Origin of the sequence: Flavobacterium reichenbachii, from assembly GCF_002217435.1 — a bacterium.
GTDB lineage: Bacteria > Bacteroidota > Bacteroidia > Flavobacteriales > Flavobacteriaceae > Flavobacterium > Flavobacterium reichenbachii.
The window spans coordinates 230,687-346,029 of sequence record NZ_MUHF01000003.1; the positions used below are offsets into that span (position 1 = coordinate 230,687).

Annotated in this window: 113 protein-coding genes (1 of these 113 cut by a window edge); 41 read left to right on the forward strand and 72 right to left on the reverse strand. The window is 33.4% G+C overall.

Features of this window, described 5'->3' with window-relative positions; genetic code table 11:
• Window positions 1-26: 26 nt before the first annotated feature.
• Complete coding sequence (locus B0A68_RS04215; protein WP_035684485.1) at window positions 27-1,250, reverse strand: aminotransferase class I/II-fold pyridoxal phosphate-dependent enzyme; 1,224 nt, start codon at window positions 1,248-1,250, stop codon at window positions 27-29.
• Window positions 1,251-1,632: 382 nt separating this feature from the next.
• On the opposite strand from B0A68_RS04215, the gene B0A68_RS04220 reads away from it, so the two are divergent.
• From B0A68_RS04220 to B0A68_RS04240, 5 genes are all read left to right on the forward strand, one after another.
• Window positions 1,633-2,091, forward strand: a complete 459-nt coding sequence (locus B0A68_RS04220) for an Lrp/AsnC family transcriptional regulator (protein ID WP_035684484.1) — start codon at window positions 1,633-1,635, stop codon at window positions 2,089-2,091.
• Between the two features lie 351 nt (window positions 2,092-2,442).
• Window positions 2,443-2,688 (forward strand): hypothetical protein, encoded by a 246-nt coding sequence (locus B0A68_RS04225; protein WP_035684482.1) that lies wholly within the window; start codon window positions 2,443-2,445, stop codon window positions 2,686-2,688.
• The gene (locus tag B0A68_RS04230; protein WP_035684480.1) at window positions 2,678-2,968 is read left to right on the forward strand and encodes a type II toxin-antitoxin system RelE/ParE family toxin; all 291 of its coding nucleotides are present in this window, start codon (window positions 2,678-2,680) and stop codon (window positions 2,966-2,968) included. The genes B0A68_RS04225 and B0A68_RS04230 overlap by 11 nt, the downstream gene beginning before the upstream one ends.
• A gap of 360 nt (window positions 2,969-3,328) precedes the next feature.
• A complete protein-coding gene (gene lpdA, locus B0A68_RS04235; RefSeq protein ID WP_035684478.1) occupies window positions 3,329-4,732 on the forward strand; it encodes a dihydrolipoyl dehydrogenase in 1,404 nt (467 codons plus the stop codon).
• 172 nt (window positions 4,733-4,904) lie between these two features.
• Window positions 4,905-5,447: a lipocalin family protein gene (locus B0A68_RS04240; RefSeq protein WP_035684477.1), complete on the forward strand. Its 543-nt coding sequence runs from the start codon at window positions 4,905-4,907 to the stop codon at window positions 5,445-5,447.
• Window positions 5,448-5,501: 54 nt separating this feature from the next.
• On the opposite strand, the gene B0A68_RS04245 is transcribed toward B0A68_RS04240, so the two are convergent.
• On the reverse strand, window positions 5,502-5,876 hold the full coding sequence (locus tag B0A68_RS04245; RefSeq protein WP_035684475.1) for a DoxX family membrane protein: 375 nt from the start codon (window positions 5,874-5,876) through the stop codon (window positions 5,502-5,504).
• Window positions 5,877-6,091: 215 nt separating this feature from the next.
• On the reverse strand, window positions 6,092-7,321 hold the full coding sequence (locus B0A68_RS04250; RefSeq protein WP_035684474.1) for a vWA domain-containing protein: 1,230 nt from the start codon (window positions 7,319-7,321) through the stop codon (window positions 6,092-6,094).
• A 181-nt stretch (window positions 7,322-7,502) separates the two neighbouring features.
• Between B0A68_RS04250 and B0A68_RS04255 the strand changes: the two genes are divergently transcribed.
• From B0A68_RS04255 to B0A68_RS04270, 4 genes are all read left to right on the forward strand, one after another.
• Window positions 7,503-8,801 (forward strand): anthranilate synthase component I family protein, encoded by a 1,299-nt coding sequence (locus tag B0A68_RS04255; RefSeq protein ID WP_035684472.1) that lies wholly within the window; start codon window positions 7,503-7,505, stop codon window positions 8,799-8,801.
• 226 nt (window positions 8,802-9,027) lie between these two features.
• Window positions 9,028-10,338 (forward strand): tRNA lysidine(34) synthetase TilS, encoded by a 1,311-nt coding sequence (tilS, locus tag B0A68_RS04260; RefSeq protein WP_035684471.1) that lies wholly within the window; start codon window positions 9,028-9,030, stop codon window positions 10,336-10,338.
• Window positions 10,339-10,364: 26 nt separating this feature from the next.
• The gene (locus tag B0A68_RS04265; protein ID WP_035684469.1) at window positions 10,365-12,440 is read left to right on the forward strand and encodes a protein-disulfide reductase DsbD family protein; all 2,076 of its coding nucleotides are present in this window, start codon (window positions 10,365-10,367) and stop codon (window positions 12,438-12,440) included.
• Window positions 12,440-12,664 carry a hypothetical protein gene (locus B0A68_RS04270; RefSeq protein ID WP_035684468.1) on the forward strand — a complete coding sequence of 75 codons (225 nt, stop codon included), beginning with the start codon at window positions 12,440-12,442 and terminating at the stop codon, window positions 12,662-12,664. The genes B0A68_RS04265 and B0A68_RS04270 overlap by 1 nt, the downstream gene beginning before the upstream one ends.
• A gap of 104 nt (window positions 12,665-12,768) precedes the next feature.
• Here the strand turns inward: B0A68_RS04270 and B0A68_RS04275 are convergent, their stop codons facing one another.
• The 3 genes from B0A68_RS04275 to B0A68_RS04285 form a co-directional block, all read right to left on the reverse strand.
• Window positions 12,769-14,085: an ammonium transporter gene (locus tag B0A68_RS04275; RefSeq protein ID WP_035684466.1), complete on the reverse strand. Its 1,317-nt coding sequence runs from the start codon at window positions 14,083-14,085 to the stop codon at window positions 12,769-12,771.
• 338 nt (window positions 14,086-14,423) lie between these two features.
• Window positions 14,424-15,731, reverse strand: a complete 1,308-nt coding sequence (locus B0A68_RS04280; protein ID WP_035684465.1) for an amidohydrolase family protein — start codon at window positions 15,729-15,731, stop codon at window positions 14,424-14,426.
• A 39-nt stretch (window positions 15,732-15,770) separates the two neighbouring features.
• Entirely contained in the window at window positions 15,771-18,767 is a 2,997-nt protein-coding gene (locus B0A68_RS04285; RefSeq protein ID WP_035684464.1) for an amidohydrolase family protein, read from the reverse strand.
• A 132-nt stretch (window positions 18,768-18,899) separates the two neighbouring features.
• Between B0A68_RS04285 and B0A68_RS04290 the strand changes: the two genes are divergently transcribed.
• A complete protein-coding gene (locus B0A68_RS04290; protein ID WP_035684463.1) occupies window positions 18,900-19,877 on the forward strand; it encodes a Gfo/Idh/MocA family protein in 978 nt (325 codons plus the stop codon).
• A gap of 15 nt (window positions 19,878-19,892) precedes the next feature.
• On the opposite strand, the gene B0A68_RS04295 is transcribed toward B0A68_RS04290, so the two are convergent.
• The gene (locus B0A68_RS04295; RefSeq protein ID WP_035684462.1) at window positions 19,893-20,312 is read right to left on the reverse strand and encodes a hypothetical protein; all 420 of its coding nucleotides are present in this window, start codon (window positions 20,310-20,312) and stop codon (window positions 19,893-19,895) included.
• Between the two features lie 120 nt (window positions 20,313-20,432).
• Here B0A68_RS04295 and B0A68_RS04300 point away from each other — a divergent pair, with 120 nt between their 5' ends.
• Window positions 20,433-21,968 carry a YifB family Mg chelatase-like AAA ATPase gene (locus B0A68_RS04300; RefSeq protein ID WP_035684460.1) on the forward strand — a complete coding sequence of 512 codons (1,536 nt, stop codon included), beginning with the start codon at window positions 20,433-20,435 and terminating at the stop codon, window positions 21,966-21,968.
• A 14-nt stretch (window positions 21,969-21,982) separates the two neighbouring features.
• On the opposite strand, the gene B0A68_RS04305 is transcribed toward B0A68_RS04300, so the two are convergent.
• From B0A68_RS04305 to B0A68_RS04360, 12 genes are all read right to left on the reverse strand, one after another.
• Window positions 21,983-22,675: a GNAT family N-acetyltransferase gene (locus B0A68_RS04305; RefSeq protein WP_035684459.1), complete on the reverse strand. Its 693-nt coding sequence runs from the start codon at window positions 22,673-22,675 to the stop codon at window positions 21,983-21,985.
• Window position 22,676: 1 nt separating this feature from the next.
• Window positions 22,677-23,546 carry an alpha/beta hydrolase gene (locus B0A68_RS04310; protein ID WP_035684457.1) on the reverse strand — a complete coding sequence of 290 codons (870 nt, stop codon included), beginning with the start codon at window positions 23,544-23,546 and terminating at the stop codon, window positions 22,677-22,679.
• 48 nt (window positions 23,547-23,594) lie between these two features.
• On the reverse strand, window positions 23,595-24,323 hold the full coding sequence (locus B0A68_RS04315) for a hypothetical protein (RefSeq protein WP_035684456.1): 729 nt from the start codon (window positions 24,321-24,323) through the stop codon (window positions 23,595-23,597).
• A 115-nt stretch (window positions 24,324-24,438) separates the two neighbouring features.
• Window positions 24,439-24,939 carry an SRPBCC family protein gene (locus B0A68_RS04320; protein WP_035684454.1) on the reverse strand — a complete coding sequence of 167 codons (501 nt, stop codon included), beginning with the start codon at window positions 24,937-24,939 and terminating at the stop codon, window positions 24,439-24,441.
• Entirely contained in the window at window positions 24,929-25,255 is a 327-nt protein-coding gene (locus B0A68_RS04325; RefSeq protein ID WP_035684453.1) for an ArsR/SmtB family transcription factor, read from the reverse strand. The genes B0A68_RS04320 and B0A68_RS04325 overlap by 11 nt, the downstream gene beginning before the upstream one ends.
• Window positions 25,256-25,389: 134 nt before the next feature.
• Window positions 25,390-26,571: a hypothetical protein gene (locus tag B0A68_RS04330; protein ID WP_035684451.1), complete on the reverse strand. Its 1,182-nt coding sequence runs from the start codon at window positions 26,569-26,571 to the stop codon at window positions 25,390-25,392.
• 128 nt (window positions 26,572-26,699) lie between these two features.
• The gene (locus tag B0A68_RS04335) at window positions 26,700-27,065 is read right to left on the reverse strand and encodes a hypothetical protein (RefSeq protein ID WP_035684450.1); all 366 of its coding nucleotides are present in this window, start codon (window positions 27,063-27,065) and stop codon (window positions 26,700-26,702) included.
• Window positions 27,066-27,158: 93 nt separating this feature from the next.
• Complete coding sequence (locus tag B0A68_RS04340) at window positions 27,159-27,878, reverse strand: M949_RS01915 family surface polysaccharide biosynthesis protein (protein WP_035684449.1); 720 nt, start codon at window positions 27,876-27,878, stop codon at window positions 27,159-27,161.
• Window positions 27,879-27,886: 8 nt separating this feature from the next.
• Window positions 27,887-28,291, reverse strand: a complete 405-nt coding sequence (locus B0A68_RS04345; protein ID WP_035684448.1) for a hypothetical protein — start codon at window positions 28,289-28,291, stop codon at window positions 27,887-27,889.
• Window positions 28,292-28,326: 35 nt separating this feature from the next.
• Complete coding sequence (locus B0A68_RS04350; protein WP_035684446.1) at window positions 28,327-28,692, reverse strand: hypothetical protein; 366 nt, start codon at window positions 28,690-28,692, stop codon at window positions 28,327-28,329.
• A 119-nt stretch (window positions 28,693-28,811) separates the two neighbouring features.
• Window positions 28,812-29,762: a tetratricopeptide repeat protein gene (locus tag B0A68_RS04355; RefSeq protein ID WP_035684445.1), complete on the reverse strand. Its 951-nt coding sequence runs from the start codon at window positions 29,760-29,762 to the stop codon at window positions 28,812-28,814.
• Window positions 29,763-29,855: 93 nt separating this feature from the next.
• The gene (locus tag B0A68_RS04360; protein WP_035684444.1) at window positions 29,856-30,305 is read right to left on the reverse strand and encodes a hypothetical protein; all 450 of its coding nucleotides are present in this window, start codon (window positions 30,303-30,305) and stop codon (window positions 29,856-29,858) included.
• Window positions 30,306-30,520: 215 nt separating this feature from the next.
• On the opposite strand from B0A68_RS04360, the gene B0A68_RS04365 reads away from it, so the two are divergent.
• Complete coding sequence (locus B0A68_RS04365; RefSeq protein ID WP_035684443.1) at window positions 30,521-30,970, forward strand: hypothetical protein; 450 nt, start codon at window positions 30,521-30,523, stop codon at window positions 30,968-30,970.
• 179 nt (window positions 30,971-31,149) lie between these two features.
• Here B0A68_RS04365 and B0A68_RS04370 read toward each other — a convergent pair whose 3' ends face one another.
• The 5 genes from B0A68_RS04370 to gltB all read right to left on the reverse strand — a co-directional run bounded on the left by B0A68_RS04370 (window position 31,150) and on the right by gltB (window position 41,380).
• Window positions 31,150-32,310, reverse strand: a complete 1,161-nt coding sequence (locus B0A68_RS04370) for a DUF1624 domain-containing protein (RefSeq protein ID WP_035684442.1) — start codon at window positions 32,308-32,310, stop codon at window positions 31,150-31,152.
• A 262-nt stretch (window positions 32,311-32,572) separates the two neighbouring features.
• A complete protein-coding gene (locus B0A68_RS04375; RefSeq protein ID WP_035684441.1) occupies window positions 32,573-32,992 on the reverse strand; it encodes a hypothetical protein in 420 nt (139 codons plus the stop codon).
• A 182-nt stretch (window positions 32,993-33,174) separates the two neighbouring features.
• Window positions 33,175-34,467, reverse strand: a complete 1,293-nt coding sequence (gene lysA, locus B0A68_RS04380) for a diaminopimelate decarboxylase (RefSeq protein ID WP_262486748.1) — start codon at window positions 34,465-34,467, stop codon at window positions 33,175-33,177.
• Between the two features lie 849 nt (window positions 34,468-35,316).
• On the reverse strand, window positions 35,317-36,771 hold the full coding sequence (locus tag B0A68_RS04385; protein ID WP_035684439.1) for a glutamate synthase subunit beta: 1,455 nt from the start codon (window positions 36,769-36,771) through the stop codon (window positions 35,317-35,319).
• Between the two features lie 94 nt (window positions 36,772-36,865).
• Window positions 36,866-41,380 carry a glutamate synthase large subunit gene (gene gltB, locus B0A68_RS04390; RefSeq protein WP_035684437.1) on the reverse strand — a complete coding sequence of 1,505 codons (4,515 nt, stop codon included), beginning with the start codon at window positions 41,378-41,380 and terminating at the stop codon, window positions 36,866-36,868.
• A 415-nt stretch (window positions 41,381-41,795) separates the two neighbouring features.
• On the opposite strand from gltB, the gene sucC reads away from it, so the two are divergent.
• The gene (sucC, locus tag B0A68_RS04395) at window positions 41,796-42,989 is read left to right on the forward strand and encodes an ADP-forming succinate--CoA ligase subunit beta (protein ID WP_035684436.1); all 1,194 of its coding nucleotides are present in this window, start codon (window positions 41,796-41,798) and stop codon (window positions 42,987-42,989) included.
• Between the two features lie 207 nt (window positions 42,990-43,196).
• Here the strand turns inward: sucC and B0A68_RS04400 are convergent, their stop codons facing one another.
• Complete coding sequence (locus B0A68_RS04400; protein ID WP_035684435.1) at window positions 43,197-44,000, reverse strand: DUF5694 domain-containing protein; 804 nt, start codon at window positions 43,998-44,000, stop codon at window positions 43,197-43,199.
• 220 nt (window positions 44,001-44,220) lie between these two features.
• Between B0A68_RS04400 and B0A68_RS04405 the strand changes: the two genes are divergently transcribed.
• A complete protein-coding gene (locus B0A68_RS04405; RefSeq protein WP_035684433.1) occupies window positions 44,221-45,261 on the forward strand; it encodes a sensor histidine kinase in 1,041 nt (346 codons plus the stop codon).
• Between the two features lie 4 nt (window positions 45,262-45,265).
• On the forward strand, window positions 45,266-45,970 hold the full coding sequence (locus B0A68_RS04410) for a LytR/AlgR family response regulator transcription factor (RefSeq protein WP_035684432.1): 705 nt from the start codon (window positions 45,266-45,268) through the stop codon (window positions 45,968-45,970).
• Between the two features lie 133 nt (window positions 45,971-46,103).
• Here B0A68_RS04410 and B0A68_RS04415 read toward each other — a convergent pair whose 3' ends face one another.
• Both B0A68_RS04415 and B0A68_RS04420 read right to left on the reverse strand, forming a co-directional pair.
• Complete coding sequence (locus tag B0A68_RS04415; RefSeq protein ID WP_035684431.1) at window positions 46,104-46,568, reverse strand: DUF1456 family protein; 465 nt, start codon at window positions 46,566-46,568, stop codon at window positions 46,104-46,106.
• Between the two features lie 41 nt (window positions 46,569-46,609).
• On the reverse strand, window positions 46,610-47,620 hold the full coding sequence (locus tag B0A68_RS04420; protein ID WP_035684430.1) for a dipeptide epimerase: 1,011 nt from the start codon (window positions 47,618-47,620) through the stop codon (window positions 46,610-46,612).
• 152 nt (window positions 47,621-47,772) lie between these two features.
• Here B0A68_RS04420 and B0A68_RS04425 point away from each other — a divergent pair, with 152 nt between their 5' ends.
• Window positions 47,773-48,174 (forward strand): hypothetical protein, encoded by a 402-nt coding sequence (locus B0A68_RS04425; protein ID WP_035684428.1) that lies wholly within the window; start codon window positions 47,773-47,775, stop codon window positions 48,172-48,174.
• Here B0A68_RS04425 and uvrB read toward each other — a convergent pair.
• The 11 genes from uvrB to trmD form a co-directional block, all read right to left on the reverse strand.
• Window positions 48,171-50,162, reverse strand: a complete 1,992-nt coding sequence (gene uvrB, locus B0A68_RS04430; RefSeq protein ID WP_035684426.1) for an excinuclease ABC subunit UvrB — start codon at window positions 50,160-50,162, stop codon at window positions 48,171-48,173. The genes B0A68_RS04425 and uvrB overlap by 4 nt on opposite strands.
• 176 nt (window positions 50,163-50,338) lie before the next feature.
• On the reverse strand, window positions 50,339-51,274 hold the full coding sequence (locus tag B0A68_RS04435) for an alpha/beta fold hydrolase (protein WP_035684425.1): 936 nt from the start codon (window positions 51,272-51,274) through the stop codon (window positions 50,339-50,341).
• A 94-nt stretch (window positions 51,275-51,368) separates the two neighbouring features.
• Window positions 51,369-52,319, reverse strand: coding sequence for a 23S rRNA (adenine(1618)-N(6))-methyltransferase RlmF (gene rlmF, locus B0A68_RS04440; protein WP_035684422.1), 951 nt, complete (start codon window positions 52,317-52,319; stop codon window positions 51,369-51,371).
• Window positions 52,320-52,500: 181 nt separating this feature from the next.
• The gene (locus B0A68_RS04445; protein WP_035684421.1) at window positions 52,501-53,163 is read right to left on the reverse strand and encodes a thiamine diphosphokinase; all 663 of its coding nucleotides are present in this window, start codon (window positions 53,161-53,163) and stop codon (window positions 52,501-52,503) included.
• A 47-nt stretch (window positions 53,164-53,210) separates the two neighbouring features.
• A complete protein-coding gene (locus tag B0A68_RS04450; RefSeq protein ID WP_035684419.1) occupies window positions 53,211-53,651 on the reverse strand; it encodes a DinB family protein in 441 nt (146 codons plus the stop codon).
• A gap of 4 nt (window positions 53,652-53,655) precedes the next feature.
• Window positions 53,656-54,138, reverse strand: a complete 483-nt coding sequence (locus B0A68_RS04455; protein ID WP_035684418.1) for a GyrI-like domain-containing protein — start codon at window positions 54,136-54,138, stop codon at window positions 53,656-53,658.
• Between the two features lie 10 nt (window positions 54,139-54,148).
• Window positions 54,149-54,967 carry a DUF4249 domain-containing protein gene (locus B0A68_RS04460; RefSeq protein WP_035684417.1) on the reverse strand — a complete coding sequence of 273 codons (819 nt, stop codon included), beginning with the start codon at window positions 54,965-54,967 and terminating at the stop codon, window positions 54,149-54,151.
• A gap of 37 nt (window positions 54,968-55,004) precedes the next feature.
• Window positions 55,005-57,383, reverse strand: a complete 2,379-nt coding sequence (locus B0A68_RS04465) for a TonB-dependent receptor (RefSeq protein WP_035684415.1) — start codon at window positions 57,381-57,383, stop codon at window positions 55,005-55,007.
• A 135-nt stretch (window positions 57,384-57,518) separates the two neighbouring features.
• A complete protein-coding gene (locus B0A68_RS04470; protein WP_035684414.1) occupies window positions 57,519-59,741 on the reverse strand; it encodes an NADP-dependent isocitrate dehydrogenase in 2,223 nt (740 codons plus the stop codon).
• Window positions 59,742-60,117: 376 nt separating this feature from the next.
• Window positions 60,118-60,468 carry a 50S ribosomal protein L19 gene (gene rplS, locus B0A68_RS04475; RefSeq protein WP_035684413.1) on the reverse strand — a complete coding sequence of 117 codons (351 nt, stop codon included), beginning with the start codon at window positions 60,466-60,468 and terminating at the stop codon, window positions 60,118-60,120.
• A 216-nt stretch (window positions 60,469-60,684) separates the two neighbouring features.
• Window positions 60,685-61,365, reverse strand: a complete 681-nt coding sequence (gene trmD / locus B0A68_RS04480; RefSeq protein WP_035684412.1) for a tRNA (guanosine(37)-N1)-methyltransferase TrmD — start codon at window positions 61,363-61,365, stop codon at window positions 60,685-60,687.
• A 243-nt stretch (window positions 61,366-61,608) separates the two neighbouring features.
• Here trmD and B0A68_RS04485 point away from each other — a divergent pair, with 243 nt between their 5' ends.
• The 11 genes from B0A68_RS04485 (at window position 61,609) to B0A68_RS04535 (ending at window position 68,892) form a co-directional block, all read left to right on the forward strand.
• Window positions 61,609-61,971, forward strand: coding sequence for a hypothetical protein (locus tag B0A68_RS04485; protein ID WP_035684411.1), 363 nt, complete (start codon window positions 61,609-61,611; stop codon window positions 61,969-61,971).
• A gap of 106 nt (window positions 61,972-62,077) precedes the next feature.
• Window positions 62,078-62,539: a nuclear transport factor 2 family protein gene (locus B0A68_RS04490; RefSeq protein ID WP_035684409.1), complete on the forward strand. Its 462-nt coding sequence runs from the start codon at window positions 62,078-62,080 to the stop codon at window positions 62,537-62,539.
• Between the two features lie 35 nt (window positions 62,540-62,574).
• On the forward strand, window positions 62,575-63,453 hold the full coding sequence (locus tag B0A68_RS04495; protein ID WP_035684408.1) for a sugar phosphate isomerase/epimerase family protein: 879 nt from the start codon (window positions 62,575-62,577) through the stop codon (window positions 63,451-63,453).
• A 5-nt stretch (window positions 63,454-63,458) separates the two neighbouring features.
• The gene (locus B0A68_RS04500) at window positions 63,459-64,325 is read left to right on the forward strand and encodes an archaemetzincin (protein WP_035684407.1); all 867 of its coding nucleotides are present in this window, start codon (window positions 63,459-63,461) and stop codon (window positions 64,323-64,325) included.
• Window positions 64,326-64,354: 29 nt separating this feature from the next.
• Window positions 64,355-65,053: an aspartate/glutamate racemase family protein gene (locus B0A68_RS04505; RefSeq protein ID WP_035684406.1), complete on the forward strand. Its 699-nt coding sequence runs from the start codon at window positions 64,355-64,357 to the stop codon at window positions 65,051-65,053.
• A gap of 7 nt (window positions 65,054-65,060) precedes the next feature.
• Window positions 65,061-65,600, forward strand: a complete 540-nt coding sequence (locus B0A68_RS04510) for an NADPH-dependent FMN reductase (protein ID WP_035684405.1) — start codon at window positions 65,061-65,063, stop codon at window positions 65,598-65,600.
• Between the two features lie 17 nt (window positions 65,601-65,617).
• Entirely contained in the window at window positions 65,618-65,971 is a 354-nt protein-coding gene (locus B0A68_RS04515) for a cupin domain-containing protein (RefSeq protein WP_035684404.1), read from the forward strand.
• Window positions 65,972-66,075: 104 nt separating this feature from the next.
• The gene (locus B0A68_RS04520; protein WP_240475247.1) at window positions 66,076-67,209 is read left to right on the forward strand and encodes an MFS transporter; all 1,134 of its coding nucleotides are present in this window, start codon (window positions 66,076-66,078) and stop codon (window positions 67,207-67,209) included.
• Between the two features lie 8 nt (window positions 67,210-67,217).
• Complete coding sequence (locus B0A68_RS04525; RefSeq protein WP_035684402.1) at window positions 67,218-67,511, forward strand: hypothetical protein; 294 nt, start codon at window positions 67,218-67,220, stop codon at window positions 67,509-67,511.
• Between the two features lie 46 nt (window positions 67,512-67,557).
• Window positions 67,558-68,490 carry a peptidylprolyl isomerase gene (locus B0A68_RS04530; protein ID WP_035684401.1) on the forward strand — a complete coding sequence of 311 codons (933 nt, stop codon included), beginning with the start codon at window positions 67,558-67,560 and terminating at the stop codon, window positions 68,488-68,490.
• 93 nt (window positions 68,491-68,583) lie between these two features.
• Window positions 68,584-68,892, forward strand: coding sequence for a cytochrome c (locus B0A68_RS04535; RefSeq protein ID WP_035684400.1), 309 nt, complete (start codon window positions 68,584-68,586; stop codon window positions 68,890-68,892).
• Between the two features lie 86 nt (window positions 68,893-68,978).
• Here the strand turns inward: B0A68_RS04535 and B0A68_RS04540 are convergent, their stop codons facing one another.
• From B0A68_RS04540 to B0A68_RS04550, 3 genes are all read right to left on the reverse strand, one after another.
• Window positions 68,979-69,371 (reverse strand): GreA/GreB family elongation factor, encoded by a 393-nt coding sequence (locus B0A68_RS04540; protein ID WP_240475246.1) that lies wholly within the window; start codon window positions 69,369-69,371, stop codon window positions 68,979-68,981.
• Between the two features lie 365 nt (window positions 69,372-69,736).
• On the reverse strand, window positions 69,737-70,291 hold the full coding sequence (locus B0A68_RS04545) for a thioredoxin family protein (RefSeq protein ID WP_035688109.1): 555 nt from the start codon (window positions 70,289-70,291) through the stop codon (window positions 69,737-69,739).
• A gap of 140 nt (window positions 70,292-70,431) precedes the next feature.
• On the reverse strand, window positions 70,432-71,325 hold the full coding sequence (locus B0A68_RS04550; protein WP_035684399.1) for an alpha/beta fold hydrolase: 894 nt from the start codon (window positions 71,323-71,325) through the stop codon (window positions 70,432-70,434).
• Window positions 71,326-71,457: 132 nt separating this feature from the next.
• On the opposite strand from B0A68_RS04550, the gene B0A68_RS04555 reads away from it, so the two are divergent.
• Window positions 71,458-71,793, forward strand: coding sequence for a tRNA-binding protein (locus B0A68_RS04555; protein WP_035684398.1), 336 nt, complete (start codon window positions 71,458-71,460; stop codon window positions 71,791-71,793).
• On the opposite strand, the gene B0A68_RS04560 is transcribed toward B0A68_RS04555, so the two are convergent.
• From B0A68_RS04560 to B0A68_RS04580, 5 genes are all read right to left on the reverse strand, one after another.
• A complete protein-coding gene (locus B0A68_RS04560) occupies window positions 71,762-72,451 on the reverse strand; it encodes a YIP1 family protein (RefSeq protein ID WP_035684397.1) in 690 nt (229 codons plus the stop codon). The genes B0A68_RS04555 and B0A68_RS04560 overlap by 32 nt on opposite strands.
• A complete protein-coding gene (locus B0A68_RS04565) occupies window positions 72,444-73,001 on the reverse strand; it encodes an RBBP9/YdeN family alpha/beta hydrolase (RefSeq protein WP_035684395.1) in 558 nt (185 codons plus the stop codon). Before B0A68_RS04565 ends, B0A68_RS04560 begins: the two co-directional genes overlap by 8 nt.
• Window positions 73,002-73,024: 23 nt before the next feature.
• Complete coding sequence (locus B0A68_RS04570) at window positions 73,025-73,849, reverse strand: alpha/beta hydrolase (protein WP_035688105.1); 825 nt, start codon at window positions 73,847-73,849, stop codon at window positions 73,025-73,027.
• Window positions 73,850-73,944: 95 nt separating this feature from the next.
• Complete coding sequence (locus tag B0A68_RS04575) at window positions 73,945-74,313, reverse strand: PUR family DNA/RNA-binding protein (protein ID WP_035684394.1); 369 nt, start codon at window positions 74,311-74,313, stop codon at window positions 73,945-73,947.
• Window positions 74,314-74,381: 68 nt separating this feature from the next.
• Window positions 74,382-76,160 carry an ABC transporter ATP-binding protein gene (locus B0A68_RS04580; RefSeq protein WP_035684392.1) on the reverse strand — a complete coding sequence of 593 codons (1,779 nt, stop codon included), beginning with the start codon at window positions 76,158-76,160 and terminating at the stop codon, window positions 74,382-74,384.
• Window positions 76,161-76,366: 206 nt separating this feature from the next.
• On the opposite strand from B0A68_RS04580, the gene B0A68_RS04585 reads away from it, so the two are divergent.
• From B0A68_RS04585 to yajC, 3 genes are all read left to right on the forward strand, one after another.
• On the forward strand, window positions 76,367-77,473 hold the full coding sequence (locus B0A68_RS04585; protein ID WP_035684391.1) for a Glu/Leu/Phe/Val family dehydrogenase: 1,107 nt from the start codon (window positions 76,367-76,369) through the stop codon (window positions 77,471-77,473).
• 232 nt (window positions 77,474-77,705) lie between these two features.
• Window positions 77,706-78,617 (forward strand): transcription antitermination factor NusB, encoded by a 912-nt coding sequence (gene nusB, locus B0A68_RS04590; RefSeq protein ID WP_035684390.1) that lies wholly within the window; start codon window positions 77,706-77,708, stop codon window positions 78,615-78,617.
• A 63-nt stretch (window positions 78,618-78,680) separates the two neighbouring features.
• Window positions 78,681-78,956 carry a preprotein translocase subunit YajC gene (gene yajC / locus B0A68_RS04595; protein WP_035684389.1) on the forward strand — a complete coding sequence of 92 codons (276 nt, stop codon included), beginning with the start codon at window positions 78,681-78,683 and terminating at the stop codon, window positions 78,954-78,956.
• Between the two features lie 188 nt (window positions 78,957-79,144).
• Here the strand turns inward: yajC and B0A68_RS04600 are convergent, their stop codons facing one another.
• From B0A68_RS04600 to B0A68_RS04615, 4 genes are all read right to left on the reverse strand, one after another.
• Complete coding sequence (locus tag B0A68_RS04600) at window positions 79,145-79,729, reverse strand: YdeI/OmpD-associated family protein (RefSeq protein ID WP_035684388.1); 585 nt, start codon at window positions 79,727-79,729, stop codon at window positions 79,145-79,147.
• Window positions 79,730-81,007, reverse strand: a complete 1,278-nt coding sequence (gene pepT, locus B0A68_RS04605) for a peptidase T (RefSeq protein WP_035684387.1) — start codon at window positions 81,005-81,007, stop codon at window positions 79,730-79,732.
• Window positions 81,008-81,129: 122 nt separating this feature from the next.
• Window positions 81,130-82,266 (reverse strand): formylglycine-generating enzyme family protein, encoded by a 1,137-nt coding sequence (locus B0A68_RS04610; RefSeq protein WP_035688103.1) that lies wholly within the window; start codon window positions 82,264-82,266, stop codon window positions 81,130-81,132.
• A gap of 140 nt (window positions 82,267-82,406) precedes the next feature.
• Window positions 82,407-83,339 (reverse strand): DUF6515 family protein, encoded by a 933-nt coding sequence (locus tag B0A68_RS04615; RefSeq protein ID WP_035684386.1) that lies wholly within the window; start codon window positions 83,337-83,339, stop codon window positions 82,407-82,409.
• Between the two features lie 189 nt (window positions 83,340-83,528).
• On the opposite strand from B0A68_RS04615, the gene B0A68_RS04620 reads away from it, so the two are divergent.
• Window positions 83,529-84,563, forward strand: coding sequence for a quinone-dependent dihydroorotate dehydrogenase (locus tag B0A68_RS04620; RefSeq protein WP_035684385.1), 1,035 nt, complete (start codon window positions 83,529-83,531; stop codon window positions 84,561-84,563).
• On the opposite strand, the gene B0A68_RS04625 is transcribed toward B0A68_RS04620, so the two are convergent.
• Both B0A68_RS04625 and B0A68_RS04630 read right to left on the reverse strand, forming a co-directional pair.
• The gene (locus B0A68_RS04625) at window positions 84,549-85,265 is read right to left on the reverse strand and encodes a DUF3307 domain-containing protein (RefSeq protein WP_035684384.1); all 717 of its coding nucleotides are present in this window, start codon (window positions 85,263-85,265) and stop codon (window positions 84,549-84,551) included. The two genes, B0A68_RS04620 and B0A68_RS04625, sit on opposite strands and share 15 nt — an antisense overlap.
• Window positions 85,262-85,876, reverse strand: a complete 615-nt coding sequence (locus B0A68_RS04630; RefSeq protein WP_035684383.1) for a SatD family protein — start codon at window positions 85,874-85,876, stop codon at window positions 85,262-85,264. Before B0A68_RS04630 ends, B0A68_RS04625 begins: the two co-directional genes overlap by 4 nt.
• Before the next feature lie 209 nt (window positions 85,877-86,085).
• Between B0A68_RS04630 and B0A68_RS04635 the strand changes: the two genes are divergently transcribed.
• From B0A68_RS04635 to guaB, 4 genes are all read left to right on the forward strand, one after another.
• Complete coding sequence (locus B0A68_RS04635) at window positions 86,086-86,952, forward strand: hydroxymethylglutaryl-CoA lyase (RefSeq protein ID WP_035684382.1); 867 nt, start codon at window positions 86,086-86,088, stop codon at window positions 86,950-86,952.
• 81 nt (window positions 86,953-87,033) lie between these two features.
• Window positions 87,034-87,582 carry a hypothetical protein gene (locus B0A68_RS04640; RefSeq protein WP_035684381.1) on the forward strand — a complete coding sequence of 183 codons (549 nt, stop codon included), beginning with the start codon at window positions 87,034-87,036 and terminating at the stop codon, window positions 87,580-87,582.
• Window positions 87,579-88,976, forward strand: a complete 1,398-nt coding sequence (locus B0A68_RS04645) for a DUF5723 family protein (RefSeq protein ID WP_035684380.1) — start codon at window positions 87,579-87,581, stop codon at window positions 88,974-88,976. Before B0A68_RS04640 ends, B0A68_RS04645 begins: the two co-directional genes overlap by 4 nt.
• Window positions 88,977-89,130: 154 nt before the next feature.
• Window positions 89,131-90,603 (forward strand): IMP dehydrogenase, encoded by a 1,473-nt coding sequence (gene guaB, locus B0A68_RS04650; RefSeq protein ID WP_035684379.1) that lies wholly within the window; start codon window positions 89,131-89,133, stop codon window positions 90,601-90,603.
• A 69-nt stretch (window positions 90,604-90,672) separates the two neighbouring features.
• Here the strand turns inward: guaB and B0A68_RS04655 are convergent, their stop codons facing one another.
• From B0A68_RS04655 to B0A68_RS04750, 20 genes are all read right to left on the reverse strand, one after another.
• Window positions 90,673-91,872 carry a hypothetical protein gene (locus B0A68_RS04655; RefSeq protein WP_035684378.1) on the reverse strand — a complete coding sequence of 400 codons (1,200 nt, stop codon included), beginning with the start codon at window positions 91,870-91,872 and terminating at the stop codon, window positions 90,673-90,675.
• Window positions 91,873-91,919: 47 nt separating this feature from the next.
• On the reverse strand, window positions 91,920-92,750 hold the full coding sequence (locus B0A68_RS04660) for a hypothetical protein (RefSeq protein ID WP_035684374.1): 831 nt from the start codon (window positions 92,748-92,750) through the stop codon (window positions 91,920-91,922).
• A gap of 158 nt (window positions 92,751-92,908) precedes the next feature.
• Window positions 92,909-93,802, reverse strand: a complete 894-nt coding sequence (locus B0A68_RS04665) for a L,D-transpeptidase (protein WP_035684369.1) — start codon at window positions 93,800-93,802, stop codon at window positions 92,909-92,911.
• A gap of 84 nt (window positions 93,803-93,886) precedes the next feature.
• Window positions 93,887-94,441, reverse strand: a complete 555-nt coding sequence (locus tag B0A68_RS04670; protein WP_035684367.1) for a hypothetical protein — start codon at window positions 94,439-94,441, stop codon at window positions 93,887-93,889.
• A gap of 3 nt (window positions 94,442-94,444) precedes the next feature.
• Window positions 94,445-95,389 carry an alpha/beta hydrolase gene (locus tag B0A68_RS04675; protein WP_035684365.1) on the reverse strand — a complete coding sequence of 315 codons (945 nt, stop codon included), beginning with the start codon at window positions 95,387-95,389 and terminating at the stop codon, window positions 94,445-94,447.
• Window positions 95,390-96,883, reverse strand: coding sequence for a S41 family peptidase (locus tag B0A68_RS04680; protein WP_035684364.1), 1,494 nt, complete (start codon window positions 96,881-96,883; stop codon window positions 95,390-95,392).
• A 42-nt stretch (window positions 96,884-96,925) separates the two neighbouring features.
• Window positions 96,926-97,510 (reverse strand): NUDIX domain-containing protein, encoded by a 585-nt coding sequence (locus B0A68_RS04685; RefSeq protein ID WP_035684362.1) that lies wholly within the window; start codon window positions 97,508-97,510, stop codon window positions 96,926-96,928.
• Between the two features lie 50 nt (window positions 97,511-97,560).
• Complete coding sequence (locus tag B0A68_RS04690; RefSeq protein ID WP_035684361.1) at window positions 97,561-98,832, reverse strand: adenylosuccinate synthase; 1,272 nt, start codon at window positions 98,830-98,832, stop codon at window positions 97,561-97,563.
• A gap of 95 nt (window positions 98,833-98,927) precedes the next feature.
• Window positions 98,928-99,386, reverse strand: a complete 459-nt coding sequence (locus tag B0A68_RS04695; protein ID WP_035684359.1) for a Fur family transcriptional regulator — start codon at window positions 99,384-99,386, stop codon at window positions 98,928-98,930.
• 184 nt (window positions 99,387-99,570) lie between these two features.
• Window positions 99,571-100,026: a hypothetical protein gene (locus B0A68_RS24620; RefSeq protein ID WP_240475245.1), complete on the reverse strand. Its 456-nt coding sequence runs from the start codon at window positions 100,024-100,026 to the stop codon at window positions 99,571-99,573.
• Between the two features lie 170 nt (window positions 100,027-100,196).
• Window positions 100,197-102,419, reverse strand: a complete 2,223-nt coding sequence (locus B0A68_RS04705) for a RelA/SpoT family protein (RefSeq protein ID WP_035684358.1) — start codon at window positions 102,417-102,419, stop codon at window positions 100,197-100,199.
• Between the two features lie 244 nt (window positions 102,420-102,663).
• Window positions 102,664-103,452: a TrmH family RNA methyltransferase gene (locus B0A68_RS04710; protein ID WP_035684356.1), complete on the reverse strand. Its 789-nt coding sequence runs from the start codon at window positions 103,450-103,452 to the stop codon at window positions 102,664-102,666.
• Between the two features lie 191 nt (window positions 103,453-103,643).
• Window positions 103,644-104,573, reverse strand: a complete 930-nt coding sequence (locus B0A68_RS04715) for a DUF2167 domain-containing protein (RefSeq protein WP_051892574.1) — start codon at window positions 104,571-104,573, stop codon at window positions 103,644-103,646.
• 42 nt (window positions 104,574-104,615) lie between these two features.
• Entirely contained in the window at window positions 104,616-105,701 is a 1,086-nt protein-coding gene (locus tag B0A68_RS04720; RefSeq protein WP_035684354.1) for a phosphoglyceromutase, read from the reverse strand.
• Between the two features lie 131 nt (window positions 105,702-105,832).
• Window positions 105,833-107,164 carry a DUF58 domain-containing protein gene (locus B0A68_RS04725; protein WP_035684353.1) on the reverse strand — a complete coding sequence of 444 codons (1,332 nt, stop codon included), beginning with the start codon at window positions 107,162-107,164 and terminating at the stop codon, window positions 105,833-105,835.
• Between the two features lie 90 nt (window positions 107,165-107,254).
• Window positions 107,255-108,268, reverse strand: coding sequence for an AAA family ATPase (locus B0A68_RS04730; protein WP_035684351.1), 1,014 nt, complete (start codon window positions 108,266-108,268; stop codon window positions 107,255-107,257).
• A gap of 36 nt (window positions 108,269-108,304) precedes the next feature.
• Window positions 108,305-109,510 (reverse strand): DUF4350 domain-containing protein, encoded by a 1,206-nt coding sequence (locus B0A68_RS04735; protein ID WP_035684350.1) that lies wholly within the window; start codon window positions 109,508-109,510, stop codon window positions 108,305-108,307.
• Complete coding sequence (locus B0A68_RS04740) at window positions 109,503-110,273, reverse strand: DUF4129 domain-containing protein (protein ID WP_035684348.1); 771 nt, start codon at window positions 110,271-110,273, stop codon at window positions 109,503-109,505. Before B0A68_RS04740 ends, B0A68_RS04735 begins: the two co-directional genes overlap by 8 nt.
• The gene (locus tag B0A68_RS04745) at window positions 110,266-111,225 is read right to left on the reverse strand and encodes a hypothetical protein (RefSeq protein WP_035684346.1); all 960 of its coding nucleotides are present in this window, start codon (window positions 111,223-111,225) and stop codon (window positions 110,266-110,268) included. Before B0A68_RS04745 ends, B0A68_RS04740 begins: the two co-directional genes overlap by 8 nt.
• A complete protein-coding gene (locus tag B0A68_RS04750) occupies window positions 111,225-112,190 on the reverse strand; it encodes a stage II sporulation protein M (RefSeq protein ID WP_035684344.1) in 966 nt (321 codons plus the stop codon). Before B0A68_RS04750 ends, B0A68_RS04745 begins: the two co-directional genes overlap by 1 nt.
• 20 nt (window positions 112,191-112,210) lie before the next feature.
• Here B0A68_RS04750 and B0A68_RS04755 point away from each other — a divergent pair, with 20 nt between their 5' ends.
• From B0A68_RS04755 to B0A68_RS04775, 5 genes are all read left to right on the forward strand, one after another.
• The gene (locus tag B0A68_RS04755) at window positions 112,211-112,954 is read left to right on the forward strand and encodes an RDD family protein (RefSeq protein WP_035684342.1); all 744 of its coding nucleotides are present in this window, start codon (window positions 112,211-112,213) and stop codon (window positions 112,952-112,954) included.
• Between the two features lie 34 nt (window positions 112,955-112,988).
• Window positions 112,989-113,399 (forward strand): PH domain-containing protein, encoded by a 411-nt coding sequence (locus tag B0A68_RS04760; RefSeq protein ID WP_051892572.1) that lies wholly within the window; start codon window positions 112,989-112,991, stop codon window positions 113,397-113,399.
• A gap of 90 nt (window positions 113,400-113,489) precedes the next feature.
• On the forward strand, window positions 113,490-114,092 hold the full coding sequence (locus tag B0A68_RS04765; protein ID WP_035684340.1) for a trimeric intracellular cation channel family protein: 603 nt from the start codon (window positions 113,490-113,492) through the stop codon (window positions 114,090-114,092).
• 45 nt (window positions 114,093-114,137) lie between these two features.
• The gene (locus B0A68_RS04770) at window positions 114,138-115,088 is read left to right on the forward strand and encodes a GNAT family N-acetyltransferase (RefSeq protein ID WP_035684338.1); all 951 of its coding nucleotides are present in this window, start codon (window positions 114,138-114,140) and stop codon (window positions 115,086-115,088) included.
• Window positions 115,085-115,343 carry the 5' portion of a DegT/DnrJ/EryC1/StrS family aminotransferase gene (locus B0A68_RS04775; RefSeq protein ID WP_035684335.1) on the forward strand. 851 nt of this gene lie beyond the right edge of the window, so 259 of the gene's 1,110 nt are visible here — the first part of the coding sequence; the start codon lies at window positions 115,085-115,087; the stop codon falls past the right edge of the window. The genes B0A68_RS04770 and B0A68_RS04775 overlap by 4 nt, the downstream gene beginning before the upstream one ends.

Consider the following 115,343-nt stretch of genomic DNA (forward strand, 5'->3'; position numbering starts at 1 on the left):
CGAAAAAAAAATATTCTAAAAACCAGTTAAACCCCGTGAACCATAACCTTTAAAACCCCAAGCTCCACCATACAAGCCTTCATCATCTCATAAGTACGCTGAATATCATTATCCAAACCAATCGAAAACCGAATCAAACCATCTGTTAATCCCATTTCTTTTTGTTCTTCCAGCGGAATTTCACTAGAAGTTGAGGTTCCCGGCGCACTAAATAACGTTTTATAAAAACCTAAACTTACCGCAAGATATCCAAGATTTCTCGCCTGCATCAATTCCATTAATTCATTCGCTTTTGCCAAAGTTCCAACATCAATCGTAAGCATGCCGCCAAAACCATATTCCGGATTAATCATTTTTTTGTACAATTCATGACTTGGATGACTTTTTAATCCAGGATAAACCGTTTTTAAGCCATCTGCTTCAAATTGATCCGCCAGAAAATGAGCGTTATGACTGTGTTGCTTAATTCTGATATGAAGCGTACGCAGATTTTTCATCACAGATGCAGAACGTAAACTATCCATTGTTGGTCCCAAAAGCATGCTTGCTCCGGAATTTACATTTTTCAAAGCATTGATAAATTCTTTTGATGCGCAAGTTACACCTCCAACCGTATCACTGCTTCCGTTAATATATTTCGTCAAACTATGAATGACAATATCTGCGCCCAATTTTGCAGGAGAAACCGATAAGGCTGAAAACGTATTATCGACTACCAGTTTCAAATTATACTTTTTAGCAATTTTAGCCAAACCAGCAATATCAGCCACTTCCAAAAGCGGATTACTAACCGTTTCGCAATACAAAACTTTCGTTTTAGGTGTAATAGCAGCTTCAACAATCTCTAATTTTGTAATGTCAACAAACGTAGTTTCAATTCCGAATCTTGGGGTGAAATTTTTCAAAAAAGCATAAGTGCCGCCATAAATAGTCCGGCTCGAAACAATGTGGTCGCCTGCACCGCAAAGCTGCAACAGAGTAGGCGTAATCGCACCCATTCCGGAAGCCGACACATTTGCCGTTTCCGTTCCTTCCATCGCCGCCAAAGCCTGATCCAAATACAAATTACTAGGCGAAGAATGGCGCGAATACAAATAACAGCCTTCCATATTCCCTTCAAAAGTATCGAACATCGTTTTAGCCGATAAAAATGTGTAAGTCGAAGAATCAGAAATCGACGGATTTACACCGCCAAATTCACCAAAGTATTGCAAATCCTGAATTTTATCTGCTGGATTAAAGTCTTTCATTTTAGTTCGTTTTTTATTTGTTTCAAGTTCAGGTTTCAAGTTGTTTGAACTTAATCCTGTTTTCGGTGTGAATTTTTAGGAGCTATTTCCTGCTCCCGAAGCTTCGGGACGTTTCAATCTTTTGTGCCTCCCGAAGCCTCGGGACCGGCACAAAAGGATTTCCACTTCTATCAGGGCTAGGCAACCCATTTTCAAAATAAATTCTATCCAAAATAACATCTTATTAGAAAATTAATCAATAATGTGTTTTATATTTAGATTTTAAAACTAAAGAAGTAATCTAGTAAAGATTATTAATCTAAATTTGTTTTAGAAAACACAAACTAATAGATTTTCTTTCATCTAAAAAATAAACAACAACCATCAACAATAAATAAAAAAAATGACCCTAGACGCCACCGATAAAAAACTCCTCGTTTTATTACAAACCGACAGTAAAAAAACAACCAAAGAATTATCCTTAAAACTCAATCTTTCGGTTACAGCAGTTTATGAACGTATCAAAAAGTTAGAGCGAGAAGGCATCATAAAAAACTACGTCGCATTGGTAGATAAAACCAAAATAGATAAAGGATTTGTAGTTTTCTGTCACTTAAAATTGATTCAGCACACCAAAGAATTCCTAACCAAATTTGAAAGCGAAGTTATCAAACTGAACGAAGTTTTAGAATGCCATCATGTAAGCGGCGATTACGATTATATCCTGAAAGTTTTAGTAAAAGATATGGAAGCGTATCGGGAATTTTTGGTAACGAAACTTACAAGTTTGCAGCATATTGGCAGTACACAAAGTATGTTTATGATTAGCGAAGTGAAGAATTCAACGGTAATTTCTTTTTAAGGGACTAAGGTTCTGAGTGGCTAAGGTTCTAAGGTTTTTCTGTAGAGACGCACTTCAGTGCGTCTAACGTCTGTTTGTCATCCTGAGGAATGCAGGATCACAACAGAAGCTCCCAATGCAAAATCCCCAATCTTTGTCGAGTTACGTGTGTGATCCTTCGTTCCTCAGGATGACAAGTTGGTGTGTAAATTTTCTTGCTGAGCATCGTTACTATGCTAAAAAATAAAAACTTTGCGTCCTGAAGCTTCGGATTGTGTAACTCTTAGTGAACTTTACATTGAAATATTCAATTCAAAATATTAACACAATTCAAAACTAAAAAAGTTTAAATTTGACTTAAAATGAAACGCTATGAAAACGAAAGAATTAAGACGTAAACTGATAAAAGATTTTGGAAAATTCATTGAAGACGATTCTAAACTTGAAATTTTGGAAAGTGTTTTTAATGCTATAAATGATGACGAAAAAAAATCAAATGTTCCAGATTCTCATTATGATGTAGTTGAAGAAGAAAGAGAAAAATATATTTCGGGAGCAAATCAAACAAGTTCTTGGGAAGAAGTAGAACAGCGGTTGAATGCAAAGTATGGTTTTTAAGATTAAAATTTTACCATTAGCAGAAAAAGAAATTGATGAATCGATCCAATTCTATGAAAATAGAAGTAAAGATTTAGGAAAACAATTTCTAACTTATTTAAAGTCATATTTAAAAGTTTTAAAAACAAATCCAGAACTATTCGAAATAAAAAAACAACTGCGTTATCGCGAATTAACTCTGATAAAATTTCCTTTTGTGATTATTTATGAAATTATTGATAATGAGGTAATCGTATATTCAGTATTTCATACTTCAAGAAATCCTAAAAGAAAACCTTAATTAGAACTAAGGTTTTTCTGTAGAGACGCACTGCAGTGCGTCTAACGTCTGTTTGTCATCCTGAGGAATGCAGAATCACAACAGAACCTCCGAATGCAAAATCCCCAATCTTTGTCGAGTTGCGTGTGTGATCCTTCGTTCCTCAGGATGACAAGTTGGTGTATAAACTTTGCGTCTTCGCGACTTTACGAACAAATTTCAGCTTTATAAATAAAAAACTTAGCGAACCTTGCGTAAAACCTTTGCGAATTTTGCGGTAAAATAGTATACCAAAATTTCACACAAAAAACATTGAAATTTAAACTTTAAACAAAACTTTATTCCTTAATTTTGTATCGCTAAAAATAAAATAGACAAACTATGAGTTCATTTGACGTAGTCATTATAGGTTCAGGACCGGGCGGATATGTATCAGCAATTCGTTGCGCACAATTAGGTTTCAAAACAGCAATTGTAGAAAAGTATAACGCTCTTGGCGGAACTTGCCTTAACGTAGGTTGTATTCCCTCAAAAGCTTTGTTAGCTTCTTCTCATCATTACTCAGAAATTGCTCATTTTGCAGATCACGGAATTGAAGTTTCGGGTGATGTAAAAATCAATTTAGAGAAAATGATTGCGCGCAAACAAGCAGTTGTAGATCAAACCGTGGGTGGAATCAACTACTTAATGGATAAAAATAAAATTACTGTTTTTAATGGTTTAGGTTCTTTCGTAGACGCAACACACATTGCAGTTGCAAAAGCTGACGGAACATCAGAAACTATCGAAGCAAAATATACTGTAATCGCTACAGGTTCAAAACCATCTTCTTTGCCATTCATCAAAATTGATAAAGAAAGAATTATTACTTCTACAGAAGCTTTGGCTTTAAAAGAAGTTCCAAAACACTTAGTAATTATTGGAGGAGGAGTTATCGGAATCGAACTTGGACAAGTTTACTTGCGTTTAGGAGCTCAGGTTTCGGTAGTAGAATTCATGGACAGAATCATTCCGGGAATGGATAGTTCATTGTCTAAAGAATTGACTAAAGTGTTGAAAAAACAAGGAATGAAATTCTACGTTTCTCACAAAGTAAAATCGGTTGAGAGAAACGGCGATGCTGTTGTAGTTCAGGCTGAAAATGCAAAAGGAGAAACTATTACTCTTGAAGGAGATTATTCATTAGTTTCTGTTGGTCGTCGTCCTTACACAGACGGATTAAATGCTGACAAAGCCGGAGTAAAAATTTCAGACAGAGGACAAGTAGAAGTAAACGATCATTTACAAACAAATGTTCCAAATATTTATGCAATTGGAGACGTTATTCGCGGTGCAATGTTAGCGCATAAAGCTGAAGAAGAAGGAACTATGGTTGCGGAAATCTTGGCAGGTCAAAAACCACATATCGATTATAATTTAATTCCTGGTGTTGTTTATACTTGGCCGGAAGTTGCTGCAGTTGGACAAACTGAAGAGCAGTTGAAAGCGGCAGGAATAGCTTACAAAGCTGGAAGTTTTCCTTTTAAAGCTTTAGGACGTGCGAGAGCAAGTGCTGATCTGGATGGATTTGTAAAAATTCTTGCTGATGAAAAAACAGATGAGGTTTTAGGAGTTCACATGATTGGAGCACGTACAGCAGATTTAATTGCTGAAGCGGTTACTGCAATGGAATTTAAAGCTTCTGCAGAAGATATCTCAAGAATGAGCCATGCGCATCCAACTTTCGCGGAAGCGGTAAAAGAAGCAGCATTAGCAGCTACTGAAAACAGAGCAATTCACGTATAATTTACGTTAAAATATATATTTTATAAACCGCCAGTCCCGAGGTTTCGGAATTTCTGGCGGTTTTTTTTGTTTTTTAATGTATTGATTTGTAACTTTATAATATAATAATCAAAAAGAATTCTGTAAAAATATTTATCGATTCTGATGTTATCTTTATTTAAAAAGAAACATCATGAAAAATAAATATATAACTCCGGTTTTAATAGGAGCAGGAATAGTTTTTCTCCTTTATTCGTGTGGATCTACAATTCCGAAAGATGCAGCGGCTGTCACTAATTTTGACAAAGCTAAATATCTTGGAAAATGGTATGAAATTGCCAGATTAGATTTTAAGTATGAGAAAGGACTGAATAACGTTACAGCAGAATATTCGTTGAATGATAATGGCACTATAAAAGTAGATAACAGGGGCTATAATGTCATAAAAGACAAGTGGGAACAGAGCATCGGGAAAGCTAAATTTGTCAAAAAAGACAACATTGGTATGCTTAAGGTCTCATTTTTTGGTCCTTTTTATGCTGGTTATAATGTAGTTGCAATAGATGAGGACTACAAATACGCATTAGTTATAGGCGAAAGCTTAAAATACATGTGGATACTTTCCAGAGAGACAACAATTCCTGCCACCATTCATGCGGCATATGTAAAAAAAGCTCAGGAAATTGGTTATGATACCACAAAGTTAGTTTGGGTAAATCATGATAAAGCTAAATAAAAAGAACCCCGGCAGATAAAATCTGTCGGGGTTACTATTTTTAGTCAATAATACTCAAGGTGTAAAAACAGTTTTGTAGTTATCCCAATATCTGTAAATTAAAAATAAATTGGCTAAGAAAAGCAGTCCCGCAATAGGCAGGCCTTCTGGAGCCATAAAATAATTAATAAACAAAATATTGATTGTAATGGGTAAGATTAAAATATTAGCCAATGATACAAAACGTCCCGTTATAAATGCAATACCGCAAAGCAATTCAATTGTTTTTGCTAATGGTAATAAATAAGTTGAAGCAACTAAGCCCATGTTAAAAGCTTTAAAATTTCCCGTAACCTCAGGTTCCGGAGCCAGTTTAAAGAAAAAGCTTATTGAGGCAAATAACAACAGAAGACCAATCAAAACTCGGACAATAATGGTAGCAATTTTCATAATAGTTAGGATTTATAGGAGTTAAAAAATAAATAATTATCTGCTTGAAATCTTATAATCTAAATTGGTATATCAAAATGAAAATCTATTTAAAAAATCATTAAATTGAGAATTTAACAATCAATAACATTGTATTTTGTGATTACTTTAAATGTTATATCAAATATAATGATTTTTTTCTTACTAAATTGCTGGTTTTTAACAGTTTTGTGTTTTTATTTCAAACTTTCGTTAATTAGCCTTTCCATTAATTTATTCAAATATTCTACCTGATAGTCTCCAACAGACGCTACAAGATGGTCGTTGCCAATACCGCTGTCATTCGTTATAAATACGTAAGTACCGTTTGTAGCAATTGCCATATAACGCATCAAAAACTCTGTTTCTTTGTCAATACCACTTGCAGTAATCGGAATTATTTTGATTCCTTTTTTGCTTGCTGAAGCAATTAAAGTATGAATTTGAGATATTATTTGGTCATCATAGTGAGGCGGTGCGTCCAAAACTAAAAATAAAATTCTGGAAACAGCATTTTCCGACCATTGTAAGTTATTAATTGATTGGTCTAAAGCAGTTTCTACAGCCTCAGGAAAGTCACCTCCGGCAGCAGCCGATTGTTCTTTTATAAAATTAACGGTCTTATCAATATTCGATGAAAAATCAGATACTTTAGTAACATATTCTTCGTCTTTGTCTCTGTAAAAAACAGCTCCCATATTAATTTGGGTATCTTGATTTTTGTTTTTTACTTTTGAGATTACATCTGTCAATTCTTCTTTTAAAAATTCTAATTCATCTCCCATAGAACCAGTTGCATCAACCATAAAAGCAATGTCAATTTTCTTTTCAGTTTGTTTTTGAGGATTGTATTTTAAAACCAGATTGTTGATTTTTTTGTCGTTGTAACTTTTAATGTTCTGAAATATCTCATTTCCAATCTTAATTTTTAAATTATTTAAATTTGATTGGTCGTTATATTTTAAAGAAGGCCACAATTCGGCATTTCCTTTATTGTTTGTTTTAGATGTCCAAACGATCTCATTTTGAGAGTTAAGCAGTGCTACAGATGCATCGACTACGTTTCCTGAATTAGATCTTAAATTGATCGATATACGGTTTGATAAATTATATTTCCAATAATTTTTCATTTCAGAAAATTCAGAATTGTCGTTTAGAGATTCCCAGAAAGACCAATTGCTTAAATCATCCCATTCTCCAGCAGTAATTTGTCCAGCCTGAGTTTGTAATTGTTGATCTTTTTCATCAGATTCAGAATAGCTTCCGTCAGTTTCAGAAGCACTTCCATCTGTTGTTACTACAGCTCTGTCTTCTGAGCTTACTGATTCCATTTTTGTCTCAGCTGATGCTGAATCAATTTTTTTGCAGGAAAAAAGTACTATCATAAGTACTAAGCTGGCAAATCCTAATTTTGCAATTGTTTTCATAAAGGTTTTAAAATTTGATTAATATTTAAATATTCGTTAGTTAAAAATAGATCTGATGTATTAAAATTTTTCAGAATCGGTACAAATCGATATACTAAAAAGTGTGCCAATAATTTTTTGTGGATTACTTTATCGAAGGATTTTTTTTGTCGTAATTTTGAAGTCTAAAATTTATTCATTTTTGAGAGTTTCAATTCATAAACATATTGCAGATCCAAAGCAGTTTAAACAGCAGCTTTTACTTTGGTCACAACAATTTCGTGAGGTTGTTTTTTTAGACAGTAATTCTTATCCTCAGGAATATTCGAGCTTTGACTGTCTGCTTGCAGTAGATGCTTTTACTTCTATAAAAACCGATTTTCATAATGCCTTCGAAGATTTAAAACAATATCAGGCTACTACAAAAGACTGGCTTTTTGGTTATTTATCTTATGATTTAAAAAATAATATCGAAAACTTAATATCGGCTAATTTTGATGGATTAGATTTTCCGGATTTGTTTTTCTTTCAACCAAAAAAAATATTTTTACTTAAAGAAAATCAGCTCGAAATTCAGTACTTATTTTTATGTGACGATGAAGTCGAAGATGATTTTAATGAGATGGTCGAAAGTCAATCCCAAAGCTTCGGGACGAAAGTCGAAAATTCAGCATCATTAAAGATTGACCAACGGATTTCAAAAGAGCTTTATGTTGAAAAAGTTACCAAAATGCTCCAGCATATTCACGCAGGTGATATGTATGAAGCTAATTTTTGTATGGAATTTTTTGCTGAAAATGCGTTGATAAATCCTTTGGAGAAATTCCAAAAACTAAATGAAATTTCAGCAGCGCCATTTTCTGTTTTTTTTAAAAATAATAAACAGTTTTTGCTTTCGGCTTCTCCAGAACGATATATTAAGAAAGTTGGAGACACTCTAATTTCGCAGCCTATAAAAGGAACCTCAAAACGATTTTCTGATCCGGATGAAGATCAAAAGTCTAAACAATTTTTAGAATCAGATGCAAAAGAGCGTGCCGAAAATATTATGATTACCGATTTGGTTCGAAACGATTTGTCGCACACCGCACAAAAAGGATCTGTTGAAGTTGTAGAACTTTGCAAGATTTATTCGTTTTTGCAGGTGCATCAAATGATTTCGACCATAACATCAAAATTAGATTTGCAATATACTCCGGTTGATGTTTTAAAAACAACTTTTCCGATGGGTAGCATGACCGGTGCGCCAAAGATTTCGGTAATGAAAATTATTGAAGATCTGGAAGAAACAAAACGCGGTTTGTACAGCGGTGCAGTAGGTTATTTTACTCCAGAGGGAGATTTTGATTTTAATGTTGTAATCAGAAGTATATTATACAATCAGGAAAAAAAATATGTTTCTTTTTCTGTCGGAAGTGCTATTACAGCGCAGTCTATTCCTGAAAAAGAATACGAAGAATGCCTGCTGAAAGCTAAGGCAATGCATGAAGTTTTAAAGTAAAAAAGAGTTTGCCACGAATTTCACGAATTTTCACGAATTGTTTTTTTATTCTGCTATTTAAAGTGAAAAAATATAGCAACAGATTAAAAAAATCTGCATAGATTTTTTACTCATTTTAATCCGTGGCAAAAAAAAAATTCGTGAAAATTCGTGAAATTCGTGGCAAAACATCACGCTTAACATTTCATTTAAAAATAGATAGAATTTAATTTTTTACATTTATCAAATGTTTTCAAAATTTCAAGATCATATCGTTTCAAGGTTTCCTTTTTTAGCAGAAAAAAAACTGTTTTTGGCTGTCAGCGGCGGTTTAGATAGTATGGTTTTACTGCATTTAATGAAGCATCTTCCTTACGAAATTGCAGTTTTGCATTGTAATTTTCAGCTTCGTGGTTTAGAAAGTTTTGGAGATCAGGATTTTATTCAGAATTATTGTGATCAAAATGACATTCCTGTTTTTATTACTCAATTTGATACCGAAGCTTTTGCAAAAGATTATAAACTTTCTACACAAGTTGCAGCGAGAGAACTTCGTTACAGCTGGTTTTATGAGCTTCTGGAAGAGAAAAACTTCGATTATATTTTAACGGCGCATCATGCAGATGATAATCTGGAAACTTTTATTATCAATTTAACCAGAGGAACTGGACTTGACGGATTAATTGGGATTCCAGAGCAGAATGATAAAATAATTCGTCCGTTGCTGCCTTTTTCCAGAGAAGAAATTTTGAAATATGCAGCCGAAAATACTATCGAATGGCGGGAAGACAGCAGTAATGCTTCTAATAAATACCTGAGAAATAAAATACGTCATGATTTGGTTCCGATTTTAAAGGAAATCAATCCTAATTTTCTGAATGCTTTTCAGAAAACACAATCTTATTTGCAGGAATCACAGGAAATGGCAGAAGATGCTTCGATTATGATTTATCAGCAAGTGGCAAAAGAAGCCGAAGATGATATTCATTTTGATTTGAATCAGCTTAAAAAACTGCCTAATTATAAATCGTATTTGTATCAATGGCTCAACGAATTTGGATTTTCGGCTTGGAAAGATATTTATGATTTGGTAGAAGGGCAGTCTGGAAAACAAGTTTTTTCAGGCCAATTTAGATTATTAAAGGATAGAAGTACTTTGATTTTGAGCCCGATTTTGGAAGAGATTAAAGAGGAAGTATATCACATTCACGAAAGTGATACGGAAGTTAATTTTCCCTTAAAATTAGCACTTTGTAACGTAGGTCACATAACTATAGATTCAAATAAGACTATATTTGTGGACGCCGAAAAAATCCATTTTCCACTAGTTTTACGTAAATGGAATGAAGGTGATGTTTTGCAGCCTTTTGGTATGAATGGAAAGTCTAAGAAAGTGAGCAAGCTTTTTAAAGATGAAAAATTATCCTTGATCGAAAAAGAAAAAATATGGCTTTTATGTTCTGATAATCAGATTGTATGGGTTGTAGGAATTAGGCAGGACGAACGTTTTAAAATAAATAATACCACAAATAAAATACTTAAAATAGAATTACAATAATGAACTTTAATCAATCCCCACAAACAATGATAGCAAAAAGTGTTTGGAATAAAACCATTCTGTTTTTGTTATTTTTCATTTTTGCTTTTGCAAAAGGTAACGCTCAAATTCTGGAACCTGTAAAATGGACTGCGAAAATTGAAAAAAAATCTGGAAACAATGCAGTGCTGATTTTTGACGGAACGATAGAAAAAGACTGGCATATGTACTCGCAGTTTACGCCAGAAGGCGGACCGCTTGCTTTGGAGATTGCATTTAAAAATCAAAAAGGAAATTATAATTTAGTTGGAAAAGCAAAAGAAGGAAAAACCAAAACAGCTTTTAATGATGTTTTTGGGGTCAACGAAATTTTCTTTGAAGGAAAAGCGCATATCGAGCAGGAAATTACGATACTTAATCCTAATTTAAAATCGGTTGATGTAGATTTCGATTTTCAGGTTTGTAAAGAAGTTTGTATCAATTCAAATAAGAAATTTTCTATTCCCGTTCCAACTTCTTTAAAACTAGAAACTCCAACGACTGTTTCTGAGGTAAAAGCAGATGATACAAAGCGAGTGGGTTTAGCGATTGATACCGTGAAACCAACTGTGGAAACTGCTAAAACTGAAAAAGTAAAAACTGAAGCTGCTAAGACATTAGAACAAGAAAAAAGTCCGGCTGCAGACGAACAAGGAAGTTTATGGACATTGTTTTTTCTTGCGTTTTTAGGTGGATTTACAGCATTGTTTACACCTTGCGTATTTCCGATGATACCAATGACTGTTAGTTTTTTTACAAAACAAAGTAAAACCAGAGCTTCCGGAATTAGAAATGCAATTATTTACGGTATTGCAATTATTTTAATTTATGTTATACTTGGTTTTTCTGTGTCTTGGATTTTTGGTGCAGATGCTTTGAATTCATTAGCAACTAACGTTTATTTTAATCTGATATTTTTTGTCTTATTGATTGTTTTTGCATCATCATTTTTAGGAGCATTCGAAATTATGCTTCCTAATTCATGGGCAAATAAGGTTGATAAACAGGCTGATAAAGGTGGGATAATTGGAATTCTATTTATGGCTTTGGCGCTTGCAATTGTGTCATTTTCATGTACAGGTCCAATTGTAGGTCCTCTTTTATTTCAGGCGGCAACAAATGGAGTTCTTGGACCAATTGTTGGAATGTTGGGCTTTTCTTTAGCTTTGTCTTTACCTTTTATGCTTTTTGCAATGTTTCCGGGCTGGTTAAATTCACTTCCAAAATCTGGCGGCTGGTTAAATACTGTAAAAGTATTTTTAGGGTTTTTAGAGCTGGCTTTTGCTTTCAAATTTTTATCAAATGCAGATTTGGTTTTGCAGCTGCATTTTCTGGAGAGAGAAGTATTTCTAGCGATCTGGATAGCAATATTTGCAGCATTGACTTTATACTTATTCGGAAAAATTACGCTGCCTCACGATAGTCCTTCAGATCGTATTTCTGTAGGCCGATTGTATGTAGGATTATTTTCTTTGGTTTTTACAATTTACCTGATTCCGGGACTTTGGGGAGCGCCATTAAAGTTGATCAGTGCATTTCCGCCGCCTCCAACATATAGCGAAAGTCCGTTTGGAGTAGGAGGAGGATCAGGAAATTCAAATGCTGGTGCAGGAACAATAGAAGGTTTGCCGAAAGGGGCAGAGATAGGACCGCATGGTATTGTGGTTTTTAATGATTATGAAAACGGATTAGCGTATGCAAAATCAATCAACAAACCTATAATGCTCGATTTTACAGGTTATGCTTGTGTAAATTGCCGCAAAATGGAAAATAATGTTTGGTCTGAACCAACAATTTTACCAATCTTAAAGAATGATGTTGTTTTGATTTCGCTTTATGTTGATGATAAACGAGAATTGCCAGCAGAGGAGCAGTTTGTGACAAAGTCTGGAGACAAAATTGTTACGGTAGGTGATAAATGGACTGATTTTATGATCTCTAAATATAAAACCAATACGCAGCCTTTGTATGTGATTACAGATTTGGAAGGAAATAATTTGAATAAGACTAAACCAACCATCAGCTATGTTAATACAGAAGAATATCTGGTTTGGCTGAAAGAAGGAATTTCTAATTTTAAATAATGAAATTTCTTGATTTTTTAGATTTGATAATAAGCGGTGCCTTTGCTTTGTTTGCTTTTTTGTTTTATTTATTAAATAAAGATCAGGTAAAAAGACGCCGAGAAGAAGAAATGAATGAGGCGTTTACACGCGCTGGATCATTTAAATCATGGATCATAATTATATTTTCAGTTATATTCTGTGTGGTGTATTTCTTCTCTTTTATAAATTCAATTGTTACCTAATTATATATATTATAAAGCTTGAAATTAATTCAAACAAAAAGCGCTCTAAGTCAAATTTAGAGCGCTTTTTTTATCAAGAATATGGGGCGGGTTTATTTCATATATTATAAGAATTCACCATGTTGAGAAATATCTAAACCTAGCTCTTCTTTTTCTTCTGTAACTCTTAGTGGTGTTATTTTATTTACAATAAAGAATAATGCATATGAACCTACAAAAGCAAAGATTGAAACTACAACTAAAGCGATCAATTGATTGATGAATAATGTTGGTGTTCCAAAAATTAAACCTTGATTGTCTCCAACTGCAGGATTTATTGCTTTAGAAGCAAAAACTCCAGTTAACAACATACCTACCATACCACCAACACCGTGACAAGCAAATACATCCAGAGCATCGTCAATTTTTCCTTTAGGGAATTTACTCACCACAATATTACTCACAATTGCAGCAAATGCGCCAATAAAAATTGCATGAGAGATGCTTACAAAACCAGCTGCAGGAGTAATGGCAACAAGACCTACAACAGCTCCGATACAAGCACCAAGAGCAGATAATTTATGTCCTAATATTTTATCAAGGAAAACCCAGGCCATAGCAGCAGCGGCAGCGGCAACAGTTGTAGTTCCTAAAGCCTGAACTGCTAAACCATTTGCACCTAAAGCAGATCCTGCATTAAAACCAAACCATCCGAACCATAATAAACCTGTACCTAGTAATACGTAAGTAATTCTCGCAGGGTTTACTTTTTGAATTTTTCTTTTTCCTAAAAAGATTGCTCCAGCCAAAGCAGCCCATCCTGCACTCATGTGTACAACTGTTCCTCCGGCAAAATCAAGAACTCCCATTTTAAAGAAAACTCCATCAGGATGCCACGTCATGTGTGCCAGTGGAGCGTATATGATAATGATAAATAAAACCATGAATAATAAATATGCCCAGAAACGTACACGTTCTGCAAAAGCACCTGTAATTAGGGCAGGTGTAATGATGGCAAATTTAGCTTGAAATAATGCGAATAACATAAAAGGGATAGTTGGGGCAAGGCTCCAAGCTGTACTGGTGCCAACACCTTCAAAAAGTAAATTATGGCTAGGGTTACCAATGATTCCTCCAATAGTAGGACCAAAAGCCAATCCGAAAGCAACAACAACCCATAAAATCGTAACAATTACCATTGCCATAAAACTTTGAAGCATGGTGCTGATAACGTTTTTCTTACCTACCATTCCTCCATAGAAAAATCCTAAACCAGGTGTCATAAGCAATACAAAAGCTGTTGCAACGACCATCCAAGCTGTATCTCCTGTATCAAACTTTACAGCTTCTGCCGGAATTGGGTTGTCGGCTATGATAAAGTTAGAAATAAAGGTTAGTACTAAAATAGTGATAAGAATCACACTTAAAATAATTTTTCGCATAGTTATTTAGTTTTAAAATTTTTGATAAATGTATAAAATGATTCGACACCCCCATAAAAAATAGAGTCTATTGGTTGATTTTTGCTAATTTTTCATTTTATACCCCTCAATTTATTATCTAAGTCTTAAAAAATTAATAAAATTTACAATTTGCTAATCTTGAGTACCAAAAAATGTCCTATTTTGATGCTGTGTTAACATAAAAACCATAAAAAAATGCTTATTTTAAGAGTATTTGCATATAAATAATTAATTATTGGTTTCAAATCATATAATTTTAAAATGAAAAAGGCGTCAACTGATATTTCAATTGACGCCTTTTTTACAAGATAGGTTTTTTATTTCTGATTGAACTTTGCCTTGAATTTATCATTCAGTTTAGTCTGAAAAGTCTCCAAATTAATTGTTCGTCCCTGAATAAAAGCCCATGTTAATTTGTTTGTTCTCATGTCTAAAGCATCACCTTCTGAAATAAATAATGTTGCATCTTTGCCTGTTTCCAAAGTACCGCATATTGTATCGATACCTAATAGTTTGGCAGTATTTGATGTAATTAATTGTAAAGCTTTCTCTTTGTCTAAACCAAAAGCAGCACAAGTTCCAGCTAAGAAAGGCAGGTTTCTCACACTCATACGTTCGTGATCACCGCTGTTTTCAAGACCTACAATTATACCTTTGTCAGTAAGTATTTTAGCCATTTTATAAGGCAGGTTTACATCTTGATCATTGCTTGTAGGCATATCATGAACACGTCTTAATAACACGCCAACGTTGTATTTTTGCAGTAAATCAGTAGATTTATAAGCTTCAAATCCTCCAACTATTACAATCTTTTTAATTTGATTGTTCACAGCAAGCTGAATTCCGTCAATGATTTGTTTTTCTTCATCGGCATGAATATATAGAATTTCAGTTCCGTCAAAAAGAGCTTTAGAAGCTTCTAGAACAATATTTCTTTCTTTTACAGCTCCTTGATTATAAGCTTTGGCATTGGCAAGAAATGCATTTATTTCTTCAACTTGTTTAGGATAATCTTTATTAGGTTCAATTACCCCTGGCTCAAACCAAGATCCTGATCTTTTAAAATTTGAAGGAAAATTTAAATGGATTCCGTCATTTTCTTTTAGAATTGCATCTTTCCAGCTCCAGGCATCCAGCTGTACTACAGAAGATGTTCCTGAGATTGTGCCTCCTCGCGGTGTAATCTGTGCCATCAAAACTCCGTTTGGACGTACAGTTTCAACTACTTTAGATTCAGAATTGTAAGCAATTATACTTCTAACATTTGGATTAAAACTACCAATTTCTTCCTGATCGTCTGATGATTTTACAGCATCAATTTCTACTAATCCTAAAGTAGAATTCGGAGCAATAAATCCCGGATAAATATGTTTGCCGGCTGCATTAATTGTCGTGTCAAATGCACCATCAGCAAGTCTAATTGTTGAAGCATCTGCTACTAAAGTTATTTTACCGTCTTTAAATCCCACAGCACTGTTCTGAATCACAGTGCCATTGCCTAAGTGTGCAGTGGCATTTAAAATCAAAACCGATTTTGTCTGTTTTGGAGCTGGTATCTGCTGTGCTTTTATCTGAAGAGATGCACAAAATAATAGCAGCAATATATATATGTTTTTATTTTTCATTTTATCTGTTTTTAACTTTACAAATTTCTAAAGGCGCTGTTATTCTTCTTCTAAAGTATCACAGTGATATTCTTTTTTCTCTTTTCTGGTTGGTTTCTGTGTGTTACCGCCTTTGTTTTTTTCCTGCAGCATTTGTCCAATAAGAAGATTTCTTTCTTTGGCAACAGCTAATTGTTTTTCGGCATCTTTTTCAATATCAAAATACACAACACCTTCAATGATTGTTTTTTCGGCTTTAGCATAAATAGACAAAGGATTGTCGCTCCATAAAACTACGTCGGCATCTTTTCCTATTTTTAGACTTCCTACTTTATCATCAATATGTAAAAGTTTAGCAGGATTTAAAGTGACAAATTTCCAGGCATCTTCTTCAGAAATATTACCATATTTTACTGCTTTTGCTGCTTCTTGATTTAGTCTTCGGGACATTTCGGCATCATCAGAATTGTAAGCTACGACCAAGCCTTGATTGTGCATAATTGGTCCGTTAAACGGAATCGCATCATTTACTTCAAATTTGTATGCCCACCAGTCTGAGAATGTAGAAGCCCCAACACCGTGTTCCTTCATTTTATCTGCTACTTTATAGCCTTCAAGGATGTGAGTGAAAGTATTTACTCTGAAATTGAATTTGTCAGCAACATTCATCAGCATTAGAATTTCAGACTCTATATAAGAGTGACAAGTAATAAATCTTTCTTTATTGATAATTTCTGCCAAAGTCTGTAATTCTAAATCAACTCTTGGTGCTTTTCCTTTTTTAGAACCTGATTTAAAAGTTTTCCAGCTTTCGTCATATTCTTTTGCACGTTGAAAATAATCTGTAAAAACCTGTTCAACTCCCATTCTGGTCTGCGGAAAACGAGTTGGGTTTTGAATTCCCCAATTAGCTTGTTTTACGTTTTCTCCCAAAGCAAATTTTATAAATTTTGGCTGGTCTTTATAAAGCAGTTCTTCTGGTGCAGAACCCCATTTCCATTTTACAATTGCAGAACGACCTCCAATTGGGTTTGCAGATCCATGTAATAATTGTGAAATTGTAACTCCACCGGCTAAATCTCTATAGATATTGATGTCTTCAGAATTTACAACATCCTGAATCGTAACTTCTGCTGTTGAGTTGTGTCCGCTTTCGTTTACACCTCTGGAAATAGCGATATGCGAATGCTCGTCAATAATACCGCTTGTAATATGTTTTCCTTTTGCATCAATAACGGTTGCACCAGCATCTGAAAGATTTTTGCCCACAGCAGCTATTTTTCCGTTTTTAATTAAAACATCAGTTTCTGTTAAGATTCCTTCTTTTTCATTGGTCCAAACTGTAGCATTTTTGAAAAGCAATGTTTGAGCAGTTAATTTTTTTGAATCACCAAAAGCAACATTTGGATATGTTGTTGCGATAACAGGATTTGGTTTTTCTGCTTTAACAGTATCTTTTACAGCTGTAAACGGACTTGTTTTTTTTGCATTCCAAACCAATTCGTTTCCGTTTGATAAAACAGCTTTTCCAGATAAGTTTTCCGTATTTTCAATGAATCCCGTTAAACGTGTAAAATTAGATTTTACAGAGTCAGCAGGTTTAATGACAAGAGAAATCCAGTTTTTAGAAACGCTGAAAGTGCTTGTTATTTTTGCAGCCGCAGCTGTTGTGATTTCAGATTTTGGAGCTGTTGCAGTTCCGTCAATTTTCCATTTATAACTATCATTTCCAATCGTTAAATCGTAGTTACCGCGAATATCTTTTCCGTCAATATCATTAACAACATATTTAGAACCTTCAACCCAGTTCTCAAATAATACTGTTTTTTCGTCAAATATTTCGCCAGAAGTAATAACAAAATTGGCATAACTTCCTGCTTTTAAACTTCCTATTTCGTTACTTTTTCCTAAAATAGCAGCAGGAATTGTAGTTAGAGCTTCTAAGGCTTTTGTTTTATCAAAACCGTATTTTATAGCTTTTAATAAATTAGGTTTAAAATCTTCTATTTTTTTTAGTTTATCTGTTGTCAAAGCAAAAGTTACTCCGTTATCAGAAAGAACTTTAAGATTTGCAGGAGCTTGGTTCCAGAAACGCATATCGGCCAATTCGATCTGATTGGACAAATAAGGGTTAGAAACATCATAAGCTTCCGGGAAACTTATCGGAATGATAAATTTTGCATTTGTATTTTTGATTTCTTCGATTCTCTCAAATTCATTTCCGCTTCCTTTTAAGACATAATTTAAGCCAAATTCTTTTGCGATTTTAGACGCTCTTAAACTGTTTAATTTATCCTCTGCAGCAAAAATCTGAACCAGTTTTTCGTTAGCAGCCAAAGCCTCCAAAGACAAATCTTTAGTTTCAGAATTTCCTTTTTTATACCAATCCAAATCTAAATACATCTGACGAAGTAAAGCCATCATACCCATTAATGAACTTGGATAGGCTTGATTGGTTAAAGCACTTTTTGTAAATGCAAAGTGATTGGTAATTTTTTCTGCAATAATCTGTTTGCTGTTTTCGGTATTGTTTAAGGCAACCAAAACTCCGGTTCCTTGTGCAATTCCGTCTGGAATATGCGTTCCTACAACACCAAAACCTGCTTTTAATAATTCTTCGGCTTTAGCCGTATCATATTTAAAGGTTTCGTAACCATTTAGTTCAGAACGAATACTTTCATTCCAGTAATATCCTGCTCTTTTAGTATCGTAAAGCAAATTACCTCTTCCAAGGTTTTGATTTCCTTTTGGTTTTTCTATACCAAAACTGGTATAAATATCAATAAACGAAGGATAAATTGTTTTTCCCTGAAGATCAATAACAATACTATTTTTAGGTATTGCTACAGTATTTCCAACCGCGGCAACTTTGCCGTCCTGAACTAATAAAGTTCCTTTTTCAATTTTTTGAGTTGGAGTAACATAAATTGTGGCATTTGTAAAAACAGTAAAATTTTTGTTTTTGTTCTGTACACTTTCGTTAACAGGGAAATAGCTTTGAGCCTGTGTTTTTGTTAAAAAAGCAGTCAAAAAGAATAGTAGTAGGGCTTTTTTCATAGGTTATTTCTTGATTTGCTGCTAAAAATATGAAATATATGTTATACTGCTTTTATTTTTTTTGAAAAGTTTTTTCTTACTTTAGTTAATTATTTGACAAACCTTTTGAAATTGAAGCAGATATAAAATTTTATGGAAAACAGCAGTACAATAAAATGGGGAATAATCGGTCTGGGAAATATTGCAAATCAGTTTGCTGCCGATTTATTATTGATAAAAGACGCCACACTTATTGCGGCGGCTTCTCGAGATAAAAATAAGGCAGATGCGTTTGCTAAAAGGTATAATATTCAGAAAGCATATGATTCTTACGATGCACTTTTTGCAGACGATGAAATTGATATTGTATACATTGCTACACCACACGATTCGCACGCGGCTTTATCTATAAAAGCGCTTGAAAATGGCAAACATGTTTTATGCGAAAAACCAATTGCATTGTCTCATGCAGATGCTTTAAAAATGGTTGAAGCCTCCAGAAAGCATAATAAATTTTTTATGGAAGCTTTTTGGACACGATTTATTCCCTCGGTTCAGGAAGTCTTGTATAAAATAAATAATGGCATTATAGGAGATTTAAAATACATAAAAGCAGATTTTGCATGTTTGATTCAAGAATTGGAAGGAAACAGAATGACCGATAAAAAACTTGGTGGAGGCGCTCTTTTTGATATTGGTGTTTATCCGCTTTTTCTTTCCTATATAGTATTAGGTAAACCAAAAGAAATTACGGCCAAATCTACTTATCATAAAACTGGTGTCGATTTGCAGACCACAATGATTTTGCAATACGAAAATGCACAGGCAGTTCTGCATGCAGGTTTTATTTCAGAATCTGATATGAAAGCTACAATCAGCGGCACTCAAGGCAGAATCGAACTCAACTCACCGTGGTACATGGCAGATGGTTATTCTATATTTAAAGACAATCATGAAGCAGCTTTTAATCTGCCCAATTTTGGTAAAGGGTATGCGCATGAAGCTTTAGAATGTCATTATTGTATTCGAAATAATCAAATTGAAAGTCATCAATGGTCGCACCAAAACAGTTTGGATTTAAGTGAAATAGTAGAAGAAATTAAAAATCAAATCGGATTAAGTTTTTCTTAATCCGATTTCTATTAATTATAGATTATATCCACAACCAACATATTCGATTTTTTTGCCGGCAAAATATTGTTTAAATATTTTCACTTCTTCATTTATATTTTTTAAGTCCTGCTCAATTTTGCTTTTTTCAAAATTCCATATTTTATTATGATTTAAGTCTTCCCATGTTATTGTATTTGTTGTGTGCGTAACATTAATACCTTTGAGCCATCCGCTGCATTGCGGAATACCGCACGAACATGAAAAAATAAAATACGATCCATTTTTTATTAAACTTTCCTGAAGAATATACGAATCAATAATGTCACCCTCATTATATGGTTTTTCTCCATTAATAAATATTTCAATGTCTCCCTGCATCCAGATATTATCCGGTTCACTTAAAACAGCGTATACTTTTAATTCTATGTTTATTGTGTCTAAAGTTTTTTCCATACGAATATAAATGTAGATAATTATAGTTATCAATTAATTTATTGTAATAAAATATTTACAAAAAATACGTTTTTTTCTACTTATTTAAATACTTTTACTATTTCCTTTTAAGATAGATTTATGTTAGTAAAAGTTTACGGAAGTGCTGTGTTTGGAGTAGAAGCAACAACAATTACGGTTGAAGTTCATATGGATAAAGGAATTGGTTATCATTTAGTTGGACTTCCGGATAATGCCATAAAAGGAAGCAGTTACAGAATTGCAGCGGCTTTAAAAAATAACGGTCTTGCAATGCCTGGCAAAAAAATAACCATTAATATGGCGCCCGCCGACTTACGAAAAGAAGGTTCTGCGTACGATTTGACTCTGGCAATGGGAATTTTAGTAGCTTCAAATCAGATAAATGCTCCCGAAATAGAAGATTATATTATTATGGGCGAACTTTCTTTAGACGGAAGTCTGCAGCCCATTCGCGGTGCTCTGCCTATTGCTATAAAAGCAAAAGAAGACGGTTATAAAGGTTTTTTTCTTCCGATTCAAAATGCAAAAGAAGCAGCGATTGTTGCTGGATTAGATGTTTACGGGGTAGAAAATCTTCAGGATGTTTTAGATTTTTTCTCTGGAAAAAGGAAACTCGAACCTACCGTTATCGATACACGCGCTGAGTTTTACAAAACCTTAGATTTTCCAGAATTTGATTTTTCAGATGTTCGCGGGCAGGAAAGCATCAAACGCTGTATGGAAATTGCAGCTGCGGGCGGACATAATATTATTTTAATTGGTCCGCCCGGAGCAGGAAAAACAATGCTGGCCAAACGAGTTCCGAGTATTTTACCGCCAATGACTTTGCGAGAAGCACTCGAAACTACCAAAATTCACAGCGTTGCAGGAAAACTTAAGGAAGTTGGTTTGATGAATCAAAGACCATTTAGAAGTCCGCATCATACTATTTCAAATGTAGCTTTGGTAGGAGGAGGGAGTTATCCACAGCCGGGAGAAATCTCAATGGCACATAATGGTGTTTTATTTTTAGACGAATTGCCAGAATTTAAACGAGATGTTCTTGAAGTAATGCGCCAGCCGTTAGAAGATCGAGAAGTAACTATTTCTCGTGCAAAATTTACAGTTACTTATCCATCTTCATTTATGCTGGTAGCGAGTATGAATCCGAGTCCAAGTGGTTTTTTTAACGATCCGGGTATGCCGAATACTTCCTCGCCGCATGAAATGCAGCGTTATATGAGTAAAATTTCCGGTCCGCTATTAGATCGAATAGATATTCATATTGAAGTTACACCAGTTCCGTTCGAAAAATTAGCCGACGACAGAAAAGCAGAAAGCAGTGTTGAGATTCGCAAAAGAGTTACAGCAGCGCGTGAAATTCAGACATTAAGATTTCAGGAAATCGAAAACATACATTACAATGCCCAAATGAGCAGTAAATTAATTCGGGAGTTTTGCGCATTAGACGAACAGTCTAAACAATTACTGAAAACTGCAATGGAAAGGCTGAATCTTTCTGCTCGGGCGTACGACAGGATTTTGAAAGTATCCAGAACAATTGCCGATTTAGACAATTCGGAAAAAGTTATTTCGCAGCATATCGCAGAAGCCATTCAATATAGAAGTCTGGATCGGGAAGGATGGCTGGGGTAATAATTTTAAATGAATTAAAATAAATCATTTTTAGAAATATTCCAGAAACTCATCTTTCTTCTTGTTTCAAAACCTAGTTTCTCATATAGTTTTACGGCGCCGAGATTAGTTTCTATAACATGTAAAAAAGGAATTTTATTTTCATTAAAAATAGTATTTACAGCGTACGAAGTCAATTGTTTGGCATAACCATTTCCTGTATGATCCGGATGAGTTACAATAGCACTGACTTCGGTAAAGTTGTTCATTTTCATTCGTTCGCCGGCAACAGATACTAATTTTTTATCCTTGAAAATTCCGTAGTAATTGCCTAACAAAAAAGTTTTGTTTTTAAAATATCCAGGTTGAACCAAATTTACCAAATCAAATAATTCTTGTTGATGTTCTTCGATTAATTTAATGATTTCATTATCGTACGATATTTGAACTTTTTCACGAATAATCATTTGAAGGCAAACCAATTCTTTTGCTATTTTCAAAGTGTCAGCAATTTTAGGTTTTTCTCCAACAACAAAGAAATTTTCGCTCAAAAAAGCATATTTTTCTACAGATTCTAAAGTGCTTTCAAGATCTAAAAAACCTCCAAACGGACAATAAGCCGGATCATAAAATTTGGTTCCGTTATAATCTAAAGCAAATTTCTCGTGGTTTTCAGATAATGAATTCCAAACAGGATTGTCTAATCTGTTTTCTTCTGTAATCTTCATTTTATAATTTTATTTGAGGATAAAAAAACTTAAAAGAGTTTGAAACTGCCGGATGCAAAATTGTGGCGTGATTTTCCTGAGGCAGGTAATCAAAATAGACTTTTAGATTTTTGCTTTTTGAAGCTTTAATTTTTTCGGCTAATAAATTTGCATCAACTTCCATTAGTCTCGGAATCTCTGTCGGAGTTAATCCTTCTTTTCCCACTGCAATATAAATTTCAGTCTGCTGTGCAAAATTGTCTTTAAAAATAATTGAATCTTCATTTAAAAGCGAACCATTATTCCACCACAAACTTGGACTGACAATTACATATTTAGAAAAAAGAGATGGTTTTTTAAACAATATTTCTGTAATCAATAAACCTCCCAGAGATTGGCCAATAATAGTTTTAGATTCATTTGTCTTGTATTTTTTGTCTATAAAAGGCTGTAATTCCTTTTCTATAAAAGCAATAAATTGATCCGAATGTCCTGTTGTTGGAAAACGAGTTTTGTCCTTCTCTACGGCAGTCGGAAAAGTAAAATCTCTTCTTCTGTCTACCGTTGCAATTCCGACAACGATAGATTTAGGAACCTGATTGATCCATTCAAAACTGTTGAATTGCACTAAACCCGAAATATGAATAAAATCTTCATCTGCAGAGCCGTCAAGTAAGTAAATAACAGGATATTTTACGGCATCTTCAGGTTTATAACCTTCTGGTAAATATATGTTTAGTGTTCTTTTTTCTTTTAATTCTTTCGACTGAATTTCATCAATAACACCTAAAACAAAAGGTTTGCTGGTTGCTGCAGTTTTTGATATATTATTTTGACTGAAAATTAAAGTTGATGAAAAAAGTAAAAAAATAAGGGTAATGTATTTATTCATTTTTATATTTTGTTGATTGCATTGTTCTTGTTTTTCAAGAAGATCAATTTATTTTTTCAGTCTTAAAAGCACTTTTTTGACTTCATAATCTTTATGTTTATCCGAAAATATTTGATCATCAGGATCTGTGAAAACAAAGTAAAAATCGTTTAGAAAAAATTCACTATTAATTATAGTGGCATTTGTATCATATTGTTTTGGAATTGTTTTTTGATTTTCATTTGTATAAAGTGTATTAGTACTTATGTAAGTGTTTTTAGAATCAATATTTAAAATATATTTTTGACTCGATGTATTAAAATTATGAGATTTTTGGTTGTAAACTAAATTTAGCGGACCACGAATTATGTCTATTTTTTCGAAGGAATTGGCCTTTACAATTATCGTATCTTTATGATTAATTACGACTTCAATATTTTTGCTGTAGCCATTATCAATTATAAGTTCGGTTTTGTTTGATGTAAAAGACAAACAACCTACAAAAAGGGTGAAAATGAAAATCACGATTGTAAATTTATAATTTAGAATGCTAGGTATTTGATACATAAAATATTGACCATCTTCTTTTTCGATGATTATTTTATTGTTAATGACTTCTTGTCTTTTTTTATAAGTAAATCCTAAAATAGAAAAGAGATAAAGCAGAAGCAACAAGAAATATTGATAAAACTTAATTTCAGGAAAAAAGTACAGAATTACATAATTTAAAAATAATGTGAATATTATTGCAATTACCGAAACAAAAAAGAGATGGAGATTTTTTAGTATTGAAAACATTTTTTTAAAATGACTTGGGATTTTGGAAACCGAAAATACAAATTAAAATTCACAAGATTGAAAAAAAAATCCCGTCTTAAATAAGACAGGATTTGTATATACAGAAATTAAATTGTTATGCTCGAGAAGCAAAAATTTCGTCCAAGCCTTCCATAGCAATTGTAAACCCTTCTTTGAAACCCATTTCAATAATTTTCTCTAAATCAGATAGTTTATCATGTTTAATGCTGATATTAACAATGGTAGAATTTCCCTGCTCAGAAAAATTCACATCCCATTGAGAACGTGGAAAATCGGTGTTTAAATTTCCTTCGCTATCGCTGAAAGCGTCCAGATATTTAAAATTTGTTTTCGGACTAATTGAAGTAAAATCTGCAATTGCCCAGTGTTCTTCGCCTTCGGGACCAACCATTGCATACAATCTGCGCCCGCCTTCTTTAAAATCCATGCTTTTCGTTCTGGATTTCCATGGAGCAGGTGCCCACCACTGATCCAGTATTTTGGCTTCTGTCCAGGCAGCCCAGACGTTAGACAATGGTGCATTGAATTCGCGTTTTACATTTACGGTGTTGTTTTCTTTATCTACGATAAAATCCATTTCAAGATTAGTTTTCATTTTCTTTAGTTTTTAAATTTATTAATACTTGATCCAGTTGGTTAAAACGTTTTTCCCAGATTTCCTTAAATTGCTCTAACCATTTATCTATTTCTTTCATTTTATCTATTTTTAGCTGATAAAAAATTTCTCTTCCTTCTTTTCTTTCTTCCAATAAATCACACTCGTTCAATATTTTTATATGTTTAGAAACAGCTTGTCTGGTAGTTTTAAATTGTTCAGCTATTGCATTTGGTGTCAATGCAGTAGAGGAAATCAATACCAAAATGGCTCTTCTTGTTGGGTCTGCAATTGCCTGAAATATATCTCTTTTCATTCTAATTTATTTTAATGCGCAATCAATTAGTTGCAAATATAAGCAACTTTTTGGTTGCGTAATTACTTTTTTCAAACTTTTTAATATAATTCAAAAAAAATCCCATTTGAAAGTACAAATGGGATTATAAATTTTTATCTAAATCTGTTTCTGACAATAATGTTTTTCAGCTTGACTTTGAGATCTTCTCCAGTATCAAAAACCATCTGCTCGTTGTTAGGAAACGGAACGGCGCGTTTATTAAAATAGCCCAGATAACTTTCGTCGCAGGCATTTCTGTCACCGCGGTAGGTAGAATAAACATTCTCAAAAATAAATTCGCTGGCCACAGGAAAAGACTGCAGTAACTCATTCGATTTTAAATTTACATAATCTACTTTTGCTGTCACCTGACACGCTTTATATTGTCTAAACTCGTAAATGTTGACTTTGATTGTTTTAAAATTATCGACTTTTATCGGGCGCCCCAAACTGTCTTTTACTGCATTTCCTCTGCCGTCAACCAGTGTTTTAACACCGTCTTTAATTTGTTTTTCTTTAATAAATTCTTTCTCTTTTATCTGTTCCGGCGAAATGTATATTTCTCTAAAATTTACGATCAGCCCATAATCGTACGCAATACTTTTTTGTTTAACACTGTGATAAACCGTCCATTTGTCGTCTAATCCGTAGGTGCTGATGTCCAATAAATCATTTTGCAGCTGTTTCGGAATCACCATATTGGTTTCGTTTGTGGCATAAACATTTACAAAATCAGTTCCTTTAAATTCTGCATCAGCCATAAGTTTTTTGGCATTTTTATAATTTGGGTTAATGCTCTCTACATAACTCAAATCATCATATGCTTTTCTGGCATCTAATTTATTTGGTGATTTTAGAAGAATTTGCGCGTTGTCGTACAAATATTTAGATAAATCGTTTTTGCTGTTTACAATCTGATCCGAATAATTATCAAACTGAAATTGAGCAGTTCTATTCTGCTTTAATAACTGAAGCGGTAATATTGGCCTGATTTTTTCCTGACGTTTGTTTAATTGGATGTAAGTAGTATAGATGCGCTCGAGATTGACAGGATTTTTTTCTTTTTCCATCATCTCAAGATTTCGTAAATCTCGGTCTTTTCCTTTTGCAAAGGCTTCTTCGAGTAAATACACATAATCTTGTTTTCCTTTAGAGTCTTTTTTGGTTTTCAAAGCCTCGACAGCACGGTTTATGGCACCATCATAATCACCGTCACTCAGAAGCGACTGGGTAGTTTTTACACCGCAGGAAACCGCTAGAAATAAGATCGAAACCAGTAAAGTAATTTTTTGCATAAGTATAGCGTTTGAAGGTGTAAATATATCTTTTTTAACTTTCAACAGCTATGCCTTTTTCCAAATTATTTTGAGTGTCAGAGCGAGATATTTTCCTAACGTTATTTGCTTTTTTATTAGAAAACCAACTATTCAGTCACTTTTTTGTACTCAAAAGTTCCTACCTGAGGAGAGGTAATGATACGTTTTTGGCTGTCAAAATAATCGATTTTAAATTTTACCGGAATTAGAACAGAAACAATAGTAAGTTCAGAATTGTCTTTAGATAATTCCCATTTTGCTTTATGAGATTCTTCGCCAATCAGGCTGTTAAAATCCCCATTTTCGTTAAAAATCTGAAAAACCTGATCTGTTTTAAAATGTTCCTGAATGTTTTTTTCTTTTCCGTTTTTTGTCCATTTTACCAATTGCCATTTTCCTATAAGTTCTTTAGAAGTTTGTGCATGTACTGTTAAGCCCAGTAAAAAGATAAATGCTAAAATTAATTTTCTCATTTTGAATAGATTAAGGATTTCTAAATATAAATTTAGAAATTTTCTGAATCAGAAAGAAAATTATTACGAATTATTTTTGAAGAACACAATTTATCAGTCTTCCCACTTTTCAATTAAATTTTTGTTCCATAATTTTTGAGCAAAATCTTTAAAGGCTTTTTCCGCTTTTTTGAAATTTTCATCAAACTTAAATTCGCCTCCTATATATTGTGCTTTTCCATTATCCAAAACTCCAACCTGAACTTTATTTTCGCCTCGCATTGCGTATTTTTGTTTTCCTTCATACATAATAATTTTCATGTTAGAGGGACTTACATCTCCATGACAGACAGTTTTGTACATGATCCACACTTCTGCAATTCCGTTATTATTTAAGTCAGTAACCTGAAAAGTGTTTTTAACAAACGAAGCTGTAATGTCTACTGGACAATCTGCAATGTAATCGTAGATTTTCCAGGTTTGCTGCGCTTTATTTCCTGACATTATATAATGATATACAAACAATTCGGCATCAGAACTATTCTCAGATTCGTGTTTAAATTTGCTGCTTACAAAATATCCGGTTTCGGTGGTAATTACAATATTATCGCCCAGTTTATCTTTCCAGCGAACGGCATTTTTTACAAAACCTTCGTATTTTATTGAACTCGGAAATTGTGTAGAATCTATTTTGTTTACTGTTAACGTAAAAGGTTCTTTGCTTGGAGAAACTTGCAATGTATCTTTTTCTGAAATTTGAGAAGCGTCTGTTTTTAATTCTTTTTTACAAGATATTGTAATTAAAGAGAGAAGGAGTAAAATTCTGATTTTCATAGTAATAATTAAATTTTATTTTTAATTAATCCTGTCACAAGAACAGACAGCAGGGCAATAAATAAAGAGAAAATTACAGTAAAGATAGTTTCTTCGTTTCCAAATATTTGATCTCTAGGATGCCAAATATCATATAATGTATTAAAAAAAAATAAAATATTAACCACAGCCAATAGTACTATGATAATTCGGATTGAATTTTTAACCGTCGTTTTTTTTCTATCTATTTGTTTAAATACGATTAATAAGGCTGCTGTAAAAATAATAAAAGCAAATGTAAAATAATCTGTTATTTTTAGCGGCGGATTATGACCTGCAGCACCAGCAAGAAATCTTCCTGTGAGTAATACGGGAAGAATTAGAATTAAAATTGTCCGATAAATCAGGAAACTATAGTTGTAAATTTTATTCATTATTTTTATTCCAATTTAATATTCAGCATTAAATACTAAAATTTGGTTCTAATCTTTACCTGATAGACAATTTCCCAAAATATAATAGATAAAACGGCATTGGTAAATATTGCGGTTTTAACCTGATACGGATCATATTTTAAAAATAGATGTAAATTGGTAAATTTTAAAGCTAAAAATAAAGCCAAAGCAGCAATTCCAGCAGAGCATAATATATTTAATAGAGGTTTCCACTTTAAAGCTAAAAAAGCATAAATAAGATTTAAAACACCAAAACCACAGCCCAAAGTTATATACGGATCTGTTTTTAATATTTCGCCCAGCGACAGTAGAAAGTGGGTTGAAGTAAGATATAAAAAGAACAGTATAGAGTAAAGGAGGATTCTTATTTGTGGTTTCATTTAGTTTATTTTTTAATTTATCGAAATTACGAATTAAAAATGAAGCTTGGATTAAATTATTCTTCGTGTTGATTGAATTACTAATTAATTTTGATGTTTTTTTATACAATTAAATTATCTCAATTTTTACAATTTTCTACCTGAATCGTATCCAAATCAGATCCATATTTTGCTCTATAACCTAATTTAAAAGCGCTTTCAATATCGATACACGCTTTTTTAGAATCTTTCATTTTAATGTAAACTAGAGCCCTGTTTCTAAAGGCATATGAATTTTCAGGACGAAGTTTTATCGATTTATTGACATCCTCTAATGCTTGTTTGGTAAAACCTAATTGTAAATTAGAGTAACTCCGATTATTATAAGGTAAAGGCTCGTTAGGTTCGTCTTTAATAATTTTGCTAAATATTTTTTTTGCTTTCTCATGCTGACCAGCCTGTTGATAAAGCCATGCTAGAGCATTCCAAATATTATTAAGATTAGGATTGATTTCTGTTGTTTTTTCATAATAAAAAATAGCTTTTTCTATATTTTTTTCCTCTTGATTAGTATAGCCTAAAATCATTGCTGCTCTATAATTTTTTTTATCTAGTTCATATGATTTTTCGAAATTTTGATTTGCATTAATTTTAAAAAGCCTTTTTAAATCAATAGTGCCCAACATATAATATATAGAACTTTTTATAGAATCATTGGAAGCATAAGGAAGATATTTTGATAATGAACTCGAAGAACTGGCCAGCTGATCCATATTTAGTTCTAAAATAGCTTGTAAAATTAGAAGTTCATTTTTTTTATCTTTTTCGTCAATAGAATTCAGTAATTGATATGCCTTTTCGTTTTCTTCTTTCTCAAGTAACGGCATTATTTGTTTTACAAGTTCTATATTTTTTTTTGAAATTTTTGTACTGTCAAGAACATCAGCAACATTTAATTGATATTCTGCCGTTTGTCTAAAATCTAAAGGATCAGTGCTTTTTACAATAGTTTCTGTCTTTTTTATTTTTTGTGCATTTATAAAATTGCAAGTAAAAATAATAAGTAATAGATGTAGAATGATTTGCTTCATTTACTAACGGTCTGTTTTTGGTTTATTTGGATCATATTTCAGCTTAATTAGTTTCTTATTTGATAAATTCAGAAGGAGAGATGTAGTCCATGATTATTGCAAAATCGCCTCTATTTTAGTTTCTGATTTTTCTTTTATTTTACTGTCTGGGCGAAAACTCCAGATGATCAGGAATTTTCCTTTTGCAAGATATTCTTCCGGGCGTTCATCAGTGGGCTGGCCTTCTTTTCCCCATAATAATCCTTGCAGAAATCTATCGCCTTTAAAGGTGTGTTCAAATTCAAAATACATGATAGATCCGCTGTCACCTTTATTTTTAAAACTTTGAATTTGTTTGCTTTTTACAGTTCCCACAATATTACTGTAGGTTTCAATATCAGTATAAAAATTGCAAGCCTGAGGATTAACGCAGATCTGACCGTCGTTAGCAGTGTATCCTTTTGGAATTTCTTTCGGTTTTAGTTTTAAATCGGCAAGAGTCTGGCTGAATAAATTGGTAGTAAGTAAGAGGAATAATACAGATAGTGGAATCGTAAATTTCATTGATTTTTAGGTTTGGATATGGCTAAAATAATATTTTTATTTGAGTTAATGGAATTTCATTTTGGTTTGAAATAGTAAAAAAATCTAACACAATGTTTCCTGAATTTTGCAGGATGAAATAAAAAGATGCTACTTTGGTTAAGTTTAAACGAGTCAATTTTATACCTTGCAGTCTTGGTACGCAAAAGTATTATCAGGAAATTAAATAGAAAACGATGAGATTAATTTTAGCTTTTGGAATAACATTTCTTCTTTTTACTAATATTAGAGCACAGGATACAATACGGCTGCAAAGAAAACCACATGTTATTTTGAAAAGCTGGTATCCTGAATTTAAAGAATTTCCTGAATTAAAAGTAGGAGAAACTAAAATTCTATTTACAATAATTCCAGACTTGAAAAACACTTTTATTCTTGACAACGATATTAATTTGATCCCTGTAAATGGTTTGCTCGAAATTGTAGAAACCGAAAAATCAAATCAATATTTGGTTAAGGTAAACAAAGCCGAATCAAAATACATTGAATTTGAGATTTGGTTTGATTTAGGAAATTTCACAATTCTTTTAAAGAAAAATTCTCAGTGGGAAGATGTAAGAAACGTTTATCCTTTTAAAGATAATAGAATAATGATGCAAAAGATAAGGCTTAAAATAGCAAAATAAGCCTGAGAGTTTAGCTGAAAATGATATCATTCACTATAGAACTTTGACAAAGTTTCGCAATCATGTTATTTCTCTCCCGAAGCCTCGGGACCAGCATAAGAGGATATCACTTCCAGCGGGGCTAGATTATAAATTTATTTTTTAGAAGTCTTTAATTTCAGTATCTGCATAGCTGTAAATTAAATATATCTCAACCACCAGTGCTGCTTTTCAGTTTTATATTTTCCAAACCATTTAGAAGGTTTGTAAAGTAAAGCCACGACAAAAATCCAGATCAGATAGATTGCCCAAAGTGATAAACCACTTTCTAAACCCTTTGGTCTTCCAAAAGTTCCCGAAGCAAATTCAAATTGCGTCCAGTTAAAACCTTGAGAAAAAAGCATAATTAAAGTGAGAATATGAATGACATAAAAATGAACGATGAAATAAAACAAAGGCACTTTTCCGTAACCTAAAGCCACTTTTTTAATTCCGTTTTGAAATTGTTCTGCAAAAGCAAGCAGTAAAAACAAAACTCCTAAAGTTATCAGACAAAACAGGAGTGAAGGCGGATATTTGGTGACATTCATAAAAGACAAAAATGTAAAGACAGCATCTTTCTGTGTTGCCCATAAAACCGGATCACCATAAATATTTATAAACCGAATGGCGATAAATAAGCCCAAAGTGCCGAGACCAATTTTTACAAATAGTTTTTTTCTTTTTTCCTCTTCAAGTGCAAAGAATTTACCCGTTGCAAAACCAACCAGCATAATGCCCAGCCAGGGAATTGGAGGATATCCCATAATAAAAGCTCTTCCGGAAAACGGAATTACAATTGGACTAAAAAATGGTGATAAAACGGCTTTCAAAATCGAGTTTTCTGCAAATGGAATAAGTGGTAAGAGATTATGACAAAAGATTATGATCAATCCGATAATTCCCAATATTTTGGAACGGATTTTTAACAGCAATCCTAAAATAATAAAACCGAAACCTATTGCGGCTATCACTTCGAATAATAGGGTATGAAAACCAATATCGAAAAACAATCCAAAATTGAAAATAGTAAATTCAACAACTATTAACCAAAAACCTCTTTTTAATAAATACTGTCTTGTTTGGGCAATATTATTATTGTTTTGAAGGGAAAGATAAACCGAGGTTCCTGCCAGAAAAACAAAAATTGGCGCACATAAGTGGGTGATCCAACGTGTAAAAAACAGCAAAGGTGTAGTAGTTGCCAGATCCGTCGGACTTTGTGTAATAGAATCTATATGCAGCAAATCCCGAACATGATCAAGAGCCATAATAATCATTACAATGCCGCGGACTATGTCTATAGATGGCTGTCGTTTCATGGTTTTGATTTTTAAATAGTTAAAGTAAATCTAATAAAATATTTTTAAGTTTTTATAAAGTTACTTTATCGATTTTAGTTTTTCCTTATTTTACTTGCTAGTAAACCCGACAGGTTTTTAAAACCTGTCGGGTTTGTTATTTCTCATTCTTCAAAATTACAAATGTTGTGGTTATTTTACGAGTCTTCGACTTCGCTCAGCCTGACAAACGTTTCAAAATCTACATTGAAAAAACAAGTGGTGAGGGAATTAGATTTTAATTTTAATTTGAAAATTGATTCTTATTTTTCTTTATAAGTTTAAAAGAATCATACCTAAAAACTTTCGCTTTTTTAAGTTGTTGTTCGGTAGTCTTTTGTTCGTAAGATGAAGGAATTCCTTTGTCATTATAAAATTGTCCAGTGAGTTCTAGATAATGATCAAAATTTCCTTTTCTGTAAAATGCATTAGGAATTTTATTATTGTCATTAGATGGTTCAATGAAGATACAATCTGTTTCTTTAATTTGATAATTGAAATTTGATTTGTAAAATTTTGTTTCAATGAAATTTGCACAATCACATGCCCAGTTTACATATGATACTTCGATTGTTTCATGAATGGCTGAAAGCTTTTGAGGTTGAGTATTACAACTTATTAATAATAACAACAAAAAAGGATATAAGGATTTTAAAAGTCTCATTGTTTTTAATTTAAAAAGACAAATATAGAGAGATAATTTTTATTTTTTCTGCATTAGATTCACTCAGCCCGACAGACGTTTACCAATCTGAAATCTAAACTCTAAAATCAGAAATCTACAATAAAAAAAATCCCGCCTCAATTAAGAAACGGGATTCAATAGATATTCTCTTTTTTTTTATTTTAAACTGTCGCAGCAATTTCTTCTGGCAGTGGAATTTGATTTTTAAGTAAGTCTTCGAATGTTTCGTGCTGACGAATTAAGATTCCTTTTCCGTCTTTCCAAAGCACTTCGGCTGGTTTGTATCTTGAATTGTAGTTTGAAGCCATTGAAAAACAATATGCTCCTGCGTTTCTGAAAGCTAAAATATCGCCTTCGGTAATTTCAGAAATTCTGCGGTTGTTGGCAAAAGTATCTGTTTCGCAAATGTATCCTACAACCGAGTAAAAACGCTCTTTTCCTTTTGGGTTCGAGATGTTTTCGATATAATGTTGTGAACCGTAAAACATCGGACGAATTAAGTGGTTGAAACCACTGTCAACTCCGGCAAAAACTGTTGAGGTTGTTTGTTTTACTACGTTTACTTTTGCTAAGAAGAAACCTGCTTCACTCACTAGGAATTTTCCTGGCTCGAAAATCAACGTTAAATCTCTGCCATATTCTGCACAGAAAGCATTGAATCTTTTTGATAGTTTTTTACCAAGTTCTTCGATGTCTGTTTCGATATCGTCTTTTTTGTATGGAACTTTGAATCCGCTTCCGAAATCTAAAAATTCTAAATCTTTAAAGTGTTTTGCCGTATCAAACAAAATTTCAGCAGCATACAAGAATACTTCGATATCTAAAATATCAGATCCTGTGTGCATGTGAATTCCAACAATACTCATTTTTGTATTCTCTACAATTCTCAAGATATGCGGAATCTGGTGTACCGAAATTCCGAATTTACTATCGATATGTCCCACAGAAATATTAGCATTTCCTCCCGCCATTACGTGTGGATTGATACGAATACATACCGGAATTTGAGGATATTTTGTTCCGAATTGCTCCAGAATAGATAAGTTATCAATATTGATTTGTACACCCATTGCGGCCACTTCTTCGATTTCTTCAAGTGAAACTCCGTTTGGTGTAAAGAAGATTTTTTCAGGTTCATAGCCAGCATGAAGTCCCAATAAAACTTCTTGAATTGATACAGTATCTAAACCAGACCCCATGTTCTTTAATAACTGAAGAATCGCAACGTTTGACAATGCCTTCATGGCGTAATTAACTCTCAAGTTTTCTACCTTAGAGAAAGCTTTAGTTAATCTGTTGTACTGAGATTGGATTTTTTCGGCATCGTAAACATACAATGGACTTCCAAATTGGTCTGCTAACTGCAGTAAATCTTTTGCTTGCATTTTTAAATCATTTTGGGCAAAGTTATTACACTTTTGAGTAACGGCAAATTTTTTGTAGAAAAATAACAAATTATAACAAAATGTTTAATTTTAAACAAAAATCGACTTAAATCAAATTTTTATAAAACTACCATGCGTGCCTAGTAAAAGTTGCTAAATTACTATCCCGAAGCATCGGGACTAAGTTTATGCCACAGATTAAACTGGTTAATGGGTTTTTGTCCCGATTTTTAAAAGAAGCCAAATGTTTGGATTTAGCCCCGATAGAGGCAGTATCCTCGCAGTAGAACGGAGAGATAAAGCCGAAAGCGGGAACTATGTTTATTAAAATGCCAATTGTGATGCTTCGAAATGGGGGAATTTTTTTTACCACAAATTTGCTGCGCCTGTTCGCTATCGCTTGAGTCACAAATTTTCGCAAATTTTAATTTTGGATTTTTTGTAAAATTTATAAAACATAATCGTGGTTTCAACTATTGGAAACGTTACTTCAAAATGGGGATTTTTTTTACCACAAATTTGCTGCGCCTGTTCACTATCGCTCGAGTCGCAAATTTTCGCAAATTTTAATTTTAGATTTTTCGCAAAATTTATAAAACATAGCCCGTGGTTTCAACCACGGGAAACGTTACGGATGAGCATAATTATGTATTGCGTTCCCGTGGTTGAAACCACGGGCTATGTTTGAAATAGAAATCGGACAAAAAAAGAAATTCGTGAAAATTCGTGTAATTCGTGGCAAAAAGATCTATTTAATTTGTGCAATTTGTGGCTAAAAAAAACAAAACCCCTGAATATTAATTCAAGGGTTTGTTAGTAGTTATGTTGTTTATCGGAATAAAGATTAAATAATATGCAAGGAAAAAAACTTAGTCCCGAGGCTTCGGGATAGCATCTTAGTACCTCAGAACCTTAAGATTATAAGCTCGGTAAATCTCCTTTTCCTTTAGTAGGCAGATTGGTAGAGCCCATTAGGAACAAATCTACTTCTCTTGCTGCTTCACGACCTTCTGAAATAGCCCACACGATTAATGATTGTCCTCTTCTCATATCACCAGCAGTGAAAATGTGAGGAACGTTTGTCTGATAATTATGTGCTTTATAATTGCTTCTAAAATCAGTTTCGATACCTAATTGCTCGCTTAATGTTTTCTCCGGACCTGTAAATCCAAGTGCTAATAAAGCTAAATCGCAAGGCCAGATTTTTTCAGAACCTTCTTTTTCGATTAATTCAGGTCTTTGTCCCGGAGTCATTTTCCATTGAACTTCAACAGTTTTTAATCCGGTTAATTCACCTTTATCGTTAGAAATAAATTCTTTAGTATTGATTAACCAGTTTCTGTTACAGCCTTCTTCGTGAGAAGAAGATGTTTTTAACTGCAAAGGCCAGAAAGGCCAAGGTGTTGACTCGCTTCTTCCAACTGGAGGTTTTGGTAAAATCTCAAAGTTAGTTACCGATTTTGCACCGTGTCTGTTTGATGTTCCAACGCAGTCAGAACCTGTATCGCCGCCACCAATAACGATAACATCTTTACCAGTCGCTTTAACCTGATCTGGAATTGATTCTCCAAATAAAACTTTAGTCTGCTGTGTAAGGAAATCCATTGCCTGAACAACGCCTTTACTATCAGCTCCTTTTGTTGGTAAACCTCTTCTTTCTGTTGCTCCTCCGCATAAAACGATAGAATCAAAAGAATCTAATTCGCTTACGCTAAAGTTAACTCCAACATTTACGTTAGTTTTAAACGTGATTCCTTCAGCTTCAAGAACAATCACACGTCTGTCGATAATTTCTTTTTCTAATTTGAAATTCGGGATTCCGTAACGTAATAGACCTCCAATTGCATTATCTCTTTCAAAAACAGTAACCGTGTGTCCGGCTCTGTTTAATTGTTGTGCTGCTGCAAGTCCCGCAGGTCCTGAACCAATAACGGCAACTGTTTTGCCAGTTCTTGTTTTTGGCGGCTGTGGTTTGATCCATCCTTCTGCAAAACCTCTTTCAATAATGTTTTTCTCAATGTTTTCGATTGCTACAGGATCTTTGATGATTCCTAATACGCATGATTTCTCACACGGAGCAGGGCATAAGCGACCTGTAAATTCAGGAAAGTTATTAGTAGATTGTAAAATCTCTAACGCGCCTTGCCATTCCTCCTGATGCACCATGTCGTTGAAGTCTGGAATTAAATTTCCTAACGGACAACTGCTGTGGCAAAAAGGAATACCACAATCCATACATCTTGAACCTTGTTCTTTTATTTTATCTTTTGCTAACGGAATAGTAAATTCGTTGTAGTTAGAAACACGTTCTGCTACTGCTAGATTACTTTCGTCGGCTCTGTTATATTCTTTAAATCCGCCTATTTTACCCATGACATTTAAATAAATTTAGTTGTGAGTTGTAAAATGTGAGAGGTGAGTAAAAAAACTTAGCACCTCTGCACCTTTGTATCTCAGAACCTTTTAATTAAGCTATTAATTCTTCTATTTTTTTCTCTTCTGCAATTCGTTGTAATGCTTTTTTATAATCAGTCGGCATTACTTTTACGAAGTGTTTCTGTTGATTTTCCCAGTCTGCTAAAATTCTTTTTGCTAATGGACTGCTTGTGTATAGTGAATGATTTTTGATCAATCGTCTTAGTTTTGTAACGTCTTCTTCTTCCAGCGGATCGAATGCAACCATTTCCATGTTACATACTGTCGAATCGAATTTCTGATTTGGATCGTAAACATAAGCTACACCGCCGCTCATACCAGCTGCGAAGTTTCTTCCTGTTTTTCCTAAAACTACCACTGTACCTCCGGTCATGTACTCGCATCCGTGATCTCCAATTCCTTCAACAACTGCTGTTGCTCCAGAATTTCTTACACAGAAACGCTCTCCGGCAATACCATTAATATAAGCCTCTCCGGTAATAGCTCCGTAAAGGGCAACGTTCCCGATAATGATGTTATCCTCTGGTTTAAAAGTTGCAGTAGGAGGTACTTTTACAATTAGTTTTCCTCCAGAAAGACCTTTTCCTAAGTAATCATTACAGTTTCCGTGAATTTTAAACGACAATCCGTTTGTTGCAAAAGCACCAAAACTTTGTCCGGCAGAACCTTCAAAATCGACTAAAATAGTGTCATCAGGTAATCCTTGTGCACCATATATTTTTGAGATTTCATTACTCAAAATGGCACCTACAGAACGGTCTGTATTTTTAATTTTAAAGGTAACTCTTGTTTTTTCTTTTCTGTAAATCGACGGAATTGCTTCTTTGATGATGTCAAAATCCAATACGTTTTCAAGTTGGTGATCTTGTGTAGTAGTATTGTGAATTGGCTCTGTTTTAGCTTTTTCCGGTTTGTATAGAATTGGTGATAAATCTAAACCATTTGCTTTATAATGTTTGATCGCTTTGTTCACATTTAATTTTTGTGACTGACCTACCATTTCTTTTAAAGTTCTGAAACCTAGCTGCGCCATGATTTCTCTTAACTCCTCAGCAATAAAATACATGAAGTTGATGACGTGCTCTGGAGTTCCTTTGAAATTTTTTCTCAATTCAGGATCCTGAGTTGCAATACCAACCGGACAAGTATTTAAGTGACAAGCTCTCATCATGATACAACCAGAAGCCACAAGCGGTGCAGTTGCAAAACCAAATTCCTCAGCTCCTAATAAAGCTGCGATTGCAACGTCACGACCTGTTTTTAACTGTCCGTCACATTCTAAAACTACACGGCTTCTTAAATCATTTAAAATCAAAGTCTGCTGCGCTTCGGCTAAACCAAGTTCCCACGGAATACCTGTGTGTTGTAAAGATGTTAATGGTGCAGCACCAGTTCCTCCGTCATAACCTGAAATCAGGATCACGTCAGCTTTTGCTTTGGCAACACCGGCAGCGATGGTTCCAACTCCAACTTCAGAAACTAATTTTACGTTAATACGAGCTTCACGGTTTGCATTTTTCAAATCATAAATCAACTGAGATAAATCTTCGATTGAGTAAATATCGTGGTGAGGCGGAGGCGAAATCAAACCTACATAAGGAGTAGAATTTCTGGTTTCTGCAATCCAAGGCACCACTTTTTCTCCAGGTAACTGACCACCTTCTCCGGGTTTTGCACCCTGAGCCATTTTAATCTGAATTTCTTTAGCGTTTGTCAAATAGTTGATCGAAACACCAAAACGTCCCGAAGCAACTTGTTTGATCGCACTGTTTCTGGAATCTCCGTTAATTTCTTTCTGGAAACGTTTTGGATCTTCTCCACCTTCTCCAGAATTACTTTTTCCGCCAATTCTGTTCATTGCAATTGCTAAATTCTCATGCGCTTCTCTGGAAATAGATCCGTAAGACATTGCACCAGTTTTGAATTTTTTTACAATTTCTGTCCAAGGTTCTACTTCGTCAATAGAAATTGGATCTAAGTTGTTGAATTCGAATAAACCTCTAATGGTCATTAAGTTTGAGCTTTGCTCGTTAACGGCATTAGAGTATTCTTTATAACTTTCAGGGCTGTTTAAACGAACCGCTTGTTGTAATTTAGAAATAGTCGTTGGGTTAAACATGTGTTTTTCACCACCGCGTCTCCATCTGTAAATACCTCCAATTTCAAGAGAAAGCAAGTTTGCAATTTTTGAATTTGGGAATGCTTTTTGGAAACGTTTTTTTACTTCTTTTTCCACTTCCATTAAACCAATTCCTTCGATTCTTGATGGAGTGTAAGGGAAATATTTAGAGGTAAATGTTTTGTTTAAACCTAAAATCTCGAAAATCTGAGCAGCTCTGTACGAATGTAATGTAGAGATACCAATTTTGTTCATGATTTTAACGATTCCTTTTGCAATCGCTTTATTGTAGTTTACAACTGCATAATCGGCTTTAACTCCAGTAATGAATCCTTGCTCAACCTGATCGTAAATGATTTCGTTTACCATATAAGGATTGATTGCACTTGCACCGTATCCGAACAATAACGCAAAATGATGCGGTTCACGCGGTTCTGCAGATTCGATTATGATTCCGAATTTAGAACGAACCTGTAAAATATTCAATGAGTGGTGAATGTAAGAACAAGCCAATAACATAGGGATTGGAGCTAATTGCTCACTAACTCCTCTGTCTGATAAAATGATGATGTTGCATCCTTCAGAAACAGCTTTAAAAGTTGCCTGAACACATTTTTCAAGTGCGCGTTCTAAACCGTTAACTCCTTTTTCTATTTTATATAAAGTAGAAATCGTAGCCGATTTGAAATCTGCATGATCAATGTTTCTTATTTTGTCCAAATCCTCGTTTGAAATAACCGGATTTTGGATTTTTAGTTTTTTACACTGCTTAGATTCGATTTCAAAAATATTGAAATCACCACCAATTGCTAAACTGATATCCGTAATAATTTCTTCACGAATACCATCCAACGGAGGGTTGGTAACCTGAGCAAATAATTGTTTAAAGTAGTTATACAACAATTGCGGCTGTTCTGATAATACGGCCAAAGGTGTATCGTTACCCATAGAACTAATGGCTTCAGCTCCCTGTCCACCCATCGGGTTGATGATTGTTTTTAAATCTTCAATTGTGTAACCAAATAATTTTTGTCTCGTTAAGAAATCTAATTTCTCAACTGGAGTTGGATTATTAGTATAAGGAATATTAGCCAAAGGCAATAAATTGGCATCTAACCATTCTTTATAAGGACGTTTTGTAACGATCGCTTTTTTTACTTCTTCATCTTCAATAATACGACCTTCGTTCATATCAACCAAGAACATTTTTCCTGGCTCTAAACGACCGTGCTGAATTACATCTTCCGGATCGATATCCAGTACACCAATTTCTGATGACATGATTACAAATCCGCTTTTTGTTAAAGTATAACGAGAAGGACGCAATCCGTTTCTGTCTAGTAAAGCACCAATTACGTTACCATCTGTAAACGGAATCGAAGCCGGACCATCCCAAGGTTCCATAATACAAGCATTAAACTCGTAAAATGCTTTTTTCTCAGGAGACATAGTCTGGTGTTTTTCCCAAGCTTCAGGAACGACCATCATCATCGCTTCCGGCAATGAACGACCAGTCATTAATAAAAGCTCAACCACCATATCCATAGAAGCAGAATCTGATTTTCCTTCTAAGATAATTGGGAATAATTTTTTTATATCGTCGCCAAAAACTTTGCTTTCCATGAGCTCTTCACGAGCACGCATACGGCTTACGTTGCCTCGAAGTGTGTTAATCTCACCATTATGACACATGTATCTAAACGGCTGCGCTAAGTCCCAAGAAGGGAAAGTATTGGTAGAGAAACGCTGGTGAACAAGCGCAAGACGCGTCACCAGGTCTGGATCTTTTAAATCTATATAATAACGGCTGATGTCTTCCGGCATCAAGAGACCTTTATATATTATAGTAGTTGTCGATAAACTAGTAAAATAAAACATGTGGCTTTCAGAAGTTTTAGATCCTCTTACGGCATGTTCAGCAATTTTTCTAGCTGCAAAAAGTTTTGCATTAAATTCTTGTTCAGTTAAATTTTGACCGTTTTTGCTAACAAAAACCTGTTTAACTGTTGGTTCTTTTTCTGCGGCAATCTGTCCTAAATTTTCTACGTCAACAGGTACATCTCTCCAACCTAAAACCTTTAAGTTCTGGTCTTTGATAGTCGCTTCAAATGCATTGATGCAAAAAGAAACCTGGTTTTTGCTTTTTGGTAAAAAAACCATTCCTACTGCATACTCACGCGTTTCAGGGATTTCAAAATCACATACTTTCTTAAAGAAATCATGAGGGATATCAAATAAAATTCCAGCTCCGTCTCCCGTTCTTCCATCAGAACTAACGGCACCACGATGTTCCAATTTTATTAAGATATCTAATGCTTTATGAATAATATCATTTGACTTAATACCATTCAAATTACAAATAAATCCTGCACCACAATTGTCGTGTTCAAATTCAGGCAGATAAAGCCCTTGTTCTTTAACTCTCATTCTTGATATTTTTTCTACAAAAATAAAGATTTCGTTAAACATAATGTATTGAAATTATCATTTGGCTTACATTTTTGTTGTAATAGTAGAAAAACGGTTCTTAATTGATAATAATATTCTAGAAAGCATTGCGAATTGACAAAATCACAATAGGCTTTAAAATATATTAAGAAAAATCGTCTCTGAGCTATTGATATTGTTGATGTTTTTGTTAAATCTCAAACTATATTACCTCTTTCTGTTAACTTTTTGCATGCAATTGTTTAACGATTTATTTTCTTTGAATCAGATTATCGTTAGAATATAGATCTGACATATTTTTTAATTAAAAAAGATTTTACTATTAAGTTGAATTTTGCTATTTTTGTCGCACTTTTATTCTGAACTAAATTCAGAACCAGACAAATTCTATATTATGAACATACACGAATATCAAGGAAAAGAAATTTTAGCAAGTTACGGAGTACGCATTCAACGCGGAATTGTAGCTAACAATGCGGTTGAAGCTGTTGCTGCTGCAAAACAATTAACTGCCGAAACTGGTACAGGATGGCATGTAATTAAAGCACAAATTCACGCAGGTGGTCGTGGAAAAGGCGGTGGAGTTAAACTAGCTAAAAATTTACAGCAAGTTGAAGAAATTGCAGGACAAATTATCGGAATGCAATTGATTACTCCTCAAACTTCTGCTGAAGGTAAAAAAGTAAACAAAGTTTTAGTTGCTGAAGATGTTTATTATCCTGGAGAAAGCGAAACGTCTGAATTTTATGTTTCTGTTTTATTGAATAGAGCTACAGGACGCAACATGATTATGTATTCTACTGAAGGTGGAATGGATATTGAAGAAGTTGCTGAGCATACACCACACTTAATCTTTACTGAAGAAGTTGATCCTTCTGTAGGTTTACAAGGTTTTCAAGCAAGAAGAATTGCTTTTAACTTAGGTCTTTCTGGAAATGCTTTCAAAGAAATGGTAAAATTCATCGATTCATTATACAATGCTTACATTGGTTCTGATGCTTCTATGTTTGAAATCAACCCGGTTTTGAAAACATCTGACAATAAAATTATGGCTGTTGATGCTAAAGTAAATATCGATGATAATGCTTTGTACAGACAACCAAAATATGCTGAAATGAGAGATATCCGTGAGGAGAATCCAATCGAAGTTGAAGCTAAAGAAGTAGGTTTGAACTATGTAGATCTTGACGGTACTGTAGGATGTATGGTAAACGGAGCAGGTCTTGCAATGGCAACTATGGATTTAATTAAATACGCTGGTTTTGAGCCTGCTAACTTCTTAGACGTTGGTGGAACTGCTGATGCTAAACGTGTTGAAACTGCTTTCAGAATTATCTTGAAAGATCCAAACGTAAAAGCTATTTTGATTAACATCTTCGGAGGAATCGTTCGTTGTGACCGTGTTGCTCAAGGTGTTGTTGATGCTTACAAAAACATGGGAGACGCTATCAATGTGCCAATCATAGTTCGTTTGCAAGGAACAAATGCTGAAATTGCAAAAGAATTAATTGATAATTCTGGTATGCCAATTTTATCAGCTGTTCAATTTCAAGAAGCAGCTGACCAAGTTAAAGCTGCACTTTCTTAATCAAATAAGAAATCAATTTATATAAAATAATCCCTTCGATACTTCGGAGGGATTTTTTTTTGGAATCGATTTAACCGCAAAGAACGCAAGGATTTTATTGTAGGATTTTGTATAAACGCAAAGTTCGCAAAGCGGTATCTTGACAGCTTTGCGAACTTTACGTAAATCTTAGCGTTCTTTGCGGTTAAATTCGTCCCAGTTAGAAAATTACTTAAGCATAGTACCCAATTCAACAATTTCAAATTCAGGATTATGCTCAACGAATTCTCTAATCATTGCCGTATGGCCGGCGCCTAATAAAACCATTATTTTGTCATCTTTACTTTCGGTTAGTTTTTGAATTAAAGCATACATATAAAGATTTCTTCTGTACCATTCTGAAACTAAAAAAGCACCCACAAAATTATCAGTTTTTCCACCTTTGACGGCAGTTTGAAGATACCACTGGAGATTGTCACTATTTGATTTTTTTGTATTAATATCTAAAAGAAGTTCTGTTAAAGAATACTTTGTGATTTTTGTATTGAAATCTGTTTCATAATGCTTCATAGTCTCTTCATTCCTTTTGATTAAATCAAGCTGACCAGCTTCTTTCATTCCTTTTACCAAACTATCATATGGAAAATCAGCGCCATTGTAATCAATTCCGTATAGCTTTTTATGGCCTAATTTTTTAGCAGATCTTAAAGCTATTTGTACTATTTCATCTGAATCATTTTTAAGTAAACTATCAGTGTTCCTAGCGTAAAATTTATCTAATTTGGCTTGTTTTTGATAATTCCATTCAATGAAGATTTTATCGGGGCCAAACTTTTTAATTTTATCGGTGATGTTTTCAAGCTCTTTCTGGCTTTTGTCTGACATGACATTAAAAGTGTTTACTTTAGCAACGTCAAGTCCCGGATTCTCAAAATGGAAACTTCCGAATAATAATATTTGTTTCTTTTTTGTTTGAGCAGAACCTGCATTAAATGCCATTGTAAAAACGAGTAATAAAGCGATTTTTTTCATGATGATTTGTTTTAAATTCAAAGCAAATGTATCGTAGCTTTTCCCATGATATTTTAGTTTTTGATGAACATCAGATTTCAAATCACAAACACTAAAAATAAGCTGTCAAAAAATTTCGTGTATCGTTTTTGATAGTTCGTCACAGAAAATAGCTATTTTATATAAACATAGTATTCATGTAATTGCATAGTTGTATTTTTGAAATAACAACAACATTATTATGAAGCTGAAAATTCCTTTTTATTACCATATTCTTCTTTTCTTAGGATTATTTATAACCTTTTATCTTTGGGATATTGGCGTGAGTAATCGAAAATTGGAGTCTGTTTTCAGTATTATGTATTTCTTTTTTAATTCAGGTTTTTTACTTTCTATTTTCATTGTTTATCTTCTGAATTTTTATACATTTTGCGACTGGTTTTTAAACAAAAAAAGGATGTTATGGTACTTTTTAAGTATTCCGGTTTCATTATTAATTTTTGCAGGAGTCCGTTATTTTTTGCAGGAAGTAGTTGTGTTTGAAATTACCGGAATTCACAATTACGGAGAGGAAACACGTAAATTAGGATATTATATTCGGGATAATTTTTTCTTCGGATTACCGTCTGTAATTTTAAGTGCTCTGAATTATTTGTTTTGGCAATTTCAGGATGCTAATAAGCAAAACCAGGAATTGTTATTAGAAAATAAAAAGGCTCAGCTTCAAATGCTTAAATCTCAGGTAAGTCCGCATTTTTTGTTTAATACGCTTAATTCGTTTTATAGTCAGTTGATTTTGAGAGACGATAAAATGGCTTCGGATATTTTAGTGTTATCAGATTTGTTACGCTATGTGATTACGGAAACAGAGAAAGATGAGGTGTTACTTTCTAATGAAATTCAGTTTGTGCAAAACTACATTCATTTGCAGCAAAAACGATTTGAAGATCAGCTTTGTCTGGACTTTGAAATTGAAGGAAATTATGCAAACGAAAAAATCCTGTCATCAGCTTTAATTCATTTTATAGAAAATGTTTTTAAACACGCCAAACTCAATAATCCGGATGAAAAAGCGATTATTTCGATCAAAATAAAAGGAAACTTTTTAGAACTATTAACCTTTAATTATAATGTAGGAGGAGAGAATTATTCCTCGACCGGAATTGGTTTCGAAAATCTGACCAAACGTTTAGAGTACACTTATAAAGATCAATTTGTGCTTGAAAAAATCGCAGAAAATAATACCTTTAAAACCTATTTAAAAATACCGCTAAAAAAATAATTCCATGAATTTTAAATGTATCATTGTTGATGATGAACCGCCAGCAACACGCATACTCGAAAATTATATCGAAAAAGTATCTTTTCTCGAAAAAGTAGGCGTTTTTAATGATTCATTAAAAGCATTAGAATTTCTGAATACACAAAGTGTCGATGTTATTTTTTTGGATATCCAGATGCCTCAACTCACAGGTTTGCAGATTTCGAGGATAATTTCAAAGGATATAAAAGTCGTTTTTACAACGGCATATCCCGATTTCGCATTAGAAGGATTTGAACTTAATGCGATTGATTATCTATTGAAACCAATTGCTTTTGAACGTTTTTATCAGGCCGTTTCTAAACTAAATGCGGAGGTAAAAGCAGAAGTTGTAACAAGTACTTCATCTGACTTTATTTTTGTGAAAACAGATGGTAAAAATAAATTCCAGAAATTGTTTTTAGAGGAAATTTTATATGTCGAAAGTCTTCAGAATTATGTTTGCATTCACACTCAAAAACAGCAGTTAATTACGCATTCTTCTTTAAAAAATGTACTTGAATCATTGCCTGAAAAAGATTTTATCCAAATACATAAATCCTTTGTAATTGCATTAAAACAAATAGAATCTACAGATAGTTTTTCGGTTTTTATTAATAGCAAAGAATTGCCAATAGGAGCAACGTATAAAGATGCTTTTTTTGAACGAATTGATCAGAATAAAATCTAGGTTTGGTGGTGATTTAACCGCAAGCGCGTAAAGATTTTTACTTAATCTGTGAAATTATAAACGCAAAGTTCGCAAAGCTTTATTTAAAAACTTTGCGAACTCTGCGTAAATCTTTGCGTTCTTTGCGGTTAAATTACTTTTTATTCTTACCGTTTTTATAAACTACTTTTTCTACAACAGGTGTTTTTCCATTTCCTTTTGGGAATGCTTTCTTTTTAGGTTTTCCAGTTGATGAACTCGACTTAGATGAACTTTGATCACCTCTATATTTTTCTGAATCTTTTGGTGCAGCTTTAAATTCAGGTCTTTCTTTAGAATTTTCTTTCTTCGGAATTTCTGCTTTATGTTTTGCTAAAACATCATTTGGGTTTTTAGGATTTTCTTTTGTTCCTCTTAAATGAATTACCAATCCGTTCAGGAAGTTACGCAAAACCTGATCGCCGCATTCCATGTAATTTTCATGATCTTCAGCTCTGAAAAAAGCACCTAATTCTGATTTTGAAATTCTAAAATCTACCAATTCTAAAATTTCAACTATTTGATCATCACGGAGCATCAAAGCCACGCGAAGTTTTTTTAGTATATCGTTGTTTGTCATTTTATTATTTTTTACAAAGGTACATTATTTTAAAAAGAATGTTAGTATAAAATTACTCCAGTTCCCGGTCTTTCAGGATAAATCGTTTTTCCATTTTTGATCAAAACTCCGTCAGCTATATCTTGTGCTAATAGTAAAGCGCCGTCCATATCTACGTAATCCAGTTCGGGCAGTAAATGTGCGATAGCCGAAATCCCAACGGATGATTCTGTCATACAGCCGACCATTGTTTTTAAGCCTAATTTTTTTGCTTCTGTAATCATTCTTCGGCCTGGAGTTATACCGCCGCATTTCATTAATTTTATATTTACACCATGAAAATGATTAAAACATTGAGCTACATCTTCTTCTTTTATACAGCTTTCGTCAGCAATTATAGGCAGAACAGAGTTTTTTAAAACTTCACGCTGTCCTTTCCAGTCGTTTGCTTTTAGCGGTTGTTCTATAAATTCTACAGCTAAGCTTTTTAGTTTTTCTGCATTTAGTAAAGTTTCTTCAACAGTCCAGGCACAATTAGCATCTACTCTAAAAATAGCATCAGTGTGTTTTCGTAATTCGGTTACAATAGCAAGATCTTCTGGAGTTCCAAGTTTGATTTTATAAATTGGCCAAGGAAGCTCTTCCATTTTTTTAACCATATTTTCAATAGTATCAATTCCAATCGTATAATTTGTTAGTGGATTATGAGTCATATCATAATTCCATAATTCATATAATTTCTTTCCTTTTTTTCTAGCATATAAATCGTTGTATGCATTGTCAAGTGCACATAATGCAAAAGGATTATTTTTTAAAAATGGATTGATTTTTATCCAAAATTCTTCGGGCGTTATATTTGCAGTTTCTTCTACAATAGTTCTAATTTGTTCAATGTCATTTTTCAGGATTTCAATAGTAATATTATAATACGGATTTGAAGTTGCTTCTCCGTATCCAACAATGCCGTCTTCTTCTAATTCTACAATCAGAGAGGGTTGAAAATCAATTGTTTTTCTTGAAATTCTAAATGTATGTTTTAGTTTTAAATCGAAAGCTTTTAAGGTAAGTTTCATGAAATTTGAATATTAATAACACAGTCGTTTTTTGAATTCGTTTTCTGTCCATTTACAGAAATTGCCTTAAAGAATATAAAAAATAAAAAACCTCGAATCATTAGTTTGTAATTATACTTAAAAACAATATTTTAGCTAAAAATACAAATTTGATGAATACACAAATAGAAAAGAAAAGTTTACTTTTAGAAATGATCGCTTTTTCTACGATTGATGGTAGTCTGCATAAACGCGAGCTTGAATTTCTATGGATCGTAGCTCAGGAATTAAATATCGATCGTACAGAATTTAATGATTTATTTCATCAGGAAATCAAGCCTTTAGTGATAAAATCAGAATTTCAGCGTATTAAGCAGTTTTACAGATTAGCTTTAATTATGCATTGTGATGGTATTTTGCATGAGAAAGAAGCTGCTGCAATACAGCAAATTTCAATTGAAATGGGTTTGAATCCAAGTGCTACAAAACGAATTTTGGACTTGATGAAAAAAGCACCAAATGCAATGATTGACCCTAAAGTTTTATTAAAGGTTTTTCAGGAGCAGCACAATTAAGCTAATTGTTCTTGTAGTTTTTTAATATCATCTCTCAATTTTGCCGCTTGTAAAAAGTCAAGTTCTTTTGCCGCTTTTTCCATTGATTTTCTCTTTTCGCGAATTAATTTTTCCAATTCGGTTTTAGATAAGTACTTTGTTTCTGGTTCAGCTGCAACAGATAAAGTATGTCCTAATTCGTATTCTACCAATGGATTTTTTGTAAAAGCACTTTCGATTTTTTTATTTAAAGCCTGAGGCGTAATATTGTGAGCGGTATTAAAATTGATTTGTTTTGTTCTTCTGTATTCGGTTTCGTCAATTGTTTTCTGCATACTGGCTGTAATTTTATCAGCATACAAAATTGCTTTACCGTTTAAGTTTCTCGCTGCACGCCCAATTGTCTGTGTCAGTGATCTGTGGTTACGAAGAAAACCTTCTTTATCAGCATCTAAAATAGCGACAAGCGAAACTTCTGGTAAATCTAAACCTTCACGAAGTAAGTTTACTCCAATTAAAACATCAAAAATACCTTTTCTTAAATCCTGCATAATTTCAATACGTTCTAATGTATCAACCTCAGAATGTATATAACGACAGCGAACCCCAACTTTGGTTAAGTATTTTGCGAGCTCTTCGGCCATTCTTTTGGTTAAAGTGGTTACCAAAACTCGTTCGTCCAGTTCACAACGCACCTGAATTTCTTCTATTAAATCATCAATCTGATTCAAACTTGGGCGTACTTCAATTGTAGGATCCAGTAAACCTGTTGGGCGGATGATCTGCTCTACATATATACCATCTGATTTTTGTAATTCATAATCGGCCGGAGTTGCAGATACATAGATAACCTGGTTTTGCAATGCTTCAAATTCTTCAAACTTCAAAGGACGGTTATCCATTGCGGCCGGAAGTCTAAAACCATATTCTACCAGATTTTCTTTACGGCTTCTGTCGCCTCCGTACATAGCATGGACTTGCGAAACCGTTACGTGGCTTTCGTCAATAACCATTAGAAAATCATTTGGAAAATAATCTAACAAACAGAATGGTCTTGTTCCTGCTTGTCTTCCGTCAAGATAACGGGAATAATTTTCAATTCCGGAACAATATCCTAATTCTCTTATCATTTCAAGATCAAAATTAGTTCGTTCTTCCAGACGTTTGGCTTCGAGATGCTTTCCTACTTCCTTAAAATAATCGACCTGCTTTACCAAATCCTGCTGGATTTCCCAGATTGCACCTTGCAGGACTTCTGGTGAAGTCACAAACATGTTGGCGGGATAGATTGTCAGTCTTTTAAATTTTTCAATCACTTGCGAAGTCTTTGCATCAAAAGATTCTATTTCTTCGATTTCATCACCAAAAAAGTGTATTCTAAAAGCATCATCAGCGTAACTTGGATAAACTTCAACGGTATCACCCTTGATTCTAAAAGTTCCAGGATTAAAATCTGCTTCGGTTCTGGCGTATAAACTCTGAACCAAACTGTGTAACAATTTAGTTCTCGAAATAACCTGATCTCTGGCAATTTCTATTACATTCTTCTTAAATTCAACAGGATTTCCTATACCATATAAACACGAAACAGAAGCTACAACCAAAATATCACGACGACCCGAAAGAAGGGAAGAAGTGGTACTCAAACGCATTTTTTCCAGCTCTTCATTGATAGACAAATCTTTTTCTATAAATACGCCAGTTACCGGCATAAAGGCTTCTGGTTGATAATAATCGTAATAAGAGACAAAATATTCAACCGCATTATCAGGGAAAAATTGTTTGAATTCTGAGTACAATTGTGCAGCTAAAGTTTTGTTGTGTGCCAAAACTAAAGTAGGCCTTTGTACTTCCTGAATTACATTGGCTACGGTAAACGTTTTACCAGAACCGGTAACTCCTAATAAGGTTTGATATTTTTCTCCATCAACGACACCTTGTGCCAATTTTTGAATAGCTTGAGGCTGGTCACCTTTTGGATTATATTCTGAAGAGACTTGAAATTTCATTTTAAGAGGCTGAAAATTTAGTTTTGTAAAGATACGAAGTTTAATTGTTTCTAAATTTTTTGACTCAAATTACACTAATCTTTACTGAAATTTTGTGCTGCGATCTGCAGCAGTTTGTAATTTGTAAAGATTTGTGTAATTCATTGTTTTAGAAATAGAAATTCATGTTAAAGAAATTATTCCAAAAAGTTTATTACAGCGTCATTTGTAATTTTAGATTGATCGATACTTAAAAAATGACCTGCATCTTTTACGATTTTAGTCTTACTATTTGATAAATATTTTTTAGCGCGTTCTACACTGTCTTCACCATTTATCACATCATGATCACCAATTAAAACCAAAACGGGATTTCGAATTAGTCCCAATTCCTCATCTGAGAAAGGCTGCATTTTAAGCAGGCTCGAATTTGATTTTGCGTATTTATTGGCCAGATAAAATTGTCGTTTATAAACCGGACTTATTTTTTCGGGATGAGTCGAGAAAGTGGTTAGTGTTTTGTTGAATTTCTTTTCATTTGGAAAAAGTTTCAGCATTAGTGCAGATGAGGTTTTTCCTAGTTTGTCAATAAATTTAAAAGTCTGTGCAGGACTCAGTAATACTATTTTGTCTATTGAATTTTTTTTCTCTGTTGCCAATAAAGTTGCAATCCATCCGCCGCGTGAAGCCGCTACAATATCAAAGTTTTTTAATTTGTAATGTTTGAAAATCTCATTGTACAAAATGATGATTTCTTCTCTGGAAAGTGGTTTTGCTTTTAAGACAGATTTGTTGGGTTCCATTAAAAAATCTATGGCATAAACGCGATGATTTTTTGCCAGTGCTTTAATATTTGGATACCACATAGTAGAACTGGCATCCATACCATGAAGCAGTACCAAATCTTTGGCATTTCTTGGGCCGGCTACAATAACGTGGGCAGTTCCGTAAGTAGTTTGAATATCTTCTTCTGTGTATGGAACATCCCAAAGCTTTAAGGCTTTGTTGTATGATTTGGTATAAGAATCTTTTTCTTTTTTATTTTTAAAGCTGTAGTCTTCAAATTTTGCTTTTGTTGAAGAACAGCTGACCAAAAGAAATAAGACTGCAATTTGTAAAGATTTTTTAAGCATAATAGTGTTTTTAGTTACACTAAAAGTATCTTAAAAGAAGCAAAAAGGCGTAATATAATTTTGGTTTAAACTATCATAATTTTAAGGTAAGATCTTATAACTTCCAGTTATTTCTGTCATTTTCTGATATAAAACTCCAGGCAATAATGCGGCTGGTTTTCTGACCTTGCGACATTTCTATTGTTTTTACTGTAATGGCATCGACTTTTTTAAGTATTTTATAGATACTGGCAAGATTTTCTTTTTTAGAAGCCAAAGTGGTAAACCATAAACATTGTGTTTTGTATTTAGCACTTTCGTAAATCATTTGAGTTATAAAACCAATTTCGCCGCCGTTACACCAAAGTTCTGCATTTTGACCGCCAAAATTTAAAACAGGATTTGAAGTTTTCTTTTCTTTTGGATTTAAGTTTCCGATTTTTCTAACTGTTCCTTTATTTGCTTCTTCGACAGATGCATGAAAAGGCGGATTACATATGGTAAAGGTAAAACGATCTTCTGGAGTAATAATATTTTTAAAAATAAAACGTGCTTCGGTTTGCTGCTGTAAACTTATTACATCAATTAATTTTGGATTTGCCTCGATAATTTTGCTGCAATTTTCGATCGCTTTTTTGTCAATATCTGTTCCAACAAAACTCCAGTCGTAGACTGCGTACCCTAATATCGGATAGATTAAATTTGCTCCTGTACCGATATCTAAACCCAGAACAGAATTTCCTGTTGGAATCACTCCGTTGTTACTTTCGGCCAATAAATCGGCTAAATAGTGTATGTAATCTACACGGCCGGGAATTGGCGGACAAAGATAATTTGCCGGGATATTCCAAAATTCAAGATTGTAATACGTCTGAAGTAAGGCTTTGTTAAGCACTTTTACGGATTTGGGATCACTAAAATCAATAGTTTCTATTTGATGTTTGTTTACAGAAACATAATTTTTTAATTCTGGACAATTTGCAGTAAGAAGTTCAAAATCATAACGGGAACGATGCAGATTTCGAGGATGTAAATTGTTTTTTTCAGAATTGTCTATTGCTTTCATTTTTTGAATTTACTGCAAAGATAGTCATTCCTTTTTTGAAAAAATGTACTTATAGTAACGGGTGGTCTAGCCCTGATGGGAGCGGCATCCTTTTTCTGGCTTCTTTAGCCGGGAAAAGATACAGCGGACAGCAGGAAACAGCTCCTTAATTAAAATCTGAATTTAAGGTACAGGCAATAGATTAGTCAAAACACTCCATTAAAAGCAAATCGCCATCGGTGTGTGTTATCGTGACAAGTCCGTCTTGTGCAACAGAATTACTGCTTCCGGTTCTGTAGCCCATGGTGAGTGTATCGTTGTCTAAAGGATATTCTAAATTGATCGAAAAAATGCCGTTTACGACTCCGATCGGGATGAGAGAAATTGGTGTTTTCTCTGTATACCATTTTTCGAATTTATTAGGGAGCAAAAATATCTTAGAATGATCATCTAGAATGACAATTTTAAGCAGATTACGATAACGAACAATATTGGTAAGATTGGTGATGGTATGATCTGCACGTCTTCCGGTTGCCCATACTACATTTACGGCAGGAATTTTTCTGGCTATTAGATAATCAAATGCTTTTTCTAAATCGGTTTTGTTTTGATCGGGAGCGTGTATTATTTCTATTGGAAATTGTGTGGTTTTATAAATTTCCGGATCAAAACCGTGATCAAAATCACCCAATAATACATCTACTTTTATTCCTAATTCTATAACTCTCTCCATAGCAGAATCGAGAACAATAACCAATGGCGACCACTCTAAGAGCTGTCCCAATAATTCTGGATTGCAAGCTGCTCCGTTGGCAATTATTAAGGCAGGTTCCTGATCGTCGCGTACAATATGGTGTGAAGACATTTTTTAATTTTAGATTGTTGATTTTAGATTGAAAACTCAGATAGGGTTTAAATCAATCTTCTGTGGTAATTGATCTGGCCTAAATGATAAGCCAAATGTGTTGCTAAATGGACTAGAAAATAACCTGTAGTCATTTCTTTTTCGAATACGATTTGAGGATAATTTTTTTCTAAATCTTCTTCTTTTAAAGAATCTAGTGCACTTTTTACAACCAAAATTGTATTTTCAATTTTCTCTATTAGTACGGCTTTAGGAATATCTTTTAAAGAAAATTCGAGTTCACGATTTCTGATATAATCTGTTTTTCCAATTTCTGCACCAATATACGTATTTAAATTTCCGATTAGGTGCAGGCAAAGATTTCCGGCAGCATTAGATATGTTTTTATCTACAGCCCAAATTTGCGCTTCTTCCGGATAAGATTCTATTTCTAATTTTAGCTTTTTAAGATCTCTTTCGAAGAGCGATTTCAGTGTTTCGATTAACATGATTCTAGTTTTTGAATTTTATAGGAATCCAAATTTCTTCTTCAGAATTAGGATCGTCTTTTTTGTATTTTTCATCCATTACCGCAAAATGTGGTCTGTTGTCTACTTTATATTCAGAGTTTGGCAGCCATTCTGCGAATATAGAATGATAGGTTCTCTGTCCGTCTGTCTGCAGGCCTTTATGAATAAAAACAGCATATAATCCGGTTGGAATTAGTAAAGTTTCCATTTCTGAGGGAATGTTATCGAAATCACTGACTTCGACTGCTGCCCACTTTTGAAAACGATCATTTGGATTAAAATTATCGAAATGATTTTCTGGAAAAACTTCAAGCGAATATAAATTAGAATTTACAGTATTTTCGATGCTTTTGCGTTTTGGCATAAAACTGCTCCATAACTGAAAAGTATTGTTTTCTGCAAATGACATCTGGATGTATTTACCAATCAGTTTTTTTTCGTTTAATGTTTCTATTCGGGCTTCCATACATGCAAAATTATTCAATTTTATATTGTTTTGAATCAATTTCGCTTAAAGAAAAATAGCCCAGCGGGTAATTTGTTTTATCGGTCGTATTGATAATGTTTCCTCTTACAGTCGCGGGAGGCGATTGAAACGGACCGCCAACGTTACTGCCGGCAATGCTCACGAGAATGTTCATATAGTTATAGTACTGTTTTGAGATGCCGTAGTGCGTTATTTCAATTTCATCACCAGGTTTTAATTCATCATCATCAGAGCTGCTGAAAATTTCGTTTCCCTGATAAAATTTATCTTCAGAAACATAATAGCTGGAAGTGATTTTACTAGAGTAAGTGTATTTAAACAAATAAAAATTATCTTCTGGCGGATCTGTAAAGAATGCTTTTACTTCGATATCTTTTCCTGTAAATCCTCCTTCATTATTTTGTTCAAGGCGAGTAATAGGTGCTACAGATTTTAATGTTTCGCTAGCGGTATAAGTATTGCCGCCAGAAACTACAGTCAAAGTGTAGGTTTCGTTTATTTCCGGTTTAAAATTATTGCAGACGTATCGTCCGGTTTTAGAGTTTTCTGTAAAATTGAATTGTTGATTTTTACTGTTTTTTATCGATACGACTGCACCAGAAACTACCGGAATTACGTTTTCAAAATATCCGGTTGTAGTCGATAATTGTATAGTCTGCTGCGTTCCTGTTGTTCCTTTTTTCCAGTTTATAGCCGCTTCAATGACTAATTTTGGCGCTGCAGTATCTAAATCGACATCTACAACTTCTTCACAGCTTAGAAAGAAAAGAGATAATAAAAACACCATTAAGAATCTTGCTTTTTTCATGATATATCTTTTGATTTCTTTTACAGAAAATGATTTTTTAAAATTTGAAATTATAACTTACCGCAGGAACCATTCCGAAAATAGAAGTTTTAACTGCTTCATTTTCTCCTGTATCAACATTTTGCCTAAAGTTTATGGAAGCCGCATTTTGTCGATTGTATAAGTTGTAGATACTAAAAACCCATTCGCCTTTCCAGTTTCTGTCTTTGTTTCTTCTAGGAGTCAGGGTTGCAGATATATCCAAATGATGATAAGCAGGAAGACGGCTTTCGTTTCTCAAACCATAGCTCGGAACTGTAATGCCCAGATATTCATATTGACCGTTAGGATAGGTGACAGGCTGACCAGACTGCAAAGCAAAGTTAGCGCCAAATGACCATTTTTCGTTTAAGTTATAAGCAGATGTAATGGCTAAATTATGTGTTTTGTCGTATGCAGAACTGTACCATTGCCCGTTATTGATTCCTGTTTCTTCTGGAGTTCTTCCCGGTGTCTGTTGTTGTGATTTTGATAAAGTATACGAAATCCATCCATTAAACTTGCCTTCATTTTTCTTCAGCATAATTTCGAGACCATATGCCCTCATTTGTCCGTTTAAAATTACTTGTTCAATTGCATTATTGGCAATTAAATCTGCACCATCAATATAATCTAACCTGTTTTGAATTTCTTTATAATAAGTTTCGACTTCGAGCGAGTAAGCTCCGTCTTTTATATTTCTAAAATAGCCTAAGGCAACCTGATCTGCAATCTGCGGTTTAATATATTTGTCACTAGGCATCCAGACATCCAGCGGAGTAGGCGATGAGGTATTTGAAATCAACTGAAGATATTGTGCCATTCTGTTGTAACTCGCTTTTATGGATTGATTATCATTTAATTGATATGAGACAGCAAATCTCGGCTCCAAATTATTATAATCCTGAATTACTTTGTTTTTGCCATAATATTGGGTCGAACTTGGAGTTCCTTTTTCATAAATCTGCATATCTGTATTAAAAACAACAGGATTATTATTGGCATAATAATTTACAGTCGAAGATCCTAAACGATAAAATAAACTATAACGAAGTCCGTAAGAAATTGTAATTTTTGTTGAAAGCTGATTTTCAGCATCTAAATAAACTGAAGGCTCAAAAGCATATTTTTTATCTAATTGATCCGGATTAATTCCCGAGCTATCGCCGGAGGGCTTGATTGTTCCGGGATTAAATTCGTAATAAATACCGCTTAATCCATAATTTAATTTGAACTTATCTGAAATATAATGTTTGAAATCATATTTTATATTGTAATTTTTAATGCCCGAATCCCATTTAAAGCCAACGAAATCGAGATCCAATCCGTAATAATAGTCACTGTAAATCAAGGATAAATTAGAGAATAATTTATCAGAATATAAATGATTCCAACGTAGATTTAAAGTTGCATTTCCGTATATATTCGAGAAACTTTTATTTAAACTAAAAACATCCCGCCCAAAATAACCGGATAAATATAAACTATTATTATCATTTACCTTAAAGCTTATTTTGGTATTTAAATCATAAAAATAAGCCGAATTATCTTTTTGCTCTTCAGATAATTTTAAAAATAAATGAGCATAAGAAGCCCTTCCTCCAATTAAAAATGATCCTCTGTCTTTTACGATCGGACCTTCTGCAAGAAGCCGGCTTGAAATTAATCCGATACCACCATTCATATGGAAATCTTTACTATTTCCGTCTTTTTGATAAATGTCTAAAACCGAAGAAGCTCTTCCTCCAAAACGCGCGGGAATACCGCCTTTGTATAATTTGAGATCTTTAATCGCATCGGGATTAAAAACTGAGAAAAACCCAAACACGTGCGAAGAATTGAATATAGTGGCTTCGTCTAATAAAATTAAGTTTTGGTCTGCACCGCCTCCGCGAACATTAAATCCAGAAGCACCTTCGCCGGCATTGGTAACTCCAGGGAGTAATAATATTGATTTTAAAACATCAACTTCTCCCAAAACAACAGGCATTTTTTTTATAGTAGAAATAGAAAGTTTATTAATGCTCATTTCTGGCGATTTAATATTTACTTTCCCCTTATTGTCTGTAATCACAACTTCCTGAAGTTCTTGTCCTTCCTGTAGAGAAAAATTGCTTTTAGTATTCTGATTTAAAATAATTATTTTTTGAATCGTTTGATAACCAACATAAGTAATTTCTACCTGATGCTCTCCTTTGGGAACTGTAATCGAAAAAAAACCATATTCATTTGTTGTAGTTCCAATTTTAAGAGCTGGAATATAAATATTCACACCAATTAGAGTTTCGTTGTTTTTATAATCGGTAATAGTACCGCTTAGCGTAAATTTTTCCTGAGAATAGGAACTTAAAGATGATAAAATAACGATAAGAAATACAGTAATGCTTTTTGAAATCATCGTCTTGGTTTTGAGTTTACATAGTTAAGAATTCTTGCTAAGTATTGCCGTAATGAGTTTGTTAAACATTAGTTAAGATAAAAAAAGACAGCCAATTGGCTGTCTTTTTAATGAATAGTATTATATAATCTTGTATTATTTTATTGATGCAAGAATTGAGTTGAATGTCGCACTAGGACGCATTGCTTTGCTTACTAATTCAGGAGTTGGCTGGTAGTAACCGCCAAGAGTCTGAGGTTTTCCTTGCGCGCCGATTAGCTCGGCATCAATTTTAGCTTCGTTTGCTTCAAATTCAGCAGCGATAGGGGTAAAGATTGCTTTTAATTCAGCATCTTTTGTCTGTGCAGCCAAAGCTTGAGCCCAGTAGAAAGCTAAATAAAAGTGAGACCCACGATTATCAATCTGACCTACTTTACGAGCTGGAGATTTATCATTTGCTAAGAATTTATCGTTTGCCTGATCTAAAGTTTCAGATAAAACAATTGCTTTAGAATTGTCTAATGTCTGCCCTAAATGCTCTAATGAAGCACCAAGTGCTAAAAATTCTCCTAATGAATCCCAACGTAAATATCCTTCTTCTGTAAATTGCTCAACGTGTTTAGGAGCAGAACCTCCAGCGCCAGTTTCAAACAATCCGCCTCCGTTCATTAATGGAACGATAGATAACATTTTAGCAGAAGTTCCTAATTCTAAAATTGGGAATAAATCGGTTAAGTAGTCACGTAAAACATTTCCAGTAACAGAAATAGTATCTAAACCTTTGATGATTCTGTCTAAAGTAAATTCTGTTGCAGCAACAGGATTTAGTATACGGATATCTAAATTTGCAGTATCGTAATCTTTAAGATATTTTTCAACCTTAGCAATCAATTCTCTGTCATGTGCTCTGTTTTCGTCTAACCAGAAAACAGCAGGAGTATCAGATAAACGCGCTCTGTTTACAGCTAGTTTTACCCAGTCCTGAATAGGCGCATCCTTAGCCTGACACATTCTGAAAATATCATTTGTTTCAACGTTTTGTTCCATTAAAACAGTTCCGTTTGCATCTACAACACGAACAACTCCATCAGATTTTATTTGGAAAGTTTTATCGTGAGATCCGTATTCTTCTGCTTTTTGTGCCATCAAACCTACGTTAGGAACACTTCCCATAGTTTTAGGGTCAAAAGCACCGTGTTTTTTACAGAAATCTATAGTTGCAGTGTAAATTCCGGCGTAAGAACGGTCTGGAATAACAGCAATTGTATCTTGTTGTTTTCCTTCTTTATTGTACATCTGTCCAGAAGTACGAATCATTGCCGGCATAGAAGCATCAACAATAACGTCAGAAGGAACGTGTAAGTTTGTAATTCCTTTATCTGAATTAACCATTGCCAAAGCTGGTCCATTTTCGATAGCTTTCGTAATATCAGCTTCAACTTCTGCCTGCTCAGGTCTTCCTGCAACTTTAGCATAAATATCACCTAAACCATTTCTAGTATCTATATTTAATTCAGCAAATAAAGTTTCATATTTTTTAAAAAGATCAGCAAAATAAACTTCAACGATAGCTCCAAAAATAATAGGATCTGAAACTTTCATCATTGTCGCTTTTAAATGCACAGAAAGTAATACTCCTTCTTTTTTTGCTTCAGCAATTGCTTCAGCAGCAAAAGATTTTAATTTTTTTACACTTAAAACAGAACTGTCAATAATTTCACCTGCTTTAAGCGGTGTGCTTGCTTTTAAAACTGTCGTTGTTCCGTCTTTTGCAACGAATTCAATTTTTACATCATTAGCATCTGCAACAGTAAGAGATTTTTCACTTCCGTAAAAATCACCATTTGGCATAGACGCTACTTTAGTTTTTGAATCAGCAGACCATGCACCCATTGAGTGTGGATTTGCTTTAGCGAAATTTTTCACTGCTCTTGGTGCTCTACGGTCAGAGTTTCCTTCGCGTAAAACAGGATTTACTGCAGAACCTAAAACTTTAGCGTATTTTGCTTTAATTTCTTTTTCAGCATCATTTTGAGGCTCTTCAGGAAAATCAGGTATTTTATAACCGTGAGACTGTAATTCAGCAATTGCAGCTTTTAACTGAGGAACTGAAGCAGAAATGTTTGGAAGTTTGATGATATTAGCTTCAGGTTGTGTCGCTAATTGACCAAGTTCTGCCAATGCATCTCCGGTTTTTTGAGAATCTGTTAGAACTTCAGGAAAATTAGATAAAATTCTACCTGCTAACGATATGTCTCTTGTCTCGATTGCAATACCTGCCGTAGCAGTAAATGCTTGAACAATAGGTAAAAAAGAATAGGTCGCTAATAATGGCGCCTCATCAGTTAAGGTGTAATAAATTTTTGAATTCTGTGTCATTTCTTTTTTTTTTTTTATAATCGTATCGCCAAGATACAGCGATGTAAAGGTGTATTTGGCTCAAAACGAGCGGAGCAAATATAATAAAAACAGTCCGAAAACGGTGTAGTTTTTCGGAGAAATACCGAAATTATCAGATTGTTATTTCGGACTCATTTAATTGCTAAATTGGTGATTTTGGTATTAAAAAATTACAGTTTTGATCAATCATAAGTAAAAGCAGAACATTTCGAAAAACAAAAAGACTAAAACCCGACAGGTTTTAAAACCTGTCGGGTTTGGCATAAACTAAATTCAAGATATTTTAAAAACAGGCACAAAAAAAACTCGTTTCAAATTATTTGAAACGAGTTTTTTATAACAAAGAGATAAATGATTATCTTCTTTTATCTTTAATCTTAGCTTTTTTACCAGTAAGTTCTCTGAAGTAGAAAATTCTAGCTCTACGAACTGCACCTTTTTTGTTGATTTCGATTTTTTGTAAAGCAGGTAAGTTTACTGGGAAGATACGCTCAACTCCAATAGCACCAGACATTTTACGAATCGTGAAAGTTTCTGTGTTTCCAGAACCTCTTCTTTGAATAACAACTCCTTTAAAAAACTGAGTTCTTGTTTTTTCACCCTCTTTAATTTCGTAGAAAACTGTGATAGTATCTCCAGCTCCAAAAACAGGGAAATCTTTTTTAGCAACGAATTCGGTTTGAACGAATTTTAATAAATCTGCCATGATAATTTTTAATTATAGTTTAGATAAGAGTAACATTCACGGATCTCGCCAGAGGTTAGTCTAATTCGGGTGCAAATGTAGAAAATAATTATGAATTACAAATTGTAAATTGTATTTTTTTTAAGTCGAAAGTCATAAAGTCGAAAGTCATAAAGTTTTAGCAATCTAAAGATAAACATTTTAAATTCTAGACTTTATGACTTTCGACTTTTGACTTTAATCCTCTTCTAACAAATCAGGTCTTCTATTCTTCGTATGTTCGTACGCCATATCTTCACGCCATTTGTCAATTTTGGCAAAATGGCCGCTGGTTAAAACATCAGGAACTTTCCATCCTTTGTAATCTGCAGGACGTGTATATATAGGTCCAGAAAGTAAATTGTCTTGAAAACTATCCGTCAATGCCGAAGTCTCATCGCTTAAAACTCCTGGAATTAATCTTATTAGGGCATCAGATAAAACTAATGCGCCCAATTCTCCTCCAGATAAAACATAATCTCCAATCGAAATTTCCTTTGTAATAAAATGATCACGAACACGCTGATCGACTCCTTTATAATGACCGCATAAAATAATGATGTTTTCATACATCGACATTGTATTAGCCATTTTTTGGTTCAAAGTTTCGCCGTCTGGAGACATATATATAATCTCGTCATATTCGCGTTCGCTTTTAAGATGTGTTATACAAGCGTCAATTGGCTGTACAGTCATTACCATTCCGGCTCCTCCGCCAAACGGATAATCATCTACACTTTTTTGCTTGTTTGTGGTGTAATCGCGTAAATTATGAAAATGAACTTCAACCAATCCTTTATCTATAGCTCTTTTCATAATCGAAGCCTCAAAAGGGCTTTTTAATAATTCAGGTAAAATCGTTATTATATCAATTCGCATTTTCTTCAAAATTTCTCCGGCAAAGATACAAAGTTAATGTTAGAGATTTTTAAGAGTTTAAAAATGAAATTAAGGAAAAATCAGGTCGTTTTTTGTAAGATCAGAAAGGTTTATTCATATAATAATCTCCTTTTGTTATATAATTAACATATTGATATACATTTGATTAGGATTTGTAAGAAAAAATGTTTTATTTTTAATGTAAATTAAAGACGGGGGCTAATTTTATACCAAAAACACCAAATGAAAAATTTATCTGCATTACTTTTATTATTAACAATTTGCATGTCATGTGCATCTTCACAGAATTCGATGGACGGCATGGTTGGAAAAACCAAGCAGAATTTTATTAAAACATGGGGACCTGCTGTACGTGTTTTAAATAACGATCAAGAGGGCGAAATTTTAATCTACGCAGATCAGGTTTACGTAAAATCTGAGAATAATAGTTTTGAAATGGCTCACTCAAATTATTGGAATTACACTTTTGTTTACGTCAATAAAGAAGGGAAGATAGCTTCTTATCGAAAAGAAAAACAAGTGTTTCCGCCACAGCAAATTAGTGCAGGAGACCTAATTAAGTCGAATGCAATTAGTGCAAAATAAAATAATAAAAAAGCTGTATTTTTAAAATGCAGCTTTTTTTTTACGTGACCTATTTTTTCATAAATTTAGATTTTGAAAATAATATCACTTTCTAAATAGTAGTACAATGAAAAAAATAGTAATTCTTCTTCTATCCGTTCTATTATTTATATCCTGCAGGCAAACAAAAGAACCTAATCTTGATCCAACTGAAAAAGAAAAAATTGTAAAGCAGTATTTCGAGTTGTTTAATAAACATCAATGGAAAGAAATGGCGGCGATGTATGCGCCGGTTTCTGATTTTAAAGATCCTTCTTTTGGAAAAGAAATGATCACTCAGACCAGAAAGCAGACAATCGATAAATATACTGCACTAAATGCTGTTTTTCCTGATCTGCATGATGAAATTATCCATATTTATCCTTCAGATGAAAAACATATTATTGTCGAATTTATTTCATCGGGAACGGCCGCAGATGGAACAAAATTTAAATTGCCCGTTTGTACAATTTTTACAATCGAGAACGGAAAAATCATCAAAGATTTTACTTATTTTGATAATTTTGATGATCCGGAATCTAATAAATAAAGCTAGATTTACTTTTTGAATTTCAATATAAAATAATGGTTTCCAGACGAATTTTTATCATCAATGGAAGTTTGGCAGCTGCAGCTGTTTTAACTCTGCCGTCATTAGCATTTACTATGAAGAAAAAAGAAATTGGTTTGCAGTTATACACACTGCGTGATGAACTTCCTAAAAATGTAAAATTAGTTTTAGAAAAAGTTGCTTCAGCGGGCTACACCACTGTTGAAACTTATGGTTTTTCTGTTAAAGATCAGTTTTGGGGATTGTCTGCTGTTGAATTGAAAAAGATATTGGATGCAAACCGTCTTAAAGCCGTAAGCGGTCATTATAATTCTGGAACTTTTCTGGCCGACGGAAATACAACGGAACTAATAGAATCAATTAAAGCAGCAAAAATTTTAAAAAGCGAATATTTTACCATTCCCTGGATTGACGAACCAATCCGAAGAAGCAGTGAAGATTATAAAGTAATCGCGTCAAGGCTCAATCTGGCTGCTAAACTGTGTAAGGAAGCAGGTTTAAAATTAGCATACCATAATCATGATTTCGAATTTATAAAATATAATGGCATAACAGGATTTGAAATTCTGCTGCAAGAAACAGATAAAAATCTAGTGTTTTTTGAGATGGATTTATACTGGGTTTTTTACTCTGGAAATAATCCTCTTCAATTGTTTAAAGAAAATCCAGGCCGCTTTAAATTGTGGCATGTAAAAGATATGGATAAGAAAATACCAGCTTTAAATACAGAAATTGGTTCAAGTTCGATAGATTTTAAAGCTGTTTTTGCAGCAGCAAAACTATCGGGAATGGATCATTTTTTTGTAGAACAGGAAAATAATTTTGCCGTTGATTCTTTTACATCCATAAGAGCAAGTTCAGATTTTATACTAAACCACTTAACTAACTTATAATATTTATGAGAAAACTTTCTCTCTTCATTTTGGTACTTCTGTTTGCATGTAAGTCAGATAAAAAAAATCATTATTTTGATGCTGTAAAAGATAATGATGTTGCACTTTTTCCTCCAGCACCAGGAGAATGGCTTTATGAACATAAAGAAAAGGGACAGACTTTCGAGCAGTTTTTAAAAACCAAACATGTCGTTCCCACAAAAGAACAAAATGTTATTTATATACAGCCTATCGGAAAATTTAATGTATTACAAACAAAACAAATTGATCTGACCAGAGCGTATTTGGAAATCTTTTTTCAGTTGAAAACAAAGATTTTAGAAACAAAATCAAATGATATTATTCCCAGTCATGTGCGAAGAATAGGCGGGGAAGGGCAGGAACAATTTCTGGCAGGGTATATTTTAGACAGCATTCTGATAAAGCAAAAACCATCAGACAGAATCGCTTTGATGGGATTGACTGAGGTAGATTTATACCCAAAACCAGAATGGAATTTTGTTTTTGGATTAGCATCTTACAGTCAGAAAACAGGAGTGAGTTCTATTTTTAGGCTGCAAGATGGAGAATTAACCGAAGCTAACTTTAATAAATGCTTAGATCGTTTGTTGAAAATATGCTCACACGAAATTGGTCATATGTTTGGACTTCATCACTGTACAGCTGCAGATTGCGTAATGAATGGTACGAACAGCCTGTCTGAAACAGATAAACATACCGTTCGATTATGTTCTGTCTGCCAGAGAAAATTAAATTCTGGTATTAAATATAATAATGCCAAAAGGCTCGCAGATCTGGAAAAGTATTTTAAAGCCAATAATTTAAAAGAAAGTGCAGCATTAATGCATAAAGATCTTGAAAGTATTCAATAAAAACAAAATAGATTTAAGCACAATATAACATGAAAAAACTAGGACTTGTAGGCGGCATCAGCTGGGTTTCGACAATAGATTATTACAGATTTATAAACGAAGGAATTAATGAAAAATTAGGCGGACTTAATTTTGCCGAATGCATTATCTATTCTTTAAATTTTGATGATTTTCAAAGAAATAATACGAATGGAGATTGGGATGCTACTTTTGAATTACTTCTAAATGCCTGCAGAAGTTTAGAAAAAAGCGGTGCCGATGCCATTGTTTTGTGTGCCAATACGGCTCATGCAGTATCAGATCAATTAGAAAAAGAAATAAAACTTCCTATTATTCATGTTGCCACAGCAACAGCAAATGAAATTAATAAGCAGGGATTGAAAAAAGTAGGTTTGCTGGGAACAAAATTCACGATGGAAATGGATTTTTATTTTAAGAAACTAGCAGAGAATAATATCGAGGCAATTGTTCCTTTTTTGCAGGAAGAAAGAGATTTTATTCAGCAGACTCTAAAAGAAGAATTAGGGCGAGGCATAATTAAGGAGCAGACTAAGAGAGCGTATCTCTCGATTATCGAAAAATTAATAGAAAATGGTGCTGAAGGAATTATTTTGGGCTGTACCGAAATCCCTCTGCTGATTAGTCAGGATGATGTATCAGTTCCGGTTTTTGACACCACAAAAATTCATTCAAAAGAAGCAGTAAATTTTGCTGTTTCATTAAATTAAAAATCGAATGATTGTTCTAAAAGAAAAAATATTTGCCATTTCTGGAAGCACAAGAAAAAATTCGAGTAATTTTAAAATCCTGAAATTTATTTCAGAACATCTAAACAGCAGATTTGAGGTTGAGATTTTTGAAGATTTAGAACGTATACCGCATTTTAATCCAGATTTGGAAAATGACAATCTGCCTGAGAGCGTTGCAGTCTTGAGAAGAAAAATAGAAAATGCCGCCGGAGTCATAATTTGTACGCCTGAGTATGTTTTCAGTCTTCCCGGAAGTTTAAAAAATGCTTTAGAATGGTGCGTTTCTACTACAATATTTTCAGGTAAAAAAGCGGGTTTAATAACTGCTTCTGCATCTGGAGAGAAAGCACAGGAACAATTAAGTTTAATAATGAAAACTATTGAAGCCGTATTTACTGATGAAACACAGCTTCTGATTCAGGGAATTAGAGGGAAAATAGATCCTGAGGGAAATATTATTGATGACAAAACGTTATTTAATCTTTTAGAATTCGTAAAGAATTTTGAAAAACAAGCTGATGAATAAAAATTTAAATTAAGATTATGCAAAAATTTGGAACAAGCAAAGAGTTTATTAAAGGAGACGAAATAGAATGGGAAGTAGTTGGTGAAGGAATTAAAAGAAAAATTTTAGCTTATGATGATAAAGTAATGCTGGTAAATGTTCACTTTGAAAAAGGAGGCATTGGCGTTTTGCATGAGCATTATCATTCGCAGGTAACTTACATTGCGAGCGGAAAATTTGATGTAACTATAAGCGGTATAACTCAAACTCTAAAAGAGGGAGACAGTTTCTATATTCCACCTCACGCAATCCATGGGGTTGTATGCTTAGAAACTGGAATGCTTACCGATGTTTTCAGTCCGATGCGAGAAGATTTCTACAATAAAAATTAAGCTTAGAATAAATTTTAACTTTAAAAATATACTTTTTTAAAGTAGGAGTTGAATTTAGATAGTATTTTTGCAAAATGAATTTATCCAAAACGAATGTCTTATTTATGGCAGCTTGCACTGGACTTATAGTTGCAAATCTTTATTACTGCCAGCCTCTAATTGTTTTAATTGCCAAAGAATTTAAAATTCCTGAAGCCAGTGCCGGAACGATAACTTACCTAACACAGGCAGGTTATGCAATCGGACTGTTTTTTATGGTGCCTCTTGGCGATAAAATCGAGCGTAAAAAACAGATTCTTATCACCACTTTTGCCTCAGTAATTGCGTTGATTCTTGCGGCTTCGGCAAAAAGTTTTTTTCTTCTGCAGCTGTCCTCATTATTAATCGGAATTACATCAATTGTGCCGCAGCTTATTCTGCCATTAGCCGCTTCTTTGAGTGCGCCGGAACAGCGAGGAAAAGTTGTCGGAACAATTATGAGCGGTTTGTTGGTCGGAATTTTACTTTCGAGAACTTTAAGCGGTTTTATTGGTCAGGTTTTAGGCTGGAGATCGATGTTTTATATTGCTGCCGGAATTTGTCTTTTGATCTTTTTTGTAATTCAAAATAAATTCCCGGTAAATAAACCTCAATTCCAAGGAACTTATGGTCAATTGATTCAATCGCTTTTTACACTTATAAAAACACAGCCCATTTTACGCGAAGCAACGTTGATTAATGTTTTTAGTTTTGCTCAGTTTGGCGCATTTTGGACTACAATGGTTTTACTGCTTTCTGTAGCACCTTTTAATTTTAACAGTGCGACAATCGGTTTATTTGGAATTGTAGGTGCATCTGGAGCTTTGGCTGCGCCTTTGGTTGGTAAAATGGGAGATAAAGGCGGCTCAAGAGTAGCGGTTGGTTATGGATGTTTGTTGATTCTGATCAGCTTTTTGGTTTTTTATTTTTCAGTAGAAAGTGTAATCGGAATTGCTATCGGAATTGTTTTTATCGACATAGGAATTCAGGGAGTTCATATTTCAAACCAAACCAGAGTTTATTCACTGCTTCCAGAAGCCCGAAACAGACTAAATACAGTATTTATGTCTTTTAGCTTTTTAGGAACTGCGGCAGGATCTGCTTATGGATTATTGTTGTGGAAACTTGGAGGATGGCACGCTGTAACTATTGGCTGTGTTGGTTTGTCGGCTTTAGCATTTACGGTTTACGGGCTTACTTATAAATCAAAATCTAAATAATTATTTTTATGAAAAAGACAATTGTTTTTGCAGGCTTATTGTTAATCTTGGGTTGTCAAAAAACACTTTCTGATTCTGAAATAAAAGGATATGCGTGGAAATGTGGATTTTCTTGCGGATTGGGAGATGTAATAATCTTTAATGAGAATACAGATCTTAGAAATGATACCATTTTTGTAGCTAACAAACCTTACGCGAAAATAGTAAAGCGAACAAATAATTTTGATGAGGACACTAAAATATCAGTTATTAATCTGCGAAATCCGGTAATTAAAGATACTTGCGTTTTTCACGCAAAATGATAAAAAATTAATTTGTAAATTTGCATTTAAATTAAAAATAACAACAATGGAAAACGGAATATACGCTAAATTCAACACTAGTAAAGGTGCGATTTTAGTAAAACTAACACACGATTTAACACCAGGAACAGTAGGTAACTTCGTAGGATTGGCAGAAGGAAACTTAGAAAATAAGATTAAACCACAAGGAAATAAATTTTACGACGGATTAAAATTTCACCGTGTAATTCCAGATTTCATGATTCAGGGAGGATGTCCTCAAGGAACTGGAACAGGTGGTCCTGGTTATAAATTTGATGATGAGTTTCACCCAAGTTTAAAACACGATCGTCCGGGAGTTTTGGCAATGGCAAATTCTGGTGTAGGAACAAACGGTTCTCAATTTTATATCACTCACGTTCCAACTTCTTGGTTAGACGGAAAACATACTGTTTTTGGTCATGTTGTAGAAGGTCAAGATATCGTTGATGCAGTTGCTCAAGGCGATTCTTTAGACACTGTTGAGATCGTTAGAGTTGGAGAAGAAGCTCAAAAATGGAATGCTATTGAAGCTTTTAGAGTTTTTGAAGGTTCTCGTGCAAAGCGTGAAGCTGCAGAAAAAGCTGCTGCTGAAGCAAAAATGGAAGAACTTGCTGCAGGTTTTGATAAAACAGAAAGCGGTTTACGTTACAAAATGATTCAAAAAGGAGACGGTAAAAGAGCTGAAGCTGGAAAAACAGTAGCAGTACACTATGAAGGTTCTCTGGAAACTGGAAAAGTTTTTGATTCTTCTTACCCGCGCAAAAAACCAATCGAATTTAGATTAGGTCAAGGTCAGGTGATCGAAGGCTGGGACGAAGGTATTGCTTTACTGCAAGTTGGAGACAAAGCTCGTTTTGTTATTCCTTCTAATTTAGCCTACGGATCTGCAGGTGCAGGAGGTGTTATTCCACCAAATGCAACTTTGATTTTTGATGTTGAATTAATGGAAGTAAAATAAGTAATTAGACTGATTTTAAATAGCTTTATTAATGAATCCCGTTCGTTTATCGAATGGGATTTTTTTTATATTTACCTTAAAAAACAAAGCTAAATGAAATCCAGAATTTTAACTCTTATTGCAATTACCACAATATTGGTTTCTTGCGGTACTCAAAAAACGGCAGTTGCGGCAAAAGATTCATCTGCAGTAACAACTGAAACTAAAGTCGCTTTGACGCCAGAACTTTTGGAAGGTCAAAACTTATATTCTAACAATTGTGCAAAATGCCACAAATTGTACGAACCTAAAAAATTTACTAAAGAAGAATGGCAGCCAATTTTAGTTCGCATGCAGAAAAAAGCGAAAGTAGATGATGTGAATATGGCATCGATAACGAATTATATTCATTCGCAATTATAAAATATTTTAAAAGCATTCTTTACGGGATGCTTTTTTTTTGGAGTTGAGGTATAAAAAAACACCTTCAGTAATGAGGTGTTTAAAAATTATAAATTGCTTACAGCAACTATTCTTAAAGTCTTTATTCCGGCCGGCAATTCCCAATCAACCTGATCGTTTTCTTTAAATCCAATAATCGCAACGCTCAAAGGTGCCAGAATAGAAATTTTCCCTTCTTTTACAACTGCAGCTGAAGGCAGAACAATCTGAATCTCCATTTGTTTTCCTGCTTTTACATCCTCAATAGTAACATGAGAATTTATTCTGATAATAGAAGGATCCAGAAAATCTCCCTTGCTTACAACAGCGCGATCTAATTCTTGCGAAAGTTGTCCGGCTTCTCTGGAATTGGTCGAGTTTTTACTTTTTAAAATTAGCTCTCTCAGAAGTTTGTAATCTCCTGAGGAAAATGTGGGTGTTGGTTTTATCATTGTATTCATATTGTGATTTTTAATATTATTTTTTTTCCTTTGGATGTAGTTATAGTATAGAATGCAGATTCTTGAAATAAAATTTGCTTTTAAATGTATTGGATTAATAAATGCAAAAGATTATTTGATAGAGATTGCCTCTTTCAAATAAAATAAAAAGAAAATGTGGTAAAATCCTCCGCCTGAAGAATAAATGAAATAGACGGAGGCCTAATTAATAAAGGCCTTATTATGTGAAATAATTACAGCAGGAATTGGTTTTCTTGTAAAAGAAAACAGCAGATTTAAAGCTGTAAATGATATTATATTTCCCATAACGATGATAATCGTGATCTGCAAATATAGGTAAAATTTTTAGATTTGAAAGAAAATGTTTACTTCCATTTAATGTTACAACCCAGACTTGGTTTTTGAGGTTCTTTTAAACTTCTGTTATAAATCAAGGCATCAATGGCACTTCTAAGGTCACTTCCGCTTAACGGAATACCATTTGCAGGTCTTGAATCATCTAACTGACCTCTGTAAAATAAACGATTTTGATCGTCGAATAAATAAAAGTCCGGCGTACAGGCAGCGTCATATGCTTTTGCAACATCTTGACTTTCGTCGAATAAATAAGGAAAATCTATTTTGTTTTTAAAAGCAAATTCAGTCATCATTTCTGGAGAATCTTCCGGATATTTTTCGACATCATTACTGGAAATTCCAATTACGCCAAGTCCCTGAACGCGATAATCATTGGCAATCATAACAATTTCCTTTAAAACATGAAGCACAAACGGGCAGTGATTGCACATAAAAATAACCAATGTACCTTTTGATCCTTTTAAATCCTCAAAAGTATATTCATTATTCAAGTTTGTATCTTTTAGTTTAAAATCTGGAGCAAGTGTTCCAATCGGAATCATATTTGAAAGCGTTCGTGCCATTTTATCAAAAATTAGATTATCAAAAATAGACTTAAATTTCTGTAAATAAAAGGGAGAACAGCTATTAAAAAAAATATCCAAAGAAATGCACTTTCTTAAAAAGCGTAATCCTTTGGATATTCAGTGTTAAAATGTAGTATTTATGAATTTAAAAAAGCGAGTAAATCGTTATTTAATTTTTCGCGCTCTGTATAGAAAAGTCCGTGAGGAGCTCCTTCGTAAACGATATATCTATTATTTGCAATTCCTTCTGCTGCCTTTTTAGATGTTAAATCAATCGGAACAATTTTATCATCATCTCCATGAATAATTAACGTTGGTACTTTTACAAAATCTAACTCATCTCTAAAATCAGTGTAAGAGAAAGATTCAGCACATTTTAAAGTAGCACGAGGAGAAGCGGCAGAACAAAGAGATCTGTAATATTCTAAAAGTGGTGTACTTAGAGGTTTATTGATAATGTTTACACCAAAAAAGGTTTTTCCAAAATTATCAATAAAAGCAATTCTGTCTTCTTTTATAGCATTTGCTGTAGCATCGCTTTTTTCTTTTGAATGACCGTCTGGATTGTCACTTGTTTTTAGTAAAAATGGAATTATAGAAGATATTAAAGCTGCCTTGCTAACGCCTTTTCCGCCATGACGGCTAAAATAACGTACAACTTCGCCGCCACCCATAGAAAAACCTACAAGAGTTGCATCTTTTAATTCTAATTGTTCTATTATTTCTTGTAAATCGTCTGAAAGTGTATCATAATCATAACCATCCCAAGGCTGTGATGACTTACCAAAACCACGGCGGTCATAGGCGATTACTCTAAAACCGTTTTGAACTAGAAAATCTATTTGATATTCCCACATTTCGTTAGAAAGAGGCCAGCCGTGAATAAGAATTACAGGTTTTCCCTGCCCATAATCTTTTACATATAGTCTTACATTCTGTGCTGTTTCTACATATTTATCTGTATGCACTTGTTTTAGATTAGATTCAAAATCCTTAACAGATAAGCATCCATTTGGTTCAGTATGTTCCATTGTATATCTTTTTTCGTTAGTTTAATAATTTGTCTAGTAAAATTAAAAGCTAAGTGCAAAAAACAGGTTATAGAATTAGTAGTATTAATTACAAAATTAATAGGTTTGTATATAACTAAATTTAAATAAAATATGGATTTAACTTGGAATGAGTTCGAAAGAACCGATATGCGTGTGGGAACAATTATAGAAATAAATGATTTTCCAGAAGCAAGAAAACCAGCTTATCAGCTTACTATTGATTTTGGTGATGCAATTGGAATCAGAAAATCATCGGCACAAATTACCAAACGATATTCAAAAGAAGAATTACTCAATCGCCAGATTGTGGGCGTAGTTAATTTTCCTAAAAAACAAATAGGTAAATTTATGAGTGAATGTCTGGTTCTTGGCGCTGTGGGCGAGGAGGGAGATGTAATTTTACTAGCTCCCGATTTTAAAATAGAAAACGGGTTAAGGATTGGTTAGGAAAAGGCTGGAATAAATCGATAATTAGAAATAGAGCAAGTGCAGCACACGCTATCAAAACCGCTGCAATAACTACGTTTAAAACTGCTTTGAAAATCGAGAATTTTTGGACCACAGACAGACCTATAACGAGTAGAATAATAGACCAGATTACAAGAAGTATATCTATAATAACATACAAATAATATATTTGATAGTAGGGTGATTCTATTAAAAGGTAGGAAAGGCTCGATTGAAAAATAAGGCTCCCGTAAATTGGAAACTGAATTGCTGTTAGAAATATAGAACATATAGATGGAATCATTGCATAGGCAATAATTTTTAAAATTGATCTTGTATCTCCTTGGCCATTCATCCATTTTCCGGCCCATTTTAATGCCGCTGCAAGCAGTAAGTTAAATAGTTGTCCAAAACTTATTCCGATTAATATAACACAGATAATTACTCCCCAAAAAGGTAAATAATCCCCCATGTTCTTAGATAAAGCTTTGTCTAAGGCTTTTGAAATCCCTGATAAAATTAAGAGCAGCGTTACATACTTACTGTATTTATGAGTTTCGATGAAAGTGAAAACTTGCTTTGGAGAAAACCATATTTTTGTTAAAACGTTTACAGGTGTAACTAAACTCTCTATTTCAGGATTGTCATTATTAATCATTTTTCGTCTTGATTGTTTCAATTAATTGCTGTAAAATTACTTGTCCTTCTTCCCAATATTTTAAATCTGAGTCCGAATTAATGTGTCCTTTCTGGCCGACATTTACGAAATCACTTCCCCATTGTGCTGCAAAATATTTTTTTCTTTCAAAAGAGGCATAAGGATCATTCTCGCTTGCGACAACTATTGAAGGAAACGGAAGTTTATAAACAGGCATTGGTGAAAAATTTCGAATGGAATCTGGTGTGTGCAGTGGCGAATCTACATCTGCAGGAGCAACTAATAAGGCACCGACTATATTTTTGTTGTTGTTTTTTTCTGCCCAATGCAGTACAAGAGAAACAGCCAGACTGTGTGCAATCAAAATAGTCGGAGTTTTTAATTTAGAAACTTCTTCGTTTAATCTTTCAACCCAATCTTCCAGAATTGGTTCGTCCCAATTGTCCTGAACAATTCTATTTGAATTTTTAAATTTTTCGTGCCAAAAGGTCTGCCAATGTTTTTCGCCAGAATTACCTAGTCCTGGCAGTATTAATAAATTTGTTTCCATTGCCGTGGATTTTTATTTAATGGTTATTTCTTCTGTTCTTTTATAATCCTGTTTACTTCATTAATTAATAGCGGAAAAGCAGGTTCTGTCATTCCGTGGCCGTAACCGTCGAGCTCAAAAAGTTTAGTTTGTTTGTGGCCGACAAGTTTCATCATTCTGGCCATATAAGCATTTTCTTCATAACGGCCCAGCATTTCGAGTTCGCGGTCTCCCGTTATGAGTAATAACGGAGGAGCGTCGGCACGTACATAATACAGTGGAGCAAATGCATCTATAGTAGGTTGTGTTTCTGGAATACCATTTTCTTTTCTAATTTCGAAATGTGTAATGCATTGACCGCTAAACGGAATAAGTCCTGCGATTTTATTTGCATCAATTCCTTCTTTTTGCAGCCACTTTTTATCCAGACCAATCATTGATGATAAATAACCGCCGGCAGAATGTCCTGAAACAAAGATTAAAGAAGAATCGCCTCCATAATTTGCAATGTTATTAAAAACCCATGCGACTGCAGCTGCTGCATCTTCAATATATTTTGGTGCTTTTACCTTTGGACTTAGTCTGTAATTAACTCCAATAACTGCAAAACCTTTGTTTTTGAGAGCTTCTGGAATTTCTTTACTGCCGCCTGTTAATCCTCCTCCATGAAACCAAACAATAGTCGCAAAATTTTTACTGTTTTTAGGATAATAAATGTCCAATACGCAGCGTTCATTAATATAACTGTCAGATTTATTAACTCCGGCATTGTAATATTGAATGTTTGATTTTGTTTCGTATTCTGTTTTTTGAGCAAAAACAGTTATGGAGAGAAAGAGAAAGAAAAATAACGGAAGTAATTTTTTCATTTTATAATTTTTAAAACTAGAAATTAAATATATAAAAAAAGTCCAAATTGCAGGACAAATTGGACTCGTACTTTTCAAAAAAAGCTATAATGGGATTAAATATCGTCAAAATCAATATCAGTAAAACTATTTCTGTTTCCTTCAGGTTTATCAGAACCGTATTCTTTTTTAAAGTCTTTTTGATGTCTTTCAGAAATAACTTCCTCGCCTTTGTGGTTTAAGACATATGAGGTCATTTCTTCTAATATTTCAGCAAAAGCAGCAAAATCTTCTTTGTATAAATAAATTTTGTGTTTTTTGAAATGGAACGAACCGTCTTCTTCAGTAAATTTTTTGCTTTCGGTAATGGTGATGTAATAATCGTCTGCCTTTGTAGCTCTCACATCAAAGAAATAAGTTCTTCTTCCTGCTCGTAATACTTTAGAAAAAATCTCTTCTTTTTCTAACATGTCATTTTCTCTCATAATACGTTCTATCATTTTTGGAATTAATAGTAATCAAAAATCATAAAAAATTATCTATTACGCAACATTTAAAGTAATTCTTTTTCCGAAAGTTGTTTTAAATATAACGCTGCATAATAGCCGCCCTGATTTATTAATTGATTATGAGAACCTTGTTGTATTATTTTTCCATCCTCTAAAATGATAATTTTATCAGCATTTTTTGCAGACGAAACACGATGACTTACTATTATCGTAGTTTTGTCTTTGCAGATTTCAAATAAATTATTCAAAATTGTTTCTTCAGTTTCCGTATCTACAGCAGACAGGCAATCATCAAATAGTAGTATTGCCGGGTTTTTAATTATAGCTCTGGCGATAGAAACACGCTGTTTTTGTCCGCCGGAAAGGGTAATTCCTCTTTCTCCTAAAATCGTATCATATTGTTTGTTAAAAGCAATAATATTATCATGTACCACAGCATTTTTTGCGGCTTCAATTACTTGGTCATCTGTCGCATTTTGGTTTCCAAATTTAATATTGTTTTTAATAGTATCAGAAAACAAGAAAGCATCCTGAGGTACAATTCCGATATTATTTCTCAGATCATTTAAGTTTAGTGAGCTTATTTCACTTTCATCGATCGTAATTTTACCAGCAGTCACATCATACAATCTGGAAATTAAAGATAATATAGTCGATTTTCCCGAACCTGTTTTTCCTAAAATAGCCAATGTTTCTCCTTTTTTTACTGTAAAAGAGACATTTTTTAAAGCCTCGATATTCGTGTCTTCGTAAACGTAACTTACGTTTTCAAAAGAAATAGAGCCTTGAATCTCAGAAGAATTTTCGTTGTTGTTTTTTATTTCTGGTTCAATTTTCAAAAATTCATTCAAACGTTTTTGAGATGCTTCTGCTTCCTGGACCATAGATGAAACCCATCCTAGAGAAGCTACAGGCCATGTCAGCATGTTTACATATAAGATAAACTCAGCAATAGTTCCAATATTTTGAATGGTGCCATTAATATACATTAAGCCTCCAAAATAGATTACCACCAAATTACTAATTCCGATTAAAGCAATCATTAAAGGACCAAACAACGATTGTACTTTGGCTAAATCCAAACTTTTAGCTTTGCTTTCCTCAGCAAGAGCAACCATATTTTCCTGATTTTTGTTTTCTAATGAATAGGCTTTTATAACGCGAATTCCCGAAAATATCTCCTGCGAAAAACTAGAAACTTTAGACAAATACTGCTGAAAGGTGGTACTTCGTTTATTGATTTCTGAACTCAGTTTAAATATACAATACGATAGAATTGGTAAAGGTAAAATTGTATACAGCGTTAGCAAAGGCGAAACATTATACATATATAGTATTACAATAGCAAAACGAATAAATGTATTTATTGTATACATTACAGCGGGACCAACATACATTCGTACTTTAGAAACATCTTCGCTGATACGGTTCATTAAGTCTCCGGTTCGGTTTTGCTTGTAGAAGTTCTGCGAAAGATTTTCATATTGTTTGAAAACTTCGTTTTTAAGATCAAATTCAATGTGGCGAGACATTACAATCAAAGTCTGGCGCATTAAAAAAGTCAAAACACCGCCCACAACAGCACTCAGTATGATTAAAAGTACATTATGAATCAATTCTTGTTTGTATGAACTTCTGATAATTTCAGAAACCTGATCGGTATTTGATGATTTAATAAATCGTTCTATAACATCAAAAGACTCACTGACAAGCTTTGGAGTAAATAAAAAGAAAATTTGTGCGATAATAGTTGTTAAAATCCCAAGCGAAAAACTATATTTATATTTAATGAAATATTTGTTTAAATAGCGTAATTCTTTCATTTTTTTAAGATATTCAATGTTAAAATGATATTGATTTTAAGCATTACTTTCAATTAAAAGCAATAGATGATACAATATTATTAAAATTAATTGATTGATAATTTGTTATTATAAAGATAAAAAATTAGCACATGTGTATTTTTTGATTATGTTTGAGATGTCTTTTTGACGAATTCATAATTTTAAACAAATAATATAGTAGCGCTATGGATGCAACTTTCGCAACTGGAAAAGAACTTCAAAAAATGGATCCTGTTTTTGGTCAGTTATCTTTTGACGATCACGAACAAATTGTATTTTGCAATGACAAAGATACAGGTTTAAAAGCAATTATTGGTATTCATAATTCGGTTATGGGGCCAGCATTAGGAGGTACTAGAATGTGGAATTACAATACCGAATGGGAAGCATTAAACGATGTTTTGCGTCTTTCTAGAGGTATGACTTATAAATCTGCAATTACAGGACTTAATATTGGTGGTGGAAAAGCAGTAATTATTGGTGATGCCAAAACGCAGAAAACTCCTGAGCTGATGCGTAAATTTGGTGAATTCGTTCACTCTTTAAGCGGACGTTATATTACAGCTGAAGATGTTGGAATGGAAACAAAAGACATGGACACTGTTAGAGACGTAACACCATATGTTACGGGTATTTCTGAAGAAAGAGGTGGTTCTGGAAATCCTTCTCCAATAACAGCTTATGGTGTTTATTTGGGAATGAAAGCAGCTGCAAAAAGCCAATTTGGTTCTGATGTTTTAGAAGGTAAAAAAGTTTTGGTTCAGGGAATTGGACACGTGGGTGAGGCTTTGGTAGAATATTTGACTAAAGAAGGAGCTCAGGTTACGATTACAGATATCAACGAAGAAAAATTATACCAGACAGCTTCAAAATATAACGCCACAATTTATACTGGTGAAGATTTGTATACTGCAGATGTTGATATTTATGCGCCATGTGCAATGGGAGCAACTATTAACGATGATACTGTAAACAAGATTAAAGCTAAAGTTATTGCTGGTGCAGCCAACAATCAGCTGGCAGATGAAAATGTACACGGAGCAAGATTAACAGAAAGAGGTATTTTATACGCACCTGATTTCTTGATTAATGCTGGTGGAATCATCAATGTTTATGCTGAATTAGAGCATTATGGCAAAGCTGAAATCATGAGCAAAACCGAAAATATCTATAATACTACTTTAGAAATTATCGATTACGCGGCTAAAAACGGAATCACAACGCATAAAGCGGCGCTTACAATTGCTCAAAATCGTATCGATCAGAGAAAAATTGAGAACAGCAAAAAATAATTTTAGACTATTAGTTTAATTCTCGAGTCTCAGTATCGGTCCTAGTTTTTAATATTATTTTAAAACCAGGACCGATAACTGAGACTTTTTTTTAATAAAAAATATAATTGATTGCGAAAAGTGTTTTTTATGGGATTAAATTTTAATTTAAACTCTTAAATTCTTATTTTTGCAGCCTAATTTTAAATGTTCTTACAAGGTGGTAAATAGAAGACACATACGCGTTAAAGTAATGCAGTCCATTTATGCAATGCATCAAAGCGGCTCTGATAATCTGGAAAAAGAAGAAAAATTCCTTTTTTACAGCATAGATAACATTCAGGACTTATATCTTATAATGCTTTCTTCATTGATAGAAATTTGTAAAAAAGAATCTGTTTTTTTACATCTTTCAAGCAAAAAACATCTTGCAACTGCTGCAGAACGTAATCCGAATCAAAAATTTGTTAACAACAAAATTTTCCAGCTTCTTGCAGAAAGCAATTCACTTAGTATCGCTTTAGAGAATCGTAAAATCAATAACTGGTCCTTAAATGACGATTATATTATTTTACTTTTAAATGATATCAAGTCAAGCGAATTGTATGCAAAATACATGAGCAATTCTACCAATACATTTGAAGAAGACAGACAATTTGTTATTGATTTATTTGCAGATGTAATCGTTCCTAACGAAAAATTATACGAATACCTGGAAGATGATAAATTGACTTGGGTTGATGATATTCCTGTTGTAAACACGCACATCATTAAACAATTGAAAGCTATTAAAACTGAAGATTCAGACGATTTTAGAGTTCCAAAATTGTATAAAGATGTTGAGGATAAAGATTTTGCAAAAGATTTATTTAGAAGAACAGTTTTAAACGAATCAATATTAGCAAAAGAATACGAAGACAAAACTCCAAATTGGGACAGCGATCGTATTGCAGAAATTGATACTATTATTTTGAAAATGGCGATTTGCGAATTTTTAAAATTTCCATCGATTCCTGTAAAAGTAACTCTTAACGAATATTTAGAAATTGCAAAAGAGTATTCTACACCAAAAAGCAGTATTTTTATCAACGGAATTTTAGATAATTTGGTAAAAGAGCTTCAGGCTAACAAAAAGATGATAAAAGTCGGACGTGGTCTGATGTAAAGCTTTAAATTTCAGAATTCAAAAAAATATTTAAACAAATACTAAACAACAAAAACAAAAATTATGCAGGATTTAATCAAATTTGCTCCTTATTTATTAATGTTTGTGGTACTTTATTTCTTCATGATCAGACCGCAGCAGAAAAGAGCAAAAAACGAGAAAGAATTTGAAAGCGGTCTTAAAGTAGGCGATAAAATAATTACTAAAAGTGGTTTTCACGGTAAAATAGTTGAACTTGCAGATACTACTGTTGTGATCGAAACTATGTCTGGAAAATTAAAATTAGAGCGTTCAGCTATTTCTATGGAAATGAGTGCTGCTTTGAATAAAAAGGCGTAAGCTTTTTAAAAATTTTCAATCCCGAAACTTCGGGATAAATCCCAAATTCCAATCCCGAATCTTCGGAAGGAGTTTGGGATTTTTTTTGCGCAATATTTTACCTAAAAAAACCTTTGTCAAAGTTTTAAATTTGACAAAGGTTTATATTATTAATTCTCAATCCCGAAGTTTCGGGATTGAGAATTAAACTACCTGTATTTATCATTCAGCCCGACATTTGCTAAAATCATAGGAATCACTTTTTCAATTCTTGAGAGTTTCGTTTTTTCCTGTTTGGCTGTTTCAATATATTCTAAAAATTCATATTGTTTGTAAGGAGCAAACTTTTGAAATGCTTCTCTTAACGCAGGATTCAAAATCATTTCTTTATCCAATAACTCGGAGACAATTGCTTCTTTCTTTGCAGGTTTAATGATTTTACCTTGCTTTTCATTTTCAATAGCTTCAGCAATATATTCTAAAATATCTTTTTCATTCACTTCTTCTTTCGACCTAAAACGCCATTGAAGCAAAGACTTTGTTACATCTTTCTGAGCGTTGATTAGTTTGTTTTTATCGTCTTTTAGAAATACGCCATTGAAAAACCAAATTGCAAAATAATCTTTAAATCCCCCAAGACCAATTACATTTTTTTTATTGTAAACATAAACCGGAGCGCCCCATTTTACTGTTTCAACAAGCTCGGTTTTATCAATAATTGATTTTAGAAAAAGGATTTCTTCTTCCCAATTATTCATTTTGTCCCAAACGTGTTTTTTAACAGCATCATCCATTTACTTTTTCTTCTTTGAATTTTCATTCGCATCAAAAATTCCCTGAACAGCAGTTAGTTCGGCAATTTTTACAATAACATCAGTCGCTTTCTGGATACTCTCAGCTGGAACATATTCATATTTTCCGTGAAAGTTATGTCCGCCTGCAAAAATATTAGGGCAAGGCAGTCCCATGTAGGATAACTGCGAACCGTCAGTTCCGCCGCGAATAGGTTTTATAATAGGTTTTATGTTCAGTTCCCGCATTGCTTTTTCTGCAATATCTACAATATGTTTTACAGGAAGTACTTTTTCTTTCATATTGTAATACTGATCTTTAACTTCAGTAATTACAATATCTTCACCAAATTGTTTGGCGAACTTTTTATTGATTTTCTTGGCTATTTTTCCAATTAAATCTTTTCTTTTTTCGAATTTAATTTTATTGTGATCACGAATAATAAGTTCTAAAACCGTTTCTTCAATATTTCCTTTGATGTGATGAACATGAAAAAATCCTTCGTAACCTTTAGTTTCCTGAGGAGTTTCTCCTTTAGGAAGTTCATTGATGAATTCATTGGCGATCAACATCGAATTGATCATTTTTCCTTTTGCATAACCCGGATGAACGCTTTTACCCTTAAAGGTGATTTTTGCTCCTGCAGCATTAAAGTTTTCATATTCTAATTCACCAATCTGGCTTCCATCCATGGTATAAGCCCATTGCGCGCCAAATTTCTCCACATCAAAATGGTGTGCACCACGGCCAATTTCTTCGTCTGGAGTAAACCCAATTCTGATTTTTCCGTGTTTAATTTCCGGATGTTGAATTAGGTATTCCATTGCCGAAACAATTTCTGTGATTCCCGCTTTATCATCTGCACCCAGCAAAGTAGTTCCGTCCGTTGTAATGATGGTCTGGCCTTTATATTGCAAAAGATCTTTGAAGTAATTAGGAGATAAGACGATGTTTTTTTCAGCATTCAAAACGATATCTTTTCCGTCGTAGTTTTCAACAATTTGTGGTTTTACGTTTGCTCCGCTAAAGTCTGGTGAAGTATCAAAATGAGAGATAAAACCAATAACAGGAACTTCGTGGTCAACATTACTTGGCAGTGTCGCCATAATATAGGCTTTGTCGTCTATTGTAACATCTTGGAGTCCAATTGCTTTTAGTTCTTCGACTAATTTATTGGCAAGATTCCATTGTTTTTCTGTGCTTGGTGTAGTAGTTGAATTGGGATCAGACTCTGTATCAATTGTTACATAACTGATGAAACGATCTATGATATGTTGCATTATTATAATTTTTTAGCAAATATAGGTATTTTTATTAGCTGTGTAATTGCAGCTGGCTGATGTAAATTCAAATAAAAAGACGGATTCTACAGGTATAGAATCCGTCCATAAATTTTATGCTGTTATATACTTTTTACACATCTAAAACCCAAATGATTGGCTGCAGATCGTACTTCGCCTTTTCCTCTTGTACCCACCATGTAGCGTGTACAATATTGATCGGTACATAAAAACGAACCGCCGCGGTGTACTCTTTTTATCTGTGACGGATCGTTTGGATCATTGTAAGCGCTTGGTCCCTGAGGATTTTTTATTACTTTTCCTTCTTGAGCGAGTTCATCATAATAAGAAGTACTATACCAGTCGTTTACCCATTCCCATACATTTCCTGCCATATCGTACAATCCGTATTGGTTTGGTGCAAATTGTGCCGTTGGAGCGATTCCTTTAAAACCGTCTTCGCCAGTATCACCATCTTTTATAGGAAAGTGACCCTGATAAATATTGGCCTGAAACTTTCCATTTGGTTTTAAAGTATTTCCCCAAGTGTATAAATTTCCTGTTTTACCGCCTCGTGCTGCAAATTCCCATTCTGCTTCTGTAGGCAGTCTTTTTCCTGCCCATTTTGCGTAAGCAGCAGCATCTTCATAAGCAATCTGGACTACAGGATATTTTTCTCTTCCTTTTATCGTGCTCTGTGGTCCTTCAGGATGCTTCCAGTCAGTTCCGCCCACATAACTCCACCATTGAAGGAAATTATTAAGATTGACAGCTGTTGGAGTAGGAGTAAATATAACAGAACCCGTGATTAGATCTTCTTCATTTGCAATAGGAAATTCTTCTTTAGTAGGCTTTTGTTCTGCAACTGTAACATATCCGGTTGCTTTTACAAATTTTGCATATTCTTCGTTGGTAACTTCTGTTTTGTCCATAAAATAACCATCTACATAAACACGATGTATTGCGGCAGCATCTTTTGTAACGCCTTTTATACTGCATAAACTTTCATCCTCGACGTTGCTTCCCATAGAAAATTCGCCGCCAGGAATCCATGCCATACCTTTAGGAACTGCAGATGGGGCAGGAGTCTTATTGACAATTGTTGGTTTAAAATCAGATTCTCCTGATATTTTTGGAGTTTCAGCACAATCTATTGTTTCTAATTTATCTTTAGGCGTAATGAGTTTTGTGAAACCGTATGCGATTGAGACTATAAAAATAGTCAGCAAGGCAAATATCCAATAAGTTTTATTTTTCATTTTGGTTAAATTTGAAGTAATTTCCAAGTTCTAATAACCTTAAAAGTCAGTGCTTGATGAGGTTAATAAATTTTTATTTCAAATATATAAAATTCTACTGATTCTATAGGGTAAATAGTTTAATTAAATTTAAAAGGGAATTATTTATCCTCTTCTACTAAAACCACTTCGTATTTGTTTTTTCCATCAACTTGGACAGGCTGATAATACGTTTCTCCAAATTTTATATATTTTACATCTCCAATCGTTACTTCTTTACCTCCTTCAGGTAAACTTTCTACGAGAGTTCCGGCTGTTGGCGCAACCACTTTGTACGAGCTGCCGTCTTTTTCGTAATACGTGCCTCCGTAATAATAATTATTTACAGTACCGGTATTTACAGTCTGGGCTCCGCTTGGTATATTATTTACAGTTCCTCCGACTGGTGCAGGAACTGCTGTATATCCACCATTGCTTGGTGCATACCAGACGCCCTGATCATAATGATATTGATTGTTTTCTACACTTACTACTATTGCCGTAACAGCCAAAGTTGCCACAAAAAAGCCCCATGGATGCCAAACCGGACCCCAATAAAAAGGGGTGTAAGGATGATAAAAATAAGGATGAAAAGAATTGTATCTGTAACCTCCATATCTGTAAGGAGGTCGAGTGTAGATTACAGTATTTCTTCTTACGATAGTATTTCTATTATTGACTATATTGATGTCCCTGCTTCTGTCAATATTAATGTCATTTCTTGTTCTGTCGCTAATATTCTTTTGATTAACAGAATTCCTTGTTTTGGTCGAATTTCTGTTTTTTACAGCATTTTTGTCTCTAACTGCAGCATTCGATGTATTAGAAGGTCTGGTAATTTTAGTTCCGGAGCCATTTGAGCCTGGTCTTGTAACAGGTCTTTGCTGATTGGCCGGTTTTTTAATTGCCGGTCTTTGTGCTGCACTGCCTCGCTGATTTAAGCCGCCAGGCCGTCCGCCGTGTCGCTGTGCTGAAATGTCAATAGAAATCAAAAAAAATGATAGAGACATACACACGAGCAACGCTTTTTTGAGTAATTCATTTATCTTTTTCATTATCAGTGTTTTAAGGATGATAAAGTTATGAAAAAAAAGCAAGATTCGTAGGAAAATAATACAATTTAGAACATATGATTTTTAATAAAATATTTTTCACATAAAATTTAGTCACGGTGTTAAACTATATAGGAAGACTTTCAAGTATTATAATTAAATTTGCAACCGAAAAAATAACAACACTACACGATGTATAAATTGATAATTCGCCCGATACTTTTTTGTTTTGATCCAGAAGAAGTACATTATTTTACTTTTTCGTTTGTAAAATTCATTTCAAAAATACCTGGAGTTTCATCAATTATTAAGTCTGTTTATGAAGTAAAAGACAGACGTTTAGAGCGTGAAGTTTTCGGAATTAAATTTAAAAATCCAGTTGGTCTTGCTGCAGGATTTGATAAAGATGCCAAATTATACAAAGAGCTTTCTGATTTTGGTTTTGGTTTTATCGAAATCGGAACTGTAACTCCGGTTGGTCAGGAAGGGAATCCTAAAAAACGTTTGTTTAGACTAAAAGAAGATCAGGCTATTATTAACCGTATGGGATTTAATAACGGCGGTGTTCTTGAAGCTGTAGAGCGTTTGAAAAAGAATTCAGGTGTTTTGATTGGCGGTAACATAGGAAAGAATAAAGTGACTCCAAACGAAAATGCTGTAGATGATTATATCATTTGTTTTGATGCTTTGTTTGATCATGTGGATTATTTTGTTGTGAATGTGAGTTCTCCAAACACACCAAATTTAAGAGCTTTGCAAGACAAAGAACCGTTAACAGCTTTGTTACAGACTTTGCAAGAAAGAAATATCGAAAAACAAAAAACAAGTTCTCAAAAAGCAAAACCAATTCTTCTAAAAATTGCTCCGGACTTAACAGATGAGCAATTATTAGATATTATCGATATTGTAAAAACGACTCAAATTGCTGGAGTTATTGCCACAAATACTACGATTTCAAGAGATGGATTACAATCTCAAAACCAATCTGAAATGGGCGGTCTGTCTGGAAAACCATTGACAAAACGTTCTACCGAAGTAATTCGTTTTCTTGCTGAAAAAAGCAACAACGCATTTCCAATTATTGGAGTTGGAGGAATACATTCTGCAGACGATGCAATTGAAAAATTAAACGCAGGTGCAAGTTTAGTACAGTTGTACACTGGTTTTATTTACGAAGGCCCGGCATTAATAAAAGATATTAATAAAAAGATTTTAAAGCAGTTGTAAAAGCAGCGCCTGAACCACTAATCCTGTAATAATCGCAATTCCAAAGCTTATCAGTGTACCAATTAAAACGTACTCGGTAAGCTTTCTTTCTTTGGCTTCGTTGAGGTCTCCAAATCTAAAAATAGATTTAGCGGCTAATAAAAACCCGATTGCCTCAAAATGCCCCGTCAGAATAAAACCAAAAACAAAAAGGCGTTCCAAAATTCCGATATAATTTCCAGCGCTGGCAAGAGAATTATCAGTATGACTTTCATTATTTTCCGGACTCCAGATCGAAATTATGGTTTTAATAAAAATAGATGTCGGTTTTGTAATAAATAAAAGTCCTGTAATGAAAATCCAAAACTGACTGCCAAACCAAAGCAGATTTATAGTTTGATTTTCGTATAAAAATACCACGCCGATTAAAATAACTAGGTGTGCAATCTGATCCAGGACAAACCAAGTGCGTTTAGTTTCTTTTTTTTGAAAATTCAATTTGATTACATCAATAATCCCGTGTGTTACTGCAATTATGAGGGCATAAGGAATAAACTGAATTTCTCCTGCCAGAACAGCTGCTAATATTCCGTGCAGTAAAATATGAAAGTATAAGTAGATACTTTTATGTTTTTTAATTTCCTTATCGGCAACCCATGAATTTGGCTGCCAGATAAAATCACCTAATAAATGTGCTAAAAGTAATTTTACAAATAAAATCATAAGGCTTTAAATTGTTTTATTTCTGTTCTAAAATAACGATCTAAATTCATAACCAAATCAAACTGAGCGCGTTTTTGTCTGCGGCTCACAGCAGCTTGATTAATTCCTAACTGCTGTCCTAATTCTTCTTGAGAAAAATCCGGATTCTCTATAGCCGACACCACAAATTCTGCAGACTGTACCAGCCAGCTGTCCATAAAAGTCAAGGCGAGCTGTATCATCAAATTCATTTTTTCATCTATTTGTGCATCGCCTGTACGCATTGCCAAAGTTACTTTTTGCTTTTTTAATGTTTCAAAAAGTTCTCCCGAATTAATAAATGCTCCTCCGTAGCTTTCTGATATTTTTTCGCCTTCATAGGTTTTATCTCCAAATCCAATACTCATTCTGGCGTCTAATTTTATCGCTCTTAAATGAGCTTTTATTAAAACAGCAGAGAGTAAAGCCTCTTCAGGATTTTTTATTTCAACTTGAAATTCATCTCCTCTGTAAACTTCCCACTGACTCGGAGATGCTCCAAAAACAGATAGAATTTTTTTTAAACCTTCTACCCAATCTTTAGATTTTTGTTTTCTGGAATCAATTATGTCACCTGTAATTACGCTCGTCATATCAAATATAGCTAAATATTATAAACTTTGTATTACAAATATACGTAATTTTTCTTTTTATTACGTTTTTTGGTAATATTTATAGTTATTACATTTTTTGGTAATATTAATAACTATTACAATATTGGGTAATACTATAGATTAAAGAAAATTATAACTTTTATTTCAGTAAAAAAGAAACTAACTTAGCCTTTACAAAAGAATAAGCTTTGAATAAAGAAATCAAAATTATCGAATGTCCACGCGATGCCATGCAAGGCATCAAAACATTTATTCCCACAAAAAACAAAGTAACCTATATACAGGCTTTACTTAGAGTAGGATTTGATACAATCGATTTTGGGAGTTTTGTGTCTCCAAAAGCTATTCCGCAGATGCAGGATACTGCCGAAGTTCTGGCACAGCTGGATCTTTCTAAAACGACCAGTAAATTATTGGCAATTATTGCCAATACGCAAGGCGCAGCTTTAGCATCAGAATATGAACCCATTCAATATTTAGGATTTCCTTTTTCTATATCTGAAAATTTCCAGATGCGAAATACACATAAGACGATTGCGGAATCTCTGATTACATTAGAAGAAATTCTGGAAATTGCAGACAAAAAAAACAAAGAAGTGGTAACTTATCTTTCTATGGGTTTTGGAAATCCATATGGAGATCCATGGAATGTAGAAATAGTAGGCCAATGGACTGAAAAACTTGCCGGAATGGGAGTAAAAATATTATCCCTTTCTGATACTGTAGGAAGCTCAACCCCAGAAGTTATTAACTATCTTTTTTCGAATCTGATTGCAAAATATCCACAAATAGAATTTGGCGCCCATCTGCATACTACTCCGGAAAGCTGGTTCGAAAAAATCGATGCTGCTTACAATGCCGGCTGTACCAGATTTGACGGTGCAATTCAAGGTTTTGGAGGATGTCCTATGGCGACAGATAAGCTTACAGGCAATATGCCCACAGAAAAACTGATATCTTATTTTACTGCAAATAAAAAAATAACAGGGTTAAATTCTTTGAGTTTTGAAAGCGCTTATAACGAAGCTTCAAAGCTGTTTGGGAAATTTCATTAAAAAAATTCGTACATTTACTATTATCGTGTAATAATAACAGCATAATTTAGTTGTTACTATTATTTGTAAATACTAATTGTCATGAAACAGCTTTCTGTTAACACAATAATAAGTTCTTTATCGCTTGTTTTCTTTCTATCATGCTCAAGTGATTTAGATTTCGATCAGATAAATGATTTGAAGTTAAAACCTGTCGTAGTAGCAAATCTTGCTTATTTTGATGTGCGTGCCAATCAGCTCTTAGATAATGGAGGAACACATGTTTTGTATGATACACGAGAATTTGATGTTTTTAAAGATAAGTTCTTTACTAATGATCTTCTAAAAGCCGAATTTGATTTTGAAGTTGAGAATACTATTAATAGAGCTTTTACTCTTAATCAGCGCTTAATCAATGCCAATGGCGATATACTCGAAACCATTTCTTATCCTGTTCCGGCTTATACTGGAAGTTCTAATGTAATAAAATATCCCACGGAAGTATTTGAAAACCAAAGACTGGAGTTGTTAAAGCAAACTGCAAAAATAGATTTTGAGTTGATTATTGCAGCAGGACCACCGCTTAATGCAGGCAGCACAGGAAGTATAAAATTGAGATCAAGTGCAACAGTTTATTTAGAGTTCGAATGAAGAAAGTATTCCTGCTATTAGCGATTTTTTATCAGCTTTCTTCTTTTTCTCAAAATAAAGAAGTGCTGTATAATTTTACCTCAATTCCGCAGTCCTCACTTGTAAATCCTGGTGCAGATGTGTCGTATAAATTTTACTTTGGAGTTCCGGTTGCATCTGGAGTTTCTGCAAATTTAGGATCCAGCAGTTTTTCTGCCTATGATTTATTTGCCGAAAACGGTGTTGATTTTAATGATAAAGTGCGAAACGTTGTCAATAAATCATCGAATAAAGACAGAGTAATAACAAACCAGCAGTTAGAATTGTTCTCTGGCGGTTTTAGAATAGGAGGCAGAGATAGTAAATCTTACATCTCGTTCGGAATGTATCAGGAATTTGACTTTTTTATGTTTATGCCCAAAGATCTTGCAGTATTAGCATTAGACGGAAATAAAAATCATATAGGAAAATCATTTAATTTAGGAGATTTGAGTCTTAAAGCCGAAGTACTTTCGGTATTTCACGTTGGTTTTCATAAAAAGGTAAGTGAAAAACTTGTTTTAGGCGGGCGTGCAAAAATTTATTCAAGTGGTGCAAATGCGACTTCAACCAAAAATTCAGGATATATTTATACAGGACAAAATGTTGGAACCCCAAATTTATACAGCCAAACCATATCATCAGATCTGGAACTTAAAACATCTGGTATTTCAAAATTCACAAAAGACGAGTATGAAGGTAATATTGCACGTGACATTGCAAATAATACTTTTTTTAACGGAAGCCTTGGTTTAGGTTTTGATGCCGGAATTACCTATTACTTCAAAGACAATCTCCAATTTACAGCCAGTGTTATTGATCTTGGTTTTATAAGACAGAGTAAGGATATTGAGACCCTTACGTACAAAGGGACTTACCAATATGATGGTGTAAATCCTAATTTTTTAGGAAATGACGATCCCGAAAATGTCTTCGACGAATTTAATGCTGCCATTCCAAGAGACACGCTTTATAATAAATATACAACCTGGCGGCCGACCAAAATATATTCATCCCTTCAATATTCTTTTGGAGAATACCGTTCAGATGAAGATTGTAACTGCAGGACGCAGGTTAAAAGACGGTATTTAAATGATGCCGGAGTTCAGTTTTTTGCCATGTCTGCACCAAGAACACCGCTTTTTGCGTTAACCGCTTTTTATAAAAGAAGTATATTTGAAAAATTAGATGTAAAAGCAACTTATACGTTTGATACTTTTTCCAACAAAAATATTGGACTTGGACTTTCGGGTACTTTATGGAAAGTTAATATGTATTTGCTGGTCAATAATATTTTAGAACTTAAGGACGTTTCTAAAGCAAATAGTATGGCATTTCAAGTTGGTTTAAATTTTGTCTTTCAGGATAAGGAGTAATGAATTCAATATTAAAAAAAATGGAATTTAATGATTCATTTGTAATTTATTTATTGAAAGGTTTTTCCTGTAAATACAATTTTATGAATAAGTTAGTGAACAAGTAGGCGATTTATTCACTATATTTGCACGCAATTCAACTAGAAATTGCAACATGATAGCACACAACTCCAAGATTATCGGCGAAGGTTTAACTTACGACGATGTATTATTAGTACCTAACTACTCGAATGTGCTTCCCCGCGAAGTGAGTATCAAATCAAAATTCTCAAGAAATATAACATTAAACGTTCCTATAGTATCAGCTGCTATGGATACTGTTACAGAAAGTGCAATGGCAATCGCTATGGCTCAAGAAGGCGGTATTGGCGTTTTGCATAAAAACATGACTATCGAGCAGCAAGCGGCGAAAGTTAGAAAAGTAAAGCGTGCAGAAGCAGGAATGATTATTGATCCGGTAACTTTACCAATGAATTCAACAATTGCAGATGCTAAAAATGCTATGAAAGAATTCGGAATTGGCGGTATTCCAATCGTAGATGAAAACAGAATCTTAAAAGGAATTGTTACAAACCGTGATTTGCGTTTCGAAAAAAATGGTGCAAGACCAATTGCTGAGGTTATGACAAGCAGCAACTTAGTTACTGTTGCCGAAGGAACTTCATTAGAGCAGGCAGAAGTAGTTTTGCAAGGTCATAAAATCGAAAAACTTCCTGTTGTAAATGCTAAAAATGAACTTGTAGGTTTAATTACCTTTAGAGATATTACAAAATTGACTCAAAAACCAATTGCAAACAAAGATACTTTTGGTCGTTTGAGAGTTGCAGCCGCTATTGGAGTTACCGGAGATGCAGTTCAAAGAGCTGAAGCTTTGGTTGCTGCTGGTGTAGATGCAATTATTATTGATACTGCACACGGACATACTGAAGGTGTAGTAAATGTATTAAAAGAAGTAAAATCAAAATTCCCTCAAATTGATGTTATTGTTGGAAACATTGCTACTCCTGAAGCTGCTAAATATTTAGTAGAAAACGGTGCAGATGGTGTAAAAGTAGGAATCGGACCCGGTTCTATTTGTACTACACGTATCGTTGCAGGTGTTGGTTTTCCTCAGTTTTCTGCAGTTTTAGAAGTTGCTGCAGCTATAAAAGGTACTGGAGTTCCAGTAATTGCAGATGGTGGAATTCGTTATACAGGAGATATTCCTAAAGCTATCGCTGCAGGTGCCGACTGCGTAATGTTAGGTTCATTATTAGCAGGAACAAAAGAATCTCCGGGTGAAACTATAATTTTTGAAGGAAGAAAATTCAAATCTTACCGCGGAATGGGTTCTGTTGAAGCCATGCAAACAGGTTCTAAAGATCGTTATTTTCAGGATGTTGAAGATGATGTTAAAAAATTAGTTCCGGAAGGAATTGTTGGACGTGTTCCTTACAAAGGTGAATTAAACGAAAGTATGCTTCAATTTGTTGGAGGTCTTCGCGCCGGAATGGGATACTGTGGTTCAAAAGATATTCCAACTTTACAAGAATCTGGTCGTTTTGTTAGAATTACGTCAAGCGGTATTACAGAAAGTCATCCGCACAATGTTACAATCACAAAAGAAGCTCCAAATTATTCAAGATAATTTAGCTTTCTATATAAAAGTAAAGGCGTAAGATTCAAATTCTTACGCCTTTTTTTATTTTTTCCAGAACTAGTTTTTCATTGTAAATAAAAACTCATCCGTTACTTTGTACTCTTTATTTTTAATGACAATTTTATATCTACCGTTGTTCAACAGTAATTTTCCGTTTTGATCAGCATTTAAAATTTCGACAATATCGGCGGGAATTCCATTTTTTTCAAATTCGTTAATTCGATATGCTGTTACTAATGCGGGAAATTCTTTTATTTTTGAACTTGGAATGCTGTATGCTTTTCGTTTTCCCTGCAAAGTTTTCCAGGCAGGTATTCCATTATCAAATTTAGTGACAGGATGAATTATTGAACAGTCAATTTTTTTAGGATTATCAATGCTGCCATTAAATGTTTTACCATTTGAATCCACCAGAATTGCCGGATAATCTAAATTTAATATTTGAATATAAGGCTGATTTAATTTTAGATCTCCTCTCTCCGAATATTGAATTTGGTCAATTGTAAACGGATTTATACCAGTAAATTCAGTCAATCTGCCAGCCATTGCTTTTTCCCAAGATTTAATTCCAGGTATCCCTTCAATTACATGATCATAACCGCAATGAATTAAAAATTTACCTTTAGGATTTTTTTCGATCCATCGGGAAATGTTTTGAGCTTGTTTAATTTCTCTGTCCTTTCCAGTTATATTTTCTGAACTAAAATCATCATAACCAAATACAGTAAATCCAATTTTTACAGCTTCACTTATTAAATTTCCGAATTCTGGTTCTTTAGTGTAAAATCCACTTTCTAATACAGGAAATTTTCTTTTATTTATTAAGCTGTCAGAAAGTGCTTCAACCCCAAGAAATCGAAAGCCATTATTATATAAACCTTGTAATATAGAGGTTGTAAAAACTCTGTGTCTCGCATTATTATGGGCTTCATTTATTATTATAATCTTCTCATTTTTTGATCTTTTAATAATGTAGTCCTTTGCATTTTGAGGAATAAATTCCTTAATGTACAAACTATCAGCCTTTGTTATTTTTGGTATAGTGGCTCCATTTTTATCCCAGGTTTCCAATGCTTTTTTGTAATAACCGCTCATAGAATAAGCAGTTGCTCCAGCTTGGTATTTCCATGGTGCTGTATCCTTTTCGATAGTAAAATCTATATCTCTGGAAAATTGATAAGTTTCTTTTTTTGACTGAGAATATATTGCTGCGATATTGTAAAAAAGCAAAAAGAATACAGAAATTAATGATTTCATTTATGAGTATAAAAGTTTTTAATAATTAATAAATGAACTTTTTTGTTTTATTTTTTGGCGATTTTAACGGATTGACTATAATTGCTTTTTGATTTTAAATCTAAATTAAAATCAGTATGTTTTAGTTTCAGGTTAAGTTCCATATCGATCGTATTTTCACTTGTAAAATGATTCAAAATATCGTAATCCAGTTTTCCTGTTCCATTTCCTGATCCGCTTATATCAAAGCGATTATCGATAATTTTCATTGTGTATACTTGGACAATATCAAAAAGAGCATTTTTTGCAGTGATACTTTTCAAATTGTAAGTTGTTGTAATTACCATTTCAAAATTAATTCCTGCAATAGGAATTGTAAGTGGACTTTCCTGAGAAAAAGATTCGCCTACTCTTAATTTTCTTTCCGGAAGCTCAAGCTGTTTAAATGTGCTTTGAACTGTTTCAAAAATGGTTTTTTTAAAGCTTTCTTCCATTCCTTTAGATACGATCGAATCCAGTTTAGGCATATTCAAAAGGGAGACATTACCATACAAAAAGGTTCCGCTTGGAATTATATTTTTTCCATTTGCATCGGTTGATTTCAAATATTCAATCGTGATCGGGAAATTTCCATCTTTACCCATTTTACCAGTTTTAGAAACCGTTTCTACGTTAAAGGAATTTTTTATTTTGGTTGGATTTTCTGTTCCGTTTTTCTTTAGTATTTCCAAAAAATTTTCTGATCCTGAATAAGCAATTTCATAATCTGAAGAATTAGTTATGGTTTGATAATAAGTAGTCTCGGGCGAATAACCAGGTTTGAAGTCTAAAATTTTATTCGATTGTCCGTAGCTAAAAAAGGTAGCAATACAAAAAAGTAGTAAAAATGTTTTTTTCATGTTGAAAGTTAAGGCGTATAATTATTGGCGCTTTATCAAACGAAAATAGGAAAATTATTAACAAGTAAAATTTTATTCTTTGTAATTTTCGATTCAAAACAAAAAAAACAGCTTATAGATAAAGTATAAGCCGTTTTTTCAGGAAAGAAAAAAATATTTTATTGAACAGCTGTTTGTTCAGCAGTTCTAAGTTTTTGATTGTCCAGGATTTTCTGTATGAAAGCAGAAGTTTGAGATTCAATTTCTTTTTCAGAAATATCCAAAGCTTTAGGATCTTTTACCAAAGCATACCAAGGTTTTGCACCGTCAAAGTCGTAGTTTCCAAAAACAACAACCGGAGTCCCTTTTACTTTTACATTTTCTTTGTCTTTAAGAATCCATTCATCTGCAAATTTGTACAGGTATTTGGCATCTTTTTCTAAAAGACGAAGACAAGAATGTGAAGCAGGATAACCTGGTAATTCATATTCATGAAAACCTACACCAAGTTTATTTTCGATATTAAAATTCCATTTTAAGTCCCATTCGTCATTAAAAGTGCTGGTCGTTTTCTCGGCTTTCCAATTGGTAAAAAATAATCCTGTTGGAGTTTGATCTTTTTTTCGCCCCATATTTGTAGGACCTGTATATACAAGTTCTCCATTTTCGTAAGCGGCAAAAGTTTGAGTAGGGTAGGAGAAAATAATGATTTTAGAAACTTCTTCTAAAGCACTCACGTGCAGAGGAAACGGAAGATAATAAACCAAATCACCGCTAAAATCACCAGGAACTACAATCGAATCCTTTTTTGCTAAATTCTTTTTATCAGTTCTGTTTACAGCATAGACTATTGCTGCTTTTGCACTGTCAGATTCATTTATTTTCAGCCATTCTTTTGTCTTTTCAAAATGATATTCAACAGATTTTGGTTTTTTATATTCTATTGTTTTTTTAGGTTCTTTTTTTTCTGTTTTATTTTCGGTCAGGTTTATAGTATCGCTCTTTTTACAAGAAACCATTAATCCTAACATTAATATAAGTAGTGCGTTTGCTGTGTAATATAACTTTCTCATAATTGGTATTTTTTAGTTATGACAAAGTTTCAATTTTATGTTAAAAAATGAGTTATATAATTTTTAAAAATGTTTGTTTGATTTTCATTTAACAATTAAATTAATATTGGATAACTCATCCAGCATGATTTTAAAAAGAGAAATTAGTGAATTTAAAGTTTTCAAATGATCCACTTTACCATTTATGTAATATGATAATTCAAAAGTATTTTCAGGAAGTTTTTCTCCCCAGATTCCTTTATAATCTGAGATTTGAATATTTACGTCCTTTTGGTCTTTTAAGATACTCTGAAGCTCTTTGTTTTTTAATACACTTTTTATTTTAAATTCATTATTACTTTTGATTGTAAATAAATTGTCAAAATCTGGATTTCCTATTTTTATATCCTGTCCTCCAAAAAAGTTTTCTATTTTTCTAATAGTGGTTTCTGTATAAATTTCAAACTTAAAATTATCTATCAGAGTAATTGGAGTTATAACTCTGGTTACGTCGTTGCTATATTTTCCCGACCAAACAGTGTAATTATCGAGGATAATCTTCCAGTTTTTGTATTCAATAGTTGTGGAATCAGAATTCCACGAATAGCCTTCGGTAAAAACACCATCTGTTTCTTCTGCAAGTTGTTTCCAAATATTCATATGCTAAATCTTTGATAAAAATAAAGTGTTATCACTAATCCATTCTGGCTTGTTTTTGAGCAAATAATTTTCGTGTCCAGTATTTTTATAGATTTTTAAATTTTTACTTCCTTTCAAATTAACATAAATTTCATCAATTTCTTTTCGGCTTACACTTTTATCTTTTTCTCCATAAAGCAGTAAAACCGGACAGACAATGTTTTTTGCGTATTCACTTGGATTATGACCAAATCCCCAAAAACCATTTTGAATACCGCCCCAAAATAAAAGCAGTCTGGCCATCGGAAAAGTTGGTGCATTTACCCTTTTAAATCTCGCATAAACAGTTTTATACATCGACCCAAATGGGCATTCAAGAATTATTCCTTTTGGTTTTATTTTATCGTCGTCAATGCATTTCATAATAGCAACCGCTCCCATTGAAGTGCCAAACATATAAATGTTTTTTTCTCCCGTTTGTTTTATATAGTCAAAGACAGTTTTAACTTCTTCAGCTTCTTTGTAACCAATTGTTGTCTGGTTTCCTTCTGAGTTTCCGCTCCCCATAAAATCAACAAGTACAGTGTTATAACCCAATTTTATATATTCATCTGATCTTTCAATCATTAAAGATTTCTCACCACCGTAACCATGAAATAATAGTACTGTTCCTTTTGGTTTTTCAGTTTTAATTAACCAGCATTCAATTTCTTTATTACTTTTTAATTTTAAAGTTTGAAATTTTTGAGAAGGGAATTTTTTGTTTTTTGGTTTAGGATTATTAACTCCAAAAACAACAATTTTAGCTTTGTCCCACGATGTTAGTTTTTCCGGGCTTTTAGTTTTTGCCTTTTTACTATTGTTGTAATGTGTGAATTTGTAAGCATGAAAAAAAGCAATAGTATTCATTATTATAAAAATAACCAAAAGTGTTTTAACAATTTTTCTGCTGTATTTATGTAATTTCATTTATTTCTGTTCAATTAGTTTTAAAGTATATTCAAACTGTGTGTCCTTATTTTTTAAAAAATCTTCTAATGTTTGTCTGACTTCACGATCAGGAATTATTCCCCTTCCAAAAATCTGATTGGCTTTTTTAGGAACATCCTGTTCTAAATTTACAATCGAAAACTGGGTTTTTATTTTAGAATTAGGTAATTCATATTCAACAGGAGTATGTCCGTTGTGCCCATAATACCCGCCCATAGTTTCTTCACCAATCACAATAGCATTTGTTCTTCCAGTGGCTAATGATGCAAAGAGAGAACCTGCAGAAGCAATTCTAGGGCTTATTAACAAATAAATCTGACCTTTAAAACTGTTTTTATCAGGCTGAAGTAAAGCATTAAATTTTTCGTCTTGTATGTATTTACCGTTTTCCAGTTTTGGAAACTCTTCTTTTATTTCCTCTTCAAAATCTTTTCTTTCTTCGTGCTGTTTTTGAGGTTCGGTTTCTTCGTAAACTAAATAATTGGGAAACGGGATTTCCTGAAAATTAACGTACGCTTCAGCATTTTCCCGATACGGTTTTTGTGTGAGATAAGAAAAAGTAAGAATGTCATTTGGGTCCGTTCCGCCGCCATTATTTCTAACATCGACAATCAGGTTTTTTATCTGCAAATTGTTAGAAAGGTATTGAAAACAGCTGTCCAGATGTTTTTTATAAGCCAAATGTTCTTTGTCTTCGGCATTATTGCCAATTGCAAACGTATTTATAGTAAGTAAACTTGTATTGGGTGTAATGACTTTAAAAGAATATTTGTTTTTTATTTTACCATATTGTAAGCTGTCAATAGGAAGCGAATGGCGGTTCTTGAAATTTTCTTTTCGAATTTCGTTCGAAACACCTGTGATAGTTTTGAGTAATTTTTGAGATTTGTCCGGAAGTGAGTATTCAACTAAAAACTTCTTTTGAGATCCGTATTCCATCTCAAAATATCGCGCAAAAGAACCTGCAATTCCAATAGATTTTCCAGAGATATTATAGCCGTCTGTGGTGTAATATTTATAGAATGAAGCTAAAAGCTCTTTAGTTTTGATTTTGTTGATGCTGAAAATTTCTGAGCCTAATGGAATTTCAGTATTCCGGAAATTAACAATTAACTTGTCTTCAATAAGTTTTACAGGATAAGGAAAAAACACATTTCCTGATGAGAATTTATTTTGAAAATTTTCAGGAAGAGTAGTGTCATTATGTAAACTGCCTTCAAAATCTGTAATTTTTAAAATTATTTTGTAAAAATCCAGCAGTGCTTTAGGCTCATTTATTTGGCTGAATGCCCATGAATAAATGCTGTCAGTTTGTTGTTTAGTACGATATTTATAAAGTCCGGAATTGGCTTTTTCTCTAATTTCTTTAAAAACAGTAAGATCTTGTTTTAATTCATATACGCTCAATTTCTGATTTTGCGCCGCCATTAAAAATGGAATAAAAACAAAAAGCATTATTTTAGATTTGAACATTATTAAGAAATTAAATTCAAATCTAAAATAATAAAAAATGTCTTACACTAAACCTTTTATTTTAGCATGCTGCAATAATAAAATAGTTTTGGCATCTGTTATTTCGCCAGATTCAATCATTGCATAAGCTTCATCAAAAGTATATTCCAAAACTTCAATATTTTCCTGTTCAGCATCCAGTCCGCCGCCTTCACTTACTTTCATACTTTCGTCATATTCACCAACAAAAAGATATAATATCTCGGTTACAGAACCTGGCGACATATAAGTTTCTATAACTTTCTGCACTTTTGTTAAACGATAGCCGGTTTCTTCTTCCGTTTCGCGAATAACAGCATTCTCAGCATTCTCTTTGTCTAAAAGACCGGCACAAACCTCAATCATCATTCCGGTTTTATTACCGTTAAGATAAGTGGGTAAACGAAACTGTCTTGTTAGGATAACACTCTTTTGTACTGTATTATACAATAAAATGGCAGCTCCATTTCCGCGGTCGTAAACTTCACGAATATGAGATTCTGCAAGCTGATTTTCTTTTTTATAGTTAAAAGTTACTTTGTTTAGTACATACCAATTGTCTGATAATAACTTAGTTTCTTTTATTTCTATTTCCGGATTCTTTCTCATAAAATATTCTTCAAAAAAAAACGCTCTGATTATCAGAGCGTTTAAATGTATTATTTTGTTATTGTTTGTTTTCTGTCTGGTCCAACCGATACAATTTTGATTGGCACTTCAACAGCTGCTTCAATAAATTCAATATATTCTTTCAGCTCAATTGGTAATTGATCGTAAGTTGTCAATCCAGTTAAATCTGCTTTCCATCCTTTAAATTCTTTGTAAACCGGAGTAACATTTTCCGGCTCGATGTTATAAGGGAAATGAGAAATGTTTTGTCCTTTATAGTTATATTCAGTACACACTTTCAAAGTTTCAAAACCAGAAAGTACATCACCTTTCATCATCATTAACTGCGTAACCCCATTTACCTGAATAGCGTATTTTAAAGCCACTAAGTCTAACCATCCACAACGTCTTTGTCTTCCTGTTACAGAACCAAATTCGTTTCCAACTCTAGCCATTGTAGCACCAACTTCGTCAAAAAGTTCAGTTGGGAAAGGTCCGCTTCCAACACGTGTAACATACGCTTTAAAAATTCCGTAAACTTCTTTGATTTTGTTAGGAGCAATTCCTAAACCTGTACAAGCTCCGGCAGCAGTAGTGTTTGATGAGGTAACGAATGGATAAGTTCCAAAATCAACATCTAATAAAGATCCTTGAGCACCTTCACAAAGAATAGATTTACCTGCTTTTTGAGCTTGGTGCATATATTCTTCACTGTCAATAAAATCTAATTTTTTTAATTCTTCAACAGCTTCAAAAAACTCTTTTTCAAGCTCTTCTAAGTTATATTGAATAGCAACATCGTAAAAAGCAATCATTGCTTCATGTTTGTCTGCCAATGCTCTGTAACGTTCTTTAAAATCTTCTAATTCGATATCGCCGACACGTAGACCGTTTCTACCGGTTTTGTCCATATAAGTTGGTCCAATTCCTTTAAGTGTAGAACCAATTTTTGCTTTTCCTTTAGATGCTTCAGAAGCAGCGTCAAGCAAACGGTGTGTTGGTAAAATTAAATGAGCTTTTCTCGAAATAATTAATTTGCTTTTAATGTCAAGGTTGAATTTCTCTAAACCTTCTATTTCTTTTTGAAAAACTACAGGATCAATTACAACTCCATTCCCGATGATGTTTATAGAATTTTTATGAAAAATACCAGAAGGAATTGTTCTAAGTACATGTTTAATTCCGTCAAATTCTAATGTATGTCCTGCGTTTGGTCCTCCCTGAAAACGTGCAATAATATCATAATTTGAAGTAAGTACGTCTACAATTTTTCCTTTACCTTCATCTCCCCATTGTAATCCTAGTAATAAATCTACGGTCATTCTGTTTTTAATTTGCGTTGGGACAATCTAAGTCATCCTACTGATTAATGTAGTTAATTTTCTTTTTTTATTTTTTTGAATAATGCCTTTCGGGATTATTGATTTTGTTTTTTGTTTCCGTAAAAATATAAAGAGTGATTGGTAATCTCAATATCAAATATTTCTTCGATTGTTTTTTTGATGGTTTGAATTCTTGGATCGCAAAATTCAATTACTTCGCCAGAGTCCGTCATGATAATATGATCGTGCTGTTTGTCGAAATAAGATTTCTCGTAGTAAGCCTGATTTTGCCCAAATTGATGTTTTCTAACCAAAGCGCAGTCCAACAATAACTCGATCGTGTTGTAAAGCGTAGCCCTGCTCACACGATAGTTTTTGTTTTTCATTTTGATATAAAGATTTTCTATATCAAAATGCTCTTCGCTATCGTAAATTTCCTGAAGTATAGCATAACGCTCAGGAGTTTTTCGATGCCCTTTTTGTTCAAGATACATTGTAAAAACATTTTTTACAATTTCTTGATTTCTAGTATTGTCAGTTGAAATGAGTGTCATATCCTGCAAAGATAATTTTTTATTTTTAATGAATAAAAGTTTCGGGTTTAAAGTTTAACGTTTAAAGCGCGATTTGATCAATACTAGCGCATCAAATACAGGCTTTTGCCTCGATAATTTAAGCGGAGATCAAATCTGCTTAATTAACATATTTATTTTTATTAATGATAAAAATAACAAATTCTCAAGTTATTTTTGTCATATACATATACCAATTCCATTCCCAGGTTTTTCCATTGTCGTCAGACATGGCTTGGCTCCAAACTGGATTTTTTTCATCTCTCGCATCCCATTTAAAAACCTGAATTACATCTTTTCCTTCGTAAATATCTTTAGAAAAAAAATACCCGACTTTGTTTGTAAAGGAGCCAATTACGGGTTTGTCTAAAATTCCGGTACTAGAATCCGACCAATAAATACTCCATAATTTTGTCTTCGGATTAAACAGCCTTACGGTCATTCCTTCAAATGGTTCGCCGTCAAAAGTGGCAAGAAAATTATCTATATTTCCAATTCCGTTTAGAATTTTATACATTTCCTGTGTCGAAGGAAATTCAATCCATTCGTTTGAATTGGCAAATCTCGTTTTTAATTTTTTGTTCTGAATGCTGGATTTTCCCTGAAAAAAAATCAAAATCATCTTTTGATGAGGATTCAGAAGCTATTATTTTAAGTTCTCCATTTTCATCAAAATTGATTTGGGGAATTTCTAAAGAATTTGTTTTCATAAAAATATACATATCAATTGTTTAAGTAAAATAGTCACGAATAATATTTCTTTTGACTTTAAGACTTTAAACTTTCGACTTATTAAGTACGGTATTCTCTCGTCACTTTATCAACGCCGTCTATTTTTTTAATTGCGTTGATCATTTTCTTTAAAATCGTATTATTCTTTACAATAACCGCAATCTGACCATGAAAAATCCCTGCATCTGTACTCAATGAAATACTCTGAATATTTACACTCATATTATTAGAAATTACTCTTGTCAATTGGTTTGTAAGCCCTAAAACATCCATTCCTGTAATGTTGATAATTGCTTTGAATTCTTCCTGAGAAGAGTCAATCCATTTTGCACTCATAATGCGATATGCATAATTGGATTGCATTCCGATAGCGTTTGGACAGTCTTTTTTATGTACTTTAATACCTTCATTTATGGTAACAAATCCAAAAACATCGTCGCCCGGAATCGGATTACAGCACTGCGAAAGCTTATAATCCAGCTTATCATGTTCGGTTCCAAAAACCAGCATATCATAGTTACTGCTGATAACAGGTTTATGAATGTCTTCATCAGCCGTAGTATCTTTATTTCGCTTAATTTTATTTTTAAAGAAATTGATAAACGAGTTGCTTTTTTGTGCAGCATAATCCTTGAGCTGTTGATTTTCTATTGCTCCAATTCCAACCCTGTAAAATAAATCTAAACTTGTTTTAAGCTTGAAAAAGTTTACCAATTCATTGATAACCTGCTCGCTGATGGTTATTTTTAGATGTTTTAATTTTCTGGTAAGTAATTCTTTTCCTTCTTCAGCAATCTTTTTGGTGTTCTCGTTTAGAACATTTTTTATTTTATTTTTAGCTCTAGAAGTCGTTACATATTCCAGCCAGTTTATAGTTGGCTTTTGGCTTGTCGAAGTAATTACTTCTACCTGATCACCACTTTTAAGTTCGTGATTCAGCGGAACCAAACGTCCGTTTACGCGAGTTCCTCTGGTTTTAATTCCAATTTCAGAATGTATGCTAAAAGCAAAATCAAGAGAAGTTGCTCCTTTTGGCAGTGATTTGATTTCACCTTTTGGCGTAAAAACAAAGATTTCTTTTGAATATAAATTCATTTTAAAATCTTCAACAAAGTCAACTGCGTTTGTTTCCTGATTTTCTAAAGCTTCGCGAAGCAAATTCAGCCAAGTGTCTAAACCGCTTTCTTCAGTTGCTCCATTTTTATATTTGTAATGTGCTGCGTATCCTTTTTCTGCAATTTCATCCATACGTTCACTTCGCACCTGAACTTCGACCCAGCGTCCTTTCGGCCCCATAACCGTAATATGCAGGGCTTCGTAACCTGTAGATTTTGGTGACGAAATCCAGTCACGCAATCGACTCGGACTTGGTCTGTAATGGTCTGTTACTATGGAATAAATCTTCCATGCAACAAATTTTTCTTCATGAGGATCAGATTTGTAAACAATTCTAAGTGCAAATTTGTCGTACACTTCATCAAAACTTACATTTTGAGCACGCATTTTTCTGCGAATAGAATATATAGATTTCGGACGGCCTTTAATGATATAATCAACGCCTTCATTGTCTAAAGATTTCTTTAATACATCTGAAATGTCCTTAATGTAAGCATCTTGCTCTTCTTTAGTTTCTCTAATTTTGCTTACAATGTCATTGTAAACTGCAGGTTCTGTATATTTTAAACCTAAATCTTCTAATTTGGTTTTAATATTATAAAGCCCTAAACGATGGGCGAGAGGAGCATAAATATATAAAGTTTCAGATGCAATTTTGGTCTGTTTATATTCCGCCATCGAATCCATAGTCTGCATATTGTGCAGACGATCGGCAAGTTTGATCAGAATAACACGAACGTCATCATTCAAAGTCAGAATCATTTTTCTGAAATTTTCAGCCTGCATAGAAGCATTTAGATCTTTTTGAACCAATGAAATTTTAGTCAAACCCTCGACCAGCTGAGCCACTTTCGGATTAAATAAACGTTCAATATCTTCGACCGTAATAGGAGTATCTTCTACAACATCGTGAAGTAAAGCTGCTGCAATAGAGGTCGCTCCCAAACCAATTTCAGAAGCAACGATTTTTGCAACTGCAATAGGATGAAAGATATACGCTTCGCCGGATTTACGTCTTTGTTCTTTGTGAGCATCAACAGCAACATCAAAAGCCTTGCGGATAAGTTTTTTATCAGTAGGACTTAAAGTTTGGTAGCTGATGCGGAGTAATTCCTTGTATTCCTGCGCAATTGCTTTGTTTTCTTTTTCAATATCTATTTCTATCATATCAGCATAGTTCAAGTACTAAAAATAAGAATAAGTTAGAACATACGCAAGGGAATAGATTGTTGATTTTATACTTAAGATTTTAGATTTTTGAAGGTGAATTTTTAGAATTTTCATTGCCAAAAGAGACTTCGACTTCCCTCAGTCTAACATCAAAAAAGGTTGTCTTAAGATAAATTGCAATAGTACAACTTCCAATGAAAAAAGAGCAAAGCGATTTTTTTAGAAATCTAAAATCTAAAATCTAAAATCCTCTTTGACGTTTAGCTTCAAAAATTAAAATAGCGGCAGCTACAGAGACATTCATACTGTCAATTTCGCCCTGCATCGGAATAATGATATTTTGTGTTGCAGCGTCGCGCCATTCCTGTGTTAATCCTGTAGCTTCTGTACCCACAACTAAGGCAGTTGGAGTTGTAAAGTTTTGAGTATGGTACGAAGTTGAATTTTGCAAAGTTGCGCAGTAAAAATCAATGTTGTTTTCTTTTAAAAAAGAAATGATTTCTGCAGTGGTTCCCGTCGCAATCTGATTAGTAAACAGACAGCCGACACTTGAGCGCACAATATTTGGATTGTATAAGTCACTCTTCGGATTCGCAATTAAAACGGCATCTAAATTTGCTGCATCTGCAGTTCTCAAAATAGCACCAATATTTCCCGGTTTTTCCGGAGCTTCGGCAACTAAAATCAACGGATTTTTAGAAAGTTTTAAATCAGATAATTGTAGAGATTTGCTTTTTGCTACAGCTAAAATTCCTTCGGTCGTGTCACGATACGCCAGTTTTTGATAAACTTCTTTATTGATTTCTATAACCTGAAAAGGATTTTGAATCAATTTATTGATTTCTGATTCAGAAACTAATTCGGGTAGAAATAAAACAGTTTCAATTTCGTAACCTCCTTTTATAGCCAATGAAATTTCTCTTAAGCCTTCAATCAAAAATGTACCGGTTTGTTTTCTGGCTTTGGCTTTTTCCTGAAGTAAAACCAAAGATTTTATAAACGGATTTTGAATTGAAGTAATTTGTTTCATTTTTTTTAAATGTACTAGGTTCTGAGGCGCTAAGGTACTGAGATTTTTTTAAAAAGTTGAAAAGGTTTTTTGTCTTTGTCCTGCAGGTTTTCAAAACCTTTTAGGTGTTTTAAGGAACAAGATCAAAAAAGGTTTGCCACGAATTTCAGAAATTTCAAAATATTAATTCGTGAAATTCGCGGCAAAAATACTTACTCTTCAGTAGAATTATGTTCGTCCAAAAGAGCAGTTTCTTCTTCAATTGGTCTTGTAACCACTTGATCTTTTTTGCCAAAAAGGAATTTTTTAAGTGCGGCAAATGCTGCAATAATTCCGATTACAATTACTTTTCCGAATTTAGCCAGAATAGCAAAAAAGCCGACTTTTGCCAGAACTTTTCCAGCTACTAATCCTCCAATAGTCCAGGCAGCGACAGTATCTGTATCGGCATCAAAATCCAGGTATTTGTTACCGTCATTAAATTCTACGCTTTTTACGATTCCGGGAATACTTGCTTTAACTTCAGCTAGCTGCTGTACTCCTGCAACTGCAGAAATATTGTACATTCCTTTTCTGCCCAAAACTCTTAAATCATAATTTAAGGTATGTTCTTTATCCTGACCAAATTGTAATTCTTTTGCCCAGTGCAGTACTTTTAAATTATTGTCATAAAATGGAGTAGAAGCCCATCCAATTAATTGAACTTCAGGATATCCGGCTTTTTTTCTTTCTTCATTTTCTGATGCTACATCTTCTTTCATTGTTTTAAGAAGATCATCGTAATCAATATCGTCAGCGTCATCATCTTTTACATAACCATCTCCTTGATAGCTAATTACAAACATCCAGCTGTCGGCGTGAGTAACACCTTTTCCGTCGGGAACTAAAGATCCCAAAACAGATTTATCTTCTGGATTTCCCCATAAATTACTCAGGATATTTTGTGTCTGTTCTCCGTTTAAGAATTTAAAACCCTTAGGAACATTCAGCGTTCCATCTCCTTCAGTAAGTTTTATTTTTCCAGATTCGTAATTAAAGGATTTTTCGATTTTGTCATAATAGGCTGCAAGTGTGTCTGCTTGTGCTGTTATTTTTGATATAGAAATAACACTAAGCAAGAGAAATAATAAAGTTTTTTTCATTCTGGTTGGTTGGTTTTTGTTGATTTATATTTGGGTTTTAGATTATTTTTTAAGTATTTCCTGAATTTCTTCTGCAACCGGATGAGGAGCCGTAAAAGTATAGCCCATAATTTTGGCAATAGTCTGGGCAAACTGCTTTTGGTACAATTGAGATTCTGTTTTTATTTCGCCGTTTGGTGCAATTTCTGGTCCAATTGCAGCAAACCAAATTTCTGAAGCTCCTGCAACATCAGCACCGTGATCCTTCCATTGCGCTTTAATTTTGTCGCCTCTTCCGTGGTCTACAGTAATAAGCAAAGTAGTTTTGTTTTTATACTGCGGATCATTCTGAACAAAATTCCAAATTTCTTTAATCCATTTATCGACTTGATTCGCAGCATCGAGATACGATCTGTAATGACCATGATGCGCCCATTCGTCTGTTTCTCCGTATGATATATAGAGTACTTTTGGTTTTTTTGTTTTGAGTTCTTCCATTGCCTCATAATGTGTAAAAACATCCAGACACTCGTCTTCATGAAAAGGCTTAAACGAATTAGTACGCATTTCGTTTAGTAGCTTTTGCGTGGCTGTAGGTTTGTTTCCGCCCACATTATCAAAAGCAGAGATAACGGGAAAACCACTTCTCTCTTCATTCAGAATTCGGTCAAAAGCGTCCCATGCTCCAAAAGCAATTACTTTTCCTTTTAGCTTTGGCTGTTGATTTAGAAATTCTAAAACCGTTACATTCGGATTTGCTTTGTATGCATTAGAATTGATTTGTACATCAACATTTCCAGTCATAATTTCGCTGTAACCCGGATAACTAAACCAATACGGATTAGAAACATTGACCTTATTTCCGAAATCTCGATTCCCATAAATCTGCCCTTTCTGAACAATTTCTGACCAAAGAAATGGCATTAATTTTTCGCGCGATGCTGCAAAATCTTTTCCTGAGAATTTCTTATAAATATAGGTACTGTCGCCTTGATTAAAATTTTTATCATTGGCAATCGCAGGATCAATTCCCTTAAAAACTTCCTGCCATCTAAAACCGTCTGTGGTTATGATAATAATATTTTCTGTTTTTTGTGCTGAAGACAGCATGCTTACAAAAAAGGATAAAAATAAAATTAATTTTCTCATAATGAGTGTTTTATAAAATTTGGATTTGAATGTTGTATGTAAGCATCAAAACTAAATAATTATAATTACTGCAATAAATCGGTTTTCAATTTATAGCCAAAACATAACTATTTCTTTACAAGAAAGATATTTTACAAAATTCCTCTTGATTTTATTTCCAAATATTTATTTATTGCATCCAGAGTCAGATTTTCAGGCTGTGTTAAAACCGAGTGAATTCCGTATTTCTTAAGTTCGTTTGCGATCAATCGTTTTTCGAACATAAATTTTTCGGCAATTACTTTATCATAGACTTCCTGAATGGTATTCGTTTTTGAATTGATGATCGAATTCAATTCGGTATTATTAAAGAAAACAACAACCAGCAAATGACTTTTTGCAATTCCTTTTAAATACGGCAATTGACGGTTTAATCCGTCCATTGTTTCAAAGTTTGTATATAGAATAATCAAACTTCTCTGGTTGATATTTTTCTTAATATCTACATACAAACGGCTGTAATCGCTTTCGAAGAAATCGGTTTTGATGCTGTATAATGTCTCCAGGATTTTTTGCATCTGCGAAGCTCTTTTTTCTGCAAAAACTCTGTTTTCAACTTTTTTAGAAAAAGCAAAAATTCCCGCTTTATCTTGCTTTTTGAGAATAACATTTGATAAAACTAAAGTCGAATTGATTGCATAATCCAACAAACTCAAACCGTCAAACGGCATTTGCATTACACGTCCCTTATCTATTGCCATGTAAACCGACTGCGATTTTTCGTCTTGAAACTGGTTGACCATCAGCGCATTTTTCTTTGCGGTTGCTTTCCAGTTTAATGTTCTTAAATCGTCTCCCTGAACATATTCTTTAATTTGTTCAAATTCCATTGTATGTCCAATGCGTCGGATTCTTTTTATTCCGTATTGGAAAAGATTATTCGAAAAAGCCAGTAAATCATATTTACGAAGCTGTAAATAAGACGGATAAGAAGGAACCATTTTATTCTTATCAAAAATAAATCGTCTCGAAATTAATTTTAACGGAGAAGAAACATAGACATTTATAGACCCAAAAAAGTATTCTCCGCGTTCTGTAGGACGCAGATCGTAGCCAAATTCTTTTTGCGAAGATGCTTTAATTGTTTTTAAAATCTTAAAATCACGAACCTGAAACTGAAATGGAATTTCGTCTATGATTTTTGCTGAAATTGTAAAAGTATAATGATTTTTTATATTGATACTTATTGGATTCAGGTCGCCATTTGAAAGTTTATCCGGAGTTTCTCTAACGGCTTCTATTCCTGTTTTTGTTAAATATAAAAGCAGTAAATCAAGAACCAAAAATGTACATAAAACCAAAACAATGTACCAAACTGCGTTATAAAGATTCGGAAAAATAAAAGCACAGATAAATAATGCTATAATGCCCAAAAGCACATAGAAAAAGAAATTATTGAGATATAAACTTTTAATAAACTTCATTTTTTGGTTTCAAGTTTTGGGAGTTTCAAGTTTGCTAAAGGCTTTTCCCGAAGCATAATTCATTCACAATTAGCAATTCACAATTCATAATTATCTTGGAATTTCGACTGTTTCAATAATCTGCTTAATGATTTCTGAACTTGTAATTCCTTCCATTTCGCGCTCTGGAGCTACGATAACACGATGTTGTAAAACCGGAATTGCAGCTTCTTTAATGTCTTCGGGCGTAACAAAATCACGTCCTCTAATTGCAGCAAACCCTTTTGAAGCATTCAAAATCGCGATCGATGCACGTGGTGAAGCTCCTAAATATAAAAATGCATTTTCTCTGGTGTTTACAACGATTCTGGCAATATATTCTAATAGGTTTTGTTCTACTCTTATTTCTTTTACTAATGCCTGATATTCCTTAATTTCCTGACCAGAAAGAATAGTTTTTACAGCTTCTAGTTTGCCATGACTCTGCAATAAATGTTCTCTTTGAATGATCAGAACTTCTTCGTTCAATTTAGGATAATCGATTGTAATTTTAAATAAAAAACGATCCAGCTGAGCTTCCGGCAGACGGTAAGTTCCTTCCTGTTCGATTGGGTTTTGTGTTGCAATGACCAAAAACGGAGTTTCTAATTGATACGCACCTCCATCAATCGTAATTTGGCGTTCTTCCATAACTTCAAAAAGAGCGGCTTGAGTTTTGGCGGGAGCACGGTTAATCTCGTCAATCAATATTAAATTAGAGAAAATCGGTCCTTTTTTAAACTCAAATTCAGAGTTTTTCAAATTAAAAATAGAAGTTCCTAAAATATCCGACGGCATTAAGTCTGGCGTAAACTGGATACGGCTGAAACCAATATTTAATGTTTTAGAAAGCAGTTTGGCTGTAATGGTTTTGGCAACTCCCGGAACACCTTCCAGCAGAACATGCCCGTTAGATAAAATGGCAACCAACAGCTGATCAATCATTTTATGCTGTCCTACAATTACCGTTTCCAGTTCTTTTTTGATGGCATTAACATGATCTAAAAGCGGTGTTAGATTTATTCTTGTCTCAAAATTCACATTTTCATTTGCGGATTCGTTTTCTATTCTATTGATGTCGTCCATGAGTATGTATGTTTTCTTTTAAATTTTGTTATAATATTAGTGTAAAATCTTTTCTATAGCATTATTAATTCTAATTAAATCCTCCTCAAGACTTCCGTGATAGCTGTTTCGGTGTTCGTTAATTAAAAACACAAGTTCTTGAATATCAGTTTCGCTTTTGCCTGTTTTATAATGAAGTTTTTTAACAAACTCATCATTTAGACTGGTGGTTTCAATAAGATATTCGGTTCTTATTTTCTCTAAGAAATAAATAATTTTTTTATCAATTATATTGCGGTGATCGCCTTCCTGATAATATAAGTTTCCGATTGTTTTTGTAAAATCGACGGTAGAATTTGATAAAGGTTTTAGAATCGGCACAATTCTTTGTTTGCGTTTTGCATTAAAAAGCGCAAAAATTAATATCCCTATCAAGGAAAGATTTAAAGCAGAGAGCAGTGCCGGCTGACTGAAAATATAGCGCAGTCGTGATCTCGAAATTTTATCATCATGCTGCGTTTTGGTATACCAGAAAATATCGCCTTTTGGAATATAAGACAAAATACTCGAGGCATATTCCTGATAATCTGATTTTAGCAAATGGTAATTAGTAAAAACAGCAGGCTGTGTATGAAGATAAAAATATCCCTTTTCATAAGGTACTTTTATAAAATTGATGTGTTTTTCTTTTTTAGCATTGTTTTGATACCCCAGAACTATGGTATTAAGAGTGTCTATTTTAGAAAAATAATCTTCAAGGCCAGAATCAAAAACATATTTTTTTGAATTTACTTTTTTATTAGCCATCCACAGCGAGGTCTTTTTACTGGGAACAAATGTTGTTTTTGATTGTATTTTCAGACTGTCTAATAATGCTTTAGGAAATTGTCTCATACTTAAAAAAGCATTATTTCCGTGCGATACAAAATACATAATTTCTTCTACAGACTGATCGTCTATAATATTGACATCTGAAATGTTAAAAAAAGTTCCTTTTATGTTATAGCCTTCGGTTACAGAATCTCCAACAAATTTAGAATCTAAAAATTCATAAGGCGTTAAGGTTTCTATTTTTTCAATTTTCTTGTTTTTAAAAATTTCCTTAGACTCCTGATCCAGAACATATAAACCAAACGGAATTTTATCTCGAAGAGAAAAAGTCGGCGTCCAGTCGATCTGTTTTGGAGTGTTACGGTCTGTTATTATGATTAAGGCTAAAACAAAAACCAGAATACCAATGTATATTTTAATGCTTTTATTCATTACCAAAGGTTTTTATAGAATTCTTAAATCTATTTTCGGCTTTTTTAAACATATTCTCGTCAATTTCAAATTCGCCGTACCAGATATAATTGTACAAATAAGACAGATAAGTAAAATCTTCTTTGTGATCAGGACGTTGGAGTTCGTATAAATAATCAGAATTTGTTTTTTCGATATCCCATTCGATATATCGGTTTTGTGCCATAACCTTCAGCAACCAAAGATAATAGTATCGTACAGCGGCTCTTTTTTCTCCCGCTTGTATGCTTTCTTTAATTAATTTCTCAAAATCTAAAAGGTGAATATTCTTTTCGATATCAGAATAATTGATGTTTCTTTTGTTTGAGTTTTTTCCAAAAATCCATTGACCTTCTTTGTTAATCAAGGCTTTTGCAATAAAATAAATTACAAAAATAATAACCAAAACGGCTATTGTCTTGATTAAAATGTCGACTAAATTAAGAGAACTTTGTTCGGTACCGCTTAATAAGTTTTGCAGCAAACTTGCGAGCCATTCTTTAAAATGATCCCACATACTTTTTTCGGGTGCTTTGTATTCATATACAAAGTCTGAATCTGTATATTTTTTCTTGAAATTTTTAGCAAAATGTACCTGTTCAACAGCAGCTGAATCAATTTTAATATCCTTTTCGGTGTATTTTACTGCATCAATTTTTGGCGGTTCTTCGCGAACAATTGTGTCTTGCGCATTAGAAATACCAAAACAGAAAAGAAAAATTAAAAAGAAAAAAAATCTATTCATTCTGGTCTCCTATTAAATCAATTGCAGCGTTTGGCATTTTGTTTTCTGAATCTAAACTATAATATAGAATCCCCTGATTGATAATAATAATATTGCTAAAAAGATGTCCTAGAACCATCAATAAAACAACTACGATTGTAATACAGCCAATTAACAGGGCAGAAGGATGAAAAGGTTTAGTATCATCAAAACCAGAGCCTCCAATTTGGGTTGCTAGAAATACAAATATTCCAACAAAATAAAAAAACATGGTTATAGATCCCTGGATAAACTGAATCATAATCATTACAATAAGAGTTGTACCAATGGTGTTCCAGAAATCTTGTTTTACCAAATAATAAGCGTGATTTAGAGATTCAAAAAAACCTCTGTCATCATCTGTCAAATAAACGTAAAGACTAAAATTAATCCAGGTAAAAACAGCCGGTAAGGTGATCAGTAAAATAGGAATTCCAATGATAATAAAGCAAAGTAAGATGTTTAAAATTAAGATTATAAGAATAACAGGAAGTACAATAAAAATAAAACCAATAGAGAATTTTAATATTCTCCATAAGTTTTGACTAAAGCTCGAAATAATATCTTCTAATGTAAAGTCATTAGTATTTTTTCTGCCTATTATCTTTAAATATAAAACGGGATAAGCATAATTAAACAAGGACGAAACGATCATAACGAGAACAAAAACAGCGATGCAGATTCCAAAAAGCATATTGTTGTTGTCAAAATAGGGTAAAAGATTATTTACCGGATCATTTTGAGCATTTTTGGCGTTAGCAGCGGCTTCAAGATTAATTTTAAGAAAAAAGAAAATTAATACAGCCATGATCAATAAAAAAGCTCCATTGATGACAAAGAAGATCTTAAAAAAGTGCTTTCCAAAATTTTTAAGAAATTTGAAAGAATCTGCGATGTAATCACCTAATTCTCTTTTTTTGTAAAGTTCAAACATTATAATGAAGTTATTTTTTTGTGGACAATAAAAGGATAAACGATATAATAAAATGAAATTACGGCTAATGTAAATAAAATAATAAAGCTGCTCAGCCAATTGGGCATATCAATAGAATAGCGCGTAATAAAACCTTCAAGAAAACCTGCACTTATGGTAAAAGGAAATGTACTCAGGAATATTTTGAAGCTGTTCTTAAAACCTATTTTAAAAGAATTTAATCTCGAAAAAGTCTTAGGAAAAAGTATAGAAGCGCCCAGGATAAACCCAGCCATAGCTTCAATAACAATGGCAAAAATTTCCATAGAACCATGAATCCAGATACTTCTCACACTTTTCCAGAAAACACCGTTGTCGTAACAAAAATATTGAAAAGATCCCAGCATGATGGAGTTTTCCATAAAAATGTAAAAGGTTCCGATTCCGAAAAAAATGCCGTAAATATAACATTTTGCGCCTACCAGAAGATTATTAAAAGTAATGCCTACAAAACTTCCCCAGTTTGATCCTGAGCTGTAAACGGCCATCGGATTTCCTTTTTTAACGTTTTCCAAAGTCATGTTTACATAATTATCTCCCATGACCAGACGTACAAAATCAGGATCGTTTTTTGCCGAGATTACACCAATGGCAACGGTTACAAAAAATAAAATAAAAGCATACATCAAATATCTTTTGTACTCATAAACCAGAAGCGGAATTTCTGTTTTGAAAAACTCTGCAATTCTGTTTTTTTCAGTTCGTTTGGTTTTGTAAATCTTCTGATAAATCTGCGATGCAAGGTGATTTAAATAAACCACAGTTTTACTTTTTGGGTAATAAGTTTGTGCATACGACAAATCATTCATCATTTGAATGTACAAATTAGCTAACTCATCAGGATTTTTTTTAGCTTTACCAAAAATAGCTAGCTCAAATTCCAGCCATTTTTCTTTATTTTGTTTTATAAAAGCGATTTCTCTCATTGCAGGCTAAAGTATAAAATATGTCAGAATTATCTATTACCACAACACAAAATGTTAAAATAAATTTTATAGCAGCTTCTATTGGGGAGCGATTGGGATCATATTTTATTGATTTGTTCATTAAGGTTTCTTATATGATAGCCATTTCGTTATTGTTTTTCTATGGACTTAATTTTGACAAATTATTCAATACCCTTGATACATGGTCTTGTGCGGCTATTTGTATCATGATTTATTTTCCAGCCATTATTTATTCGATCACACTCGAAAGCATTTTTGAAGGGCAGACAATCGGAAAAAAAATAGTCAAAATAAAAGTCGTAAAAATTGATGGTTACCAAGCCGGTTTTGGCGATTATTTAATACGATGGTTTTTTAGGCTAATTGATTTTTTCATGCTTTACGGACTTGTCGCCTTAATTTCAGTTGTATCCAGCAAAAAAGCACAGCGCATTGGCGATATGGCCGCAGGAACTGCCGTTATTACTTTAAAAAACAAAATTAACATCAGCCATACCATTCTGGAAGAAATTGGCGATGCCTATGTTCCGACTTATCCTTTGGTAATAAAATTATCAGATAATGACATGAGAATCATTAAAGAAACATTTCAAAAAGCAGAAGCAAAAAATGATCACGAAATCATTTATAAGCTAGTTGCAAAAATTGAAAGTGTGACCGGAATCAAAAATCAATCAGGCAATAACAGCGATTTTCTTAGAGTGGTTTTAAAAGATTATAATTTCTACACCCAGAATATGTAATTTTAAAAAATACTTTTAAAGAATAAATAGACGAATGGAAAAATTCAGACCAAAAATTAATTTACTATTTGTACTTACTTTAAGTGTCATTTTTGGGTTGATACTGGCAGGACTATTTTACAATAAAAACTGGATTGGTTTTTCTTTTATACTTTTTGCAATCGGCATCTTTATTTTGATGTTTTGGACAACTTATTATATAATTGAAGATCAAAAACTGAAGATCAAATTTTGTTTTTTGTATAATTTTTCAATTGAAATCCAAAATATTAAAAAGATTTCCCAAATGTTGATCCATGCAAATTTACCTGCCTTTTCCTATATAAAACTTGAGATTTTCTACAACAAATTTGATAGGATCCTAATTGCGCCAAAAGACGAAACAAGATTTATTGAAGCTGTAAAAAGAATAAATCCAGAAATAGAAATAGAATCCAGGATTTAAGAATTAACTCTCAAGAATAAAAAAATAATTGCAGACTGCTGATAAAATCTTTGCACCTTTGCACCTTTGAATCTTACAACCTAAAAAAGAATGTTCCACTTATTAGATATTATTGGTACTATGGCTTTTGCAATGTCCGGAGCATTAACGGCAATGCATAAAAAACTAGATCCGTTTGGTGTTTTTATAATTGCTTTTGTTACAGCAGTTGGCGGCGGTACACTTCGTGATATATTAATAGGAAGAACTCCGGTTGGCTGGATGCTTGATCTGCAATACGTTTATGTTATTATTTTAGGATTTGGACTTGCCATTCTTTTTAGAAAAAAATTTGATAAACTACGCACATCGTTATTTTTATTTGATACGATCGGGCTTGGGGTTTTTACATTAATAGGTCTCGAAAAAGGAATTTCTATAGGACTTCATCCCATTATCTGTGTTGCTTTGGGAACCATGACAGCCTGTTTTGGTGGTGTAACACGTGATATTTTGTGCAATGAGATTCCGACTATTTTTAGAAGAGAAATCTACGCTACAATCTGCATTTTTGGCGGGATTGTTTTTTTTGTTCTTAAAAAATTAAACTTAAATAATGATGTTTTATATCTAGTCACTTCTTTGATAATTATTTCGATACGACTGCTGGCCGTAAAATACAAATGGCACCTGAAAGCATTTGATCACAAATAAAATTTTAAAAATTACAACGAAGAATTTATTAAAATTGAAAGAGAAATGACAGTATATACTATAAAGAAATACGATTATAACGATTACACGATTTGGAATGATTTTATCTCAAAAGCCAAAAATGCGACGTTTTTATTTCAACGTGACTTTATGGAATATCACAAAGATCGATTTGAAGATTTTTCGATTTTGGTATATGAAAATCAAAAACTTACAGCCGTTTTACCAGCCAATAAAAAAGAGAATTCTGTTTATTCGCACCAGGGACTTACGTACGGAGGTTTGGTTTTTTCATCTAAATTAAAAGCTGAAAAAATAGAATTAATACTGGATCAGATTTTATTTTTTTTGAAAGAAAATCAAATAGAAAACTTTTACTATAAACCAGTTCCAAATTTTTATTTTCCTATGGGAAACAATGAAACAGATTTCTTTTTATTCAAAAGAGGTGCTGTTTTAGAGCGTAAAGAAATGAATTTAGCCGTAAATCTTTCTGTACCTTTATCAATATCAAAAAGTAAGTTAAAGCACTTTAGAAGAATTGAAAAAATACACTTAGATATTATCGAAGAACAAAATTTTAATCCTTTTTGGGAGCAGATTTTAGAGGTTAGACTCGCGTCAAAATTTAATGTAAAACCTGTTCATACAAAAGAAGAAATCGCACTGCTGAAGCAAAAATTTCCAGAAAATATAAAACAGTATTCTGTTTATCAGGAAGATAAAATTATAGCCGGAATAACCATTTTTGAAACTCAAAATGTGGTAAAATCGCAATACGGAGCAACATCTCAAAATGGAGAAAAAGTAAGAGCTTTGGATTTTTTATTCATTAGTTTGATAGAAAAATACAAACGCGAGGGAAAGCTTTTTTTTGATATGGGAATTGTAAACGAAGATGATGAAAAAGGTTATAATCCGGGACTTATAATGCAAAAAGAAGAATTAGGATGTACAGTTTACAGTCAGGATTTTTATAAAATTAGTTTAAAATGATACCATTTTTAGATCTTAAAAAAATAAACGAACGTTATGAAACTGCTTTTCAGGAAAAACTGAAATCGGTTTTGAATAATGGCTGGTATATTTTAGGAAAGGAATTGGATACATTTGAAAAAGCTTTTGCTCAATATTGTAAAACCGATTATTGCATAGGAGTTGGAAACGGTCTCGATGCTTTGGTTTTGATTTTTAAGGGTTACATACAATTAGGGAAATTACAAAAAGGAGACGAAGTAATAGTTCCTGCAA

Excerpts from the sequence above, each read along its gene's own strand:
- B0A68_RS04690 (WP_035684361.1), bottom strand. The coding sequence starts at position 98,832 with ATGACCGTAGATTTATTACTAGGATTACAATGGGGAGATGAAGGTAAA.
- B0A68_RS04315 (WP_035684456.1), bottom strand. The coding sequence starts at position 24,323 with ATGTTTTCAATACTAAAAAATCTCCATCTCTTTTTTGTTTCGGTAATT.
- rlmF (WP_035684422.1), bottom strand. The coding sequence starts at position 52,319 with ATGAAAGCAATAGACAATTCTGAAAAAAACAATTTACATCCTCGAAAT.
- B0A68_RS04415 (WP_035684431.1), bottom strand. The coding sequence starts at position 46,568 with ATGACAAACAACGATATACTAAAAAAACTTCGCGTGGCTTTGATGCTC.
- B0A68_RS04270 (WP_035684468.1), top strand. The coding sequence starts at position 12,440 with ATGAAATTTCTTGATTTTTTAGATTTGATAATAAGCGGTGCCTTTGCT.
- B0A68_RS04450 (WP_035684419.1), bottom strand. The coding sequence starts at position 53,651 with ATGTTAATCGAAACACTGAAATCGCTCTTCGAAAGAGATCTTAAAAAG.
- B0A68_RS04530 (WP_035684401.1), top strand. The coding sequence starts at position 67,558 with ATGGAAAACGGAATATACGCTAAATTCAACACTAGTAAAGGTGCGATT.
- B0A68_RS04555 (WP_035684398.1), top strand. The coding sequence starts at position 71,458 with ATGGATTTAACTTGGAATGAGTTCGAAAGAACCGATATGCGTGTGGGA.
- B0A68_RS04325 (WP_035684453.1), bottom strand. The coding sequence starts at position 25,255 with ATGAAAAGAGATATATTTCAGGCAATTGCAGACCCAACAAGAAGAGCC.
- B0A68_RS04285 (WP_035684464.1), bottom strand. The coding sequence starts at position 18,767 with ATGAAAAAAGCCCTACTACTATTCTTTTTGACTGCTTTTTTAACAAAA.
- B0A68_RS04305 (WP_035684459.1), bottom strand. The coding sequence starts at position 22,675 with ATGAAGATTACAGAAGAAAACAGATTAGACAATCCTGTTTGGAATTCA.
- B0A68_RS04570 (WP_035688105.1), bottom strand. The coding sequence starts at position 73,849 with ATGAAAAAATTACTTCCGTTATTTTTCTTTCTCTTTCTCTCCATAACT.
- trmD (WP_035684412.1), bottom strand. The coding sequence starts at position 61,365 with ATGCGAATTGATATAATAACGATTTTACCTGAATTATTAAAAAGCCCT.
- B0A68_RS04505 (WP_035684406.1), top strand. The coding sequence starts at position 64,355 with ATGAAAAAACTAGGACTTGTAGGCGGCATCAGCTGGGTTTCGACAATA.
- B0A68_RS04685 (WP_035684362.1), bottom strand. The coding sequence starts at position 97,510 with ATGAGAAAGAATCCGGAAATAGAAATAAAAGAAACTAAGTTATTATCA.
- B0A68_RS04695 (WP_035684359.1), bottom strand. The coding sequence starts at position 99,386 with ATGACACTCATTTCAACTGACAATACTAGAAATCAAGAAATTGTAAAA.
- yajC (WP_035684389.1), top strand. The coding sequence starts at position 78,681 with ATGCAGGATTTAATCAAATTTGCTCCTTATTTATTAATGTTTGTGGTA.
- B0A68_RS04600 (WP_035684388.1), bottom strand. The coding sequence starts at position 79,729 with ATGGATGATGCTGTTAAAAAACACGTTTGGGACAAAATGAATAATTGG.
- B0A68_RS04230 (WP_035684480.1), top strand. The coding sequence starts at position 2,678 with ATGGTTTTTAAGATTAAAATTTTACCATTAGCAGAAAAAGAAATTGAT.
- B0A68_RS04445 (WP_035684421.1), bottom strand. The coding sequence starts at position 53,163 with ATGTCTTCACACCATATTGTACGCGACGATCAGGAACCTGCCTTAATA.
- B0A68_RS04615 (WP_035684386.1), bottom strand. The coding sequence starts at position 83,339 with ATGAAAAAGATAAATGAATTACTCAAAAAAGCGTTGCTCGTGTGTATG.
- rplS (WP_035684413.1), bottom strand. The coding sequence starts at position 60,468 with ATGGCAGATTTATTAAAATTCGTTCAAACCGAATTCGTTGCTAAAAAA.
- B0A68_RS04515 (WP_035684404.1), top strand. The coding sequence starts at position 65,618 with ATGCAAAAATTTGGAACAAGCAAAGAGTTTATTAAAGGAGACGAAATA.
- B0A68_RS04420 (WP_035684430.1), bottom strand. The coding sequence starts at position 47,620 with ATGAAACTTACCTTAAAAGCTTTCGATTTAAAACTAAAACATACATTT.
- B0A68_RS04215 (WP_035684485.1), bottom strand. The coding sequence starts at position 1,250 with ATGAAAGACTTTAATCCAGCAGATAAAATTCAGGATTTGCAATACTTT.
- gltB (WP_035684437.1), bottom strand. The coding sequence starts at position 41,380 with ATGAGAGTTAAAGAACAAGGGCTTTATCTGCCTGAATTTGAACACGAC.
- B0A68_RS04610 (WP_035688103.1), bottom strand. The coding sequence starts at position 82,266 with ATGAAAAATAAAACTTATTGGATATTTGCCTTGCTGACTATTTTTATA.
- B0A68_RS04275 (WP_035684466.1), bottom strand. The coding sequence starts at position 14,085 with ATGCGAAAAATTATTTTAAGTGTGATTCTTATCACTATTTTAGTACTA.
- B0A68_RS04765 (WP_035684340.1), top strand. The coding sequence starts at position 113,490 with ATGTTCCACTTATTAGATATTATTGGTACTATGGCTTTTGCAATGTCC.
- B0A68_RS04585 (WP_035684391.1), top strand. The coding sequence starts at position 76,367 with ATGGATGCAACTTTCGCAACTGGAAAAGAACTTCAAAAAATGGATCCT.
- B0A68_RS04490 (WP_035684409.1), top strand. The coding sequence starts at position 62,078 with ATGAAAAAAATAGTAATTCTTCTTCTATCCGTTCTATTATTTATATCC.
- B0A68_RS04330 (WP_035684451.1), bottom strand. The coding sequence starts at position 26,571 with ATGCAAAAAATTACTTTACTGGTTTCGATCTTATTTCTAGCGGTTTCC.
- pepT (WP_035684387.1), bottom strand. The coding sequence starts at position 81,007 with ATGCAACATATCATAGATCGTTTCATCAGTTATGTAACAATTGATACA.
- B0A68_RS04745 (WP_035684346.1), bottom strand. The coding sequence starts at position 111,225 with ATGTTTGAACTTTACAAAAAAAGAGAATTAGGTGATTACATCGCAGAT.
- B0A68_RS04750 (WP_035684344.1), bottom strand. The coding sequence starts at position 112,190 with ATGAGAGAAATCGCTTTTATAAAACAAAATAAAGAAAAATGGCTGGAA.
- B0A68_RS04755 (WP_035684342.1), top strand. The coding sequence starts at position 112,211 with ATGTCAGAATTATCTATTACCACAACACAAAATGTTAAAATAAATTTT.
- B0A68_RS04580 (WP_035684392.1), bottom strand. The coding sequence starts at position 76,160 with ATGAAAGAATTACGCTATTTAAACAAATATTTCATTAAATATAAATAT.
- B0A68_RS04385 (WP_035684439.1), bottom strand. The coding sequence starts at position 36,771 with ATGGGTAAAATAGGCGGATTTAAAGAATATAACAGAGCCGACGAAAGT.
- B0A68_RS04355 (WP_035684445.1), bottom strand. The coding sequence starts at position 29,762 with ATGAAGCAAATCATTCTACATCTATTACTTATTATTTTTACTTGCAAT.
- B0A68_RS04510 (WP_035684405.1), top strand. The coding sequence starts at position 65,061 with ATGATTGTTCTAAAAGAAAAAATATTTGCCATTTCTGGAAGCACAAGA.
- B0A68_RS04375 (WP_035684441.1), bottom strand. The coding sequence starts at position 32,992 with ATGAGACTTTTAAAATCCTTATATCCTTTTTTGTTGTTATTATTAATA.
- B0A68_RS04630 (WP_035684383.1), bottom strand. The coding sequence starts at position 85,876 with ATGACGAGCGTAATTACAGGTGACATAATTGATTCCAGAAAACAAAAA.
- B0A68_RS04290 (WP_035684463.1), top strand. The coding sequence starts at position 18,900 with ATGGAAAACAGCAGTACAATAAAATGGGGAATAATCGGTCTGGGAAAT.
- B0A68_RS04465 (WP_035684415.1), bottom strand. The coding sequence starts at position 57,383 with ATGATTTCAAAAAGCATTACTGTATTTCTTATCGTTATTTTATCATCT.
- B0A68_RS04350 (WP_035684446.1), bottom strand. The coding sequence starts at position 28,692 with ATGAAACCACAAATAAGAATCCTCCTTTACTCTATACTGTTCTTTTTA.
- B0A68_RS04435 (WP_035684425.1), bottom strand. The coding sequence starts at position 51,274 with ATGCTTAAAAAATCTTTACAAATTGCAGTCTTATTTCTTTTGGTCAGC.
- B0A68_RS04500 (WP_035684407.1), top strand. The coding sequence starts at position 63,459 with ATGAGAAAACTTTCTCTCTTCATTTTGGTACTTCTGTTTGCATGTAAG.
- B0A68_RS04220 (WP_035684484.1), top strand. The coding sequence starts at position 1,633 with ATGACCCTAGACGCCACCGATAAAAAACTCCTCGTTTTATTACAAACC.
- B0A68_RS04640 (WP_035684381.1), top strand. The coding sequence starts at position 87,034 with ATGAAACAGCTTTCTGTTAACACAATAATAAGTTCTTTATCGCTTGTT.
- B0A68_RS04495 (WP_035684408.1), top strand. The coding sequence starts at position 62,575 with ATGGTTTCCAGACGAATTTTTATCATCAATGGAAGTTTGGCAGCTGCA.
- B0A68_RS04340 (WP_035684449.1), bottom strand. The coding sequence starts at position 27,878 with ATGAAAATCAGAATTTTACTCCTTCTCTCTTTAATTACAATATCTTGT.
- B0A68_RS04310 (WP_035684457.1), bottom strand. The coding sequence starts at position 23,546 with ATGAATAAATACATTACCCTTATTTTTTTACTTTTTTCATCAACTTTA.
- B0A68_RS04705 (WP_035684358.1), bottom strand. The coding sequence starts at position 102,419 with ATGATAGAAATAGATATTGAAAAAGAAAACAAAGCAATTGCGCAGGAA.
- B0A68_RS04455 (WP_035684418.1), bottom strand. The coding sequence starts at position 54,138 with ATGGAAGCCCGAATAGAAACATTAAACGAAAAAAAACTGATTGGTAAA.
- tilS (WP_035684471.1), top strand. The coding sequence starts at position 9,028 with ATGTTTTCAAAATTTCAAGATCATATCGTTTCAAGGTTTCCTTTTTTA.
- sucC (WP_035684436.1), top strand. The coding sequence starts at position 41,796 with ATGAACATACACGAATATCAAGGAAAAGAAATTTTAGCAAGTTACGGA.
- B0A68_RS04655 (WP_035684378.1), bottom strand. The coding sequence starts at position 91,872 with ATGAAATCATTAATTTCTGTATTCTTTTTGCTTTTTTACAATATCGCA.
- B0A68_RS04715 (WP_051892574.1), bottom strand. The coding sequence starts at position 104,573 with ATGAAAAAAACTTTATTATTTCTCTTGCTTAGTGTTATTTCTATATCA.
- B0A68_RS04730 (WP_035684351.1), bottom strand. The coding sequence starts at position 108,268 with ATGGACGACATCAATAGAATAGAAAACGAATCCGCAAATGAAAATGTG.
- B0A68_RS04670 (WP_035684367.1), bottom strand. The coding sequence starts at position 94,441 with ATGAATATTTGGAAACAACTTGCAGAAGAAACAGATGGTGTTTTTACC.
- B0A68_RS04720 (WP_035684354.1), bottom strand. The coding sequence starts at position 105,701 with ATGAGAAAATTAATTTTATTTTTATCCTTTTTTGTAAGCATGCTGTCT.
- B0A68_RS04770 (WP_035684338.1), top strand. The coding sequence starts at position 114,138 with ATGACAGTATATACTATAAAGAAATACGATTATAACGATTACACGATT.
- B0A68_RS04535 (WP_035684400.1), top strand. The coding sequence starts at position 68,584 with ATGAAATCCAGAATTTTAACTCTTATTGCAATTACCACAATATTGGTT.
- B0A68_RS04665 (WP_035684369.1), bottom strand. The coding sequence starts at position 93,802 with ATGAGAAAGTTATATTACACAGCAAACGCACTACTTATATTAATGTTA.
- B0A68_RS24620 (WP_240475245.1), bottom strand. The coding sequence starts at position 100,026 with ATGATTTTGATTTTTTTTCAGGGAAAATCCAGCATTCAGAACAAAAAA.
- B0A68_RS04740 (WP_035684348.1), bottom strand. The coding sequence starts at position 110,273 with ATGAATAGATTTTTTTTCTTTTTAATTTTTCTTTTCTGTTTTGGTATT.
- B0A68_RS04360 (WP_035684444.1), bottom strand. The coding sequence starts at position 30,305 with ATGAAATTTACGATTCCACTATCTGTATTATTCCTCTTACTTACTACC.
- B0A68_RS04280 (WP_035684465.1), bottom strand. The coding sequence starts at position 15,731 with ATGAAAAATAAAAACATATATATATTGCTGCTATTATTTTGTGCATCT.
- B0A68_RS04405 (WP_035684433.1), top strand. The coding sequence starts at position 44,221 with ATGAAGCTGAAAATTCCTTTTTATTACCATATTCTTCTTTTCTTAGGA.
- B0A68_RS04735 (WP_035684350.1), bottom strand. The coding sequence starts at position 109,510 with ATGAATAAAAGCATTAAAATATACATTGGTATTCTGGTTTTTGTTTTA.
- B0A68_RS04265 (WP_035684469.1), top strand. The coding sequence starts at position 10,365 with ATGATAGCAAAAAGTGTTTGGAATAAAACCATTCTGTTTTTGTTATTT.
- B0A68_RS04345 (WP_035684448.1), bottom strand. The coding sequence starts at position 28,291 with ATGAATAAAATTTACAACTATAGTTTCCTGATTTATCGGACAATTTTA.
- B0A68_RS04250 (WP_035684474.1), bottom strand. The coding sequence starts at position 7,321 with ATGAAAACAATTGCAAAATTAGGATTTGCCAGCTTAGTACTTATGATA.
- B0A68_RS04295 (WP_035684462.1), bottom strand. The coding sequence starts at position 20,312 with ATGGAAAAAACTTTAGACACAATAAACATAGAATTAAAAGTATACGCT.
- B0A68_RS04565 (WP_035684395.1), bottom strand. The coding sequence starts at position 73,001 with ATGGAAACAAATTTATTAATACTGCCAGGACTAGGTAATTCTGGCGAA.
- B0A68_RS04725 (WP_035684353.1), bottom strand. The coding sequence starts at position 107,164 with ATGAAGTTTATTAAAAGTTTATATCTCAATAATTTCTTTTTCTATGTG.
- B0A68_RS04320 (WP_035684454.1), bottom strand. The coding sequence starts at position 24,939 with ATGAAAACTAATCTTGAAATGGATTTTATCGTAGATAAAGAAAACAAC.
- B0A68_RS04620 (WP_035684385.1), top strand. The coding sequence starts at position 83,529 with ATGTATAAATTGATAATTCGCCCGATACTTTTTTGTTTTGATCCAGAA.
- B0A68_RS04545 (WP_035688109.1), bottom strand. The coding sequence starts at position 70,291 with ATGGCACGAACGCTTTCAAATATGATTCCGATTGGAACACTTGCTCCA.
- B0A68_RS04540 (WP_240475246.1), bottom strand. The coding sequence starts at position 69,371 with ATGAATACAATGATAAAACCAACACCCACATTTTCCTCAGGAGATTAC.
- B0A68_RS04370 (WP_035684442.1), bottom strand. The coding sequence starts at position 32,310 with ATGAAACGACAGCCATCTATAGACATAGTCCGCGGCATTGTAATGATT.
- B0A68_RS04300 (WP_035684460.1), top strand. The coding sequence starts at position 20,433 with ATGTTAGTAAAAGTTTACGGAAGTGCTGTGTTTGGAGTAGAAGCAACA.
- B0A68_RS04400 (WP_035684435.1), bottom strand. The coding sequence starts at position 44,000 with ATGAAAAAAATCGCTTTATTACTCGTTTTTACAATGGCATTTAATGCA.
- nusB (WP_035684390.1), top strand. The coding sequence starts at position 77,706 with ATGCAGTCCATTTATGCAATGCATCAAAGCGGCTCTGATAATCTGGAA.
- B0A68_RS04240 (WP_035684477.1), top strand. The coding sequence starts at position 4,905 with ATGAAAAATAAATATATAACTCCGGTTTTAATAGGAGCAGGAATAGTT.
- lpdA (WP_035684478.1), top strand. The coding sequence starts at position 3,329 with ATGAGTTCATTTGACGTAGTCATTATAGGTTCAGGACCGGGCGGATAT.
- B0A68_RS04660 (WP_035684374.1), bottom strand. The coding sequence starts at position 92,750 with ATGAAAAAAACATTTTTACTACTTTTTTGTATTGCTACCTTTTTTAGC.
- B0A68_RS04410 (WP_035684432.1), top strand. The coding sequence starts at position 45,266 with ATGAATTTTAAATGTATCATTGTTGATGATGAACCGCCAGCAACACGC.
- B0A68_RS04760 (WP_051892572.1), top strand. The coding sequence starts at position 112,989 with ATGGAAAAATTCAGACCAAAAATTAATTTACTATTTGTACTTACTTTA.
- B0A68_RS04460 (WP_035684417.1), bottom strand. The coding sequence starts at position 54,967 with ATGAAAAAAGCAAGATTCTTAATGGTGTTTTTATTATCTCTTTTCTTT.
- B0A68_RS04335 (WP_035684450.1), bottom strand. The coding sequence starts at position 27,065 with ATGAGAAAATTAATTTTAGCATTTATCTTTTTACTGGGCTTAACAGTA.
- B0A68_RS04550 (WP_035684399.1), bottom strand. The coding sequence starts at position 71,325 with ATGGAACATACTGAACCAAATGGATGCTTATCTGTTAAGGATTTTGAA.
- B0A68_RS04365 (WP_035684443.1), top strand. The coding sequence starts at position 30,521 with ATGAGATTAATTTTAGCTTTTGGAATAACATTTCTTCTTTTTACTAAT.
- B0A68_RS04575 (WP_035684394.1), bottom strand. The coding sequence starts at position 74,313 with ATGAGAGAAAATGACATGTTAGAAAAAGAAGAGATTTTTTCTAAAGTA.
- B0A68_RS04225 (WP_035684482.1), top strand. The coding sequence starts at position 2,443 with ATGAAAACGAAAGAATTAAGACGTAAACTGATAAAAGATTTTGGAAAA.
- B0A68_RS04675 (WP_035684365.1), bottom strand. The coding sequence starts at position 95,389 with ATGAAATTACATAAATACAGCAGAAAAATTGTTAAAACACTTTTGGTT.
- B0A68_RS04680 (WP_035684364.1), bottom strand. The coding sequence starts at position 96,883 with ATGTTCAAATCTAAAATAATGCTTTTTGTTTTTATTCCATTTTTAATG.
- uvrB (WP_035684426.1), bottom strand. The coding sequence starts at position 50,162 with ATGAAATTTCAAGTCTCTTCAGAATATAATCCAAAAGGTGACCAGCCT.
- guaB (WP_035684379.1), top strand. The coding sequence starts at position 89,131 with ATGATAGCACACAACTCCAAGATTATCGGCGAAGGTTTAACTTACGAC.
- B0A68_RS04520 (WP_240475247.1), top strand. The coding sequence starts at position 66,076 with ATGGCAGCTTGCACTGGACTTATAGTTGCAAATCTTTATTACTGCCAG.
- B0A68_RS04560 (WP_035684397.1), bottom strand. The coding sequence starts at position 72,451 with ATGATTAATAATGACAATCCTGAAATAGAGAGTTTAGTTACACCTGTA.
- B0A68_RS04245 (WP_035684475.1), bottom strand. The coding sequence starts at position 5,876 with ATGAAAATTGCTACCATTATTGTCCGAGTTTTGATTGGTCTTCTGTTG.
- B0A68_RS04645 (WP_035684380.1), top strand. The coding sequence starts at position 87,579 with ATGAAGAAAGTATTCCTGCTATTAGCGATTTTTTATCAGCTTTCTTCT.
- B0A68_RS04485 (WP_035684411.1), top strand. The coding sequence starts at position 61,609 with ATGAAAAATTTATCTGCATTACTTTTATTATTAACAATTTGCATGTCA.
- B0A68_RS04425 (WP_035684428.1), top strand. The coding sequence starts at position 47,773 with ATGAATACACAAATAGAAAAGAAAAGTTTACTTTTAGAAATGATCGCT.
- B0A68_RS04470 (WP_035684414.1), bottom strand. The coding sequence starts at position 59,741 with ATGACACAGAATTCAAAAATTTATTACACCTTAACTGATGAGGCGCCA.
- B0A68_RS04625 (WP_035684384.1), bottom strand. The coding sequence starts at position 85,265 with ATGATTTTATTTGTAAAATTACTTTTAGCACATTTATTAGGTGATTTT.
- B0A68_RS04710 (WP_035684356.1), bottom strand. The coding sequence starts at position 103,452 with ATGAAACAAATTACTTCAATTCAAAATCCGTTTATAAAATCTTTGGTT.
- B0A68_RS04525 (WP_035684402.1), top strand. The coding sequence starts at position 67,218 with ATGAAAAAGACAATTGTTTTTGCAGGCTTATTGTTAATCTTGGGTTGT.